A 111155-nucleotide genomic window follows, 5' to 3' on the forward strand; every position below is an offset into this window, starting at 1 on the left:
CCTGGTCGTGCTGCTGGTGCTCTACGTCAAGCACCGACTGACCCGCATGCCGGTGGGGCGCGCCTGGGAAGCGCTGCGCGAGGATGAAATCGCCTGTCGCGCCATGGGCCTGAACCACGTGCTGGTGAAACTCTCGGCCTTCATGCTGGGCGCCTCCACCGCTGGCCTGGCCGGGGTCTTCTTCGCCAGCTACCAGGGCTTCGTCAACCCGTCGTCCTTCACCTTCTTCGAGTCGGCGTTGATCCTCGCCATCGTCGTGCTCGGCGGCATGGGTTCTACCATCGGGGTGGTGATCGCCGCCTTCGTCCTCACCGTCGCACCGGAGCTGCTGCGCACCTTCGCCGACTACCGCGTGCTGCTCTTCGGCGTCCTCATGGTGCTGATGATGATCTGGCGGCCGCGCGGGCTGATTCGCATCAGCCGTACCGGCTTCACCCCGCGTAAAGGAGTAGCCCCATGAGCGACGAATACATCCTCAGCGTCGAGCACCTGATGATGCACTTCGGTGGCATCAAGGCGCTCAATGACGTCAGCCTGAAGATCAAGCGCGGCTCCATCTCGGCGCTGATCGGCCCCAACGGCGCGGGCAAGACCACCGTGTTCAACTGCCTGACCGGTTTCTACAAGGCCACCGGCGGACGCATCCAGCTCAACACCCGTGGCGTCTCGACCGATGTCATCCAGGTGCTGGGCGAGCCGTTCCAGCCGACCGATTTCGTCAATCCGGCCCAGTTCGCCAGTCGCCTGCACTACAAGATGTTCGGCGGTACCCACCTGGTGAACCGCGCGGGTCTGGCGCGTACCTTCCAGAACATCCGCCTGTTCCGCGAAATGTCGGTGGTGGAGAACCTGCTGGTGGCCCAGCACATGTGGGTCAACCGCAACCTGCTGGCCGGCATCTTCAACACGCCGGGCTACCGCAAGGCCGAGGAGGACGCCCTGGACCATGCCTTCTACTGGCTGGAAGTGGTGGACTTGGTGGACTGCGCCAACCGCCTGGCTGGGGAAATGTCCTACGGCCAGCAGCGTCGGCTGGAGATCGCCCGCGCCATGTGCACCCGGCCGCAGCTGATCTGCCTGGACGAACCGGCCGCCGGCCTCAATCCGGCCGAGACCGAGGCGCTCAGCCGGATCATCCGCAAGCTGCGCGACGAACACGACCAGACCGTACTGCTGATCGAACACGACATGGGCATGGTAATGAGCATTTCCGACCACATCGTGGTGCTGGACCACGGCGAAGTGATCGCCGAGGGCAATCCCCACGCGATCCGCCACGATCCGAAGGTGATTGCCGCATACCTTGGCGCCGAAGAGGAGGAAGTGGCATGAGCGCACCCCTCCTGGAGTTCAAGGATGTCGACGTCTTCTACGGTCCCATCCAGGCGCTGAAGAAGGTCAGCCTGCACATCAACGAAGGCGAGACGGTGAGCCTGATCGGCGCCAACGGCGCGGGCAAGTCCACCCTGCTGATGTCCATCTTCGGCCAGCCGCGCGCGGCGAGGGGCGCGATCGTCTACCGCGGTACCGACATCACCCACAGGTCGGCGCACTACGTGGCCTCCAACGGTGTCGCCCAATCGCCGGAAGGGCGCCGCGTATTCCCCGACATGAGCGTGGAGGAGAACCTGCTGATGGGCACCATCCCCATCGGTATGGACCATGCGGGCGAGGACATGGAGCGCATGTTCGACCTCTTCCCGCGCCTCAAGGAGCGGCGCAACCAGCGCGCCATGACCATGTCCGGCGGCGAGCAGCAGATGCTCGCCATCGCTCGTGCGCTGATGAGCCGCCCCAAGCTGCTGCTGCTCGACGAGCCTTCCCTGGGCCTGGCACCCATCGTGGTCAAGCAGATCTTCCAGACCCTGCGGGAACTGGCCCAGACCGGCATGACCATCTTCCTCGTCGAGCAGAACGCCAACCACGCGCTCAGGCTCTCCGACCGCGCCTATGTGATGGTCACCGGGGAAATCCGCATGAGCGGCACGGGCGAGGAACTGCTGGGCAACCAGGACGTCCGCAACGCCTACCTCGGCGGTCACTAGAGCGTTGAAGGCTGAAGGCTGGACGAACGGCCCGGTGCCGCTTTCTCGTTCAGCCTCAAGCCTTCAGCCTCAAGCGAATCCGGAGGATTCATGTCCCATCTTCGTTTCTTCACCAACGCCGACGTCGCCGCGGCGCTGGCTTATCCACAACTGATCGAAGCCCTGCGCCAGGGCCTGGCCAACCTCGCCGAGGCACCGGTGCGGGCCAGCCATGCCCTGCCGGACGATGCCTCGCTCCTGTGCATGCCGGTCTGGCAGAAGGGGCAGGGCGTCGGCGTGAAGCTGGTCACCGTGTTCCCCCGTAACGGCGAGAAGGGCCTGCCCTCGGTCGCCGCGCTCTTCACCCTGTTCGACGACACCACCGGCCGCCCCCTGGCGGTGATGGAAGCCTCGGAACTCACCGCTCGGCGCACGTCCTGCGTCTCGGCGCTGGCCGCCAGCGCCCTGGTGCGCCACGACGCCAGCCGCCTGTTGGTGGTGGGCACGGGCACCCTGGCCGCGCACATGGTCCGCGCCCACAGCGTGGTGCGCAGATACGAACGTGTGGATATCTGGGGCCGCCACCCGGAGAAGGCCGCCGAGCTGGCGCGCCAGCTGGAAGCCGAGGGATACCCGGTGCATGTCGCCCTCGACCTGCAGACCTGCGCCCAGCAGGCCGACTGCATCAGCTGCGTCACCACCTCCACCTCGCCACTGATCCTGGGTGACTGGCTGCACCCGGGCACCCACCTGGACCTGGTGGGGGCCTTCCTGCCGAGCATGCGCGAAACCGACAGCGCCGCCGTGGCCCGTTCGCGCATCGTGGTCGACACCCGTGCCGGGGCTCTGGAAGAGGCTGGCGACCTGCTCTTCGCCATCGCCGATGGCGCCATCACCGAGCAGAGCATCCACTTCGAGCTCGCCGACCTGCTGCATGGGCGGGGCCACCGCCAGAGCAACAGCGAAATCACCCTGTTCAAGTCGGTGGGGCATGCCCAGGAAGACCTGATCGCCGCGCAGTTGCTGCTCTCTACTGTGAATGCATAGGGTGGACTTGCCTTGTAGGGGCGAATTCATTCGCCAAGGGCAGCGCGGCTGCCCCTGTGAGTCCGCAGGGCAGACCTGCGGCCTGCTTGGCGAATGAATTCGCCCCCACGGCAAGGCACCTGCCCCCGCAACCCCGTTGTTCGAATTTCGCCCTAGAACTCCTCCTCCTCCTCGACGAACGGCAGCTTCGCCGCCAGCACTTCGACCCGTTCGATCTGCGGCGGCGTGCTGAACAGCTCGCCTGCGCGCTCCATCAGCGCCGCGGCCACCTGGCCGGCCAGGTGCGCCTGCAGCCCCAGCTCGCGTTCGAAGGCATCGAATATGCCGAAGCTTTGCGGCCCCATGCGCAGGGCGAACCAGGCCAGGGTATCGGGTTCCTGCTGCACCAGCGGCAGGCCGGCGCGAAGGAAATCCTCCACCTCGGCGACTTTGCCCGGCTTGGCTTCCAGGCGTACCAGCAAGGCGACTTTGACCATGGCCCGATCTCCTCTGTGGTTAGCCAGGGAAGTCTAGGCCCATGGGGAAACGAGCCGGGCCCGCTTGTCCGATGCGGGGATATCCACGGACAGGATGTATTTTCCGGTGCTCGCCCACTGGATGTACCCACAATCCCTGTGCAGGGCTCTGTGGATAACTTGGTGGCAGCTGGCTCCAGCCCCGGTTCACGCCGCGTACAAGAACCTGATCAAAATCTGATCAATACTCGTTTGTGTAGCGTAAACAGTGACTTGCAATCTTCATCCAGCGTCGTGCGATCTCGCCTGAGTTGTCCCCGGCAGCTGTGCGGAAAGCTGTGGATAAGCTTGGGAGTAAGGGCTGCGGACCAATGGCGGCGGGAGCTGCGTGCACATGGCGATATTTTCGCCAGGAGCTTGGCGCTGTGGATGGCGTAACCTATGCCGGTCTATTCGCAACGGGCCCGTGCCCCAGAGCAAGGAGAACAGCATGACTTCCACCGTTTTCATCACCGGAGCCACCTCGGGATTCGGCGAGGCCTGCGCCCGGCGCTTCGCCCAGGCCGGCTGGTCGCTGGTGCTGACCGGCCGCCGTGCCGCGCGCCTGCAGGCGCTCAAGGATGAACTCTCGGCCCTGACCGATGTGCACACCCTGGAACTGGACGTGCGCGACCGCGCGGCCATGGAAGCGGGCATCGCCGGCCTGCCGGCGAAGTTCGACAAGATCCGCGGGCTGATCAACAACGCCGGCCTGGCCCTGGGGGCCGACCCGGCGCCCAAGTGCAGCCTGGACGACTGGGACACCATGGTCGACACCAACATCAAGGGCCTGATGTACAGCACCCGCCTGCTGCTGCCGCGCCTGATCGCCCACGGTCGTGGCGCCAGCATCGTCAACCTGGGCTCGGTGGCGGGCAACTGGCCCTATCCGGGCAGCCACGTATACGGCGCCACCAAGGCCTTCGTCGGCCAGTTCTCGTTGAGCCTGCGCAACGACCTGGTGGGTACCGGCGTGCGCGTTTCCAACATCGAGCCGGGGCTGTGCGAGAGCGAGTTCTCCCTGGTGCGCTTCGGCGGTGACCAGGCCAAGTACGACGCCACTTACGCCGGCGCCGAGGCGATCCAGCCGCAAGACATCGCCGAGACCATCTTCTGGATCATGAACCAGCCGGCCCACATCAATATCAACAGCCTGGAGCTGATGCCGGTGAGCCAGACCTGGGCCGGTTTCGCTATCGATCGTTCAGCGAAGTGATGCGCGTGGAGCGCCCCAGCAGCTGCAGGGCGCGATCCGGGTAGTCGGTGATCAGGCCATTGGCGCCCATGTCCAGCAACTGGCGCATGGCCGGTTGCTCGTTGATGGTCCACAGCTGCACCGTCAGGCCGCGCTGCAGCGCGGTTTGCATGAGGCCCTCGCTGGCCACCTGCAGCCCGCCGCTGCGCTCGGGGATCTGCAGGGCCTGATACGACGGGCTGACCAGGCGGCCCAGGCCGATCCAGTTCAGCGCCACCAGCAGCCGCACCGAAGTCGGCCCGGCCGAAGTGGCGACCCCCGGGCAGACTTCGCGGAAGCGCTTCAGGCTGCGCTCGTAGAAGCTCCCCACCAGCACCCGCTCCAGCTGGTCGTGTTCCTCCAGCAGGGCACAGAGCTGCTCTTCCATGCCCGCGTCGGGCACCTTGATCTCGACCACCTTGGGCTGTTCCGGGAAGCGCTCCAGCACCTCGGCGAACCTGGGGATGCGAATGTCCTGGCCACGGTAGGGATGGCTCTCGCCGCCATCGGCTGTCCAGCGGTAACCGGCATCCAGCGCCTGCACCTCGGCGAGTGTCAGCTCGGCCACTTCTCCGTTGCCATTGGTGGTGCGGTCCACCCGCGCGTCGTGGAGCACCACCAGCTCGCCATCGCGGGTCCGGCGCACATCCATTTCCAGCATGTCCACCTTGAGGGCGCTGGCGCGCTCGAAGGCGAACAGGGTGTTTTCCGGCCAGAGGCCACGGCCACCGCGATGGGCGATCACCAGGGGACGTTCGCCGAAGCCGGCGAGCACCGCGGGGCGTTCCGCCGGGCGGCTGGTCAGGGCCAGCACCAGCAGGGTGACGGCGACGAGGAAGAGGGGGGCGAGAAGGAGTCGGGCGAAGCGCTTCATGTAGTTCTTATCCGCAAGACGTGGACAGGCGTGCCGAATCAAACGCGGGGACTATGACAAAGACGTGACGGCGGGGCGAGGGGGAGGTGTGCGGGATGGGATGGGGAGCGCGTTGTGGCGGTGATGGGAGGTTCCTTGTAGGGGCGATTTCAATCGCCAAGCAGGCCAGAGGTCTGCCTGACGTCCTTGATTGCGGGCAGCTGCGCTGCCCTTGGCGAATGAATTCGCCCCTACAGAGAGTGATGTCGCATGCAGTCAGATCAACCCGCCAGCAGCCAGACCCCGGCACCGGCTGAGGCGCCACTGGTGATGCGCACCAGCGGGGCGGTCAGCTTTCCGGCTTGCCAGGCCCCAGCCAGCACTTGCCGCCGATCATGATGAAGCGCAGCTGCTGGGTGATCTTGGCCGCGGGCAGCAGGTGCGGCGCCAGGTTATCCGCCGGCGGATCGATCAGCTCGGGCAGGGTGGCGAATACCGTCTTCACCACCAGGTCGGCCACCAGGTCCAGGCCCTGGTCGTCCAGTTGTGGCATGCGGTTGACCAGCTTGAGGTCGGTGGCCAGGTCGTCGGTGATGCGCTGGCGCAGGGCGCCTATGGCCTGGCGCACCGGGCGTGAACCACCGTACTGCTCGCGTGCGAGGAAGAGGTACTGGCCACGGTTGGCGGCCACGGCATCGAGGAAGATGCGCACTGACGCGTCAATGATGCCGCCCAGCTCGAACTCGTTCTGGCGGACCATGCGGATGGTGGCGCGGAAGGTTTCGCCCACTTCCTCCACCAGGGCCAGGCCCAGTTCGTCCATGTCGCTGAAGTGACGGTAGAAACCGGTGGGCACTATGCCGGCTGTGCGCGCCACTTCCCGCAGGCTCAGGCTGCCGAAGCCGCGGCCGCTGTCCATCAGGAGCCGCGCGGCGTCCATCAGGGCGTGGCGGGTTTGCTGCTTCTGTTCCGAGCGTTGGGTCATGGAGCGCGGCCGTTGGCGGATGTGCGGCGCACTCTAGCAAATGGGCTTTGCGGGCGTCACGGGCAGCAAGGCTGCCCATCCTGACTGTGACGCGGGAAGCAAAAAGCCCGGCGTTCGCCGGGCTTCGAGGGGCTGGAGCAAGTGGCGATCAGCTGACGCGCTGGGCTTGCAGCAGGCGGTCGGAACCACCTTCGGCGATGCGGTTGGCGCCGGTGCGGTCCGAGCCACCTTCGGCGATGCGGTTGGCACCGGTGCGGTCCGAGCCACCTTCGGCGATGCGGTTGGCACCGGTGCGGTCGGAGCCGCCTTCGGCGATGCGGTTGGCACCGGTGCGGTCCGAGCCGCCTTCGGCGATGCGGTTGGCACCGGTGCGGTCCGAGCCGCCTTCGGCAACGCGGTCCAGGACCATGAAGCTGCCTTCAGCGGCAACCGGATCGATGACCTGGATGGAGCGGCCTTCCTTCGACTCGCCCAGTACGGGCTGGAAGTCGGACGGCAGGGCGAAAACGGAGCTGCTCAGGGTGGCGATGATCAGGGCGGCGAAGGCGTGGGTTTTCATGATCGTGGGCTCCTCGAAGGGGGCTGGAAACTGGGTACGGAGCTCATGTTACGGACGGGGCGTTGATTAAAAAGTGATCACTCGCAATGGAGATTATCGATGTCGTTGATGTTGCTGAAAGCTCTTTATAATCAATGCCTTGCGCCATTTCGCAGGCAGGCTTCGGAGGCTGCGCCGGTTGCGTTCGGCATTCGGACGGAGCAACCCGGCGCAATGGCGGGTCGATAAGACATGGACATCACGCGGCGCCGAAGGCGGCTGCCGGGGGCAAATGGGAGTAGTGCATGACACGAAGTCTTCGCATCCTCGCTGGGTCGGTTCTGGCGCTGGCGGTGCTGCTCGCGGTTCTGCTGGTGCTGGTCGCCACCTTCGACTGGAACCGCATCAAGCCGGCGCTCAACGAGCGGGTATCCGCCGAACTGGGGCGCTCATTCGCCATCGACGGCGAGCTCGAGGTGATCTGGCAGCGCGAGGACGGCGAGGGCGGTTGGCGGGCCCTCGTGCCCTGGCCCCATTTCGTCGCCGAGAAACTGCGCCTGGGCAATCCGGAGTGGGCCAAGGGCGGGGATTTCGTCAGCCTCGAACGGGTGGAATTCCGCGTCGCGCCGCTGCCTTTGCTGTGGCGCCAGCTGAGCATTCCGCGCATCGACCTGGGCGCACCCCGGGCCAGCGTCCGGCGCCTGGCCGATGGCCGCAACAACTGGACGTTCGAGTTGCCGGCCGGGCCTGACGGCGAGGAGGAGAAGCCCTCCGGCTGGACGCTCGATATCGGCACCATCGGCTTCGACAAGGGCCGCGTCCAGGTGGACGACGCCCAGACCCGCACCCGCCTGGACATCGTGGTCGATCCCCTGGGCAAACCGATTGCCTTCAGCGAGCTGCTGCCGGACATGGGCGGCGGGCCTGCCACCTTCGCTGCTCAGGACTACAGCTTCGGCTGGCAGGCCAAGGGCAGCTACCGAGGCCATCCGCTGGACGGCAGCGGCAAGGTCGGAGGGCTGCTGGCGCTGCAGAACGCCGACCTGCCCTTGCCATTGCAGGCCGAGGTCCGGGCCGGCGACACCCGAGTCGCCCTGGTCGGAACCCTGACTGACCTCCGCGCGCTCGGCGCCCTGGACCTGCGCATGCAGCTTTCGGGCAAGAGCCTGGCGCAGCTTTACCCGCTGATCGGCGTGACCCTTCCTGAAACTCCGGCCTATTCCACTGACGGCCGGTTGCTGGCGAACCTGCGCGAGCCAGGTGGCGCCAAGTTCCTCTACCAGGACTTCAATGGCCGCATTGGCGGCAGCGATATCCACGGCGACCTCACCTATGTGGCCCGCCAGCCCCGGCCCAAGTTATCCGGCGCGCTGACCTCGGAGCAGCTGCGTTTCGTCGACCTGGCGCCGCTGATTGGCGCGGACTCCAGGTCCGGCCAGCAGGCGCGCGGCGTGGCGACCCCGCAGCCGGCGGGTAAGGTGCTGCCGGTGGAAGCGTTCCGTACCGAGCGCTGGCGGGTGATGGATGCGGACGTGACCTTCACCGGCAAGCGCATCCAGCACAGCGAAAAACTGCCCTTCCGCGACCTGTCCACTCATCTGGTGCTCAACGATGGCCAGCTCAGGCTCGAGCCTTTGCGCTTCGGCGTGGCCGGCGGCGCGCTGGACGCCGATATACGACTCGATGGCCGTCGTGCCCCGCTCACCGGCAAGGCGCGCTTGCAGGCCCGGCACTTCAAGCTCAAGGAGCTGCTTCCCAACGTCCAGGCCATGCGCAGCAGCCTGGGCGAGCTGAATGCCCAGGCCGACCTGTCCGGCACGGGCAATTCGGTGGCGGCATTGCTGGGTACCGCCAACGGCGAACTGCGGATGCTGGTGAATGACGGCACCATCAGCCGCAACCTGATGGAGATCGCGGGCTTGAACGTGGGCAACTACCTGGTGGGCCGCCTGTTCGGTGACGAGGAAGTGAAGATCAATTGCGCGGCGGCGGACCTGGGTGTGAAGGACGGCCTGATGACCCCGAGGCTGTTCGTCTTCGATACCGAGAATGCGCTGGTGCGGGTGGAAGGCAGCGCCAATTTGCGCAACGAGCGGCTGGACCTCAGCGTCAATCCGGAGTCCAAGGGCATGCGGGTGTTCTCGTTGCGTTCGCCGCTCTATGTGCGCGGGACTTTCAAGGAACCCCAGGCTGGGGTGCAGACGGTGCCGCTGGTGGTGCGCGGCGCGGGCATGGTGGCGTTGGGCGTGGCGGTAGCGCCGGCGGCGGCCCTGCTGGCGCTGGTGGCGCCGGCTGCCGGAGGCGAAGTGAGCAGCACTTGCGCGCCGTTGCTGCAGCAGATGGGCACGCGCTAGGGCTGGCTCAGAGCTGGTCGCGCTCCACCTGTTCGCGCTGTCCGCAGGTCATGAAACCCTTGTGGCGCACGCGTCCGCTGCTGTCGAAGCTGACGTGATACGGCTGCTGATGCCCTTCCTCATTGAGGATGTAATTGTTGCAGGAGCCCGGGTGCACGCTGCGCTGGATGACGGAAGACGGGCGCCCGCCAATGATCAGCACCTGCTGCCGGCTCATGCCGGGTTCGACGTCCTTCACCAGGGGCTGGTCGCGGAACGTGATGTAGTCCGTGGGGTTCTCGATCTTGCTGGCGCATCCCGCCATCGATGCCAGGGCACAAGCCATGACAAGCGCTTGCTTGTACATCCGGGGTCCTCGTGGATTAACGCAGTTGAAATACTGCGCTTGGAACATCGGAAGCTGGGGAGAGTTCGCCCGAGAACGCCAGGATGCCGGCCAGGCGATGGACGGCACAGCGCCAGCAGCTGGCGAAATGCCGCGCTGGACGGCTGGAGACCTTGTCTGGCGCGGCTCTCGGTGTTGGATGATGGCGATCTGATGGTTGCTGCACATTCAGCCCATCAGCCCGGTCAATAGCCGCCGCCGCGATCGATTTCCCTGCGCGGGGATTTTTCGCGCTCGTTGCTTTCCCGTTGCTCGCAGGTCATGAAACCGGTCTCCTCGACCCGTCCGCTACCGTCGAAGCTGACGTGGTAGGCCTGCTGGTGGCCATCCTGGTTGAGGATGTAGTTGTTGCAGATGCCCGCGTGGACAACGCGCCGGACGGACGAAGACGGCGGGCCGCCGATGGTCCGCACCTGCTGCTCGGTCATGCCTTCTTCCACCTGCTTGACCAGGGGCTGGTTGCGGTAGGTGTAGAAGTCCGTGGGGTTTTCCATCTTGCCGGCGCACCCGACCACAGAGGCCAGGGCGCAGGTCAAGGCCAGCGCTTGCTTGCTCATGGCGGAACATCCCTATTGGCGCGGGTAGGCCCGCGATGGCTATGAGCCTAGTCCGCGCGGCTGTCCCGACCGCGTGGGACGGGGGTTTTTACCGATGAACGGTCAGCCGTAGCGCTTCTTCGCTTCGATGGCCAGGCCGCTGCCGATACTGCCGAACAGGTTGCCCTCCACCTGGCGGGCGTTGGGCAGCATGGCCGCGACGCTCTGGCGCAGCGCCGGGATGCCGCTGGAGCCGCCGGTGAAGAACAGGGTGTCGACCTGGTCGGCGGTTACGCCGGCCTGGACCAGCAGGGCGTCGACGCTGGCACGGATGCGCACCAGCAGGTCGTCGATGGCGCTTTCGAACAGCGCCCGGGTGAGATCGACCGCGAGGCCAGGTTCGATACGGGCCAGGTCGATGTGGCGGCTTTCGGCCTCGGTCAGCGCGATCTTGCTCTCTTCCACCTGCATCGCCAGCCAGTGGCCGGCGCGTTGCTCGATCAGGCTGAACAGGCGGTCGATACCGGTGGTGTCGACGATGTCGTAGCGCATGTTTTTCAGCGCCAGCTTGGACTTCTGTGCGTAGACGGCGTTGATGGTGTGCCAGGTGGCGAGGTTCAGGTGGAAGCTGGTGGGCATCGGCGCGTCGCTCTTCATCCGGCTGCCGTAGCCGAACAACGGCATCACGCCGGCCAGCGAGAGTTGCTTGTCGAAGTCGGTCCCGCCGATGTGCACGCCGCCGGTGGCGAGGATGTCGTCCTGACGCTCGGCCACCGCGCGGCGCTCCGGCGCCAGGCGCACCAGGGAGAAGTCCGAGGTACCGCCGCCGATGTCGACGATCAGCACCAGTTCCTCGCGCTCGATGCCCCGCTCGTAGTCGAAGGCGGCGGCGATGGGCTCGTACTGGAAGGACACCTCCTTGAAACCGAGCTTCTGCGCCACCGCGACCAGGGTGTTCTGGGCGTCCTGGTCGGCCTCGGGGTCGTCATCCACGAAGAATACCGGGCGCCCCAGCACCACCTGCTCGAACTCGCGGCCGGCGGCGGCCTCGGCGCGCTGCTTGAGCTGGCCAATGAACAGGCCGAGCAGGTCCTTGAAGGGCAGGGCGCTGCCCAGCACTGTGGTCTCGCTTTTCAGCAGGGGCGAACCCAGCAGGCTCTTCAGCGAGCGCATCAAGCGGCCTTCGTAGCCTTCCAGGTACTCGTGCAGGGCCAGGCGCCCGTAGGCCGGGCGGCGCTCCTCGGTGTTGAAGAACACCACCGAGGGCAGGGTGATCTTGTCGTCCTCCAGGGCGATCAGCGGCTCCACATCCGGGCGCCACCAGCCGACGGTGGAGTTGGAGGTTCCGAAGTCGATGCCCAGGGCCTGGGCGGGGAGGACGTTGCTCATGTCGCGGCTGTTCCGAAAAAAACGGCCGCGCAGTGTACGCGAGGACGGCGAGGTTGTCCGGAGCAGTTCGTCGCGGTGGAGGGTGACCAGCGCAAGGCCTCCGTGAGCCAGTGCCTGACGAAGGACCAGCACCCGATCAGGTGTGCGCTAGAGGTAGGCCAGCAGCCGTCCGGCCGACATCACTGCGCACCAGATCAGGATCGACAGCGTCACCTGCAATCGCCCCGCAAAGGGCGGTCGCCGGTCCCAGTCCGCCAGGCGACGATTCCAGAGGGCACGGAACAGCAAGGCGTTGACGTTCCCCAGGGCCACCAGCACCGCTTCCGATCGCAGTGGCAGCAGGGTGGCGGCCGACGGAGGGCTGGACAAGGCGCCGGCGCCCTTAAGCGGACTGAAAGACTGATCCGTTAGAATGGGCGCAGTCTGACAATGGAAAAACGGGGGCGCCGGCACCAGAGTTATGGAGCCGGCTCGATCCTGACCCCCTCTGAACTTTTGGTGCCCCTATGCGTAGAGCTTCTCATCACGAGTTGCGCACGGCTTTCCGTGCGTTGCTGGATTCGGATTCCTGCTTCCACACCGCCTCGGTGTTCGACCCCATGTCCGCCCGCATCGCCGCCGATCTCGGCTTCGAAGTCGGCATTCTCGGCGGCTCGGTGGCCTCCCTGCAGGTACTCGCCGCGCCCGACTTCGCCCTGATCACCCTCAGCGAATTCGTCGAGCAGGCCACCCGCATCGGCCGCGTTTCCCGCCTGCCGGTGATCGCCGACGCCGACCACGGTTACGGCAACGCCCTCAATGTGATGCGCACCGTGGTCGAACTGGAGCGCGCCGGCATCGCCGCCCTGACCATCGAAGACACCCTGCTGCCGGCCCAGTTCGGCCGCAAGTCCACCGACCTGATCCCGGTGGAAGAGGGCGTCGGCAAGATCCGCGCGGCCCTGGAAGCGCGCGTCGATCCGGACCTCGCCATCATCGCCCGCACCAATGCCGGGGTGTTGGAGGTGGACGAAGTGATCAAGCGTACCAAGGCCTACCAGGCTGCCGGCGCCGACGGCATCTGCATGGTCGGCGTGGCCGACTTCGAGCATCTGGAGAAGATCGCCGAGCACCTGAGCATCCCGTTGATGCTGGTGACCTACGGCAACCCCAAGCTGCGCGACAACGAGCGCCTCGCCCGCCTCGGCGTACGCATCGTGGTCAACGGCCACGCCGCCTACTTCGCCGCCATCAAGGCCACCTACGACTGCCTGCGAGACCAGCGCCAGGTCGCCACCGGCGAGGAGCTCACCGCCACGGAGCTGACCCACAAGTACACCCTGCCCGAGGAGTACATCGTCTGGGCCGAGGAGTTCATGGACGTCAAGGAATAAGTCCACCGCGACATCCGCTTGTCGCCTGCCGACCCCCATCCTTGCAAAAGCGCTGACCATCACCCCATATCGGTTCCATGGGTTCCGAACCGATCAGGAGGTCAGCATGGCAAGCGGTTGGGCCGGCGACGGCGCCGTCCAGGAACAGATCGACAGCACCATCGAAGACGCCATCCAGCGCGCGCGCAGCCAGTTGCCGAAAGGCGAAAGCCTGACCCACTGCGAAGAGTGCGACGCCCCCATCCCGGAAGCCCGCCGCAAGGCCGTCCCCGGCGTGCACCTGTGCGTCAATTGCCAGGCCGAGCACGACAGGGAAAACGCCGCCTATGCCGGGTACAACCGGCGGGGGAGCAAGGACAGTCAGTTGCGCTAGATGCGGGCCATGTCGGTTGAGGCGTTTCAGCCCAACCTGCGGCTTAGAGGCGACCTTTGGCCTTGTCGTAGGCCGCTCCACGCTCACGCCTGCCGACGCCGATCACCACCACCGTGATGCGCTGGTCCTCGACCCGGTACACCAGGCGGTAACCGGCGGTGCGGAGCTTGATCTTGAAGCAGTCAGGCATCCCATGAAGGGCGTCACCCTGGACTCGCGGTCGTTGCAACCGCTCTTTCAGCTTCTTCTTGAATTGTTCCCGGACCGTATCGCCGAGCTTGCGCCACTCCTTGAGCGCCGATGGCAGGAACTCCAGTTCATAGGTCATCGAGGCGGACTTTCACTCCCTTCTCGTGGGTGCGGCTGCGGACGATTTCCGCCAGCTCCTGATCGTCCAGATACTCCATTAAGGCTTCGAAGGTTTCAGCCGGAACCATGTAGGCCATGACCTTGTTGTGATTGAGAACCGCGACCGGGGCACCCCTGGCGCCGGACACTACGGCCGAAGGATTCTTCTTCAGTTCGGAAACGCTGACGGCAACATCGGCGAGAACATTCTGCATGAATTTGACTCCTGTATTTGGAGCCAAATTCTGGTCTTTTTATTGGCCGGATTCAAGCCGCTACCTGAGTCAGTGAAACCATTACTCCAGCATCAACTGCATGAAAGTCAGGTCCAGCCAGCGGCCGAATTTGCGGCCGACCTGGGGCATCCGGCCGGTGATAGCGAAGCCCAGGCGCTCGTGCAGGCGGATGGATGCGGCGTTTTCGGACTCGATGGCCGCCACCATGACGTGCAATCCAGCCGTGCGGGCGCGCTCGATCAGCGCCTGCATCAGTGCCGGCCCAAGGCCCTGGCCTCGCTGGTCGCCGCGCACGTAGACCGAGTGCTCCACGGTATGGCGGAAGCCCTCGATGGTGCGCCAGGTGCCGTAGCTGGCGTAGCCGAGCACCTCGCCCGCCTCGTTCACCGCCACCAGTACCGGGAAACCGGCGGCATTGCGCTCGGCCAGCCAGGCGCGGCGATTGGCCAGGTCCACCAGGGTTTCGTTCCAGATGGCCGTGGTGTTCTCCACGGCGTCGTTGTAGATGGCGAGGATGCCGGGGAGGTCGCTTTCACCGGCATCGCGAATGGCGTAGGACATGGCGGGTCTCAAGGAATGGGTTGGAGCATCGTCACCGGATTGATGCCGCCGGGGAAGTGGCGCTCAGCGGTTCAGGGCACCATGTAGTTCTTCACCCCGGTGAAGATGATCTGCGCGGCCAGGGCGCAGACGAACAGGCCCATCAGGCGGCTGACGATCTGCAGGCCCTGGTCGCCGAGGATGCGTTCGATGCGGTCGGAGAGATAGAGCACCGCACCCACCGTGGCGCTGGCGATGGCAATGGCGAACAGCGCGGTGAGTTTGTCGTCCCACTGTACGTGGCCCGCACCCATGACCAGCATGGCGCCGATGGTGCCGGGGCCGACGGTCAGGGGGATGGTCAGGGGCACTATGGTCACGTCCTGCTGGACGTTGTCGGCCTGTACCGACGAATTGCCCTGGGCCATGCCGAGGGCGGAGATGAACAGCACGGTGCCGGCGCCGATGCGGAAGGCGTCGATGGTGATGCCGAAGATATTGAAGATCGCCTGGCCGAAGAGGTAGAGCAGGGCACTGGCCACCAGGGTGCCGAGGGCGACCTTCCAGGCGAGCTTCTTGCGCTCCTTCACCGTGTAGCCACGGGTCAGGCCGATGAAGCAGGAGAGCACGAAGAAGGGGCTGTAGAGCACCAGCATCTTCAGGTACAGGCTGGAAAGGCTTTCGAGCATGGGGGCATCCGTTCTTGACTGCGAGGGCCGATCCTCAGTGTAGAGGCTGCCCTGCCATTGGGCGCACAACTATAAACCTGCCGCGGTGGTCGGCTATACCTTCTTCCACTGGGGCGTTTTGCCGCGCAGGGGGCCGTCAATGGCGCATATCAGTTTCACTCCCAACCTGCAGCGTCACCTCGATGTCCCTGAACTGGATATCGTCGCTGCCATCGTGGCCGAGGCGCTGGATGCGGCCTTCGCCGCCAATCCGCGCCTGCGCAGTTACCTGCTGGATGACCAGGGGCGCCTGCGCCGGCACGTGGCGATCTTCGTCGATGCCCAGCAAGTGAGCGACCGCCGTCGCCTGACCGACCCGGTGGGGCCGGAGAGCGACATCTTCGTCGTCCAGGCATTGTCCGGTGGCTGAACCGGGGCAAGGAGGAGGACCATGAACCGATGCATCCATGTGGCGACCCGCAAGGGCCTGCTGCGATTCGAGCCGGACGGTGGCGGCTGGCGCCTGGCACGCCAGGATTTTCTAGGTGAGCCGGTGAGCATGCTGCTGTCCGATCCGCGCGACGGCCACCTCTATGCGGCCCTGCACCTGGGCCATTTCGGCCCCAAGCTGTGGCGTTCGACGGACGCGGGGCAGAATTGGGAGGAATTGCCCGCCCCGGCCTTCTCCAAGGTGGCCGAGGCTGAGGAAGGGCCCTCGGTGGAGATGATCTGGTGCCTCGAGCCCGGCGGCGCCGATCAGCCTGGCACGCTCTGGGCCGGCACCATTCCCGGCGGCCTGTTCCGCTCCCGTGACCACGGCAGTACCTGGGAACTGGTGGACAGTCTCTGGCAGCGCCCGGAGCGCGCCAACTGGTTTGGCGGTGGCTATGACCAGCCAGGCATCCATTCCATCTGCGTCGACCCGCGCAACAGCCGGCACCTGACCCTGGCGGTGTCCTGCGGCGGCATCTGGCACAGCGAGGACGAAGGCGGGAGCTGGAACTTCCGCACCCGCGGCATGCGCGCCGCCTACATGCCGCCGGAGCGTGCCGAGGACCCTGACATCCAGGACCCGCACCGTATGGTGGCCTGCCCGGCGAACCCGGAACGGCTCTGGGTGCAGCATCACAGCGGCATCTTCGTCAGCGCAGACCGTGGCCTGAACTGGCGGGAGATCACCGAGGCCGGACCCTCCACTTTCGGCTTTGCCGTCGCCGTGCATCCGGCCGATCCGGATTGCGCCTGGTTCGTGCCGGCGGTGAAGGATGAATGCCGGGTCCCCGCCGACCAGCGCCTGCGCGTCACCCGCACCCGCGATGGCGGGAAGAACTTCGACGTGCTGGAGCGGGGCCTGCCGCAGCAGCTCTGCTACGACCTGGTGTACCGCCATGGGCTGGATGTGGATGCCAGCGGCCAGCGCCTGGCGATGGGCTCCACCACCGGGCATCTGTGGGTGTCGGAGGACCAGGGGGACAGCTGGGATCTGGTGGCCGGGCACCTGCCGCCGATCTTTGCGGTGAGGTGGGGGTAGACGACCTGCGGCCCGTTTTCGCGAATGAATTCGCTCCTACAGGTCTGTGCCGGAGGTGGGCTGGGCGTCACCCCTCTCCTCTTTAGGGAGAGGGGCCGGGGGTGAGGGCTGGTGGGGTCGGCAGGGCATTGAAGGGCAGGACTGCGTCCTGCTTTCGCGAATGAATTCGCTCCTACAACGTCTGGAATCGCCTCACGGCTGCTCGGGCCGATCAGCTGTGCATCGCATGCCGTTCGCGCAGTTCCTTCTCGGCTACCCAGTATTCGATCAGCTCGCGCAGCTGGGAGAGTTCCACCGGCTTGGCCATGTGGCCGTCCATGCCGGCCTGGCGGGCGCGCTCCTTGTGCTCGCTGAGGATATGGGCGGTGAGCGCGACCACCGGGGTGCGCGGGCGCTGCTCAAGGTTTTCCCAGTGGCGCAGCATCTCGGTGGCGGTGAAACCGTCCAGCACCGGCATCTCGCAGTCCATCAGCACCAGGTCGTAGTGCTGGTTCTTCATCGCGCTCAGGGCTTCCTCACCGTTGCTGGCGGTGTCCGGCTCGAGGTTGAGCTTGCTCAGCATGCCGCGGATGACCTTGGTGGAGATGCTGTTGTCCTCGGCCACCAGGATGCGGAAGTCGCTGGGGACGTGGAGCGGCTCGCTGACCTGGGAGCCCGGCAGGGAGATGGCGCCGCCCGCCTTGCGCTGGTTCAGCTCGTCGGCGAGCGTGGTCTTCAGGGTGTAGCCGGCCACCGGCTTGGCGAGGATGCGCTTGATGCCGGCGTTACGCGCGATGATCTTGCTCGGCGCGTTGCTGATGCCGGTGAGCATGATGATCAGGATGTCGTGGTTGAGGCTCGGGTCTTCCTTGATCTTCGCCGCCAGCTGCATGCCGGTCATGCCGGGCATGTCCTGGTCCAGCAGGACCACGTCGAAGTACTCGCGCAGGTGCGCCTTGGTGCGCAGCAGGGCCAAGGCTTCCTTGCCGGAGGGCACGGCGCTGACCTGCAGGCCCCAGGCGCTGCACTGCTGCACCAGCACCTTGCGGCAGGTGTCGTTGTCGTCCACCACCAGCAGGCGCGCGCCTTCCAGCGGGCTGTCGAGGTCGGCGGCGGGGCGCACCAGGTGCTGGCTGTCCATTGGCAGGGTCAGCCAGAGGGTGCTGCCTTGTCCGGCGCCGCTCTGGATGCCGAACTCGCCGTTCATCAGACGCACCAGTTGGCGGGCGATGACCAGGCCGAGGCGGCCGCCGAGCTTGGAGGAGGCGAGGAAGTCGCTGCTTTGCAGTTCGGCGTTGAGCAGGGCTTCGCGCTCGCTGGCTTCCAGGGGGCGGCCGCTGTCCTGCACGGCGATGCGCAGGCGGGGTTCGCTGGCGCTGTTGTCCAGGGCAACCACCAGCAGGATCTCGCCTTCGTCGGTCTGCTTGAAGGCGTTGTCCAGCAGGCTCAGGAGGATCTGCCGCAGACGCGTGGGGTCGCCGCCGACCACCCGGGGTACCTGGGGCTGCATGAAGCTGATGAGTTCGACCCGCTGCTGCTCGGCCTTGGCGCGGAAGATGTCGAGGCAGTCGTCGATCAGGGCGTTGAGGTCGAACTGCACGTCGTCCAGCTCGATCTGCCCGGACTCCAGCTTGGAGATGTCGAGGATCTCGTTGATCAGGGTGAGCAGTTCGTTGCCGGAGCTGTGGATGGTCTGCACGTAGTCGCGCTGCTTGGCCGACAGCGGGGTACCGAGCAGCAGCTCGGTCATGCCCAGCACGCCGTTCATTGGGGTGCGGATCTCGTGGCTGATCTTGGCGAGGAATTCGCCCTTGGCCTTGAGTTCAGCGGAGCTGGCGGCCAGAGCCCGGCTGGCGCTGAAGGCTTCGTGCTGGATGCGCCGCTGGCGCTCGCTCAGGGCCATGCTGAGGAACACGCCGCTGATGGTGGAGACCGCCAGCAGGACATAGGCCAGCCAGTCGGACTGCAGGTGCCAGTAGCCGAACAGGGCGGGCAGGGCGCTGAGGATGGCGACGCAGAACAGGCCCAGGGCGAGGCTGAACAGGCGTGCCGGGCGGTAGCCCTGGCGCCAGTGGTAGATGGCGATCCCGAACATGCTGGTGCTGGCGATGGCGGACAGGACGTAGACCAGCTGATTGAACTGCAACTCGGTGACGATCAGCAGCAGGGCGGCGGTCAGCGCGATCATCACGATTTCGCCCAGCAGCAGGCCGGTTGCGGGGGTATTCGGGCAGACCTTGTGGAAGAAGCTGACGGTGAAGGCCAGGGCACTGAGCATGGCCAGCAGCATGGACAGGTTGGCGATCTGCGGTTGTGCGCTCTGCCAGTCGCCCAGCCAGGGCGAGCTGATGCCCAACAGGCTGACGCCGGTGGCCATCAGGCAGCTCTGCGCGGCGGCCAGCCAGAGGCTGACGGCGGCGCGGGAGTAGGCGTAGCGCACCAGGTTGTAGTAGATCAGCATGCCCAGGCCGCCGAGCAGCAGTCCGTAGAGCAGGGGGCGGGTATCGTCGGCGGCCATCAACGCCGAGGATTGCAGCGTCACAGTGGGGCGCAGGGCATGTTCCGAGGCCATGCGCAGGTAGATATCCAGGGGTTCCTGCTTGACCGGCAGCGGCAGGAGGAAATCGCGGCTGGGCAGAGGCCGGTCGCTGAAGGGCAGGCGGCTGCCGGTGCGGGTGTGGGCCACCAGCTCATCGCCCTCGAGGACGTAGAGGTCGAGATAGGCCAGGTAGGGGGCGAAAATGCGCAGCAGCTGTTCGTGCTGGCCGGGCGGGAGCCTGTAGTGCAGCCAGAGCGCGCTGCCACCGCCGGAGGTGTAGAGCTGGTCGAGTTCGACCGGAGCGAACTGGGAAAGGGCCTGCTGGGTGCGGATTTCCTGCAGCTGCAGGTTCGCGCCCGGATCGAGCAGCATGCTCCATTGCCGCTCCTCGGTTGCCTGGGCGGGCAGCAGATACAGCAGGGCCAGCAGCAGGCTGGCGATCAATCCTATGGCAATCCTGAGCCGGGGCACGGTCGAGGTCCCTTCGTGGGTGAGTGGCCGGATTATAGCCAAGCCCCTCCGGGGCGGAATATGACCGAGGCGGCCAGCATCTGGCTTGCCGCCTCGATCGGCACTATTTACCCGATCCTTACTTTTCACCGCGTTCGCGGGCGATGGCGCGGTAGCCGATGTCCTTGCGGTAGAAGCAGCCGTTCCAGCGGATCTTTTCCGCCAGGCGGTAGGCCTGCTGCTGGGCGTCGGACACGTTGGCGCCGATGGCGGTGGCGCAGAGCACGCGGCCGCCGGAGGTGACGATCTTGCCGTCCTTCTGCGCGGTGCCGGCATGGAACACCTTGCCGTCCAGGGCCGCCGCATCGTCCAGGCCTTCGATCAGGTCACCCTTGGCGTAGTCGCCCGGGTAGCCGCCGGCGGCCAGTACCACGCCCACGGTGGGGCGCGGGTCCCAGGTGGCTTCGACCTTGTCCAGGGCCTTGGCCAGGGCGGCTTCCACCAGCAGGACCAGGGAGGACTCCAGGCGCACCATGATGGGCTGGGTTTCCGGGTCGCCGAAACGGCAGTTGAACTCGATGACCTTGGGCGCGCCGCTCTTGTCGATCATCAGGCCGGCGTAGAGGAAGCCGGTGTAGACATTGCCTTCCTCGGCCATGCCGCGCACGGTCGGGTAGATGACTTCGTCCATCACGCGCTGGTGCACCTCGGGGGTGACCACCGGTGCCGGGGAGTAGGCACCCATGCCGCCGGTGTTCGGGCCGGTGTCGCCGTCGCCGACGCGCTTGTGGTCCTGGCTGGTGGCCATGGGCAGCACGTTCTGGCCGTCGACCATGACGATGAAGCTGGCTTCCTCGCCGTCGAGGAACTCTTCGATCACCACGCGCGAACCCGCGTCACCAAAGGCGTTGCCGGCGAGCATGTCGCGCACGGCGTCCTCGGCCTCGGCGAGGGTCATGGCGACGATCACGCCCTTGCCCGCGGCCAGGCCGTCGGCCTTGATCACGATGGGGGCGCCTTTCTCACGCAGGTAGGCCAGGGCCGGCTCCACCTCGGTGAAGTTCTGGTAGTCGGCGGTGGGGATCTGGTGGCGGGCCAGGAAATCCTTGGTGAAGGCCTTGGAGCCTTCCAGCTGGGCGGCGCCGGCGGTGGGGCCGAAGATGGCGAGCTTGCGGCTGCGGAACAGGTCCACCACGCCTTTCACCAGCGGTGCTTCGGGGCCGACGATGGTCAGCTGGACGTTCTTTTCGGCGAAATCGGCCAGTCGCTCCAGGGCCAGCACGTCGATGGCGACGTTTTCGCACTTGGCTTCGGTAGCGGTGCCAGCGTTGCCCGGGGCGACGAAGACCTTCGCCACGCGCGGGTCCTGGGCCACTTTCCAGGCCAGGGCGTGTTCACGGCCGCCGCTGCCGATGATGAGTACGTTCATTGAGTTCTCCTTCAGGAGGCGGGCCTGCGGCCCGAATGGTGGATAGGAAGAGCGTTATCCACCCTACGAAAGGTCTTGCGCCCGGAACGGGGCAGGGCGGACGACTGAGGCCGTCCGCCCTCGTGCCACTTAGTGGCGGAAGTGGCGCATGCCGGTGAACACCATCGCAATTCCGGCCTCGTCGGCGGCGGCGATGACTTCGTTGTCACGCATGGAACCACCCGGCTGGATCACGGCGGTGATGCCCGCCTTGGCCGCGTTGTCGATGCCGTCGCGGAAGGGGAAGAAGGCATCGGAAGCCATCACCGCACCTTTCACTTCAAGACCGGCGTGCTCGGCCTTGATGGCGGCGATGCGGGCGGAGTTCACGCGGCTCATCTGGCCGGCGCCGACACCGACGGTCTGGCGGTTCTTGGCGTAGACGATGGCGTTGGACTTGACGAACTTGGCCACTTTCCAGGCGAAGATCAGGTCGTGGATTTCCTGCTCGCTGGGCGCGCGCTGGGTCACGATCTTCAGGTCTTCGGCCTTGATCATGCCGATGTCGCGGCTCTGCACCAGCAGACCACCGTTGACGCGCTTGAAGTCCCAGCCCGGGGCGCGATCGGCCGGCCACTCACCGCATTCCAGCAGGCGAACGTTGGCCTTGGCGGCTACCACGGCGCGGGCCTCGGCGGAGATTTTCGGGGCGATGATCACTTCGACGAACTGGCGGTCGACGATGGCCTTGGCGGTTTCGCCATCCAGTTCGCGGTTGAAGGCGATGATGCCGCCGAAGGCGGATTCGGTGTCGGTGGCGTAGGCCAGGTCATAGGCCTTACGGATGCCGCCTTCGTTCTCAGGCACAACGGCCACGCCGCAGGGGTTGGCGTGCTTGACGATGACGCAGGCCGGCTTGACGAAGCTCTTCACGCACTCCAGCGCGGCGTCGGTGTCGGCCACGTTGTTGAAGGACAGTTCCTTGCCCTGCAGTTGCACGGCGGTGGAAACGCTGGCTTCGCCCTTCTTCGCTTCCACGTAGAACGCAGCGCTCTGGTGCGGGTTCTCGCCGTAGCGCATCTCCTGGGCCTTGATGAACTGGCTGTTGAAGGTGCGCGGGAAGGCGCCACGGCCTTCGGTGGACAGGGTGTCGCGGGCCTGCTCGATGGTGCCCAGGTAGTTGGCGATCATGCCGTCGTAGGCGGAGGTGTGCTCGAACGCCTTGAGGGCCAGGTCGAAACGCTGGGCATAGGTCAGACCGCCGGCCTTGAGGCCTTCGAGGACGCCGGCGTAGTCGCTGGCGTTGACCACGATGGCGACGTCCTTGTGGTTCTTCGCGGCGCTGCGGACCATGGTCGGGCCGCCGATATCGATGTTCTCGATGGCGGTGGGCAGGTCGCAGTCAGGCTTGGCGACGGTGGCCTCGAAGGGGTAGAGGTTGACCGCGACCAGGTCGATCGGCTTGATGCCGTGCTGTTCCATCACCGCGCCATCGAGGTCGCGACGGCCGAGGATGCCGCCGTGGATCTTCGGGTGCAGGGTCTTCACGCGGCCGTCCATCATTTCCGGGAAGCCGGTGTAGTCGGCGACTTCCACGGCATTGACGCCGTTGTCCTTGAGCAGCTTGTAGGTGCCGCCGGTGGAGAGGATCTCTACGCCGAGGGCAGCCAGTTCACGGGCGAACTCGACGATGCCGGTCTTGTCGGAGACGCTGATCAGGGCGCGGCGAACGGGAAGGCGGGTGGTCTGGTCGGTCATTTCGGAGCCATTGGAGTGGGAAGGAGAAGGACGATGAGCTGGAAGCCATTAACTCGAAGCCTGAAGTCGGGAGCCGTACCGGGTCGTCCGGCTTTCAGCTTCAGGCTTCCAGCTCTTTCAAAGAAGGTCGTATTGCTTGAGCTTCTTGCGCAGCGTGCCCCGGTTGAGGCCGAGCATTTCGGAAGCCTTGGTCTGGTTACCCTTGACGTAGTTCATCACGGATTCCAGCAGCGGCGCTTCCACTTCGGAAAGCACCAGGTTGTACACGTCCGTGACGGCGGCGCCCTCGAGATGGGCGAAATAGTTGTGCAGTGCCTTCTCGACACTGCCACGCAGGGTCTGGCCCTCTGCGGTGGGCGCCGTCAGGTGCTGTTTCAGGTTGGCGTTGTCGCTCACGGGTGTTGCCCCATCAAAAAAATTCTCGGTCATCGTCGTCATGCGGCCTTTTCCCCTTCGTTGTGACGCTCGGCGAAGAACTCCCGAACGTTGGCGCACTGCGCGTCCGTGGACTCCAAACGATTGAACTTGGCGCGAAACTCCCTGGCGCCCGGCAGGGTTGCCAGATACCAGCCGACATGCTTGCGGGCGATGCGAACGCCCATCTCGTCGCCATAGAAGGCGTGCAATGCGGCAAGGTGCTCCAGCAGGATCCGTTCCACCTCGATCAAGCATGGCGCCGGCAGAAGTTCACCGGTCGCCAGGTAATGCACGATCTCGCGGAAGATCCAGGGTCGCCCCTGGGCCGCTCGACCGATCAGCAGGGCGTCGGCGCCGGTGGCGTCGAGGACCTGTCTGGCTTTCTGTGGCGAGTCGATATCGCCGTTGGCGAACACCGGAATGGACACCGCCTGCTTGATCGCCGCGATGGTGTCGTACTCGGCTTCGCCGGTGTACAGGTCGGCGCGGGTCCGGCCGTGGACGGCCAGGGCCTGGATGCCAGCCTGTTCGGCGATCTTCGCCACTGTTATGCCGTTCCTGTTCGATCGGTCCCAGCCGGTCCGGATCTTCAGGGTAACGGGCACATCGACGGCCTTGACCACGGCATTGAGGATGTCGGCCACCAGGGCCTCGTCCTTCATCAGCGCGGAGCCCGCGGCCTTGTTGCAGACCTTCTTCGCCGGGCAGCCCATGTTGATGTCGATGATCTGCGCACCGAGTTCGACATTGGCCCTGGCCGCTTCCGCCAGCATCTCCGGATCGCCACCGGCTATCTGCACGGAGCGGGGTTCCGGGTCCCCTTCATGGAGCAGGCGCAGCCGCGACTTGCGGCTGTTCCACAGGCGCACGTCGCTGGTGACCATCTCCGAGACCACCATGCCAGCGCCAAGGCGCCGGCAAAGCAGTCGGAACGGCCGGTCGGTCACACCCGCCATGGGGGCGAGTATCACCGGATTGGGCAAGGCATAAGGGCCAATGCTTACCGACGACATAGGTCTTCCCTGTTGTGGGGCCTGCTCAGTTGAGTGCTGGGGGAGTTCGAAAAAAGGGTGGGCATGATACCCGCTCTCGGTGACTGGATAAAGGCTGTTTTGAACAAATTCTGAACAGCGCCGATCTTGTCACCGGGAGTTGGGATTTGGCTGGAAGCGCCGCAATCCGGCGCTTGCGGCCTAGTCGGGGGAGTGGAAGCTGAGGCTGTAGTTCACGGCCTTGGTGCCCGGATCAAGGATGTCCAGGCTGATGTGAATGGGTGTTTGCGGAGGCATTTCCGCCTGTCCGGCCAGCTCTCCGGAGAGGTACTCGCCCGGCTTGAAGCGACGGCTGGCCAGCAATTGGCCATTGATGTCGGCGAAGCGCAGTTCCAGCAGCGGGAAGGGCTGGGCGAAGGCGGCGCGGTTGTAGAGGATGGCGTCCACAACCAGGGCGCCGGAGAACTCGGGGTGGCTGCGTACCACCAGGTTGCTGCTCTTGATCAGGCCGATATCCACCTTGGAGGGCAGCGCGCAGCCGATTTCCGGGCAGATCTGCTGGAACCAGGGGCGGTACTGGTCCTGCCGGGCCAGTTCGTCGAAGTGATACCAGACGTACTGGGTGGCCAGGGCCAGGGCGGCCAGCAGGGTCAGCAGGAACCAGCCGATCCGGCGGCCCCAGGGGCGCCTGGCTTCCTGCCAGTCCAACTGCAGCGGTTCGTCGTTGAGGTTGAGCAGGCCCTCTTCGCGCAGGTCGGGCTCGTTGCGCTGGAGGTGATGGCGCGGCGCAGCGGAGGCCTCGGGTTCGTCGCGATCGTCGTCGATCTCGTCGCGAAGGTCGTCGGGTTCGTCGTCGCGAGCGGAGCCAAGGCTGAAGTCCGGGCCCGGTTCGTCTTCCACCAGGTCCATGGACAGGCTGGGCTCGGTGCGCGGAGCCGGGGCAGGGCGCGGCGGCTCGGCCGGGGTGCGGCTGATCGGCTCGGCGATGGGTTCGGCGCGCAGTTCGAATTCGGGTTCCGGCTCGGGCTCCGGTTCAAGGTCAGGTTCAAGGTCCGGTTCGATTTTTCGTTCGATTTCCGGCTCCGGCGCGGTCTTGCGTTCCTCGGCTTCCAGCAGCGCCTCGGCCCATTCTTCATCCTGCCGGGGGCTCGGTTGGGCTTCGCCGCGCACGGGTGCCTCCGGGCCGAGCAGGTCGTGGGACAGGCGGCGTTCTTCCTGCTCCAGCTTGGCGAGCTCTTCGTCCAGGTCGAGGCTGTCGAGGTCGAGGTCGTCGTGGATCCAGCGGGTGTCGCTGGCGGGCGCAGCCGCCGGCTGCGGGGGCTGCGGTGCCGCGGGCTGCTTGAGCACGGTGGCGACGCTGGGTACCGGTACGGCCGCGGGCGCCGGCCTCGGCGCGGCAGCCGGGGGCGGCGAGGAGGCCTTGGGCTTTTCGGCCGCAGGGGTCGGCGCCTGGCCCTGGGCCGCCAGCAGCTGCTGCGCCGCGTTGAACACATGCAGACAGGCTCCGCAGCGCACGGCGCCATGGGCCACCGCCAGCTGGGCGCGACTGACGCGGAAACTGGTCTGGCAATGCGGGCACTGAGTGACGTAGCTGTCGGTCATGCGGCGATCCGGTCGAAACGTATGGCTATTTTACTCGATCCACTGGGTTTTCAGCGTATCAGCGGCGCACGCCGCTGATACGCACCCAGCCGTCCTTTTCTGCCGTGGGGTCGAGGTCGAAGTCGCCGGCATAGGCCGCGCGCACCTCCTCGGCCTGTTCAGCGAGGATGCCGGACAGCGCCAGGCGTCCGCCCGGCGCCACCAGGCTGGTGATCTGCGGGGCCAGCGACACCAGCGGGCCGGCAAGGATATTGGCCACCACTACCTCGGCGGGCTTGGCCGGCAGGTCGGCGGGCAGGTAGACCGGGAAGCGCGCCGGGTCGATGCCGTTGCGCGAGGCGTTGTCGCGGGAGGCCTCCAGGGCCTGCGGGTCGATATCGGTGCCCACCGCCTGGCGCGCGCCCAGCAGCAATGCGGCGATGGCGAGGATGCCCGAGCCGCAGCCGAAGTCCAGCACTTCGCAGCCGGCCAGGTCCTGGCCGTCCAGCCACTCCAGGCAGAGGGCGGTGGTCGGGTGGGTGCCGGTGCCGAAGGCGAGGCCGGGGTCCAGCAGCAGGTTCACCGCGTCGGGCTCGGGGGCGGCGTGCCAGCTCGGCACAATCCACAGGCGGCGACCGAAGCGCATGGGCTGGAAGTTGTCCATCCAGCTGCGTTCCCAGTCCTGGTCCTCGATGCGCTCGATCTGGTGCTGCGGAAGCGTCCCGCCGGTGAGCAGTTCCAGGTGCGCCACCAGGCTGGCTTCGTCGGTATCGGCCTCGAACAGGGCGAGCAGGTGGGTATGGGACCAGAGCGGCGTGGTGCCCAGGTCCGGCTCGAAGATCGGCTGGTCTTCGGCATCCATGAAGGTCACCGATACAGCGCCCACTTCCAGCAGGGCGTCTTCGTAGGTTTCCGCCTGTTCCGGGGTGATGGCGAGACGAACTTGTAACCAGGGCATGCGGCTTTCCTTTGGAAAGAGCTTCAAGCGACAAGCTTCAAGCGGCAAGAAAAAGCAAGGGAGCGGACTGGCCGCTCCCTTGGGGTCACACATCATACTGCTTGCAGCTTGCAGCTTGCAGCTTGCAGCTTGCAGCTTGCAGCTTGCAGCTTGCAGCTTGCAGCTTGCAGCTTGCAGCTTGCAGCTTGCAGCGTCAGTGCTTGTCCATGCCGAGTTTCTTTTCCAGGTAGTGGATGTTGATCCCACCCTTGCAGAAACCCTTGTCGCGGGTGAGGTCGCGGTGCAGCGGGATGTTGGTCTTGATCCCGTCGACGACGATCTCGTCCAGCGCATTGCGCATGCGCGCCATGGCTTCGTCCCGGCTGTTGCCGTAGGCGATCAGCTTGCCGATCAGCGAGTCGTAGTTCGGCGGAACCGCGTAGCCGCTGTACAGGTGCGAATCGACGCGGATACCGTTGCCGCCCGGTGCGTGGAAGTAGGTCACCTTGCCCGGGCAGGGCATGAAGTTGTCCGGGTCTTCGGCGTTGATCCGGCATTCCAGCGCATGGCCACGGATGACCACGTCGTCCTGCTTGATCGACAGCTTGTTGCCAGCGGCGATGCTGAGCATCTCCTTGACGATGTCGACGCCGGTGACCATTTCGGTGACCGGGTGCTCCACCTGCACGCGAGTGTTCATCTCGATGAAGTAGAAGCGGCCGTTCTCGTAAAGGAACTCGAAGGTGCCGGCGCCACGGTAGCCGATCTCGATGCAGGCCTGGACACAGCGGTCCAGCACTTCGGCACGGGCCTTCTCGTCAATGCCGGGCGCAGGGGCTTCTTCCAGCACCTTCTGGTGGCGGCGCTGCAGGGAGCAGTCGCGGTCGCCGAGGTGGATGGCGTTGCCCTGGCCATCGGACAGTACCTGGACTTCGACATGGCGCGGGTTGGTGAGGAACTTCTCCAGGTAGACCATGGAGTTGCCGAAGGCCGCACCGGCTTCGGTACGGGTCAGCTTGGCCGACTTGATCAGCTCTTCTTCCTCGAAGACCACGCGCATGCCGCGACCACCGCCGCCACCGGCGGCCTTGATGATCACCGGGTAGCCCACTTCACGGGCAATGGCCAGCGCGGTTTCCTCGTCTTCCGGCAGCGGGCCGTCGGAGCCCGGCACGGTGGGAACGCCGGAGCGCTTCATGGCGTCCTTGGCCGAGACCTTGTCGCCCATCAGGCGAATGGTGTCGGCTTTCGGGCCGATGAAGGCGAAGCCGGACTTCTCGACTTGTTCGGCGAAGTCGGCGTTTTCGGCGAGGAAGCCGTAGCCCGGGTGGATCGCGGTGGCGCCGGTCAGTTCGGCGGCGCTGATGATGGCCGGGATGCTCAGGTAGGACTGGGCTGCCGAGGCCGGGCCGATGCACACGGTCTCGTCGGCCAGCGACAGGTGCATCAGCTCACGGTCGGCCGTGGAGTGCACCGCCACCGTCTTGATGCCCAGCTCCTTGCAGGCACGCAGGATGCGCAGGGCGATCTCGCCACGGTTGGCGATCAGGACTTTTTCCAACATCACAGGCTCTCCGCGGTTCAGACGATGGTGAACAGCGGCTGGTCGTACTCAACCGGCTGACCGTTTTCCACCAGGATGGATTCGATCACGCCGCTGGCCTCGGCCTCGATGTGGTTCATCATCTTCATGGCTTCGACGATGCAGAGGATGTCGCCCTTCTTCACGCTCTGGCCGACTTCGACGAAGGAGGCAGTGGTCGGGGACGGCGAACGGTAGAAGGTGCCGACCATCGGCGAGCGGACCACATTGCCGTTCAGCTTCGGCGCTGCCGGGGCAGCGGCTTCGGCGGCGGCGGCGGCGGCAGGAGCGGCAGCGGCGATCGGAGCTGCGACCGGCATCGGGGCGGCGGCATAGATCGGCTGGGCGGCCATGGCCTTGTTGCTGTGGCGGCTGATGCGCACGGACTCTTCGCCCTCGCGGATCTCCAGTTCGTCGATGCCGGATTCTTCCAGCAGTTCGATCAGTTTCTTGACTTTACGGATATCCATTAATCATCAACTCCCAGGGGTGAGGTCAGGGGCGTTCAAGGTGTTCTAGCGCCGCGTCCAGGGCCAGGCGGTAGCCGGTGGCACCCAGACCGCAGATCACTCCCACGGCAACGTCGGAAAAGTAGGAGTGATGGCGGAAAGGTTCGCGTTTGTGCACGTTGGACAAGTGCACTTCGATGAATGGGATGCTCACAGCGAGCATCGCGTCACGTAGGGCGACACTTGTATGCGTGAAAGCAGCAGGATTGATGATGATGAAGTCCACTCCCTCGCCGCGGGCAGCGTGGATTCGATCGATCAGCTCGTACTCGGCATTGCTCTGCAAATACATCAGGTGATGGCCGGCCTCGCGGGCGCGACGCTCCAGGTCCTGGTTGATTTCGGCCAGGGTGGTGGCGCCGTACTTGTCGGGCTCGCGGGTGCCCAGCAGGTTGAGGTTGGGGCCATGCAGGACGAGCAGGGTGGCCATGCTGTTTGTTCCTTGTTGGAGGGCAGGCGGCACTATGCCGGATAGCGGAAATGGCTGTCCAGTTGTCAACAATAGTCGACAAGATGCCCGGTGTTTGCGGCAAATATATGACGTTATACCCGTCAGCGCGATGCATTCACCCGTTGCAGACGAGCGGCGAAGGCCTTGGCATCGATTTCACCTACGACACGCAGATCGGCCAATTCGTCACCCTTGCCATCGAAGAACAGGATGGCGGGCGGTCCGAACAGCTTGTAGCGGTCGAGCAGAGCACGCTGCTCGGCGTTGCTCTCGGTCATGTCGAAGCGGATCAGGCGGTAGCCGCCCAGTTGCGAGGCAACCTCCGTGGCGGTGAGGACTTCACGCTCGATCACCTTGCAACTAATGCACCAGTCGGCGTACCAGTCCAGCAGCAGGGGCTGGCCAGAGCGCTTGGCGTCGGCAAGGACGCCGGTGAGTTCCGCCGCGGTCTTGATGGTCTGCCACTCGCCGACGGCCGGTACGACGGACGGCGCACCAACAAGGTGCGAGCGGCCCAGCGGGCGCAGTGGATCGGATTCGCCCTGCAGCGCACCGGCCCAGGCGGCCACGGCATAGACCAGCAGGACCAGGCCGCCGAGCTGCGCCAGGCGCGCGCGGGGTGCCTTGGGGGTGAATTCCAGGGCGCCGAGAAAGAGCGCCACGCCGCCGGCCAGCAGGCCCCAGAGGCCCAGCGCCAGCGGGCCGGGCAGGACCCGTTCGAGCATCCAGACGGCCACTGCCAGTAGCAGCACGCCGAAGGCGTTGCGTACCGCGACCATCCAGACACCTGCCCTGGGTAGCAGCGCGCCGCCGCCGGTGGCGAAGAGCACCAGGGGCGCGCCCATGCCCAGGCCCAGAGCGAAGAGTTTCAGGCCGCCGCCAAGGGCGTCGCCGCTGGCACTGATATACAGCAGGGCACCGGCGAGCGGCGCCGAGACGCAGGGCGAGACCAGCAGGCTGGAGAGTACGCCGAGCAGCGCCGCGCTCCAGATCGAACCGCCTTTGGTGCTGCCCGCCAGGGTGTCCAGCGGACCGCTGATGAAGCGCGGCAGGCGCAGCTCGTAGAGGCCGAACATGGCCAGGGCGAAGAGGGTGAAGAAGCCGGCGAAGGGGACCAGCACCCAGGCCGATTGCAGCCGCGCCTGGAGGTTGAGTTCGGCACCGAACACGCCCATCAGTGCGCCCAGCAGGGCGAAGCAGGCGGCCATCGGCAGCACATAGGCCAGCGACAGCACCAGGCCGCGGCCACCCCCGGCCTGGCCGCGCAGCACCACGCCGGAAAGGATCGGCAGCATCGGCAGCACGCAGGGGGTGAAGGTGAGACCCAGGCCGGCGAGGAAGAACAGCGCCAGTTCGTGCCAGTTCCAGCTCTTGCCGGCTGCACCGCTGCCAACATCACTGGCGCCGCCGCTTGCCGGGCCCGCGGCGGCGAGCTGCAGCACCTCGATTTCCGGCGGGTAGCACAGGCCCTTGTCGGCGCAGCCCTGGTAGGTCACCCGCAAGGCGCTGGGCGCCGTGCGCGCCGGGTCCAAGGGCAGGTCGACGTCGAGGACGCCGTAGTACACCTCGACATCGCCGAAATACTGGTCGTTCTTGTGCTTGCCGGGCGGCAGCACCGCTTGCCCCAGGCCGCTGTCGGCGGGCTCGGCGCGGAACTGGAAGCGGTGGCGATAGAGGTAATAGCCTTCGGCGTTGGTGAAGCGCAGCTTCACCGAAGTTGGGGTGCTTTCCACCAGGCTGAGGCGGAACGCCTCGCGCACCGGCAGGAAATCGCCGCTGTTGTTCAGGGGGGCGCCCAGGGTCGGGTTCGGGCGGTTGTCCAGCAACCCTGCGGCGGCGGGCAGGGCCACCAGCAGCAGGATAAGGCTAAGCAGGCGGCGCATAGGGGGCTCTTGGTCAGAAAACGCTCGCATCATAGCGAATCTCGGGCCTTTCCTGCAGGTTCGGGGCTGTAAGCGGTTTTGTCCTGAGTCTGGATGGGCGTGTGCAGAGGTAGGGTGGGCTTCAGCCCACCATCCCCTAAGCGAGCGGCCAAAGCCTACCCAGCCTGCATGTCATGCCTCACCCGGCCGCGACAATAGGTCGCGCCTCAGACGCGGAAGGCCTTGACCGTAGTGTGCAGCTGTCCGCCCAGTTCGAGCAGGCGCTCGCCCTGGCTGCGGCTGTCGCCGATGCGCGCCAGGTTGGCGCCGCCCAACTGGTGGATCTGTTCGCTGTGGTCGCGGATGTCGCTCACCGCGCTGCTTTGCTGGGCAGTGGCGTCGGCGATGCGCTCGGCCATGCTGGCGATGGTGCGGATGGCGCTGACCACTTCCACCAGCGCGCCGTCGGCGGCGGCGGCCTGCTCGGCGCTGGCCTCGGCATGCTCGACCTGGATGCGCATGGCGTCCACCGATTGCCGGGCCGCCTGCTGCAGGCGACCGATCAGTTGCTGGATCTCGCTGGTGGCGCCCGTGGTGCGCAGGGCCAGGGAGCGCACTTCCTCGGCGACCACGGCGAAGCCCCGGCCCATCTCACCGGCGCGGGCGGCTTCGATGGCGGCATTGAGGGCCAGCAGGTTGGTCTGTTCGGCGATGCCGCGGATCACCGTCAGCACCTTGTCGATGGTTTCCGTTTCCTCGGCCAGGCGTTCCACCGCCTGGGCGTTGTTCTGCACTTCGCCCACCAGTTGATGCAGCCCGGCCAGGCTCTGGTCGATCACGCTCTGGCCCTGTTCCACGGCGCGTCCTGCGTCACGGCTGGCATCCGCGGCCAGGCTGGCGTCGCCGGCCACCTGCTGGATGGTGCTTTCCAGTTCGCCCAGGGCGTCGCGGATCTGCGCGGTACCGCCGGCCTGGTCTTCGGCGCCGGCGTGCAGGCCGTTGTTCAGCTCGGCCAGGGCGCTGCTGCTGCCGGCCACCTGCTCGGCGTGCTGGCGGATGGTGCCCACCAGCTCGCCCAGGTAGTCACGCAGGCGGTTGAGGGAGTCCTCGATGCGGCGCAGGTCCAGGGTGGCGGAGCCGAGGGCGATGGGGCGGCTGAAATCGCCTGCGGCCCAGGCGCCCAGCGCGTTGACCAGACGGCCGAGGACCTGGGTCAGGCGGCGCTGGATGCGGTCGATGGAGAGGGCGATAAGCAGGATCAGGCCGATCATCAGGCCCTGCATCAGGCGTACCTCCGCCTGGATGCGGCCATGCTCGGCGCGCACGGTTGGCTCCAGGGCGGCCAGGGCGGCTTGCAGGGCGTCCACTCGCTGGGCGGTGGCGGCGGTCAGGGCAGCGCGGCGCTGGATCAGCTCGCGGGTTCGTGCCAGCTCACCGGGGTAGCGCTTGAGCAGACCGCCGAGCTCGCGCTTGAGGGCGATGCCGCGGTCCTCCGCCTGGCTGGATTCGCTGCTGTTTTCCAGGCCCATCATGGCGGCGAAGTCGTCGGCGGCCGAACTGCTGCTGTCAGTCACGCCGAGCAGAGGCAATTGTTCCAGTCGGGCGCTGTCGCGGACGAGGGCTTCCAGCTCGCGTTCGACGTCGGCGGCCAGCTCGTCGCGGCCGCTGGCCACCAGCTTGGCACGCGCCTGGCTGAGGCGATTCAGGTGCTGGGCCGCGGCGAACAGCGGTGCACGATAGTCGCCGGCGGACGGGGCGCTGGCGGAAGTGGCGTACTGGTCGAGCTGGTCCAGGGCGCCGGCGATCTCCCGCTCGGCCTGGATCAGCAGGCCCTGGGGATCGCCCGCCAGCTTGCCGGCCGCCAGCAACTCGCCACGGGTGAACTCCCGCAGTTCATTGAAGCTGGGCTGCAATTCCCGGGTGAATTCGGCGGGAAGCTGGGCGAGGCCCTTTTCCAGGCTGTCGATGCCCTGGTTGGCGGCGCTATGGCGCAAGGCATCACCGCTGCCCAGGTAGGCCTGGACGTTGTCCGCCACTTCGCCGCGGAAGCGCTGGGCCAGTTCCAGGTACTGCTCCATCAGTTGATAGGGCCGCTCCAGCGCGCGTTGCGACCACCAGAGGGTGGCCCCCAGCGCCAGGCACACGGTGACCAGCAGCAGGGTAATCAGGTTGGTGAGCAGTTTCAGGCGCATCCGGTCCTCGCAGACTTCCGATAGCCCGCCCACGATCGCGCGTACGACCGTGGACCGGCTCTGAGAGATGGCCAGATGATATTGCTGTTTGGTGACAGTCCCGTGACGGCGGCGGTTCAGTCCTGCTGCAGCTCCACCCGGTTGCGCCCGCCGCGTTTGGCGCGGTAGAGCGCTTCGTCGGCCTGCTTGGACAACTGGTTGATGTCGAGGCCGTCCTGCAATTGGGCGATGCCGCAACTGAAGGTGCAGCTGAGGTCGTGGGGCTGCGCTGGATAACGGATTTCGGCGAAGCGCCGGCGGATCTCCTCCAGCACCCGCTGCGCGGCGGCCAGGTCGGTGTCCGGCAGCACCACGGCGAATTCCTCGCCGCCGTAACGGCCGATATGGTCGGTCTTGCGCAGGCGTTGCTTGAGGAACAGCGCCAGGCTCTTGATCACGCGGTCGCCCATGGGGTGGCCGTAGGTGTCGTTGACCTTCTTGAAGTGGTCGATGTCGAGCATGGCGAAGCACAGCGGCTTGCCATCCCGGCGCGCGCGGGAACTGGCGTCCTCCAGCAACTGCAAGGTGTGGGTGTGGTTGAACAGCCCGGTCAGGCTGTCGCGCACCATGCGGGCTTTCAGGCTGCGGGCACGATTGGCACGGGTGCGCACCGTGGCGATCAGGTGGCGTGGCTTGATCGGCTTGGTGAGGAAGTCGTCGCCGCCCTCGCTCATGGCGTCCAGCTGTTTGTTCAGGTCGTCCTCGGCGGACAGGAAGATGATCGGCACGCTGACATAGCGCTCGTGCTGGCGGATCACCTTGGCCAGTTCGGTGCCCTGGCACGCGGGCATGTACATGTCGAGGATGATCAGGTCGGGCTGGAATTCGGCCAGGGCGAGCAGGGCTTCCACCGGTTCGGTGATCACCCGGGTCACGATGCCGGCAGAATTGAGGACCATCTCGGTATGGGTGGCCTGGGCGCGGGAGTCGTCGACGATCAGCACCTTGAAGGGGTCGTAGTGGGCGGTGCGGGTCAGGGTTTCCAGCTTCTCCAGCAGGCTGGAGGCGTCCAGAGCGCCGGTGAAGAACTCCTGGCCCCCGGCGCGCACGGCGGCCAGGCGGGTCGGCGCATCGGTTTCCTCATGGCTGAAGAAGATGATCGGCAGCTTCAGTTCCAGGCCCTGCTGGGCTTCGCGGGCCAGCTCCAGGCCGATGCCGGGGCCGGCGAAGTCCACTTCCAGCACGATGGCCGCCGGATGCCGCTCGGCCATGGCCGCGCGGAAGGCATCGGCGCTGTCACAGCGCTGTGCGTGGAGACCGAAGAATTCCAGCTGCTGGCTCAGCCGCAGGGCGCGCTCCTCGCTCTGCAGCGCCAGGTACACCGGCTTGCGCAGGGGCGGCAGGAAGGTCTGCTCGAACTGGTCGCCATGGCGCAGGCCCGTGCGCGACAGGCGTTGCATCAGCACACTGAGCTCGGTGATCAGGTCGCTGGACAGCCGTCCGCGGTTCTCCTCCACCCCTTGCAGGCAGTTGCCGATGGCCACCGCCAGGCGGCTGTGCTCGGCCTGCTCGAAGCGTTCGGCGTAGCGCTGCAGGTAGAGGCTGGCCTCGGCCAACTCGGCCATGCGCGCCGCACTCCATTCGCTGCGTTGCAGGCGCTGCCAGATTTCCAGCACCTGTCGCGCCTGGTTGGTCACCCGCTGGGCGAAGTGGTGTTTGAGTCGGTCGCGGCTGGGGTCTTCGTGCTCGGTCATGGCCCGGCTTCTTTGAGGGAGGGGCGCCTGGAGGCGATGCGGGTGATGGCTTCATGCTATCACCTTGTCGCAAGCACGCCAGTGCCATCAATCCCGGTATTGCCCTGTGCGCCAGGTAAATCGGGTCGATTTGCGACCAGGAGGGTTGCAGGACCGGCGCTCCGGATGATGGTTTGGTTCAGGGTCACTGCGTTGCGCCCGCGCTTCCCTTATAGTGCTGGACCTGGCCAGGATCCCCTTGGCGGATCCTGGCCGAACCCTTTCCGTGCTGATCGAGAGTTGAAGGACACTGCCATGCTGGACTGGAAGAAACGTATGGGCGACGCGCGCGAGCGCGTGGATGATTCGGTTGACGACGTGCGCAGCTATCTGGGCGGCATCTGGCTGAGCCGCGCCCTGGGCAGCCTGCTGGTGATCTACCTGCTCGCCTGCATGGTGGTGGGCTGGTACTGGAGCCGCGAACCCGATCTCTTCCCCGTGCAGCAGAACGCTCAGGCCGCGGCGGACCGCGCCGGTCGGCAGATGGTCAGCGGCTATACCACGGTGGAAACCCTCAAGGGTGTGGCCCAGACCCTGCTGGACAAGAGCGGCGGTTACCTCTCCAACGACCTGGCGCCGCCCGGCCTCTGGCTGGACAACATGCCCGCCTGGGAATACGGCGTGCTGGTCCAGGTGCGCGACCTGTCCCGCGCTTTGCGCAAGGACTTCGCCCGCTCCCAATCCCAGTCCACCGAGGATCCGGACCTGGCCAAGGCCGAGCCGCGTTTCAACTTCGACAACAAGAGCTGGGCGCTGCCCGCGTCCGAGGCCGAGTACCAGGAGGGCATCCGTTCGCTGGATCGCTACCTCGCCCGCCTGGCCGACCCCAAGCAGCCCAATGCGCAGTTCTATACCCGCGCCGACAACCTGAACAACTGGCTGGGTGACGTCGCCACCCGCCTCGGTTCCCTGTCTCAGCGCCTGTCCGCCAGCGTCGGCCGGGTACGCCTGAACACCGACATCAGCCCGGAAGCCGCTGCGGCCACTGGCCAGGTGCCGGCGGTGAGCGAGGAAATCGTCGAGACCCCCTGGCTGCAGATCGACAATGTCTTCTATGAAGCCCGTGGCCAGGCCTGGGCGCTGTCGCACATCCTGCGCGCCATCGAGGTCGACTTTGCCGACGTGCTGGCGAAGAAGAACGCCACCATCAGCGTGCGCCAGATCATCCGCGAACTGGAGGCCGCCCAGGAGCCCCTGTGGAGCCCCATGGTGCTGAACGGCAGCGGCTACGGCGTGCTGGCCAACCATTCGCTGGTGATGGCCAACTACATCTCCCGTGCCAACGCGGCGGTGATCGACCTGCGCCAGCTGCTGGAGCAGGGCTGATGGCCATCGACGAACGCGAGGCGGCCCACCGCGCCGCCTCCGATGCCGAGCGGGTGGCCTGGGTCGACGAGCAGGATCGTCCCCTCGGCGGCCTGCCGCGCGCCGAGCTGCGCGAGCGCGGGCTGATCTCCCGAGGCACCTTCATCCTCCTGTTCAACGCCGCCGGCCAGCTCTGCGTGCACCGCCGCACCCTCAGCAAGGCGCTCTACCCGGGCTACTGGGACGTGGCCGCCGGCGGCATGGTGCAGGAAGGCGAGGGCTACGCCGAATCCGCCGCCCGTGAGCTGGAAGAGGAACTGGGCATCGCCGGGGTGCCCCTGCGTGAGCATGGCCGCTTCTATTTCGACGAGCCGGGCAACCGCCTCTGGGGGACGGTCTTCTCCGCGGTCTCCGATGCGCCGTTGAAGCTGCAGCCGGAGGAGGTGCTGGAGGCGCGCTTCATGAGCGTGGACGAGGCGCTGGCCCAGAGCCCTTGCTGCCCGGACTCGCTCAAGGCGCTGCGACTCTACCTGGCGTCGCTCTGACTTGTGGGGGCGATTTCAATCGCCAAGGGCTGCGCAGCAGACCCGCGACCTCGAAGGGCAGCCCTTCGGTCTGCTTGGCGAATGAATTCGCCCCTACATTGAAATGCCGCGTTTCATCCCTGCCAAACCCGCGCCGGGCGCGGGTTTGTGCAGAATCTCGGACCTTTTCGTGCGGGATGCTGCACGGAGTCGCCAATCTGTCGATCAATGGCGCATTTTCGTACTTAGCATTCGCCGCGAATGCTGCTAAATTTCGCCGCCTTTCAAGCCCGGTATCCCACCGGGTGCGCTGCCCCTGCCAGAGTGGGGCTTCGCGGTCGGCACCCCGCCGGCCAGTCGCTATCCTGACCCCTACGAGGAAAGCCGGTGGTCAAGAAAGCTTCGTCCTTTGCCGCCCTCGGCGGCCTGGTGTACTCCACCGACAGCGGCCGGCACTGCCCGGAATGCCGCCAGCCCATCGATGCCTGCATCTGCAAGCAAGCCACCGTGCCTGCTGGCGACGGCATTGCCCGCGTGCGCCGTGAAACCAAGGGCCGTGGCGGCAAGACCGTCACCACCGTCAGCGGCGTGCCGCTGGCCGAAGATGCCCTGAAGGATCTGGCCAGTGCGCTCAAGCGCCGCTGCGGAACCGGTGGAGCCCTGAAGGACGGCGTGATCGAGATCCAGGGCGACCACGTGGACCTGTTGCTTGAAGAACTCGCCAAGCGCGGCTTCAAGGCGAAGAAATCCGGCGGCTGAGCCACGGCTTTCTAAACTGACCGTCACCGCAGCGGTCAACACTCCAACGTCATACGACCGAATTAATCTGTCCGCGCCCGCCCGGCACGATCCGGCGGGCATGGCTCTTTTCATCCCACAGGGGGAAACCGATGTCTGCACGACGCACGCGCAAGGACGATGGCACCAGCTGGACCGTGGCCGACAGCCGCAGTGTCTATGGCATTCGCCACTGGGGCGCTGGCTATTTCGCCATCAACGAGGCCGGCCGCGTCGAAGTGCGACCGAAAGGGGCCGGTAGCGCGCCGGTGGACTTCTTCCACCTTGTCGACGACCTGCGTGATGCGGGCCTGTCGCTGCCGCTGCTGGTGCGTTTCCCGGACATCCTGCAGGACCGCGTGCGCCAGCTGACCGGTGCCTTCGACGCCAATATCGAGCGCCTGGAGTACCAGAGCCGCTACACCGCCCTGTACCCGATCAAGGTCAACCAGCAGGAAGCGGTGGTGGAAAACATCATCGCCACCCAGAACGTCTCCATCGGCCTGGAAGCCGGCTCCAAGCCCGAGCTGCTGGCCGTGCTGGCCCTGGCGCCGAAGGGCGGCACCATCGTCTGCAACGGCTACAAGGATCGCGAGTTCATCCGCCTGGCGCTGATGGGCCAGAAGCTCGGCCACAACGTCTTCATCGTCATCGAGAAGGAAGCCGAGGTGGACTTCGTCATCGACGTCGCCGCCGAGCTGAAGGTCGCGCCCCAGGTGGGCCTGCGCGTACGCCTGTCGTCCCTGGCCTCGTCCAAGTGGGCCGACACCGGTGGCGAGAAGTCCAAGTTCGGCCTCTCCGCGGCGCAGATCCTCTCGGTGGCCGAGCGCTTCCGCAAGGCCGGCCTGGACCAGGGAGTGCGCCTCCTGCACTTCCACATGGGCTCGCAGATCGCCAACCTGGCCGACTACCAGCACGGCTTCAAGGAAGCCATCCGCTACTACGCCGAACTGCGCAACCTCGGCCTGCCGGTGGACCACATCGACGTCGGTGGCGGCCTGGGCGTGGACTACGACGGCACCCACTCGCGCAATGCCAGCTCCATCAACTACGACATGGACGACTACGCCGGTGTCGTGGTGGGCATGCTCAAGGAGTTCTGCGACGCCCAGGGCCTGCCGCATCCGCACATCTTCTCCGAGAGCGGCCGCGCCATGACCGCGCACCACGCCGTGCTGGTGATGCAGGTGACCGACGTCGAGCGCCACAACGACGAAGTGCCGAAGATCGAAGATATCGAGGCACTGCCCGAGGCCGTGCGCTGGCTCGCCGAGCTCCTGGGCCCGACCGACGCCGAGATGGTCACCGAGACCTACTGGCGCGCCACCCACTACATGAGCGATGCCGCTGCCCAGTACGCCGAAGGCAAGCTGACCCTGGCCGAGAAGGCCCTGGCCGAGCAGACCTACTTCGCCATCTGCCGCCGTCTGCACAACCAGCTCAAGGCGCGCCAGCGCTCCCACCGCCAGGTGCTCGACGAGCTGAACGACAAGCTGGCTGAGAAGTACATCTGCAACTTCTCGGTGTTCCAGAGCCTGCCGGACACCTGGGCCATCGGCCAGGTGCTGCCGATCCTGCCGCTGCACCGCCTGGACGAGGAACCCCTGCGACGCGCCGTGCTGCAGGACCTGACCTGCGACTCCGACGGCAAGATCAAGCAGTACATCGACGAGCAGAGCATCGAGAGCAGCATGCCGGTGCACGAAGTGCGCGATGGCGAGGATTACCTGCTGGGCGTGTTCCTGGTAGGGGCCTACCAGGAAATCCTCGGCGACATGCACAACCTGTTCGGCGACACCGACTCGGTCAACGTCTACCAGCATGACGACGGCAGCGTGTACCACGCCGGTATCGAAACCCACGACACCATCGAAGACATGCTGCGCTACGTGCACCTGTCTCCCGAGGAGCTGATGGCGCTCTACCGCGACAAGGTGGCCAGCGCCAAGCTGAGCCCGCGGGAACGCACCCAGTATGTCGACGCCCTGCGCCTGGGGCTGACCCGTTCGTCCTACCTGTCGTCCTGATCCTCAGCTGAATGAAGAAGCCCGGCCCCGCGCCGGGCTTTTTCATTCGAGCTTGCGAAGCCGTAGGGTGGACCACGCTTTATCGGTCCACCGTCGGTGGTTTGGCTGGATGCCGAAATGGTGGAAATGAAAAGCGATTTCCACCCTACGATTGTGGGAGCGAATTTATTCGCGAACGGCTTCACCGGTGGCTCGGCACCCACCTACGAACGACCCGACGAACCCCCTGGCCAAATCCGCCATCCGGCGCTTTCATTTCCGCCAGCCTTCTGAATCCTGTCGGAGCCTACCCATGCCGCGCGTCCTTCTGCTCGAATGCAGCCCCAACGACCAGGCTTCCCCGGGCGGCCAACTGGCCCGGGAAATGGCCCGGCGCATCCATCCCAAGGCCGAGGTGATCGTCCGCAACCTGGTGCGCGATCCATTGCCGCCACTCTGCGCCGGCTATGCCGAGGCGGTGGTGGGCAAGTCGGATTGCGCCGAGGAGCACTTCGCCCTCTCCGAACAACTGATCGGCGAGCTGGAACGCAGCCACTACCTGCTGATCTCCACCCCCATGCACAACTACATGGTGCCGGCGGCGCTCAAGCTCTGGCTGGATTACGTGGTACGCATCCATCGCACCTTCGAGATCCACGATGGCCGGCGCGACGGCCTGCTGGAAGACCGGCCGACCTTCGTGGTGCTGAGTTCCGGTGGGCACTACCTGGGGGCCAAGGCCAAGCAGATGGACTTCCTCTCGCCCTACCTGCGCCATGTGCTGGGCATCATCGGCCTGCACCATGTGGAGTTCATCCACCTGCAGGGCCTGTCCGCCGGCGCAGAGGCCGTTTCCGCCGCGCTGGCGCAGGCCCGGGAGCGGTTGTCGTTCAATCCGGTTTTCGCCCCCGAACCCTTCCCCGACATAGTCCTGTAGGGGCGACTTCATTCGCCAGGCAGGACGCGTCCTGCCAGGGCTCGTTGTTGGGCTCAGCTCCCGATCACTCCATAGCCGCGCGCCATCAGCACCGCGAACAGCGGCAGCAGCAGTGCCAGCAGCAATTCCAGGCGGATCACCATGATCACCGCCTTGGCCTTGCCCGGGCTCATCTGCGGCACCTGGCCGGCCTGCAGGGTGTTGCGCCAATTGAGAAAGACGAAGGTGGGAAAGCTGGAGAGCAGGGCGATCAGCACGAACAGCCCCATCTTGGCGTGGAACATCGAGTTGTTCAGGTAGTAGTCCAGCCCCTTGCCGTACCAGATCACCCGCGCCAGGCCGGTGGCCAGCACCGCACCTGCGGCGAGGCCGTAGGCGATATCGATACGCACCAGGCTGCGGGCTCGCTCCAGGTCCAGCGGCAGCTTGAACAGGCGGTGCTCCAGGGTGAGCAGGGCGAAGAGCACGAAGATCGACAGAAAGTGCAGGTAGGCGGCGACGGCTTGTCCCATGGGAGTTCCTTCAGGTCATCGGGTTGGTTTTCGTTATTGCCATCCTGGCCGGGCACTCAGCACGTGCGGGTGCCGAACCAGCCATCGCACTGGTCCAGGCGCCAGGCCAGGGTGCCGAGGCAGAGACCGCGCAACAGCATGAAGGCGAGGAAGGTCAGCCAGAGTCCGTGGTTGCCGAGAAACTGTAGCGCCCATCCCAGCGGCAGGCTAAGGCCCACCGCCACCAGCATGGCATTGCGCATTTCTCGGGCACGGGTGGCGCCGATGAACAGGCCATCCAGCAGGTAGCTCCAGACCGCGATCAGTGGCAGCAGCGCCAGGTACGGCAGGTAGCTGTGGGCCACCTCGCGCACCGCCGCGATATCGCTCTGCAGGTCGATGAACAGGCCGCCGCCCACCATGAAGAACAGTGCGAAGGCCAGGCTCGCCAGCAGCGACCAGCCCCCGGCCACCAGCAAGGACCGGCGCAGGGCCTGGTGGTCGCGGGAGCCGATGGCGTGGCCGCAGAGGGCTTCCACCGCATGGGCCAGGCCGTCCAGGGCATGGGCGGTGAGCAGCAGGCCGTTGAGCAGCAGGGCGTTGGCCGCCACCGTGGCGTCCCCCAGGCGGGTGCCCTGCACGGTAATCAGGAAGAACACCAGTTCCAGGGCCAGGGTGCGGATGAAGATGTCGCGGTTCACCGCCAGCAGCGGGCGCCAGTTCTGCCAGCGGAGCAGGGCAGCGCGGTCCAGGTGGCCCGGATGGGCCCGCAGGGACCGGCGGGTCAGCGCCAGGCCGAGCAGGGCGCCGCTCCACTCGGCGATCACCGAGGCCCTTGCCGCGCCGGCCACGCCCCACTCCAGGCCGAGGACGAACCAGAGATCCAGCACCAGGTTGATCAGGTTGGTGGTCAGCAGGATCGCCAGGGGCGCCCGGGCATTCTGGGTACCGAGGAACCAGCCCACCAGGGCATAGCTGGCCAGGGCCGCCGGCAGGCCCAGCAGGCGGATATGGAAGAATTCGCGGGTCAGCGCGTCCAGTTCGGCGGAGGGTTGCATCAGCCCCAGGGCGAAGCCGGTGAAGGGCACCGCCAGCACCCCCAGTACCAGGGCGAAGCCGAACGCCAGCAGCAGCCCCTGCAGCAGCACCTGGCGCAGGGCGCCGCCATCGTCGCGGCCGGCAGCCTGGGCGGCGAAGCCGGTGGTGCCCATGCGCAGGAAGCCCATGGCCCAGACCAGCAGGGTATAGAGGCTGCCGCCCACCGCCGCCGCACCCAGTTGGTGGGCGTGGGGCAGGTGACCGATCACTGCGCTGTCCACCAGCGCCACCAGTGGCACGGAAATGTTCGAGAGGATCATGGGCGCGGCCAGGGCCCAGACCTTCCGGTGGGTCGGGGAATGCCGCCAGGCGTCGAGGAACAGACTCATGCAGGGCTCCAGTCAGGCGGCGCAGTATAGCGGGCCGGGTGCATCTGTCGGCCCGGCGGCAACTCCGGGTAGGAATGTTTTCTGCCTGTTGAGCGAAATATCTGGTTCGCGCGGAATGGCCGTTTCGCGGGTTGACCCTCCCGGCGCCCGAACCTATAAATCGCCGGCCCCACGCAAGGGGCACCTTCGTTTCCTGATCAAGCGAGCCATGGACAGTATCCCCAGTAGATGCCGGCCAGCCTTCCACGCGATGGCTGGCTCGATGAACACAACCCAAGCACGACGGAGCCCGAAACGGGCCGGTCGGTTGAGTGGCTTCCCGGGCTGATCCCTGGCTTCTCACCTGTGACCGGCGCGCCGGGTACAGGTGACTCATGAGCTTCAAGCATTCGAATTCCCCCGGCGTATCCGCCTTCGTGGCGAAGATGCGCGTCCGCGCCGCCCACCCCCAGGGCGCGATTCTTCCCGCCCAGTCCACGACGTCCACCCTCGCCTGGCGCGTCAGCCCGGCCAGTGGCCACCTGGAGCGATGCCTGCTGGACCCGAACGCGGTCGACGCGGGTCGGCTACGCGGCCTTGGCCACCCGCGCGACTGAGGCCGTCAACGGACTGATCCATTCACACAAGGAGCCTGCCATGGAAGAACCATCGAGACGGCCCACTGCGTGCGGCCGTCATCGCCGCGCGCAGTGGGCCTCATCCGGACATCCAGACCTTCCCTTCCACCGATCGCGAACACCGCGACCCGGCACGCCGCTGCCCGTCACCTGACCGGTAGCCGACTCGTGTCGCCGTCGCGCAGCTCGCGACAGGAGACCCGAGTCATGAGCGTAGCGACCCAGCAAGACACCCGGCTCGACGCCGAACGCCGCAACGACAGGCTGTCCATGCGCGCCGCCCGCGAGGCGCACAACAGCCTGGAAACCACCCTCTCCAATGTCCGCAGCCGCCAGGACGGCCTCGACCAGGCCGAGGCCCTGGTGCGCCTGCACCGGGACGGCCCCAACGAGGTGGCCCACGACCGCCCGCCCCACGCCCTGGTGCAATTGCTGCGGGCCTTCAACAACCCCTTCATCTATGTGCTGATGACGCTGTCGGCGATCAGCTTCTTCACCGACTTCTGGCTGCCGTTCCGCGCAGGTGAAGAAACCGATCTCACCGGCGTGATCATCGTGCTCGCCATGGTGCTGGTCAGCGGCTTCATGCGCTTCTGGCAGGAGTACCGTTCGGCGAAGGCGGCCGAAGCGCTCAAGGCCATGGTGCGCACCACCGCCAGCGTGCTGCGCCGCGACGAGCGCGGCATGCGCGCCGAATTGCGCGAGGTGCCCATGGCCGAACTGGTGGTGGGCGACATCGTGCGCCTCTGTGCCGGCGACATGATTCCCGCCGACATCCGCCTGATCGAATCCCGCGACCTGTTCATCAGCCAGGCCGTGCTCACCGGCGAAGCCCTGCCGGTGGAGAAGTACGACACCCTCGGCGCGGTGCAGGAAAAGTCCGCCAAGCGGCTGGCCGCCGACCAGCACGACCTGCTGGACCTGCCGAACATCTGCTTCATGGGCACCAACGTGGTCAGCGGCAGCGCCACCGCCGTGGTCGTGGCCACCGGCGCGCGCACCTACTTCGGTTCGCTGGCCCGCTCCATCGTCGGCTCGCGGGCGCAGACCGCCTTCGACCGCGGGGTCAACAGCGTCAGCTGGCTGCTGATCCGCTTCATGCTGGTGATGGTGCCGGTGGTGCTGCTGATCAATGGCTTCACCAAGGGGGACTGGGCCGAGGCCTTCATGTTCGCCCTGGCGGTGGCGGTCGGGCTGACCCCGGAAATGCTGCCGATGATCGTCAGCGCCAACCTGGCCAAGGGCGCGGTGGCCATGTCGCGGCGCAAGGTGGTGGTCAAGCGCCTCAACGCCATCCAGAACTTCGGCGCCATGGACGTGCTCTGCACCGACAAGACCGGCACCCTGACCCAGGACCGGATCATCCTCGAACAGCATGTCGACAGCGCCGGCCGTCCCTGCGAGCAGGTGTTGCAGCTGGCCTGGCTGAACAGCTACCACCAGTCCGGCATGAAGAACCTGATGGATCGCGCGGTGGTGCGCTTCGCCGAGGAGAACCCGCGCTTCAGCCCACCGGGTGCCTGGCGCAAGGTCGACGAATTGCCGTTCGACTTCGTCCGCCGGCGCCTCTCGGTGATCCTCGAAGGCAGCGGCGGCGACCACCTGCTGGTGTGCAAGGGCGCGGTGGAGGAAATGCTCGAAATAGCCGCATGGGTCCGCCAGGACGAAGCCGAAGCGAACCTCGACGAGCAGCGCCGCCAGGACCTGCGGGAGCTGGCCGAGCGCTACAACCGTGACGGCTTCCGCGTGCTGCTGGTCGGCAGCCGCCGGCTGGCGCGTGCTGAAGCCAGGCCCCAGTACCGCGCCGAAGACGAGCGCGAGCTGGTCATCGAAGGGCTGCTCACCTTCCTCGATCCGCCGAAGGAAACCGCCGGCCCGGCCATTGCCGCGCTGCGCGAGAACGGCGTGGCGGTGAAGGTGCTCACCGGCGACAACCCCATCGTCAGCGCGAAGATCTGCCGCGAAGTGGGCCTCGAGGTGGGCGAACCGCTGCTCGGCCGCGAGATCGACCTGCTGGACGACACCGCCTTGCGCCGTCTGGTGGAGGAGCGCAGCGTCTTCGCCAAGCTCACTCCGCTGCAGAAGTCGCGGGTGCTCAAGGCCCTGCAGGCCAACGGCCACACCGTGGGTTTCCTCGGCGACGGCATCAACGACGCCCCGGCGCTGCGCGATGCCGACGTCGGCATCTCGGTGGACAGCGGCACCGACATCGCCAAGGAGTCGGCCGACATCATCCTTCTGGAAAAGAGCCTGCTGGTGCTGGAAGAGGGCGTCATCAAGGGCCGCGAGACCTTCGGCAACATCATGAAGTACCTGAACATGACCGCCAGTTCCAACTTCGGCAACGTGTTCTCGGTGCTGGTGGCCAGCGCTTTCATCCCCTTCCTGCCGATGCTGGCGATCCACCTGCTGATCCAGAACCTGATGTACGACATTTCCCAGCTGTCGCTGCCGTGGGACCGCATGGACAAGGAGTTCCTCGCCAAACCGCGCAAGTGGGACGCGAAGAACATTGGCCGCTTCATGCTCTGGATCGGGCCGACCTCGTCCATCTTCGACATCACCACCTATGCGCTGATGTGGTTCGTGTTCGCCGCCAACAGCCCGGAAATGCAGGCGCTGTTCCAGTCCGGCTGGTTCATCGAGGGCCTGCTCTCGCAGACCCTGGTGGTGCACATGCTGCGGACCCGCAAGGTTCCCTTCATCCAGAGCACCGCCGCATTGCCGGTGATGCTGATGACCGGCCTGGTGATGGCGCTGGGCATCTACCTGCCGTTCTCGCCACTGGGCGCCATGGTCGGCCTGGTGCCGTTGCCCTGGGAATACTTCCCCTGGCTGGTGGCGACGCTGCTCTGCTACTGCCTCACCGCGCAGACGATGAAGACGATCTACATCCGCCGCTTCGGCCAGTGGTTCTGAACCCGGCCGTCCCGTGGGCGTGGCCGTGCCGCGCCCGTTCCCGTCCTTGAGGAGCCTCGCCATGCAGGGAACCACGCTACTGATCAACCTGGCCGGCGCGGTGGCCCTGCTGCTGTGGGGCACCCACATGATTTCCGGCGGTGTATTGCGCGGCTTCGGTACCGCCCTGCGCAACTGGCTCGGCCGTCACCTGGGCAACCGCTGGCTGGCCCTGCTGGCCGGGCTCGGGGTCACCGGCCTGCTGCAGAGCGCCACCGCCACCAGCATGATGGCGGCGTCCTTCACCGCCAGCGGCGCCCTCGGCCTGGCGCCGGCGCTGGCGGTGATGCTCGGCGCCAACATCGGTACCACCCTGGTGGTGCAGTTGCTCAGCTTCGACACCTCGCTGCTGGCGCCGTTGGCCCTGCTGGCGGGCCTGGTGCTGTTCCGCCTGCGCGACGAGCCGCGTCCGCAGAGTGTCGGCCAATGCCTGATCGGCCTCGGCCTGATGCTCCTGGCGCTGGGCATGCTCGGGCAGTCCCTGGAGCGAATCGAGGGCTCGGCGGTATTCGCCGCCGTGGTCCGTGGCCTGCAGGGCGACCCGCTGATCGCCCTGCTGCTGGCCACGCTGCTCACCTGGGCCTGCCACTCCAGCGTCGCCGTGGTGTTGCTGGTCGCGTCCCTCACCGGGACCGACCTGGTCGCGCTGCCGACCGCCCTGGCCCTGGTGCTGGGGGCCAACCTGGGCGGCGCCCTGCCGGCCCTCGGCGTGGCGCGCACGCCGGTGGCCCGGCGCTTGCCGCTGGGCAACCTGCTGGTGCGGTTGCTCGGCTGCCTGCTGGTACTGCCTCTGCTGCTGCCGCTGGCGAAGCTGGCGGCCCCCTTTGGCGCTGCCGCCGTGGTGTATTTCCATACCGCCTTCAACCTGGTGCTGGCACTGCTGGTGATCGGCTTCACCGGGCCGCTGGCCGCCTTGCTGGTGCGCCTGCTGCCGGACGAGCCGGAGCCTGATGATCCGGGCATGCCGCAATACCTCGACGAGGCCGGTCTCGAAGTGGCCAACATCGGTCTGGCCAATGCCACCCGCGAAGCCTTGCGCCTGGCCGACATGGCGCTGCTGATGCTGCGTCGCACCACCGGCCTGATCGAGAGGCCCGACAGCGCCGCGGTCAGCGAGATCCGCAGCCAGGACCAGTCGCTCGACCAGTTGAGCGCGGCCATTCGCGCCTACCTCGCCGATATCGGCCAGGACGGCATGAGCGATGGCGATGCCGATCGCGCCCAGGAAATTCTCCTGTTCGCGATCAATATCGAGCATGTCGGCGACCTGGTGGCCAACAGCCTGCTACCCCTGGTGATGCGCAAGGCCGGGCGCGGCCGCGCGTTCTCCGCATTCGAGCTGGAGCAGGTCCTGCCGCTGCACGCGGCCGTCGACGAGAGCCTGCACCTGGCGATCAGCGCATTCATGCGCGAGGACCTGGCGGCGGCGCAGCGCCTGCTGGCGCGCAAGGCGCTGCTGCGGCGCCTGGAGTCCAACGCCAGCCGCGAGCACTTCCGCCGGCTGCGCGAGGACCGCACGACCTGGGTCGAGGCGGGCGACCTGTTCCAGCGCATGCTTCGCGACTACCGGCGCATCCACTACCACGTCACCGCGCTGGCCTACCCGATGCTCGAGCGCAATGGGTTACACGAAGGCCAGCGCCGCCCTTCGGCCCAGAGTCGGACCGACGAGGCCCGGCAGGGGGCGGAAGGTGCCTGAGCTGTCGGCGTGAGAAGGCTGCCGCGCCAAGTGCCGCATGGTCCCGGCGCTCGTCAGCCAGGCGCCCCTCGACTATATTCTGCCCCTGCCCATTTTCCCCCCTTCTGGGAGCCCCCATGCCGAAGAAAGGACTGCTTCTGGCCATGCTGCTGAGCCTGCTCAGCGCCTGCGATTCCTCCACCCCCGAGCAGCCGGCGAGCAAGTCGCCATCCGCCGCTGCCCAGCCGGCCTCGAAGCCGGCCGCCGACACCGCCGCCCTGGCCAAGCGCTACGCCGGCCGCGAGCTGAAGGTGATAGACGTCTCGGAAGTCCAGCTCGACGGCGCCAGCGCCCTGTCGGTGACCTTCTCGGTGCCGCTGGACCCGGAGCAGAAGTTCGCCGAGCGCCTGCACCTGGTGGACACCAAGGACGGCACGGTCGATGGCGCCTGGGAGCTCTCGGACAACCTGATGGAGCTGCGCCTGCGCCACCTGGAACCCAGGCGCCAGCTGGTGCTGACCATCGACCCCGGCCTGCGCGCGGTGAATGACGCGCGCCTCGCCGAGGAGCACCTCACCCGCCTGGAAACCCGCGACCTGCAGGCCACCGTCGGCTTCGCCAGCCGTGGCTCGCTGCTGCCCACCCGCCTCGCCGAAGGCCTGCCGGTGATCGCCCTGAACGTCGACAAGGTGGATGTGGACTTCTTCCGCGTGAAGGCCGAGGCCCTGCCGGGCTTCCTCGCCCGCTGGGGCAAGCGCGGCACCCTGGACCTCTGGGAATCCCGTGAGCTGCTGAAAATGGCCGACCTGGTCTACACCGGCCGTTTCGACCTCAAGCCCGCCCGCAACACCCGGGAAACCCTGCTGCTGCCCATTGCCGGCCTGGAGCCGATGAAGCAGCCGGGCGTCTACCTGGCAGTGATGAAAGAGGCGGGCAGCTACGCCTATTCCAACCCGGCGACCCTCTTCACCCTCAGCGACATCGGCCTTTCCGCCCACCGTTACAGCAATCGCCTGGACGTCTTCACCCAGGCCCTGGAAGGTGGTGCCGCCCAGGCCGATATCGCCCTGGAACTGCTGGATGGCGAAGGCCGCGTACTGGCCCAGGGCAAAACCGACAGCAAAGGCCACGCCGAGCTGCCGCTGGCGCCCAAGTCCGAGGTGCTGATCGCCCGCAAGGGCGAGCAGACCAGCCTGCTGCGTCTCGCCGCGCCGGCCCTGGACCTGGCCGAGTTCGACATCGCCGGCCCGGCCACCCATGCCTTGCAGTTCTTCGTCTTCGGCCCGCGCGATCTCTATCGTCCGGGGGAGACCGTGCTGCTCAACGCCCTGCTGCGCGATGCCGATGGCCGTGCGGTATCGGGGCAGCCCGTCACTGTTGAAGTGCGCCGTCCCGATGATCAGGTCAGCCGCCGCTTCGTCTGGGAAGCCGGGGAGGGCGGTTTCTACCAGTACCAGCTGCAACTGGCCGCCGAGGCCCCCACCGGGCGCTGGCAACTGCTCTTCGACCTGGGCGACGGCAAGCCGCAGCTTTACGAATTCCTCGTGGAAGACTTCCTCCCCGAGCGCATGGCCCTGGAGCTCAAGGGCAGCGAGCAGCCCTTCGCCCCCAGCGAGAACGCGCGTTTCGAGGTGGCAGGCCGCTACCTCTATGGCGCGCCGGCTTCCGGCAACCGCCTTACCGGCCAGCTCTACGTGCGCCCGCTGCGTGAAGCGGTGAAGGCGCTGCCCGGCTACCAGTTCGGCTCGGTGACCGAGGACGAGCTCAAGCAGGACATCGAGCTGGATGAGACCCAGCTCGATGCCGATGGCAAGGCCGAGCTGAACATCGAGACCCGCTGGGGCGACGCCAAGTCACCGTTGCAACTGATCCTCCAGGCCAGCCTGCAGGAATCCGGCGGCCGCCCCATCACCCGCCGCCTGGTACAGCCGGTCTGGCCGGCCGAGCGCCTGCCGGGCCTGCGCGCACTGTTCGAGGGCGAGGAGACCGATGCCGACAGCCTGGCCGAGTTCGAGCTGCTGGTGGCCGACTCCGCCGGCAACAAGCTGGCCGCCGACAGCCTCAAGGTGCGCCTGGTGCGCGAGCGCCGCGACTACTACTGGAACTTCTCCGACAGCGACGGCTGGACCTACCACTACAACGAGAAGTACCTGAGCCTCGCCGAGGAGCAGGTGCAGGTGGCCGAAGGCGGCACCGCCAAGGTCAGCTTCCCGGTGGAGTGGGGCCCCTACCGCGTGGAAGTGGAAGATCCGGCCACCGGCATCACCAGCAGCCTGCGCTTCTGGGCCGGCTACCGCTGGCAGGACAACGCCGAAGGCGGCGCCGTGCGCCCGGACCAGGTCAAACTGGCCCTGGACAAGCCGGCCTATGCCGCGGGCGACACCGCCAGGGTCACCGTCACGCCACCCAGCGCCGGCAGCGGCTACCTGCTGGTGGAATCCGCCGAAGGCCCGCTCTGGTGGCAGCCCATCGAGGTACCGGCCGAGGGCAAGAGCTTCGACATCCCGGTGGCCAAGGACTGGGCACGCCACGACCTCTACGTCAGCGCCCTGGTGATCCGCCCCGGCGAACGCAAGGCCAGCGTCACGCCCAAGCGCGCCGTGGGCCTCCTGCACCTGCCGCTGGAACGGGCGCCGCGCAAGCTGGCCCTGTCCCTCACCGCCCCGGAGAAGATGCGCCCCAGGCAGCCGCTGAAGGTCCAGGTGCAGGCGAAGAATGCCGACGGCAGCGTGCCGAAATCGGTGAATGTGCTGGTGGCCGCGGTGGATGTGGGCATCCTCAATATCACCAGCTACGCCACGCCGGACCCGTTCGCCACCCTGTTCGGCCGCAAGGCCTACGGCGCTGATCAGCTCGACGTCTACGGCCAACTGATCGAGGCCGGCCAGGGTCGCCTGGCCACCCTGGCCTTCGGCGGTGACGCCGCCCTGGCCGGCGGCGGCAAGCGCCCGCAGACCAGCGTCACCATAGTCGCCCTGCAGGCCGCGCCGGTGACCCTGGACGATCAGGGCCAGGGCGAAGTCAGCCTCGACATCCCTGACTTCAACGGCGAGTTGCGCCTGATGGCCCAGGCCTGGACTGACGAGCGCTACGGCATGGCCGAGGCGAAGACGGTGGTGGCGGCGCCGCTGGTGGCGGAGCTGGCTGCCCCGCGCTTCCTCGCCGGCGGCGACCTGACCACCCTGGCGCTGGACCTGACCAACCTCTCCGGGAAACCGCAGCGCCTGGATATCAACCTGGAAAGCGGCGGCCAACTGGACCTTGCCCAGAGCGGCGGCGGCCAGACCGCGCCCGTGCAGCTTGCCGATGGCCAGCGCACCACCCTGCGCATCCCGGTGCGCGCGCTGGGTGGCTACGGCCAGGGCAGCGTCACGGTCACGGTGAACGGCCTGGAACTGCCGGGCGAGAACCTGCCGCCCTTCAGCCGCGAATGGACCCTGGGCGTGCGCCCGGCCTACCCGGCGCAACTCCGGCAATTCCGTGCGGTGCTCAAGGGGGAGAGCTGGAGCCTGCCGGCCGGCACCCTCGACGCCTTCGAACCGGATGGCCGCGAAGCGCTGTTGCAGCTCTCCAGCCGTCCGCCGCTGAACCTCGGCGAACAGGTCCGCGCCCTCAAGGCTTATCCCTATGGTTGCGCCGAGCAGACCACCAGCGGCCTTTACCCGTCGCTCTACGCCGACGCCGCCTCGCTCAAGCGCCTCGGCCTGGAAGGCGAACCGGATGAGGCGCGGCGCAAGTCCATCGAGCTGGGCATCGAGCGCCTGCTGGGCATGCAGCGCCACAATGGCAGCTTCGGCCTGTGGAGTGCCGACAGCGAAGAGGAATACTGGCTGACCGCCTATGTCACCGACTTCCTCCTGCGCGCCCGTGACCAGGGTTTCGCCGTGCCGCCGGAAGCCCTGGAGAAGGCCAGCGAGCGCCTGCTGCGCTACCTGCAGGAACGCAGCCTGATCGAAGTCAGCTACAGCGAGAATGCCGACCATACGCGCTTCGCCGTGCAGGCTTACGCCGGCTACGTCCTGGCGCGCAGCCAGCAGGCGCCCCTGGGCGCCTTGCGCAGCCTCTGGGAGCAACGCGCCGATGCCCGCTCCGGCTTGCCCCTGGTGCAGCTGGCGGTCGCCTTCAAGCTGATGGGCGATGCCCCGCGCGCCGACCAGGCCCTGGAACTGGGTCTGCGCATCCAGCGCGAAAGCCGCGACTGGCTGGCGGACTACGGCAGCCCGCTGCGTGACCAGGCGCTGATCCTCGCCCTGCTGGAAGAGCACGACCTGGCCGCCGGCGCCCGCGAACAGCGGCTGTTCGAGCTGGCTGACCTGGTGGCCGGCGAGCGCTGGCTCTCCACCCAGGAGCGCAACGCCCTGTACCTGGCGGGCCGCGGCCTGCTGGGCAAGCCCGAACCGAGCTGGAATGCGCAACTCAGCGCCGGTGGCGAGCAGCGCGAGCTGAGCAACCAGCAGCCGGGCCTGAAGCTGGACGGTGCGCTGCTGGCCGAGCCGCTGACCGTCACATCCTCTGGTAGCGGGCCGCTCTACCAGCAGCTGAGCCTCTCCGGCTACCCGCTGGCGGCGCCGCCCGCCGGTGGCGAGAACCTCACAATCCGCCGCGAATTCCTCGGCGTGGATGGGGAGCGCCTCGACCTCAACAGCCTGGACAGCGGCGAACTGGTGCTGGTGCACCTGGCCATCGAGGCCAAGGAACGGGTACCCGACGCCCTGGTGGTGGACCTGCTGCCCGCCGGCCTGGAACTGGAAAACCAGAACCTCGCCCAGAGCGCCGCCAGCCTGGACGATGCCAGCAGCGCGGTGAAGGAGTGGCAGAAGTCGATGCAGAATGCCGCCATCAAGCACCAGGAATTCCGCGACGACCGCTACGTGGCCGCCCTGAACGTGAACGAATACGACACCACGCACCTGCTCTACCTGGCTCGCGCCGTCACCCCCGGTACCTACCGCGTGCCGCCGCCCACGGTGGAATCCATGTACCGGCCGAACTGGCAGGCCCTGGGTGAGGCGCCGGAGAAGCTGGTGGTGAGGGGTAAGTAGGGCCTCACCCCCGGCCCCTCTCCCTGAAGAGGAGAGGGGTGACTCGCGCCTGGAGCGCCGTGCATAGCCGGAGACCGGCGGTTGCCCCATGCGCAATAGCGTCTCTCGGCACTGACCAACTCCCCTCTCCCTCTGGGAGAGGGGCCGGGGGTGAGGGATGTTACGCCCACCTCGGTCTTTCATCCGGAGCCACCGCTTGCCCTGCATCCCCCGCCACCTCCGCCGCCCCTGGCTCGCCATCCCCCTGCTGCTGGTGGTACTGCTCTGGGCCGCCGACCGCCTGTTCCCGCTGCCACTGCCCGGCGACGACCTCGCGCGGGTGGTGCTGGCGGAGGACGGCACGCCGCTCTGGCGCTTCGCCGATGCCGACGGTGTGTGGCGTTACCCGGTCAGCCGGGACGAGGTTTCGCCCTATTACCTGGAAGCCCTGCTTACCTACGAGGACCGCTGGTTCTACCAGCACCCCGGGGTGAACCCCCTGGCCCTGGCCCGTGCCGCCTGGCTGAACCTCACGGGCGGGCGCGTGCTCTCCGGTGGCAGCACCCTGTCGATGCAGGTGGCGCGGTTGCTCGATCCGCACCCGCGCACCTTCACCGGCAAGCTGCGCCAGCTGTGGCGTACCGCGCAGCTGGAGTGGCATCTGTCGAAGGACGAGATCCTCGGCCTCTACCTCAACCGTGCGCCCTTCGGCGGCACCCTGCAGGGCGTGGCGGCGGCCAGCTGGGCCTACCTCGGCAAGCCGCCGTCCCAGCTCACCCGCGCCGAGGCTGCATTGCTGGCGGTGCTGCCTCAGGCCCCCAGCCGGCTTCGGCCGGACCGTCACCCGGAGCAGGCCCAGGCGGCGCGCGACAAGGTGCTGCGGCGCCTGGCGCAATTCCAGGTCTGGCCGCAGGGGGCGGTGCAGGAGGCCATGGAAGAGCCGGTGCTGCTGGCGCCACGTCAGGAGCCCAGCCTGGCGCCGCTGCTGGCGCGCCGCCTGAACAAGCCCGACAGCCCGCCGTTGATCCGCACCACCCTGGACGCCGCGCTCCAGCGTCGCCTCGAGGATCTGTTGCTGGGCTGGCGCGCGCGCCTGCCGGAACGCACCTCGGCGGCCATCCTGGTGGTGGAGCACCAGAGCATGGCGGTGCGTGCCTACCTGGGCTCGATCGATATTGCCGACGAGCGCCGCTTCGGCCATGTGGACATGGTCGAGTCGCTGCGCTCGCCGGGCTCCACGCTCAAGCCCTTCCTCTATGGCATGGCCCTGGACGCCGGGCTGATCCATTCCGAATCCCTGCTGCAGGACGTGCCCCGGCGCTATGGCGACTACCGCCCCGGCAACTTCGCCGCCGGCTTCAGCGGCCCGGTCTCGGCCAGCGAAGCCCTGGGGATGTCCCTCAACCTGCCGGCGGTGCAGCTGCTGGAGGCCTATGGCCCCAAGCGCTTTGCCGGCGAATTGCGCAACGTTGGCCTGCCGCTGGCGCTGCCGGCTGCCAGCGAGCCGAACCTGGCGCTGATCCTTGGCGGTGCGGGCAGCAAGCTCGAAGAGCTGGTCAGCGGCTACAGCGCTTTCGCCCGGCAGGGCCGCGTCGCCCACCTGCGCCTGCAACCCCAGGACGCGTTGCAGGAACGCAGGCTGTTGTCGCCCGGAGCGGCCTGGATCATCCGCCGCATTCTCGCCGGGCAGGCACGTCCGGACCGCGACCCGCGCGCACGCCTGACCCAACGCCCGGTGCTGGCCTGGAAGACCGGCACCAGCTACGGCTTCCGCGATGCCTGGGCCATCGGCGTCGGGCCGCGTCACCTGATCGGCGTGTGGATAGGTCGACCGGATGGAACGCCGGTACCCGGCCAGTTCGGCCTGGCCTCGGCCGCGCCGCTGCTGCTGCAGGTCCACGACCTGCTGGTGAACCGCGATAGCCAGCGTGGCATTCCCCAGCCCGTTGACCCGCAGCCACAGGAAGTAGGCGTCGCCGCCATCTGCTGGCCCCTCGGCCAGCCCATGGCCAAGGGCGACCCCAACTGCCGCCGCCAGCGGTTCGCCTGGACCCTGGAAGGCACTACGCCGCCCACGCTGTTGGCGGCCGACCAGCCCCTCGGCCTGGGGCTGCGCCAGTCGCTCTGGGTGGATGCAGAAGGGCGTCAGGTGGCGGCGGGATGTCCGGGCGCCCAGGCGCGTGAACTGGTGCTCTGGCCGGCGCCGCTGGAACCCTGGTTGCCGCGCCGTGAGCGGCGCGCGGCACGGCTGCCGGCGGTGGCCCCGGGCTGCCCGCCGCAATTGCCGCCTCCGGCGGCGCCGCTGTCCATCGTCGGGGTGCGCGAGGGCGACCAGCTGCGACGGCCTTCGGGCAGCGCCGAGCCCCTGCGGGTCAAGCTCTCCGCCCTGGGCGGCAGTGGCCGGCGCTGGTGGTTCCTCGATGGCGCACCGCTCACCGCCACCGCTGCGGAGGAGAGCTTCAGCCAGGAATTCAGGCGCAGCGGTCGGCATCAGTTGAGCGTGCTGGACGAGGCCGGGCAGACCGCTCGTCTGGAGTTCGCCATTACGGACTGACCCAGCGTTCAAGTTTCTGGAGCTGAGTGCCGATAGGCTTTGTTGGCAAAGATCGGGAAAATTGTCGAATTGTTTGTATACAATTCTTAATCCTCGTGTCGCCTCCAACAAGTATTCCAAGGAGACAACTCCATGCGCCTCTGGCAACGCAGCATTCAGTGGCAGCTGATCTTCAGCATGGGCGCGGCCCTGCTCGCCGGCATCCTGATCGTCATCGGCATCTACTCGGTGCTGATGAACCGCCTGACCGAACGTTTCCTGCTGGATGAAGCCCTGCCCGCGCGCGTTCAGGCCATTGGCAACGCCCTGGAACGCACCCTGGCGGCGCCCATCACCGCCAATGCCGGCATCGCCGAGAATGCCCTGGTGCAGGACTGGCTGGCCGAGGGCGAGGACCCGGCGCGCGCCGAGGCCTTCGCCCGCTACCTGGAAGGGGTGCGCGCGCAGCAGAACGCCACCACCACCTCCATCGCGGTGATGGACAGCGGCCACTACTACACGGGCCAGGGCCTGGCTCGCACCATCTCCCGCAGCCAGCCGGAGAACCAGTGGTTCTACAAGCTGGTGGACAGCGAGCGGAACCGGGTGCTGGAGATCGACATCGACAAGGGCACCCGCCTGCCGACCCTGTTCATCAACCAGCGCATCACCCGCGACGGCAAGACCCTCGGCGTGTCCGGCCTGGGCTATAGCCTGCAGTCGATGTCCGAGATGATCCGCGACTTCCGCTTCGGCGAGCGCGGCCGCGTGTTCCTGATGGACCGCGAGGGCAGCATCAAGGTCCACCCCGACCCCGCCCTCAACGGCAGCGTGCGCCTGGGCGAGGTTTTCGGCACAGATGCTGCGGCCGCGCTACTGGCCGCCGGCGGCAAGGCGATCCGCTTCAGCCGTGACGGCGAGCGTTACCTCGCCCTGGCCCGGCCCCTGGAAAGCTTGGGCTGGCAATTGGTGAGCGAAGTGCCGGAGGCGGAGATCTACGCCGAGGCGCGCAAGGCCATGTGGACCAGCAGCCTCGCCGGTTTCGGCGTGCTCGCTCTCTGCCTGCTGCTGGTGGTGCTGCTGGCGCGGGGGCTGGTGCGGCCGATCCGCCAGGTCACCGCGGCGCTGGTGGAAATCGGCGGTGGCGGCGGTGACCTGACCCGCCGCCTGGATGAATCCCGCGCCGATGAGCTGGGTGACCTGGCCCGTGGCTTCAACCGCTTCCTGGAGAGCCAGCGCAGCCTGATCGGCGAAGTGCTGGACACCAGCGAGCGCCTGCACAAGGTGGTCGGCCAGGTGGCGCGGGTGGTGGACAACACCGTCGGCCGCGCCGGCCAGCAGCAGGAAATGACCGATATGGTGGCCACCGCCGTGCATGAAATGGGGCTCACCGTGCAGGAGATTGCCCGCAACGCCGGGGCCGCCGCACAGGTTTCGCAACACGCCCGCGACGAGTCCCTGCAGGCACGCCAGGTGGTGGGCGAGTCGGTTGCGCATATCGAGAAGATGTCCAGCGAGATCGGTATCGCCGCTTCGGCCGTGAGCGAGCTGGCCGGCCAGGTGGCCTCCATCGACCAGGTGCTGGCGGTGATCCGTGGCATTTCCGAGCAGACCAACCTGCTGGCGCTGAACGCGGCCATCGAAGCCGCCCGTGCCGGCGAGTTGGGCCGTGGCTTCGCCGTGGTCGCCGACGAAGTCCGCACCCTGGCCAGTCGCACTCAGTCGTCCACCGACGAAATCCAGCAGATGATCCAGCGCCTCAAGCGGGGCGCCGAGACGGCCGTGCTGTCCATGCATGCCGGCCAGGCCGCCACCGGCACCGGCGTCGAAGCCAGCCAGCGCACCGGCACCTCCCTTGGCGCCATCACCGACCAGGTGGAGCGCATCAGCGACATGAACCACCAGGTCGCGGCGGCCACCGAGGAACAGTCCTCGGTGACCGAGGAAATCAACCGCAATGTCCAGGGTATCGCCGACCTGGCCCACGCCACCGCCAGCGAAGTCCGAGATTGCCGTGAGGAATGCCGGGCCCTGAGCCGCCTGGCCGGCGACCTGGCGCAGCAGGTGGGCAGGTTCAGGTTGTGAGCGGCGGCTCAGCCAGCTTCCGCTTGGCCGAGCCGCTCAGCCCCGGCGAATGAGCCAGATACCGCCGATGATCAATGCCAGCCCGCCGAGCTTGCCGAGGCTGACGGGCGCTTCGCGGAAACCCGCCCAGCCAAAGTGATCCAGCGTCAGCGCCATGCTCAGTTGGCCGGCGAGCACCAGCGTCATGAACAGCAGCGCACCGATGCGCGGTGCGGCGAAGGCAGCGGTGGCGATGAACACCGCGCCCAGCAGGCCGCCGCCCCACTGCCACCAGCTCAGGCCCCTGAAGGCCTCCAGCGTCGGCAGCTCCCGCTGCACCAGCACCACCGCCAGCAGGGCCGCGGTACCGACCGCGAAAGACACCAGTGCCGCGCTCATCACGCTGGAAATCTGTTTGGCCAACTGGCCGTTGATGCCGGCCTGCAGGGGCAGGAAGGCGCCGGCGATAAAGGGCAGGGCGAGCAGCCACCAGGCCTTGGGCATGGCGATCTCCGGAAATCGAGGGACGCACAGTATGCCCGACGCGCCTGTACCGGAGCCAATCACCACCAGAAAGGAAGGCGAGGGGTGGGAATGGGGCGCCATCAGCGGTAAGCAAATCCCCCAATTTGCGCCAAAAGGTTCTGGATCATCTGGAGAAGTGTTTGAAGGGGCCGTCCGAATCGGGATTGCTGATGCGAGACAGCGAACGTTCAAACGTCTGTTGCGGGAGCGATTTCAATCGCGGAACACCGCATGCGGCCTGGAGTCCTGGGTCGGCGCGTAGCAAATCGCGAGGTCCGTAGCCTCACGGGAGGACCCAGGAAAATTCCGCACGCATTCCCCGTGCCACCTTTCTGGCATTACCCCCGAAGGTGACTAACCTTTAATTGATATGCCCGGCAACAGACCGGGCGTGGTCTGCCTGATGAGGTGGGAAAGCACGATGGACATGAACCGTCGACAATTCTTCAAGGTCTGTGCCGTGGGCCTTGGAGGATCAAGCCTGGCGGCTCTGGGGGTCGCGCCCCCGGAAGCCTTTGCCGACCAGGTCCGGCACTTCAAGCTGGCGCGCACCAACGAGACGCGCAACACCTGTCCCTACTGCTCGGTCGGCTGCGGCCTGATCATGTACAGCCAGGGCGATGCGGCGAAGAACGTCGCGCAGAACATCATTCACATCGAGGGCGACGCCGACCACCCGGTCAACCGCGGGACGCTCTGCCCGAAAGGCGCCGGCCTGCTGGACTTCGTCCACAGCCCCAACCGCCTCAAGTACCCGGAGATCCGCGAGCCCGGCTCCAACGAGTGGAAACGCATCGAATGGGATGACGCCCTCGACCGCATCGCCAAGCTGATGAAGGCCGACCGCGATGCCAACTTCATCGCGAAGAACGCCCAGGGCCAGACGGTCAACCGCTGGCTCAGCACCGGCTTCCTCGCGGCGTCGGCATCGTCGAACGAATCCGGCTACATCACCCACAAGGTGGTGCGCTCCCTCGGCATGCTGGGATTCGATAACCAAGCACGTGTCTGACATGGCCCGACGGTGGCAGGTCTTGCCCCGACGTTTGGCCGTGGAGCCATGACCAACCACTGGGTCGACATCAAGAATGCCGACCTGGTGCTGATAATGGGCGGCAACGCTGCCGAAGCGCACCCCTGCGGCTTCAAGTGGGTCACCGAAGCCAAGGCGCACAACAAGGCTCGGCTGATCGTGGTCGATCCGCGCTTCACCCGTTCCGCCGCAGTGGCGGACTACTACGCGCCGATCCGTACCGGAACCGACATCGCCTTCCTCGGCGGGCTGATCAACTATCTGATCAGCCACGACAAGATCCAGCACGAGTACGTGCGCAACTACACCGACGCGCCCTTCATCGTGAATGAAGGCTTCAGCTTCAAGGACGGCCTGTTCAGCGGCTACGACGAAGCCAAGCGCGCCTACCCCGACAAGTCCACCTGGAGCTATGCCAAGGGCGAGGACGGCTACGTGCTGTCCGACCCGACCCTGCAGGACCCGCGCTGCGTGTTCCAACTGATGAAGCAGCACTACAGCCGCTACACGGCGGATATGGTCAGCAGCATCTGCGGTACGCCGAAGGACCTGCTGGAACAGGTCTGGGGCCTCGCCGCCGAGACCTCCGCGCCGAACAAGACCATGACCATCATGTATGCCCTGGGCTGGACGCAGCATTCGGTGGGTTCGCAGATGATCCGCACCGGCGCCATGGCGCAGCTGCTGCTGGGCAACATCGGCATGCCCGGCGGCGGCATGAACGCCCTGCGCGGCCACTCCAACATCCAGGGCCTGACCGACCTGGGCCTGCTCTCCAACCTGCTGCCGGGCTACCTGACCCTGCCGGCGGACGCCGAGCAGGACTACGCCGCCTACATCGACAAGCGCGCCAGCAAGCCGGTGCGGCCGGGGCAGATGTCCTACTGGCAGAACTACGGCAAGTTCCACGTCAGCCTGATGAAGTCCTGGTTCGGCAAGTCCGCCACCGCGGAGAACAACTGGTGCTACGACTGGCTGCCGAAGCTGGATAACTCCGGTTATGACGTGCTGAAAGTCTTCGACATGATGTACGAGGGCAAGATCAACGGTTACTTCTGCCAGGGCTTCAACCCCATCGGCTCGTTCCCCAACAAGGCCAAGGTCAGCGCAAGCCTGGCCAAGCTGAAGTTCCTGGTGATCATGGACCCGCTGGCCACCGACACCTCAGTGTTCTGGCGCAACGCCGGCGAGTTCAATGACGTCGACACCGCCAGCATCCAGACCACGGTGTTCCGCCTGCCCACCACCTGCTTCGCCGAGGAGGACGGCTCCCTGGTCAACAGCGGGCGGGTGCTGCAATGGCACTGGAAGGGCGCCGAACCGCCCGGCCAGGCGCGTACCGACATCGCCATCATGGGCGGCCTGTTCCATCGCCTGCGCACTCTCTACGCGAAGGAGGGCGGTGCCTTCCCGGACCCGATCCTGGGCCTGGACTGGAGCTACCTGCGTCCCCATGAGCCCGGCCCCGACGAACTGGCCCGCGAGTTCAACGGCAAGGCCCTGGCCGACCTCACCGACGCGGCCACCGGCGCCGTGCTGGTCAAGGCCGGCGAGCAGGTCCCCGGCTTCAGCGTGCTGCGCGACGACGGCAGCACCGCCAGCGGCTGCTGGATCTTCGCCGGCTCCTGGACCGCCGCCGGCAACCAGATGGCCCGCCGCGACAACTCCGACCCCTACGGCATGGGCCAGACCCTTGGCTGGGCCTGGGCCTGGCCGGCCAACCGGCGCATCCTCTACAACCGCGCCTCGGCCGACCCCTCGGGCAAGCCCTGGGACCCGGAGAAGAAACGCCTGCTGTGGTGGAACGGCAAGGCCTGGACCGGTACCGACGTGCCTGACTACAAGGTCGACACGGCACCCGAGGCGGGCCTCAGCCCCTTCATCATGAACCCCGAGGGCGTGGCGCGCTTCTTCGCCCTCGACAAGATGGCCGAAGGCCCCTTCCCCGAGCACTACGAGCCCTTCGAGACCCCCATCGGACGCAACCCGCTGCATCCGGAGAGCCCGAAAGTCACCAGCAACCCGGCGGCACGGGTGTTCAAGGGCGACCTGGAAGCGTTCGGCAAGGCGGCGGACTTCCCCATCGCGGCCACCACCTACCGGCTGACCGAGCACTTCCACTTCTGGACCAAGCACTGCCGGCTGGCGGCGATCACCCAGCCCGAGCAGTTCGTCGAGATCAGCGAGGTCCTGGCCAAGGAACTGGGCATCGCGGCCGGCGAAAAGGTCAAGGTCACCTCCAATCGCGGCTTCATCAAGGCCGTGGCGCTGGTGACCAAACGCCTGCGACCGCTGACGGTGGACGGCAAGACCGTGCACCAGATCGGCATCCCGCTGCACTGGGGCTTCTCCGGCGTGGCACGCAACGGCTACCTGACCAACACGCTTACTCCCTTCGTCGGCGATGGCAATACGCAGACGCCGGAGTTCAAGTCGTTCCTGGTCAAGGTTGAAAAGGCATAGGAGCTGAGCCATGGCATCCCAAGACATCATCGCCCGCTCCGCCACCACCACCCCATACCCCTCGGTGCGCGAGATGGATGAGGTGGCGAAACTCATAGACGTGTCCAAGTGCATCGGCTGCAAGGCCTGCCAGGTGGCCTGCTCGGAGTGGAACGACCTGCGTGACGAGGTCGGCCATAACCACGGCGCCTACGACAACCCGGCGGACCTCTCGGCCGACTCCTGGACCCTCATGCGTTTCACCGAGTACGAACCGGAGGCGGGCAAGCTGGAATGGCTGATCCGCAAGGACGGCTGCATGCACTGCGAGGACCCGGGCTGCCTGGCGGCCTGCCCGAGCCCTGGCGCCATCGTGAAGTACGCCAACGGCATCGTCGATTTCGACCAGGACAAGTGCATCGGCTGCGGCTACTGCATCACCGGCTGCCCGTTCAACATCCCGCGGATCTCGCAACGGGACCACAAGGCCTATAAGTGCACCCTCTGTTCCGACCGTGTCTCGGTTGGCCTGGAGCCGGCCTGCGTGAAGACCTGTCCCACTGGCGCCATCGTCTTCGGCACCAAGGAGGACATGAAGGAGCACGCCGCTGAACGCATCGTCGACCTCAAGTCCCGCGGCTTCGAGAACGCCGGGCTGTATGACCCGCCGGGCGTTGGCGGCACCCACGTCATGTACGTGCTGCACCACGCCGACAAGCCCTCGCTCTACGCCGGCCTGCCGGACGATCCGAGCATCAGCCCCATGGTCAGCCTGTGGAAGGGCGTGACCAAGCCGCTGGGTCTGCTGGGCATGGGCGTGGTGGCGTTGTTCGGCTTCTTCCACTACGTGCGGGTCGGCCCGAACAAGGTGGAGGAAGACGAACCCCCGCTTTCTGGCGCGGCTGAGCGCAAAGCCGATCCCAAGGCACCGAGTTGAGACAAACGCGCCCTCTCCCTCTGGGAGAGGGCCGGGGTGAGGGAAGTCCGCCCCAGCAATGGAGCCCGAGATGAACAAAGACATCGAACGCTACACCCCCGCCGAACGCAGCAACCACTGGGCGGTGGCCATCCTCTTCTTCCTGGCCGGACTCTCCGGCCTGGCGCTGTTCCACCCGTCCCTGTTCTGGCTGAGCAACTTCTTCGGCGGCGGCCCGTGGACACGCATCCTGCATCCATTCCTCGGTGTGGCCATGTTCCTCTTCTTCATCGCGCTGGCCATGCGCTTCGCCCGGCACAACCGCTGGGAACAGTCCGACAGCCAATGGCTGAAGCAGTGGAAGGACGTGGTGAACAACCGCGAGGACAAGCTGCCGGAAGTGGGCCGCTACAACGCCGGGCAGAAGATGCTGTTCTGGGTCCTGCTGCTGTGCATGCTGGCGCTGCTGGTTACCGGTGTGGTGATCTGGCGGCAGTACTTCAGCCACCTGTTCGGCATCGAACTCATCCGCCTCGCCGCCCTGCTGCACGCCTTCGCCGCCTGGGTGCTGATCCTCAGCATCATCGTCCATATCTACGCCGGCATCTGGGTCAAGGGCTCCGTCAGCGCCATGCTTCACGGTTGGGTGAGCAAGGCCTGGGCACGCAAGCACCATGGCGCCTGGTACAAGCAGGTCAGCAAAGGGGAGGGCAAGCGCTGAGCCCAATGACCCACTGGAGGAAAGGGGGGACCTTTACCTGTAGGGGCGAATTCATTCGCCAAGCAGTCCGCAGGACTGCCTTACGACCCCATAGGGGGCAGCTACGCTGCCCTTGGCGAATGAATTCGCCCCTACACCTATCTCGGACACAAGGAGCCCTGCGTGCCAGGCCGCATACTCGAACCCGGCGAAATCGAAGCCGCCGCCAACATCCCGCCTTTCCTCAACCTGCCCGGCCGCGACCTGTTCAAGGTGCGTGCCGCACGCCTGCGCCGGCTTGCCGAAGGCCACCCGCTGGCCGGCTACCTGCACCTGGTCGCCGACCTTTGTGACGCCCAGCAACAGGTGCTCGACAACCCGCCGCAATTGCCCGGCCCGGCTCCCGAAGCCCTGGCCCGCAGCCGCGAGCACGGCATGCCGCCCATCGCGTTCGAAGCCCTGGTGCGCGCCGATGGCTGGCTTCCCGCCCTCGACACACTCCTGGCCCGCCTCACTACGCCCACAAACCCTGCCGTGGCCGATGCCGCGCGCCAGCTGAAGTCAGCCGACGCCGCGCCACGCAAGGCCTGGGGCGTGGCCCTGCTCAGTGGCCAGTTCGACCTGCTGCCCCCCGCCCTGGCGCCTTTCCTCGGCGCCGCCTTGCAGGTCGCCTTCAGCCATTGGCTGCTGGCCCTGCCGGAAGGCGCGGTAGTGGAAACCGAGGCCAAGGTCCTCTGTCCGGCCTGTGGTTCACCCCCGGTCAGTGGCATGGTCCGCCATCGCGGCAAGCAGGCTGGCTTGCGTTACCTCGCCTGCTCCCTGTGCTCCTGCGAATGGCATTACGTGCGCCTTAAGTGCAGCCACTGCCAGGAGGGCAAGCACCTGGCCTACCTTTCCGTGGAACGCGACGGCCTGAAGGCCGAAGAGGCGCCCATCCGCGCCGAGGCTTGCCCCAACTGCCAAGGCTACCTCAAGCAGTGCTACCTGGAGTTCGACGCCGAGGCCGAAGCCCAGGCCGATGACCTGGCCAGCCTCGACCTCGACCTGCGTCTGGCCGAGGAAGGCTACCTGCGCCGTGCGCCGAACCTGTTGCTGGCCCCCGGGGCGGAGTAAGCACCTAGACTTATCCAAGGACACGATCGCTCTGCGCTAAGGAATGCCCATGTCGGCTGCTCGTTTGCCTTCCGTTGACCGCCTGCTGCGCAGCCCGGCCTGCGCTCCTCTGCAACAGCGTTACGGCCGCGAAGCCCTGCTCAAGACCCTGCGCGACCTGCTCGATGAACTGCGCGAACCCGCGCGCCTGGGCCAGTTGGCCGCCGTCGAACTGACCGAGGCCGTGCTCGCCGGTCGCGCCGGCGAACGCCTCGCCGCCACCCATTCAAGCCGCGTGCGTCGCGTGTTCAATCTCACCGGTACCGTGTTGCACACCAACCTCGGCCGCGCCTTGTTGCCGAGTGAGGCCATCGACGCCGTCACCCTCGCCGCGCGCTACCCGCTCAACCTGGAATTCGACCTTGCCAGCGGCAAGCGCGGCGACCGCGACGACCTCATCACCGGGTTGGTCCGCGAGCTCACCGGCGCCGAAGCGGTCACCGTGGTCAACAACAACGCCGCCGCCGTGCTGCTGGCGTTGAACAGCCTCGGCGCGCGCAAGGAAGGGATCATCTCCCGGGGCGAACTGATCGAGATCGGCGGCGCCTTCCGCATCCCCGACATCATGGCCCGCGCCGGCGTGAAGCTGGTGGAAGTGGGCACCACCAACCGCACCCACGCCAGGGATTACGAAGCGGCCATCGGCCCGCGCTCGGGCCTGCTGATGCGCGTACACACCAGCAACTACAGCGTGCAGGGCTTTACCGCCAGCGTACCCACGGCGGATCTGGCGGCCATTGCCCATGCCCACGGCCTGCCGCTGCTGGAAGACCTCGGCAGCGGCACGCTGGTGGACCTCACCCGCTGGGGCCTGCCCAAGGAGCCGACGGTGCAGGAAGCCCTGGGCGACGGCGCTGATATCGTCACCTTCAGCGGCGACAAGCTGCTGGGCGGGCCCCAGGCCGGGTTGATCCTCGGCAACCGCGAACTCATCGCGCGGATCAAGAAGAACCCCCTCAAGCGCGCCCTGCGGGTAGACAAGCTGACCCTCGCCGCCCTCGAAGCCGTGCTCGGCCTCTACCGCGATCCGGAACGCCTGGCCGAGCGCCTCCCCACCCTGCGCCTGCTCAGCCGCCCGCAGGCCGACATCCAGGCCCAGGCCGCGCGCCTGGCGCCACTGCTGGCCGCACAACTGGGGGGCGCCTGGCAGGTGAGCATGGTGCCGGCCCTCGGCATGATCGGCAGCGGCGCCCAGCCCGTGGCGCGCCTGCCCAGCGCCGCACTGTGCCTGCGCCCGCAACAACCCAAGCGCCTGCGCGGCCGCGCGCTGCGCCAGCTGGAAGAAAACCTGCGCACCTTGCCCATCCCGGTGATCGGTCGTCTCGACGACGACGCCCTGTGGCTCGACCTGCGCCAACTCGACGACGAGCCGGCCTTCCTCGCCCAACTGCCGCAGCTCGCGGGAGAGATCGAGTGATAGTCGGCACCGCAGGCCATATCGACCATGGCAAGACCTCCCTGCTGAAAGCCCTTACCGGCCAGGAGGGCGACCGCCGACCGGCCGAGCGCGAACGGGGCATCACCATCGACCTCGGCTACCTGCATGCCGACCTGGGCGACGGCAAGACCATCGCCTTCATCGATGTGCCGGGCCACGAACGCTTCGTCCACAACATGCTGGCCGGCGCCTGCGGCATCGACCTGCTGCTGCTGGTAGTCGCCGCCGACGACGGCGTCATGCCGCAGACCCGCGAGCACCTTGCCATCGCCGAACTGCTCGGCATCCGCCGCGCCTTGGTGGCCCTGACCAAACTCGACCGCGTGGATGGGCAGCGCCTCGAACAGGCTCGCGCCGAAGTCACCGCACTGCTGACGCCGGGGCCGCTGGCAGGCGCCGAACTCTTCCCGTTGGACAGCCTGAGTGGCAAGGGTGTCGATGCCTTGCGCCAGGCCCTGCTGGCCGAGTCCACCCATGCCGAACGACGCGCTGTCGAGGGCCACTTCCGCCTGCCCATCGATCGCGCCTTCAGCGTGTCCGGTGCTGGCGTGGTCGTCACTGGCACGGCCTTCGCCGGGCGGGTGAGGGTAGGGGACGAACTGGTCCTCGGCCCCTCGGGCCGCCCGGTGCGCGTGCGCGGTCTGCAGGCCGGCAATCAGCAGGCCGAGGAAGCGCAGGCGGGGCAGCGGGTGGCCCTGAACATCAGCGGCGACCGCCTGGCCCTGGAGCACCTGCACCGGGGAGACTGGCTGCTGGCCCCGGCCCTGCTGGCGCCCACCACGCGACTGGATATCGACCTGCGTCTTCTGCCCGGAGAAGCCCACGATCTTGTCCACTGGACGCCGGTGCACGTCCACCTGGGGGCCCAGGACGTCACCGGCCGCGTGGCCCTGCTGGAAAGCAACAGCCTGGCCCCTGGAGGACGCGGCTTCGCCCAATTGCTGCTGAACGCCCCCGCCCATGCGGTGCATGGCGACCGCCTCGTGCTGCGCGACCAGTCCGCCCAACGCACCCTTGGCGGCGGCCGGGTGCTCGACCCCTTCACCCCCGCGCGCAACCGCCGCACGCCCGAGCGCCTGAGCCAACTCGAAGCCCTGCGTGGCAACGGCCTGGAACCTGCGCTGCCGGCGTTGCTGACCGGCGCCGCCAACGGCCTTGACCCGCAATTGCTGGAGCGCCAGTTCAACCGCCCGCGCAGCGGCTGGAGCCTGCCCGCTGATGTGCGGGCGATCGACACCCGCCTCGGCCCGCGCCTGTTTGCCGGGGACCGCTGGCTGGCTCTGGAACAGCAACTGCTGGACGGCCTGGCGCGCTTCCACGCTGAGCTGCCGGACGAACTCGGCCCCGACCGCGACCGCCTGCGCCGCTACGCCCTGCCCGAACTGGAGCGGCCGGTATTCATCGCCCTGCTGGAGCAACTCCTCGCCAGTGGCGCAGCGCAGTCCAGCGGCCCCTGGCTACACCTGCCCGATCACCGCGTGCAACTGAGCGAAGCCGACGAAGCCCTGCGCGAACGCATCTGGCCCCTGCTGGAAGCGGGCGGCTTCGACCCGCCCTGGGTCCGCGAACTCGCGACCGAACTGAAGGTGGAAGAGGGCGCCATGCGCCTGCTGGAAAGAAAACTCGCCCGCCTCGGCCTGCTGCACCAGGTGGTGAAAGACCTCTTCTACCCGGATGCGACCATTCGCCAACTGGCTACACTGGCCCGGCGACTGCAGGATGAAAGCGGTACCATCACCGCCGCCGCCTGGCGCGACCGCATCGCGATCGGCCGCAAACGCAGCATCCAGCTGCTGGAATACTTCGACCGCATCGGCTTCACCCGCCGCATCGGCGACCAACGCAAGATCAGGGAAGACTCGGCACTGGCCCAGGCGCCCGGCCCGGCACCCTGATCGATGAGTCTGGAAGGCAAGCACGCCCGGTGGCGTGGCCGGGCTTCAAACCCGGTGGGGGACGGCAGCCGTTCCTGGGTGGGTTCGACTCCCACTGCCTTCCGCCAATTCCCCCTCTGAAGGCCCCGGATCACGGGGCTTTCAACCCGGTAGAGGAATAGCGCTCTTCTATCCACCATCACCACGGCCTGGAACTCCGCAAGGTGGACAGAAAAACGCTGTCCACCCTACGCCTCGTGAGCGCGCGATGCAGGCTGGCCCGGATATTCGACCAGAACCCAGAGTGCTTGCGGATCGTCTTCCCACTCGGTAACCCCTGCGCGGGCTAGGAAGTCGGTTCGCGTCCGTGTCCATTCGTTGTCATTGGCGTATTGCGACGAACGGTCAGCACGCCCAAGGCCAGACCCCTTGCGGCCTGCAAGGGCGCTCAGCACTATGCGCAGCAGTTTCTCCGGCAATTGCTTCAATAGTTGGGATGCCTACTAAGTTGGCATTTAGCTGGTTCTTCAATTGCCACCACGGCACAGGTGTTGCCGCATAAGAAAAAGCGCCTCCAAGAAGGCGCAATTACGCGCAAGCGACCATTAGGAGTTGATATGAGCATCCGATTCGCACTGGGGAGCGCGCTGGTACTCATGGCCGGCGTGACGTTCGCTGCCGCGCCGGCCAAGTCCAAGCAGGACAGTGATAACTACTTTCTGAACTGGCAGGAACGTAACGGCGAAATCGCCCTCGACACGGTCTGCAGCAAGAACGAGAAAGGCACTTCGCAGTTCCGCAATTGCCAGAAGCACGCCCAGGTCATCTTCCGTAACTCCTGCACTCAGTCGAAAGATCCGGCCAGCAAGTGGTGCGTTGCGCAGAATCACTACAAGCCCTAAGAGCCCTTTTTTCGCCTCCGCTGGCGGCTCAGACCCCTCCAACGAACTGCCCGGCGAGTGAATTTACCCCTGCAGGTGGCTCGCGCCACCGTTCACCGCGACCGCTGGGCAGAGACAGTGCGCGGGTCACCGGGCCCGCCCTTATAGTGAATAGTCGACCATTGCAACGGCGCTTCTCACCGCAGGAGGCCAGCGATGAACGCAGCAAGATACCTGGCACTGATCATGCTCGCTGTCGGCCTTTGCGCCTGTGCGAGCCCGGCGGGCGACACCGGGAAAGATATGGTCGAAGTCAGGTTGAAGGCCACCCCGAGGAATGCTGGACGAATCGCTCAGGCAACGCTGGTGCCGCGGGGCGATGAGACGAGCATTTCGCTGGTCATCGGCGGGGTGCCTTCCTACACGACCAGGCCTGTCCGTCTCTACACCTTCATCTATCCGGGAACCTGCGCGAATCGGGGCGCCTCGCCAGCCTATGCGCTGAACCGGACGGTGATCACCGAACGCCACATGCGGGGCGATGTCTGGCGAATGTCGAAGGCCGCACCGGTTCCCCTCTCGACGCTGCGTTCGTCAGACTATTCCCTCGTGCTCCGGACGACACCGGCCGACGGTAACTACGATATTTTCTGTGGCGATATCCGCTAGGTGGGGGCCGAAAGGGCCCTTGCCTGCGGGAAGGCCTGCGCTCTGCACCGTGCTTGAAATGAGCCGGAAAATCCCCTCTTGCCACGTGTGGGAGATTCCATGTCAACCGGACGTAGGGTGGAAATCCCTTTGGGGATTTCCACCCTCGGTGTATTGCACGGCCTCGCCGGTGGATAGAAAAGCGCTATCCACCCTACCCGGCTGAATTCCACCTGTGCGCGAATGATTCCGCTGCCACAGGTGGGTGAAGATCGCTGCTGCTATTCGCAGAATCTTCCGCTTTTCGCGTCGGGCATCAGTGCCATGTACTGCTTGCCGCTCATGTGCACCAGTTCGTCGTGGCGGCCGGACTCGAAGTAGACGTCGGACTGTTCGCTGAGGGACTGGTCGATCAGCGTGTCGAGACCGAAGAGGTTGCCCACGGCGGGAATGGCGCCGATATCGCAGTCGGCGAAGCGTTTGCCGAAGTCCTGTTCACGTACCAGGCGCCAGTGGCGGTGGGTGAGTCTGTGGACCTTTTCCAGGTCGACGTGGCGCGAGGCGGGGACCACGGCCATCATCCAGTGGCCCTGGAAGTCGTCGAGGATCACCGGCTTGGCCATCTGCTGCGGCGGTACGCCGGCGCGGCGGGCGGCTTCGCGAGTGGTCATGGCGGCGGTGTGATTGAGCACGTCGAAGCGGGTCTTGTGCTGCGCGAGGCAGCTTTGCAGTTGGGTGATCATGGTCATGGGACACCTCCTGCCAGGCGCCGGCTTGTCGCTCCCGGTAAGCCGGCGTTGCCGGCACACAAGGAGGAGCATCCCGCTCCCCACCCGGCACCGAAGCGTGTCGGTGCCTTGTCGATAAGTGTAGTGAGGGAGTGTGGCGCCGGGCCGCAAGGCGCCGACCGGTTCAATCCGTCAGGGGCTTGTCCATCTGCACCAGGGCGACGCGGCGACCGTCCTGGGCCTGGCGCTCGACTATGGCGCGGGGCTGGTAGCCGAGCCGGCTGTAGAGCAGCAGGCCGCCGGCGTTGGCGTTGAAGCAGGACACCTTCATCACCTTGGCCTTGTACTGCTCGCGTGCCTGGCGCTCCATCGCCTCGATCAGGTACTGGGCCACGCCCTGGCCGCGCGCCCAGGGCGCCACCATCATGTTGCCGAGGGCGCAGAACTCGCCGTGCTGCCATTGGTAGAAATTGGCGAAGCCGGCGACCTTGCCATCCAGCAGGGCGACAGTGCTGCCCCGGCGTTCGGCCATGGTGGCGGCGAGTTGGCCGACGGTGAGCGGCCAACTGGCCTTGGGGTAGGCGAAGAAGAGTTCGTCCGCGTCCTGGGGGAAGCGGATGACATCGTGAAGGTCTTCGGCACTGGCGGGTCGGTATTGAAGCTGTGGCTGGGCAGCGGGCATGGAGTCCTCAACGGGGCGGGTACTGTTGGATCACCTTGGTGACCGTCTCGCGAATCGAGGCTTCGCGATCGGCGGGGCTCGGCGGCGCGCTCGCCAGGACCTGCTCGGCGCTGCCGCGCCAGACCAGCTTGCCGTCCTTGCCGTCATACATGTCCACCTGGATGGTGGCGACCTTGTAGTTGTAGGTGCGGGTTTCGGTATAGGGCGGGCCGCCCATGTAACCGCCCCAGTAGCCGTTCCAGTAGCCACCGCCGTAGTTGTAGCTGGTCTGCTGCTGGCGTTCATCGACGATCAGCCAGGACTGGACGTTGAGGTCGGCCTTGCCGCTGGCGGCCTCGCGCAGGCCGCGCTGGTCGAGCTGCTGGCTGACGGCTTCGCGGATGCGCCGTTCGGTGAGGTCGCTCTTGATGCGTGGATCGTCGGGGCGGTACTGCAGGGCGGGTTCCTTCCAGCTCCAGCTGCGATAGGCCGCGAAATCGCGGGTGCTGTCGTAATCGCGGTTGACGTCGTAGTTCTGGCAGGCGGCCAGGAGCAGGGCGGTGGATAGGAGTAGCGTGCGGCGGATCATGATCGGATCTCCTCTGCCTGAATCATTATCGAAACGCAAGGCAGGGCGGTGGGCAAGGGGAATTTGGAGGCTCTGCGCGGGAGGTTTCACCCTCTCCCCCGGCCCCTCTCCTTGACGAGCGAGGGGAGCGGTTTCGCGTTCAATCCGGCGGATAGTCGTCCAGCGCTTCCTTCACCGCCGTCCGCAGCGCGGCCACGCTGTCGGAGCGGTCGCCATTGGCGTCGGCCTCGCCGCTGCCGCTCCAGATCGGCTGGTTGTCGCGGGCGTCGTAGAACTGCAGGTAGACCACCGCCACCTGTTCCTCGTAGGTACGCACGATGGGCACGGTGGCCCAGGCGCCGTACTGGTCGTGCCAGGGTCCACTGCCGTAGTAGGCGCCGCCGTAGTCGTCGTACTGCCGCAGGCGCCTTTCGTAGCGCAGGCTGGCGCTGACCTTGAGGTCGGCCTGGGCGGGATTGCGGGCCTGGCGCAGGCCGTGCTGGTCGAGGCCGGAGTTGACCATGTCGGCCATCTGCTCGGGGGTGGCCCAGTTGTTGCCAGCGGGGAGCTGGCCATCGAGCCAGGTCCAGCTGCGGTAGCGGCCGTAGTCGCGCGGTGGTGCCGGATAGGCGCTGGCGTCGAAGGTGCCGGCCACGCCCGCCGGGGCGGGCGGCAGCGGGCGGGATTGATACAGGTAGGGGTTGGGGCTCTGGCAGGCGCCAAGCAGCAGCGCGAGGGCGAGCAGGGCGGGCAGTTTCATGGGGCCTCCGTTCAAAACCTGTTCACGATCTCGCGAGCTAGAGAAGAACAAGGCGAAAATGGCTGAGGAAGCGGAGTTTACGAGTTGTAAATGAGCATTCCGAAGCCATTTTCAACGCAGTTATTCCGACGCGCAGCTGATCGTGAACAAGTTTTCAGAGCGGTCGGCAAATCCAGTGCAAATAGCGACCAAGCCCCTGGTAGCTGGGATGGCGGCGGTAGGCGAGCTCCATTTCCAGCAGATCCACCAGCTCGGCCTTGGCCTGGAACTCCTGGGGCATGTAGTCGTGGAACACCCGCACGCCGCTCTGTTTTTCGACCCGCCAGTGGGTTTCGAGTTGCGCCGCCAGGTCGCGCGGGTCCAGCGGCTGCTGTGGGGTCAGGCTCTGTCCAACGCCGGCGAACTTGTGTTTGCGCAGTTTGCGGAAGTGACCCTTGAGCAGGTTGCGGTAGATCAGCGCGTCCTTGTTGTAGAAGGCCAGGGACAGCAGGCCGTCCTTGGCGGTGAGCTGGTGCAGCACGGGCAGGATGGCGTGCGGGTCGGCCAGCCATTCCAGCACGGCGTGGCAGAGCACCAGGTCGTAGGGTTCGGTGAGCTGGCCGAGCAGCTCCTGCCAGGGCGCCTGGATGAAGCTGGCGGCCTGGCCGGCTTCGGCGAAACGCTGGCGGGCGCCCTCGAGCATGGGCTCGGCCGGTTCGGCGAGGGTCACCTGGTGGCCGCGCTGGGCGAGCCAGAGGGCCATGTGGCCAAGGCCGGCGCCGACGTCCAGTACCCGCAGCGGACGGTCGGGCAGGATTTCGGCGAGGTCGGCCTGGAGCACGGCGAGACGGATGGCGCCCTTGGCGCCGCCATAGATCTTTTCGGCGAAGCGGGTCGCCAGTTCATCGAAGTGACGGTCGCTCATGTGAAGCGCCTTTCGCTGTCGGCGAGCTTGGCGCGGACCACCTTGTCCATGTCCAGGCCCAGTTCGGCACAGAGCAGCAGGAGGTAGAGGACGATGTCGCCCACTTCCTGGCCGGCGTGGGCGAGTTTTTCCGGGGGCAACTGGCGTGACTGGTCTTCGCTCAGCCACTGGAAGATTTCCACCAGCTCGGCCATTTCCACGCTGGCGGCCATGGCCAGGTTCTTCGGGCTGTGGAATTGCCGCCAGTCGTTCTGGTCGCGGATGGCGTGCAGGCGGGCGGTGATTTCGTCGAGGTTCATGAGGCTCTCCTTGAGCCGCATATCGTCCCGCCGGCGGTTCATCGACGCAAGGGTCAGGCGAGGGGCTGCCAGCCGCCGGTCATGTGCGGGGTGTCGTCCTTGCCACGCAGGACGAGCCGGCCGGCAGGCGCGGCTGCGCTGGCCAGCAGGGTGACCTCGCCGGGTAGCAGCACGGGCTTCTGGAAGCGCACGTCCACCTCGTAGCCGGCGGCGGGCAGGCGGCTTTCCAGGGCGGCCAGGCAGCGCGCCTTGTTCCACAAGCCGTGGGCGATGGCGCGGGGGAAGCCGAACAGCTTCGCGCTGGCCGCCGAGAGGTGGATGGGGTTGTAGTCGCCGGCCACGCGGGCGTAATGCCGGCCGATGTCGGCGGCAGCGTACCACTGGTCCAGATGGTCCAGCGGCAGGCTTTCTTCAACGCTCCGGGGCACCGGCTGGCCAGACAGGCGCAGACCGCGGAAGAGGATGCGGCTGTCGCCTTCCCAGACCAGGCCGAGCAGGTCTTCCAGGCGGGTGACCAGGCTGAAGGTGGCGCCCTTTTCATGGGGCTGCAGGTCGTCCACCTGCACGCTGGCGGTGAAGGGGCCGAGGCCGCCGAGGGGGCGCAGCACGCGAATGCGGTTTTCCAGGTGCACCAGGCCCAGCAGCGGGAAGGGGAAGCGCGGGGCGGTGAGCAGGCGCATCTGCAGGGGGAAGGCGAGGATGTGTGGATAGGTCGCCGGCAGCAGCCCCTTGCCGGGGAAGCCGCAGACCGTGCGGTAGCGCTCCAGGTGGCCGGGGTCGACGCTCACCTGGCAGCGTACGCCCAGTTCAGGCAGGGTCTTGCCGCGTGTGCCACGGCGCACCGCGGCGCGGGCGAACAGGCCGGGAAGGGCGGGGGACGCGGGCAGGTCGAGCCAGTCGGTGGCCATGCTTGATCTCCTTGTCGGCGAATGGCGCTCAGCATAGCCACTGGTGTCGGGGTCACATTGGCCGCCCGTCCCAGGCCGATGGCAGGGTAGTCAATTGCCTGGCCTTGAGCGCCGGCAGCAAAGCTGAATAAGATGGCCGCGCCTCGCGGACAATAAGAATCTTCCAAAAATGATGCGTGATCTGACCGACGATGTGGCACTGATGCGCCCGGTGATCGACGCCCTGCGTGCCAGCGGCACCGACCCGGACAAGGTGCTGGTGCGCGTGGGCCTGCCGCCAGGCGGGCTGCCCGCAGGTCGTTTTCCCCATGCTGCGCAAACCCAGTTCTGGAAAGCCGCCGCCGCCGAATGCGGCGAGGAACACATCGGCCTCTATCTGGCCGGCCACCTGCCGGCCTTCCATGGGCTGTTGCTCGAGTACCTGTTCCTCTCCAGCAATACCTTCGGCGAGGGGCTGCGTCATGCCCTGCGCTACGTGCGCCTGCTCTCCGATACCCTCAACGCCAGGCTGGACGTGGAAGGTGAGCGCGCGGTGCTTTCCCTCGCCCAGCATCCCGGCAGCAACCGGCACTTCCCGGAAATGCTCGCCGGTGCGGTGATCCGCCTGTTCCATGCCTTGACCGAGGGCCAATTCAAGCCCCATGAAGTGCAGCTCATGCACGCCGAGGGGGCTCCCGCCGAGCGCTACCGGACGGTCTACGGTTGCCCGGCGACGCTGGGCGCCACGCGTTATGCGCTGATCTTCGACGCCGATGTGCTGGACAAACCCTCGCGCCACGCCGCACCGGAACTGCTGCGGATGCACGAATCCCTGGCCCGCCGCCAACTGGCGGAGGTGGAGCGTCTGGATCTGGTGCGCCAGGTGCGGGAGCTGATCGGCGAGCTGCTGGTGGACGGCGGCGCCACCCTGGAACAGGTGGCCGCCCGCCTGAACATGCCGGCCCGCCGCCTGCGCGAGCGCTTGACCATGGCCGGGGTGCGCTTCAACGACCTGGTCACCGACTACCGCTGCCGGCTGGCCAAGGAACTGCTGCTGAAGACCGACGAGCGCATCGAGGTGATAGTCGAACGCACCGGTTTCTCCGAGCCCAGCACCTTCTACCGGGCGTTCAAGCGTTGGGTGGGGGAGACGCCGGTGGAGTTCCGGCGCAAGGGGAAGGGCGGGGGCTGAGTCCTCGTTGCCCGCAGGGGTGACTGTTCTTGTAGGGGCGAATTCATTCGCCAAGCAGGCCGAAGGTCTGCCCTGCGGAGCCCATGGGGGGCAGCTGCGCTGCCCTTGGCGAATGAATTCGCCCCTACAAGGATTTGATTCAAGCCGGGCGGACTGGCCTCAAGCCCCCAACAAACTCTGCCCGCACACCCGCATCACCTGCCCGGTAAGCGCACCGGAGCCGGGTTGGGCGAACCAGGCGACGGCTTCGGCCACGTCCTGGGGCAGGCCGCCCTGGTTCATGGAGTTCATGCGCCGGCCGGCTTCGCGGATGGTGAAGGGAATGGCGGCGGTCATCTGGGTTTCGATGAAGCCCGGCGCCACGGCGTTGATGCTGATGCCGCGCCTGGCCAGCGCCGGCGCCCAGTTCTGCGCCAGGCCGATCACCCCGGCCTTGCTCACGGCGTAGTTGGTCTGGCCCATGTTGCCGGCAATGCCGCTGATGGAGGCGATCAGTACCACGCGGCCGTTGTCGTGCAGCTTGCCGGCATCCAGCAGGGCCTGGGTGAGCACCTGCGGGGCGCGCAGGTTGACGTTGATCACCGCATTCCAGAGTTCGTCGTTCATCTTGGCCAGGGTCTTGTCGCGGGTGATGCCGGCGTTGTGCACCAGGATATCCACGCCGTCCGCCAGGGCCGCCACCAGTTGGCTGGCGGCGCCTTCGGCGGTGATGTCCATGGCCAGGCCACGACCGCCCAGGCGCGCGGCCAGGCCGTCGAGGACGTCCTTGGCCTGGGGCACATCCAGCAGGACCACCTCGGCGCCGTCACGGGCCAGGGTCTCGGCGATGGCGGCGCCAATGCCGCGGGAGGCGCCGGTGACCAGGGCGCGCTTGCCGGCCAGCGGGCGCGTCCAGTCCTGCACGCGCTCGGCGCAGGCTGTCAGGCGCAGCACCTGGGCCGACACGTAGGCGCTCTTGGGCGAGAGGAAAAAGCGCAGCATGCCTTCCAACTGGTGCTCGGCACCTTGGCCGACGTAGACCAGCTGCACGCTGCCGCCCCGGCGGATTTCCTTGCCCAGGGAGCGGGTGAAGCCCTCCAGGGCGCGCTGCACGCTGGCGGCCACCAGGTCGTCCAGGGATTCCGGGGCGCGGGCCAGCACCACCACTTTCGGGCATTTGCCCAGGCCTCTCATGGTCGGCTGGAAGAAGTCGCGCAATTCGATCAGTTGCTCGAAGCGGGTGATGTGGCTGGCGTCGTAAATCAGTGCCTTGAGTTTAGGGCCGTGTTCGGCGGTCCAGCGCGGCAGGCCGAAGCGGCCTTCATCAAAGGCGAAATTCTGGTCGGTGAGTTTGTTCAGCACCGCGCTCGCCGCCTCGGCGAGGGCGCCCTGGCCACCGATCAGCAGGGCGCCGTCCACCGGCCGTGCGCGGCCCGCCATCCATCGCTCCAGGCGTACCGGCGCCGGCAGGCCGAGGGCACCCACCAGGCGCCGGCCGGTGTTGGAGTTGGCGAAGGCGAGGTAACGGTCGTTCATGGGGTTGCGCTCCTGCTGCTCGTTAGAACCCGGGCCCACTCTACGCACACGGCGGTTGCACGCAATTGACCGCGCTGACCTGCCGGCCGTCGGGGCGGCCAATCCAGGCGTCTAGTCTTGTACCCGACACTGGATCCCGCAAACCCTCACCCCGAAAGGAGTCACCATGGCCCAGCTGCGCCGGGTCGCCATCGTCGGCGGCAATCGCATCCCCTTCGCCCGCTCCAATACCCTGTACGCCACGGCAAGCAACCAGGACATGCTGACCAGCGCCCTCGAAGGCCTGGTGGAACGCTTCAACCTCCATGGCGTGCGGGTAGGGGAGTTCGCCGCCGGCGCGGTGCTCAAGCATTCCCGCGACTTCAACCTGGCCCGCGAATGCGTGCTGGGCTCGCGGCTGGCGCCGGAAACGCCGGCCTACGATATCCAGCAGGCCTGCGGCACCGGCCTGGAGGCGGCGATCCTGGTGGCCAACAAGATCGCCCTGGGGCAGATCGACAGCGGCATCGCCGGCGGCGTGGACACTACGTCCGACGCCCCCATCGGGGTGAACGAGGGGCTGCGCAAGATCCTCCTCGAAGCCAACCGCGCCAAGTCCACCGGCGACAAGGTCAAGGCCCTGCTTAAGGTGCGCCCGCGCCACCTGGCGCCGCACATTCCGCGCAATGGCGAGCCGCGCACCGGGCTGTCCATGGGTGAACACTGCGAGCTGATGGCGCAGACCTGGGCGATCCCGCGCGATGAACAGGACCAGTTGGCCGTCGCCAGTCACCAGAAACTGGCGGCGGCCTACGCCGAGGGCTGGCACAGCGACCTGATGACCCCTTTCCGTGGCCTGACCCGCGACCAGAACCTGCGCCCGGACATCAACGCCGAGAAGCTGGCGAACCTGAAGCCGGTGTTCGAACGCGGCCCGCGCGGCACCCTGACGGCGGCCAACTCCACACCGCTCACCGACGGCGCCTCGGTGGTGCTGTTGGCCAGCGAGGACTGGGCCAAGGCGCGCGGGCTGCCGATCCTCGCTTACTTCAGGGATGGCGAGGCGGCGGCGGTGGATTTTGTCAGCGGCGAGGAAGGCCTGCTGATGGCGCCGGTCTACGCGGTGCCGCGGCTCCTGGCGCGCAACAACCTGTGCCTGCAGGACTTCGACTACTACGAAATCCACGAAGCCTTCGCCGCCCAGGTGCTCTGCACCCTCAAGGCCTGGGAGGACGCCGACTACTGCCAGACTCGCCTCGGCCTGGACAAGCCCCTGGGCGCCATCGATCGCAGCAGGCTGAACGTCAAGGGTAGTTCCCTGGCCGCCGGCCACCCCTTTGCGGCCACCGGCGGGCGCATCGTCGCCAACCTGGCCAAGCTGCTTTCGATGGCCGGGGAGGGGCGCGGGCTCATCTCGATTTGCGCCGCCGGTGGCCAGGGTGTGACCGCGATCCTGGAAAAGTAATCCAATACCCGTGGCGGCAAGTCATCGCCGCCACGCGATGTAAGCAACTCCGTGATTTAGGGCGGCCCGCAATGTCGGGGCCGCCCTTTTTTTCACCGCCGCAAACGCCGCCACGGGCGGGCTTCCGCCGTCCAGCGGTCCAGGCGCCTCAGCCATCGACCAGCAGGCCGCCCTTGACGATCTTCACCTGTTGTTGGAACTCCAGCCGCACCGGGTAGCGACCGGTGATGCTCCAGCCCCGATCCAGCAACCTGTCGATGTGCTCGCGCATGCCGTGGGATCTGCGCCTTTCCGTCGGCAGATCGACACGGCGCTTGACCACCACCCACTGGCCCGCCACGTATTCGATCCAGGGCGCTTCGGCCGGTGTCTTGCGCTGGGCCGTGGGGGGTGCCTGGGGCTTGAAGATGGCTTTCAGGTAGTCCCTGAGAAACGGCAAATCGGTCACGCCCAGCTCGGATTCGCACTGCAGCCTGGAATGGGTCATTCGAAGAAACCTCCCTATCGCACGATCGCCTACGGACGCATGCAGCCTTCCCGGCCTGCACCCCGGTGTTTCACAGTGGCAACAGGTCTTCAGCAATGCGTGTGCCATGCCCGGGAAATCCTCTGGGACGCGGTTCAGTGGGCCGGGGGCGGTTTCGTTGCCCCAAAAGTGGGGGAACTGGGGCGCAGGAATGGGGCCCCCTCGCCCCGGAGTCGGGGCGAGAGGGGGCGGCTCAGGCCGCGCTGGCGGCGAGCGCCTGGCCGCGCAGGGAGTAGCGTTCCGCCAGGACCGCGCAGACGATCAGCTGCATCTGGTGGTAGAGCATGATCGGCAGCAGGATCAGGCCCAGGGCCGGGCTGGCGCCGAAGATGATGGCGGCCATGGGGGCGCCGGCGGCCAGGGATTTCTTGGTGGCGCAGAACACGCCGGCGATCTCGTCCGCATGGTTGAAGCCCAGGCTCCGCGCGGAGCGGGTGGTCAGCCAGAGCATCAGCGCCAGCAGCAGGGCGCAGCCGACAAAGGCGAGCAGCAGGGTTTCCGGCCCCTGTTGCTGCCAGACGCCGCCGGCCACCGAGTCGCTGAAGGAGGCGAATACCAGCAGCAGGATCACCAGCTTGTCGAACACGGCGGTGTAGCGCTTGTAGCGGGCGAAGAACCGGCCCCACAGCGGACGCAGCGCCTGGCCCAGCACCAGCGGCAGGAGCAGCAGCAGGCTGAGGTCCAGCAGGGTGTCGCCCAGATCGATGCCGCCGTTGGCGTCGGCCACCAGGCTGATCAGCCAGGGCGTCAGGAATACCCCCAGCAGGCTCGACAGACTGGCATTGAGGATGGCTGCGGGCACGTTGCCACCGGCGCTGCCGGTCAGCGCCACCGAGGAGGAAATGGTCGAGGGCAGGGCGCAGAGGTAGAAGAAGCCGAGCATCAGCATGGGTGGGATGCGCGTGCCCAGCAGCCTGTCCGCCACCAGCCAGAGCAGCGGGAAGATGGCGAAGGTGAAGAGTTGCACCATCAGGTGCAGGCGCCAGTTGCCCAGCCCGGCCCGGATCTGCTCGGTGGAGAGGTTGATGCCGTGGAGGAAGAACACCAGGAAGACCCCGGCGTTGATCAGGCTACCGGCATGCAGGATGCCGCCGTGCTTGCCGATCTCGGGGAACAGGCAGGCCAGGGCCACCGCCAGCAGCATGCCGCCGAGGAACCAGTCGGTAACCAGGCGTTTCAGGGATTTGAGTGCCGACATGGGGCCTCCGTTTTTCGCGCGAACTTGAGGCCGGAGACTAGCGGGCGCAGAATCCGACCGTCTAACGACATGGGATCAAAAGATGTCGCCAAACGGACAACAGGACCTGCAGCGCCAGATTCCCCGGCTCGAACGCTTGCCCCGTCCCCTCTATGCCCGTGCCGAGAGCTTGCGCGCTGGCTCCTGGACCGCTCGTCACAGCCATGACTGGGTACAGCTGTCCTTTGCCATCAGCGGTGTGCTCGGCGTGCACACCGCTGATGGCAGCTACTACGCGCCGCCACACTGGGCGGTGTGGGTGCCGGCCGGGCTGGAGCACGAAGTGGTGACCTCGATGCACGCCGAGATGCGCAGCCTCTACGTGCGCCGCGACGCCAGCGCCTGGGCCCCGGAGCGTTGCCGGGTGCTGGAAGTGACTCCCCTGGCGCGGGAACTGATCAAGGCCTTCTGCGAGTTGCCGGTGGAGTACCCCGAGGGTGACAGCGTCGAGGCGCGGCTGGTGGCGGTATTGCTGGACCAGCTCCAGGCCCTGCCCGAAGCCGGTTTCTCCCTGCCCATGCCGGCCGAGCCGCGCCTGTTGCGGCTGTGCAGCGAACTGGTGGCGCAGCCCGACCTCGGCCACAGCCTGGGGGAGTGGGCGCTGCGGCTGAACACCTCGGAAAAGACCCTGACCCGCGCCTTCCAGCGCGAGACCGGGCTGAGCTTCCGCCAATGGCGCCAGCGCCTGCGCCTGTTGGCCGCGTTGCAGCCGCTGGAGGGTGGCGCCAGCGTCATGCAAGTGGCCCTGGCCAGCGGCTACGAGTCGCCGTCGGCCTTCATCGCCGCCTTCAAGGGCCGGTTCGGCGTAACGCCGGGGGAGTTGTTCCGGGGGATGTAGGTCGGCCGATTCTTGTAGGGGCGAGTTCATTCGCCAAGGGCAGCGCAGCTGCCCCCCAGTGGAGTCCGATGGGCAGCCCTTCGGCCTGCATGGCGAATGAATTCGCCCCTACAGCTATTCATTCCCCACGATTACTGCCACTCCAACTGCAACTCCTCCTGCCAGGCCACCCGTACGAAGTGGCTGCCGACAATCTCCTTCAAACGTTCCAGGCCTTCCGGCGTCTGGCTCTCCACGGCCAGGGTCAGGCCGTCGCCTTCGGCGCGCAGCAGGCCGAGGCCCAGGTCGAACTCGATGCGGCCCTGTAGTTCGTCGTAACTGACGGTCACCCGGTGGGCGAAGTGCTTGCACAGGCGGGTGATGTAGCGCGCCGGGGTGGCGGTGGCGACATGGGCGGAAGCGGTCAAGGTCATGGCGGATTCCTCAGTAGCCGACGGTGAAGCGCTGGCGAATGTGCCGGGGCTGTTCCAGCTCGTCGATGATGGCGACCGCAAGATCGGCCACCGAGATGCTGGCCGGCTGTTCGCCGCTCATCAGCAACTGGTCGCCGCCGATGCGGAAACGGCCGCTGCGCCCGCCGGGCTGCAGCAGCGCCGGCGGGGAGATGAAGCTCCAATCCAGGCCCCGTTCTTCGCGGATCAGATTGAGCGCCTGGCGTGCGCCTTCGGCGCCTTCCTTGTACTCGGCGGGGAAATCCGGCGTGTCGATCAGTTGCAAGTTCGGCGCGACGTAGAGGCTGCCGGCGCCGCCGACTACCAGCAGGCGCTTCACAGCGGCTTGCTTCACCCCGGCGATGATGGCCTTGGTGCCTTCGATGAACAGCTCGCGGATCTTCGCCTCGTCCCAGCCGGGGTTGAAGGCGTGGATCACGGCATCGTGGCCGGCCACGGCGCTGGCGATGGCGGCCGCGTCGTAGGCGTCGCCCTTTTGCGCGGTGAGATTGGCGTGCCGGGGAAGTCTTTCCGGGTGACGGACAATGGCGGTCACCAGGTGGCCGCGCTGCAAGGCCTCGGTGAGCACGGCGGAACCGACGAAGCCGGTGGCGCCGATCAGGGCGATTTTCATGGGCATCTCCAGGATGGGTTGCGAGGTGGGGCATAATCGCTGCTGAATAATCGGTGGAAAAAGTGCCGTCAGGTGCTTTCACAATTAAGCGGAGCTTACGAATGGAGCAGCTCAAGCGCATGGCGGTGTTCGCCACAGTGGTGGAGCGGGGCAGCATGGTGGCTGCTGCCGAGGCGCTGGGCATGACCGCCTCGGCAGTCAGCCAGCAGATCCGCAAACTGGAGCAGGAAACCCAGGTCAGCCTGCTCCACCGCACCACCCGCAAACTGACCCTGACCGAGGCCGGCGCGGTGTTCTACAAGAGTTGCGCCCAGGTGCTGGAGCTGGCGCAGCAGGCCGAGCAGCGCCTGGCCGAGTTGCGCGATGCGCCGGTGGGCGAGCTGCGCATCGCCGCGCCGGTGGGCTTTTCCACAGGCATGCTGACCGAGGCCCTGGCGCCGCTGCTGGACGCCCATCCCGGGCTGAGCCTGCAGCTGTTCTTCCATGACGAGCAGATCGATCTGGTGGAGCAGCGCATCGACCTGGCGATACGCGTCGGCCGCCAGGAGGACTCCAGCCTGGTCGCACGACATCTCGCCGACTGGCCGGCGGTGCTCTGCTGCGCGCCGGCCTACCTGGCGCGCAAGGGGCCGATCCGTCGCCCCGAGCAGTTGCTGGAGCTGGACTGGATCAGCCTCAACGGCGAGCGCCAGCAGCACCAGCTGACCTTCACCGGCCCCGACGGCGAGCAGCAGCGGCTGCGCCTGGAGCCCCGGGTGGGCTGCAACAACATCCTTGCCGTGCGCAGCTTCACCTTGGCCGGAATGGGCCTGTCCCTGCAGCCGGAGGCGGAAATTCGCGAGGAACTGGCCAGCGGGCGCCTGTTGGCGCTGTTGCCGGAATGGCAGCCGCCGCCGGTGGGGCTCTACATCGTCACCCCGCGCCGCGACGCCCAACCGGCCAAGGTGCGCTATGCCATCGAAGCCTTGCGTCGCGGCCTGTTGCGTCGTGGATAGCCGTGGGCGTCGGCATGCCGTATAACGTCGGCCCACCGTCCCCCGATTCCTGAGACTGCCCGCCGCCCCCGCATGAAGACCCCGAAACGCCTCGAGCCACTGCTGGAAGATGGCCTGATCGATGAAGTCCTGCGCCCGCTGATGAGCGGCAAGGAAGCCTCCGTCTACGTCGTGCGCTGCGGCAGCGAGCTGCGTTGCGCCAAGGTCTACAAGGAAGCCAACAAGCGTGGTTTCCGCCAGGCCGCCGAGTACCAGGAGGGCCGCAAGGTTCGCAACAGCCGGGACGCCCGCGCCATGGCCAAGGGCTCGAAATACGGCCGCCGCGAGCGCGAGGACGCCTGGCAGAACGCCGAGGTGGCCGCACTGTTCCGCCTGGCCAATGCCGGGGTCAGGGTGCCCAAGCCCTACGACTTCCTCGATGGCGTGCTGCTGATGGAACTGGTCAGCGACGGTGAAGGCGATGCCGCACCGCGCCTGAACGATGTCGACCTGACGCCGGAAGACGCCCGCGAATTCCACGCCTTCATGATCGGCGAGATCGTCAAGATGCTCTGCGCCGGCCTGGTTCATGGCGACCTTTCCGAATTCAACGTACTCCTGGACCCTTACGGCCCCGTGATCATCGACCTGCCCCAGGCGGTGGACGCCGCCGGCAACAATCACGCTTTTCGCATGCTCGAACGTGATGTCGGCAACATGGCAGCCTATTTCGGGCAGTTCGCCCCCGAGTTGAAGTACACCCGCTACGCCAAGGAAATGTGGGCGCTGTATGAAGACGGCAAGCTGACGCCGCAGACCGAGCTCTCCGGCCAGTTCGCCGAGCCGGAGGACGCCGCCGACCTGGACGCGGTGATGCGTGAGATCAAGGCAGCCCTGGCCGACGAGGCGCGGCGCCAGACGGCCCTGGCGGAGCGTGATGCTCCAGCAGGGCGCGAAGAGCCGACACCGCCCTGGTTGCTGGGCCAAGGCTGACTTGACCGGGCCGGATCGGCGCACGATCCTTGTCCGTCGGATTTACAGGAGATTTAGAGATGCAAGGCCAAGCCGAAGTGGTGGAATACCTCAAGGATCTGTTGCGTGGCGAACTGGCCGCTCGGGACCAGTACTTCCTGCATTCGCGGATGTACCAGGACTGGGGCTTCAACAAGCTGTTCGAGCGCATCAACCACGAGATGGAAGAAGAGACCCAGCACGCCGACGCCCTGCTGCAGCGCATCCTCTTCCTCGAAGCCACGCCGGACATGCGTCCGAAGACCATCCATCCCGGCCACACCGTGCCGGACATGCTGCGCGCCGACCTCAAGCTGGAGTACGAAGTGCGCGCCGCACTGAGCAAGGGCATCACCCTGTGCGAGAAGCACAAGGACTACATGAGCCGCGACATCCTCGCCGCCCAGCTCAAGGACACCGAGGAAGACCATGCCTACTGGCTGGAGCAGCAACTGGGCCTGATCGACCGCGTCGGCCTGCAGAACTACCTGCAATCCCAGGCTTGAGGCTGATCGAGCTGAACCGAAAGGGCCGCATTTGCGGCCCTTATCGTTTGGGCAATCGCGAATGAATTCGCCCCTACAGGACCCGCGCGCCACGGGTGGGCCTTGAGTCACCCCTCTCCCGCGGGCGGGAGAGGGGGCGGGGGAGAGGGCTGGTGGGATTGGCACGACGCCGAAGGGCAGCCCTTCGGCCTGCTTGGCGAATGAATTCGCCCCTACAAGAGCAGCGCGCCATGGGAGCCGCGTCGCGTCGTCAGTGGCAGCCGCCACCGGACTCCAGGTCCTTGAGGATCGGGCAGTCTGGCCGGTGGTCGCCGTGGCAGTGCTCCACCAGTTCCTGCAAGGTGTCGCGCAGGCCCGCAAGTTCGGCGATCTTGCGATTCAGTTCGTCGATATGGTTGCGGGCCAGGGCCTTCACGTCGGCGCTGGCGCGCCCTCGGTCGTGCCAGAGTTCCAGCAGCCGGCCGACTTCCTCGAGCGAGAAACCCAGGTCCCGCGAGCGCTTGATGAAGGCCAGGCTGTGCAGGTCCCGGGTGTTGTAGATCCGATAGCCGCTTTCAGTGCGTACGGCTTCCGGCAGCAGGCCGATGCCTTCGTAGTAGCGGATCATCTTCGCGGTCAGCCCGCTTTTCTTGGCGGCTTGGCCGATGTTCATACCGTTGTCCTCGCGTCTTCTGGCGCCGCTTCGGCGCGCTTGGCGGATGAATTCGCCCCTGCCGGCTTCCAGGTCTTCAGCAGCAGCGCGTTGCTTACCACGCTGACACTGGACAGCGCCATGGCCGCGCCGGCCACCACCGGACTGAGCAGGCCGACGGCGGCCAGGGGGATGCCGACCAGGTTGTAGATGAAGGCCCAGAACAGGTTCTGGCGGATCTTCGCATAGGTGCGCCGGGAGATATCCAGGGCCGCCGGCACCAGGCGTGGGTCGCCGCGCATAAGGGTGATGCCGGCGGCATGCATGGCCACGTCCGTACCGCCGCCCATGGCGATGCCGACGTCGGCGGCGGCCAGGGCCGGGGCGTCGTTGATTCCGTCGCCGACCATGGCGACCACGGCGCCGTTCGCCTTGAGCGCGGCCACGGTGGCGGCCTTGTCCGCCGGCAGTACTTCGGCATGGACCGATTCGATGCCCAGGGCCTCGGCCACCACCTTCGCGCTGCCACGGTTGTCGCCGGTGATCAGGTGGCTGTGGATATCCCGTTCACGCAGGGCCGCCACGGCTCCCGCCGCGCCCGGCTTGAGGGTGTCGCCGAAGGCGAACAGACCGAGCACGCGGCGCTCCGGCTCCAGTTCCAGCAGCCACGACAGCGTACGGCCTTCGGCTTCCCACGCCTTGGCGTAATCGGCCAGTTCGCCGGCCGGCAGGCCTTGCTCGTCCAGCAGGCGGCGGTTGCCCAGGGCCAGCAGGCGGCCGCCCACCCGGCCCTGGATACCACGGCCGGCCAGGGCCTGGCTGGCGTCGACGGCGGGGGCTTGGAGGCTACGTTCGGCGCAGGCGTCCAGCACCGCCTTGGCCAGGGGGTGTTCGCTGCCTCGCTGCAGGGCGCCGGCCAGTTGCAGCAGCTCGCCTTCGTCGCCGTTACGGGCTGCCATGTGCGCGATGCGCGGGCTGCCGGACGTCAGGGTGCCGGTCTTGTCGAAGGCCACCGCCTGTACGGCGTGGGCCACTTCCAGCGCTTCGGCGTCCTTGATCAGGATACCGTGGCGCGCGGCGACGCCGGTACCGGCCATGATGGCAGTAGGGGTGGCCAGGCCCAGGGCACAGGGGCAGGCGATCACCAGCACGGCGACGGCGTTGATCAGCGCGGTTTCGATGCCGGCGCCGGTCATCAGCCAGCCGACCAGTGTGGCGACGGCGATCAGCAGCACCGCCGGGACGAACACCTGGCTGACCCGGTCCACCAGTTTCTGGATCGGCGCCTTGGCCGCCTGGGCGTCTTCCACCAGGCGGATGATCCGCGCCAGCACGGTCTCGCCGCCAAGGGCCGTGGTGCGCACCAGCAGCCGGCCTTCGCCGTTGATGGCGCCAGCGGTGACGCGGTCGCCGGGCTGCTTGGGCACCGGCAGGCTTTCGCCGCTGATCAGGGCCTCGTCGGCGTGGCTCTGGCCTTCGCTGACCTCGCCGTCGGCGGGGAAGCGCTCGCCAGGTTTCACCACCAGCAGGTCACCCAGTTGCAGGGCGGCGATGGCCACCTCTTCCTCGCGGCCATCGCGCAGGCGGGTGGCGCGTTCCGGACGCAGGGCCTCAAGGGCGCGGATGGCGGCGCTGGTCTGGCGCTTGGCGCGGCTTTCCAGGTACTTGCCCAGCAGCACCAGGGCGATCACCACGGCGGAGGCTTCGAAGTACAGGTGCGGCATCTGCCCGGGCTGCGCCACCCACCACTGGTAGAGGCTGAGCCCGTAACCGGCGCTGGTGCCGATGGCCACCAGCAGGTCCATGTTGCCGGCGCCGGCCTTCACCGCCTTCCAGGCGGCGCGATAGAAACGCGCGCCGAGGATGAACTGCACCGGGGTGGCCAGGACGAACTGGACCCAGGCCGGCAGCATCCAGTGCAGGCCGAACCATTCCACCACCATGGGCACCACCAGCGGCAGCGCCAGGGCGAGGGCCAGCAGCACCGCCCAGCGCTCGCGGCTCAGGCGGGCCTCGGCATCGTCCACCGGCGGCCGGGCTTCGTCCACCAGGCTGGCGGAGTAGCCGGCGGCTTCCACGGCCGCGATCAGGCGGGCGCTGTCGGGCTGACCGAAGATGTGCAGGTGGGCGCGTTCGCTGGCCAGGTTCACCGTCGCCTCGGCCACCCCCGGCACCTTGCGCAGGGCGCGCTCCACGCGGCCGGAGCAGCTGGCGCAGGTCATGCCGCCGATGGCCAGTTCCAGGCGTTGGGCCGGCACCTGGTAGCCGGCGGCTTCCACGGCCGCCACCAGTGCCGGCAGGCTGTCGCCGGAGGCCTGGACGCGGGCCTGTTCGGTGGCCAGATTGACGCTGGCGGCCTGCACCCCCGGCACCTTGGCCAGGGCCCGCTCCACGCGGCCGGCACAGCTGGCGCAGGTCATCCCTGAGATGGGCAGATCGAACGCCGTTGGATTGGTCATGGTTGATCCTCCTTAATAACTCCGGCTTAGGATCAACCTTGACACGAGGGAAAGGTCAAGGGTCATTGCCCGGCTGTGGTCGGCACCAGGTAGAGGCCTTCCGTGCTCTGGGCCAGACGGTACTTGCGCACCTCGCCGGCCATCAGGGTGATGGACTGCTGACGCAATTGTTCGATACCCGGTTTGCAGGGACCGGGGCCGAGCAGGCTGAGACGGATCGACAGGGGGCCCGGCGGCAGGTTGAAGGACACCATTTGGCCCTGCACCAGCCGTGCGGCCAACTGGTCTTCCAGATACAGGCCAACGTCACAGGCGGTGGCCAGTTCCACGCGCTCGCGGGAGATGATCAGCACCCCGTAGTCGACGGACGACTGGGCCTGGGCCAGCAGCGGCACGGCGAGCAGGGCGAAGAGGGCAGGGCGGAGTCCGGGCATGGGAAAACCTCCCGCAGGGGGGACGGTTTCCAGTTTAGGAGGTGCTATTGACCTTGCCATGGTGGCAAGGATGACACTGGCGCCAGCTTTCACACCCAGGAGATCGACCATGCAGGTATTCAAGGTTCAAGGCATGTCCTGCGGGCATTGCGTCCGCGCCATTACCCTGGCCGTGCAGGCCCGTGACCAGGCCGCCGAAGTGCAGGTGGACCTGGGCGCAGGTGAGGTGCGGGTAGCCAGCCGGCTGGCGCAGGAGCAGGTGCTGGCGGCGATCCGCGAGGAGGGCTATCAGGCCGAGGTGGCCTGAGGCTGGCACCCGCCAGCCGTGTAGGGTGGATAGCGCTTTTCTATCCACCAGCGAGACCATGCGAGACACCGATGGTGGAAATCCCCAAAGGGATTTCCACCCTACGCAGTGATCGACATGGAGTTTCCAGCGGGTGAATCCAGCTTCACGCCCAATCCTTCACCAGCCCCTGGAACAGCGCATCGACCATGGGTTCGGCGTCTTGCAGCGGGTCGAACAGCTTCGCGTCGCGGGTCCAGTCGCTGAGCATGCCGACCAGCAACCCATGCACCGCCCGGGACGCCCGCAGCGGCGTGATGCCCGGGCGCAGTCGTGAGCGGCAGGCGGGGCGGTCGAAAAGTCCTTCGCAGAGCTGGATGAACTGGTCGACGAAGGCATAGTGGCGCTCTTCCGCCTCGCGCAACTCCTCGGTGAATTCGCATCGGTGCAGCAGGATCGTGAAGATGCGCTGCCGCTGTTCGTCCCGCGCCAGGTTGACGATGGCTTCCAGGCAGAGGTCGCGCAGGGACATCATCGGGTCCTGGCCATTGCAGCCGCACAGGCGTTCGATCATCTGCTCCTGGGGCAGGCGTACCTGGGAGAGCATCTCGTTGAACAGGTGGGCCTTGTTCTGGAAATGCCAGTAGACCGCGCCCCGGGTCACCCCGGCGGCTCGGGCGATCTGTTCCAGGGAGGTGTGGGCCACGCCGTTCTCGAGGAACAGGTGTTCGGCTGCGACGAGAATCGCACCCCGTGTTTTCTCAGCTTCTTCTTTCGTTCTGCGCATAGCAGTTGGGCCAATACTGTCTAGGCTTCTTGTTTGGGGAACGGAGTTTACCGATTTTGCCCGGTTAACAACCGTTTACAGACACAAATGAATGTAACGATCAGCGCCCGCTGGTCGCTTGCCGTATCGGCACCGTATGGAGACACCTATGCCGTTTGCTCGCAGCCTTCCCTTCAGCCTTGCACTTTTCGTGGCAAGCGCCAGTTTCGCTGGCCTTGTCGGTGCCGCTGAAACGCCCGCCGGAACAGCACCCGCTCCGGAAGTGATGGTGGAGACCGCCAAGTCCGCCCCGTTGCCACTGGTCCTGGAATACGCCGGGCGCACGGCGGGCTTTCGCGAAGTGGAAGTGCGGGCCCAGGTGAGTGGCATCCTCCAGCAGCGCACCTACACCGAAGGCAGCCGGGTGAAGCAGGGCCAGGTGTTGTTCCGCATCGACCCGCGCACCTATGAAGCGGCCCTGGCACGGGCCAAGGGTGCCCTGGCCCAGGAGCAGGCGCGTTATCGCCAGACCGAGCGCGACCTCAAACGCACCCGCGAGTTGCAGGCGAAGGGCTATGCCAGCGAAAGCGAACTGGACAACGCGATCTCCAATTTCGAACAGAGCAAGGCCAACGTCGAAGCCGCCCAGGCGGAGGTGAAGGCGCGGCAGATCGATCTCGACTACACCACGGTGGAAGCGCCCATCTCGGGCATGACCAGCAAGGAAACCCGCTCCGAGGGTAGCCTGGTGGTGGCTGGCGACCCCAACGGCAGCCTGCTTACCCAACTCACGCAGCTCGACCCCATCTATGTGAACTTCGCCTACCCGGACACCGAGGCCGAGCGCCTGCGCGACGGGGTGAAGAACGGCAAGATCGAGTTGCCGCCGGACGGACTGCTCAGTGCCGACCTGAAATTCGGCGATGGTTCCACCTACCCGCTGTCCGGCCGCGTGGACTTCACCGACAGCTTCGTCAACACCGGCACCGGCACCGTCAGTGCGCGGGCCGTGGTGCCCAATCCGGAGCAGAAACTGCTCCCCGGCATGTTCGTGCGGGTGCTGGTGAAGGGTTTCACCCGGCCTCAGGCGATCACCCTGCCGGAGCGTGCCCTGGCCCAGGGACCGCGCGGAACCTTCGTCTATGTGGTGGACAAGGACGGCATGGCGCGGGTACGCCAGGTGAAGACCGGCGATACCCGTGATGGCCGCTGGGTGATCGAAGCCGGTGTCAGCGCTGGCGACCGGGTAATAGTCGAAGGCCTGCCCAAGGTGCGGCCCGACTCGCCGGTGAAGGCGGTGGAGGCCAGCAAGGCCCCCGCTGAACAGACCACGAAACAGTCCTGAAAGGAGCGCCCGTCGTGATCTCGCGCTTCTTTATCGACAGACCCGTCTTCGCTGCGGTGATCTCCATCGTCGTCGTGCTCGCCGGCCTGGCCGCCATGCGCGCCCTGCCGATCGCCCAGTACCCCGAAATCCTTCCGCCCCAGGTGTCGGTAAGCGCCGTCTATCCGGGTGCCAGTTCCCAGGTGATCGCGGAAACCGTGGCCGCTCCCCTGGAGCAGGAAATCAACGGCGTGGAGGGCATGATCTACCAGCTGTCCAACTCCGACAGCAGCGGCGCCATGAGCCTGACCGTGTACTTCGAGGTGGGCCGCGATCCCGACCAGGCCACCATCGACGTCAACAACAAGGTGCAGGCGGCCCTCGCCAAGCTGCCGGAAGAAGTGCGCCGGCAAGGGGTGAAGGTGGAAAAGAAATCCTCCGACATCCTCCAGGTGGTCACCCTCTATTCCCCGGACAATTCCCGCGACCCGATCTACATCAGCAACTACGCGCTGATCAACGTGATCGACGAGCTGAAACGGATTCCCGGCGTGGGTGACGCCAGCCAGTTCGGCTCCAAGGATTACTCCATGCGCATCTGGCTGCGCCCGGACAAGCTGGCGCAGTACGACCTCACCCCGACCGACGTGGTCAACGCCATTCGCGAGCAGAACTCCCAGTTCGCCGCCGGCAGCTTCGGCCAGCAGCCGCTGAACCAACCCCAGGACTTCACCTACACGGTGACCACCCAGGGTCGCTTCACCGATCCCAAGGAGTTCGAGGGGGTCATCCTGCGCTCCGACGCCACCGGCGCCAGCCTGCTGCTGAAAGACGTGGCGCGGGTCGAACTGGGGGCCCAGGACTACTCCCTGATGACCGCCCTCAACGGCCAGCAGAACGCCGCCTTCGGTATCTACCTGCAGCCGGGGGCCAACGCCCTGGATACCGCCGACGCGGTGAAGTCGACCATGGAGCGGCTGGCCAAGCGCTTCCCCGAGGGCATCGCCTACAAGATCCCCTACGACACCACCAAGTTCGTGGAAGTCTCGATCGAGGAGGTGATCCACACCTTCTTCGAGGCCCTGCTGCTGGTGGTGCTGGTGGTCTTCATCTTCCTGCAGAACTGGCGCGCCACCCTGATCCCGGTGCTGGCGATCCCGGTGTCCCTGGTGGGCACCTTCGCCGGCATGTACATGCTCGGATTCTCCATCAACCTGCTGACCCTGTTCGGCATGGTGCTGGCGATCGGTATCGTGGTCGACGACGCCATCGTGGTGATCGAGAACGTCGAGCGGGTGATGGCGACCAAGAAGATCGGCCCGCGCGAGGCGGCGATCGAGGCCATGGAGGAGGTGACGGGGCCGATCATCGCCATCGTGCTGGTGCTCTGCGCGGTGTTCATCCCGGTCGGCTTCCTCGGCGGCCTGGCGGGGCAGATGTACCAGCAGTTCGCGATCACCATCGCCGTGTCGGTGGTGATCTCCGGCATCGTCGCCCTGACCCTGTCACCAGCGCTCTGCGCCCTGATGCTCAAGCCCACCCATGGCCAGCCGGCAGCGCCGTTCCGCTGGTTCAACAGCTTCTTCGAGCGCATGACCAACGGCTATGGCGCCGGGGTGCAGTTCTTCCTCAAGCGCGCAATGCTCGGCCTGTTGCTGTTCGGCGGGATGATCGCGCTGCTGGTCATCCTCTTCGGTCGGGTGCCCGGTGCCCTGGTGCCGGACGAGGACCAGGGCTACGTGCTCAATGCCTACTTCCTGCCGCCGGCCGCTTCCCTGACCCGCACCGAGGAACTCACCAGTGCCGTAGACGCGGAACTGATGAAGCATCCGGCAGTGCAGGATGTGGTCACCTTCGCCGGCTTCGACATCCTCACCTTCGGCACTCGCAGCAACGCCGGGGTGTCCTTCGTGCCGCTGAAGGACTGGAGCGAGCGCACCACCCCCGAGCTGGATGCGCGCAACCTCACCCACACCTTCATGGGCATGGGCGCCGGGCAGAAGGACGGCATTGTGCTGTCCTTCAACCCGCCGCCGATCACCGGCATGAGCACCACCGGCGGTTTCGAGGCCTATATCCAGGACCGCAGCGGCGGCACCGTGCAGCAACTGGAACAGGTGGTGCAGAAGTTCGTTGCCGCAGCGTCCAAGCGTCCTGAGCTGGCCGGGGTGAATACCACCTTCAACGCCAACGTGCCGCAGTACTACATCGACCTCGACCGCACCAAGGCGCGTGCCCTGGGCGTTGCGATCAACGATGTATTCACCGCCATGCAGGCCACCTTCGGCAGCTACTACGTCAACGACTTCACCCTCTACGGCCGCACCTGGCAGGTGAGCCTGCAGTCGGAGCCGGAGTTCCGCCGCAAACCGGATGACCTCAGCCAGGTCTACGTGCGCTCGACCAGCGACGACCTGGTGCCGCTGTCTTCCCTGGTGCGGGTGGAGCGCATCCTCGGGCCGGACTCCTATGCGCGCTTCAACGTCTACCCGGCAGCCAAGGTGCTCGGTGGGCCGGCGCCGGGCTACAGCTCCGGCCAGGCGCTGGAGGCCATGCAGGAAGTGGCCAACGAGGTGCTGGGCGAGGACTACACCCTCGGCTGGATCGGCTCGGCCTTCCAGGAACTGGCCACCCACGGCTCCGGCAGTACCGCCTTCATCTTCGGCCTGATCATGGTGTTCCTCATCCTCGCCGCCCAGTACGAGCGCTGGACCCTGCCGCTGGCGGTGGTCACCGCCGTGCCCTTCGCGGTGTTCGGCGCCATCCTCGCGGTGTGGCTGCGCGGCATCCAGAACGACGTGTACTTCCAGGTCGGCCTGGTGACCCTGATCGGCCTCGGGGCGAAAAACGCCATCCTCATCGTCGAGTTCGCGGTGCTCTGCCGCGAACAGGGCATGCCGCCGATGCAGGCGGCGCTGGAGGCGGCCAAGCTGCGCTTCCGCCCGATCGTGATGACTTCCCTGGCCTTCATTCTCGGTTGCGTTCCGCTGGCCATCAGCACCGGCGCCGGCTCGGCGAGCCGCCACTCCATCGGCACCGGGGTGATCGGCGGGATGCTCGCGGCGACCGTGCTGGCCACCTTCCTCATCCCCATGTTCTTCATGCTGGTGGAGAAGGCTTCGGAATGGCTGGACCGCAAGAAAGCGCCCAAGGCCGAGGAGGTCCATGAAGGGTAGGATGTGAGCGATCGATTGTAGGGGCGAATTCATTCGCCAAGGCGCGTAGCGCCCTTGCGGCGTTCGCGGTCGGACCTGGCGGCCCGATTGGCGAATAAATTCGCCCCCACAGGAAAACAGCTCCACCGCAGTACCGTCCCAACCCCTGTTACTATCTGGCGCTTATCCGCAATGGATGGCGCCAGATTTCGTCATGACGTTCCGTATCCTCCTGCTCCTCGGCGCCCTCAGCGCCTTCGGCCCCATGGCCATCGATTTCTACCTGCCCAGCTTCCCGGCGATTGCCCAGTCGTTCGCCACCGATGTGGAACATGTGCAGCTGACCCTGGCCGCCTATTTCGTTGGCCTGGCCTTCGGCCAACTGGTCTATGGCCCGCTGGCGGACCGCTTTGGCCGGCGACCGCCACTGCTGCTGGGGGTCACCATCTTCACCCTGGCCTCGGTGGCCTGCGCCCTGGCGCCGAGCCTTGAATGGCTGATCGCCGCGCGATTCGTCCAGGCCCTGGGTGGCTGTGCCGGCATGCTGGTGTCGCGGGCTGTGGTGCGTGATCTCTGCGACCCCATCGCCTCGGCCAAGGCCTTCTCGCAACTGATGCTGGTGATGGGGTTGGCGCCGATCCTGGCACCGCTCGGTGGCGGCCTGCTGCTGGAACTGTTCGGTTGGCAATCGATCTTCTGGGGCCTGACGTTGTTCAGCGCCCTGGTGTTGCTCGGCGTTACCGCGTGGCTGCCGGAAACCCTCTCCGACGTGACACCACGCGCGCCCCTGCGCGGTGCCCTGGGGCAGTACCGGCGGCTGTTCGGCGACCTGTCGTTCCTTGCCTATGGCATGACGGGCGGCCTGGCCATCGCCGGGATGTTCGCCTATATCGCCGGCTCGCCGTTTGTGTTCATCCAGCTCTACGGCGTACCGCCTGAACACTACGGCTGGCTGTTCGGCACCAATGCCGCAGGCTTCATCGTCGTCGCCCAGATCAACGCCGTCCTGCTGCGCCATCGCGGGCCGGCATTCTGGATGCGGCGGGTGGTCTGGTTCTACCTGGTGTGCGCGCTGGCGCTGCTGCTGGTGTCCAGCTTGCGCACCGACGCGCTCTGGCCCCTGCTGCTGCCGCTGTTCGGCTGCATCGCGAGCTTGGGGTGCATCCTGCCCAACGCCTCGGCGTGCGCAATGGCCGGCCAGGGCCAGAACGCGGGGAGTGCTTCGGCGTTGATGGGCAGTCTGCAGTTTGGTGTGGCGGCTGGAGCCGCCGCCCTGGTGGGGGGGCTGCACGACGGCAGCGCAATGCCCCTGGCCCTGGTCATCAGCCTCTGCGGCTGCGCGGCAGTCGCTTGTGCTCTATTGACCTGGCGCCTCGACCGCAACGGCCAGGCGCCACTGGGCTAACTGGCGATCCGTCGCGACCAGTCCGGCAATATGTGGGGCGCCTTCAGGCGCTCCTCGAGGACGCTGACGAAGCGGCGCGCTTCGGCTTCACTGCGGAAACTCACCGCGTGCTGGTCGAGGCAGACCTGCCAGCTTGCACCCTGTTGGGTGGTGGTAGGACGAACGAGAATTTTCACCTCAGTCATCTCCCAAAAGTTGTGGCGGGAATCTGAGTGTAGACCTGCCCCCATGACAGGAAATGACCTGAATCAAGCAGCCGACTGATGGTTGATTCCGTTCGTCTCAGCCCGGGTCGCCATCCGTGGAATGGCGCCCGGGAGCGCTTCGGCCGAGGCTATTGAGCAGGGCCTGGTAACGATGCTCGCTCTGGCGCAAGGCGTCCCTTGCGTACTTCAACGCGCTGAAATCGATGTCCACGCAGTAGAGCTCCAGTTGGTTGTGCAGGTTGCGCAGGATCAGGTGGCTGGAGAACACCGTCACCGGACTGCCGTCGCGGCGCTGCAGGGTCCGTTCGCTGGCGGGAATGGCCGGGCCGCCGATCATCCAGTTGTTGATGTCGGCCACCACCTGGCTGCGCATGGCCGGTGGAATGATCAACTCCTCCAGGTAGCGGCCCATGGCCTGGTCGACGCTGTAGCCGTAGAGGTGCTCGCTGGCGTGGTTCCAGTAGATCACCCGGCGCTGGCGGTCGTAGCCCTGCACGGCGATGCGTGGGGTCTGCTCGAACAGCTGGCGGAAGCGCTGTTCGCTTTCCCGCAAGGCCTCCTCGTCGCGCTTCTGCGCGCTGATGTCCTGCACCGTACCGAAGGCGCGGCCGTCGGGCTGTGCCTCGCCGCGCAGGGCCAGCCACACCGGTTGCTGGCCCCTGGGGAGGTTCAGGCGAGCGTTCACCGTCAGGGCCGAGCCCTGCAGAAACAGTGCCTCCAGGCCGCGCTGCACGCTGCCGCGATCGGCTGGATGGAGACGGTTCAGCAGACCTTCGAGGCTGTCTTCTTTACCACAGTGGAGGAGGCGCTGGGCGCCCTGGCTCCAGGCGAATCCCCGGTCGTATTCCCAGTTCCCCAGGGTGGCGTCGCGCTGTGCCTGTTCCAGATGCAGGCTGGCGCGCCGCAACCCCTGGCGAAGGCGTTCGCGACCCAGGCGGTGGCGGCGCTCGAGGAAGAAGATCAGCAACGCGGTGAGCAGGAGCAGCCCGAACACACTAAGGGGGCCCGAACCCCAGGCGAGGAGCCAGGCGCCAGCGCACAACAGGTAAAGGCCTGCCCGGATGGCGGGCCGGACGAGGGTGGGATGCATCCTGGACCCCGGCGAATCGGAAGCGGAGCGATGCGGCGCAGCCGGCCGCTGGCGAAACCAGAAGAAGTCTAGTCGCTTCGTACGCCTGTTCCGGACCGTTCGCCCGGGCATTGGCTCGCCGGTCAGGGGCTTCGTCCCGCCCTACCGGGTATGTCCGTAGGGTGGAAATCCCGGTAACGGATTTCCACCAGTGGCCTCGGCACAAGGCTTGGTGGATAGAAGAGCGCTATCCACCCTACAAGGGCTTCAGGCGAATCCTTCCAGCACGATCTTCCCCTTGGCCTTGCCGCTTTCCAGCAACGCGTGGGCGCGGCGCAGGTTGGCGGCATTGATGCTGCCGAAATGCTCGCCCAGGGTGGTCTTCAGCACGCCGGCGTCGATCAGTTGGCTGACCCGCTGCAACAGGCGATGCTGCTCCAGCATGTCCGGAGTCTGGAACATCGACCGGGTGTACATGAACTCCCAGTGCAGCGACAGGCTCTTGCGCTTGAGCTTGGTCACGTCCAGTTGGGCCGGGTCGTCGATCAGACCGAGGCGGCCCTGGGGGGCCAGGGCTTCCACCAGTTGGTCCAGATGCTGGTCGGTCTGGGTCAGGCTGGCCACGTGGGTGACGTTGGCCAGGCCCGCACTGCGCAGTTCCCCGGCCAGCGGTTTGCTGTGGTCCAGCACATGGTGAGCGCCCAGTTCGCGGACCCAGGCCTGGGTTTCCGGACGGGAGGCGGTGCCGATCACGGTCAGCCCGGTGAGCTGGCGGGCCAATTGCACCAGGATCGAGCCCACGCCGCCGGCGGCGCCCACCACCAGCAGGCTCTGGCCCTGGTCGGCCTTGCTTTCAGCGATCTGCAGGCGGTCGAAGAGCAGTTCCCAGGCGGTGATCGAGGTCAGCGGCAGGGCGGCGGCCTGGGCGAAATCGAGGCTCTTGGGCATAGGTCCGACGATACGCTCGTCCACCCGGTGGAATTCGGCGTTGCCGCCCTGGCGGGTCAGGTCGCCGGCATAGAACACCCGGTCGCCCGGCTGGAACAGGCTCACCTCGCTGCCCACCGCCTTGACCACGCCGGCCACGTCCCAGCCCAGAACCCTGGGCTGGCCGGCTTCCGGCGCGGCGTTGCGGCGGACCTTGGTGTCCACCGGGTTGACCGAGATGGCGCGGACTTCCACCAGCAGGTCGCGGGGGCCGGGTTGCGGCTCCGGCAGCACGATGTCCTGCAGGGCTTCGGGGGCGTCGATGGGCAGGTTCTGGAAGTAGGCGACGGCTTTCATCGGAGTTCTCCGCTTGCGGGGCTGATGGCGGCGCATGGTCGGTTATTTCGTGGGCGAGAAAAATCGGCTAGAAAGCGACAGTCTTTCAAAGGAAATTTGAAAATGCTGCGCCTCGACGACCTCGCCCTGTTCGTCAACACCGCCGACCACGGTAGCCTCTCGGCGGCCGCGCGCAAGCTGGACATCTCGCCCGCCGTGGCCAGCGCCGCGCTCAAGCGCCTGGAGCAGCAACTGGAGGCGCGGCTCTTCGTGCGCTCCACGCGCAGCCTGCGCCTCACCCCCGAGGGCGAGCAGTTCCTCGCTCATGCGCGCAATGCCCTGGAGAGCCTTGCGCAAGGCCGGCGCCTGCTGGCCGGTGGCCGCGAGGACATCGCCGGGGTACTGCAGCTGTCGGCGCCCTCGGACTTCGGCCGCAACGTGCTGCTGCCCTGGCTCGACGAGTTCCAGTGCGAGCACCCGCGGCTCAGCCTGCGCCTGCAGCTCAGCGACCGTGTCGCCGATCTGTTCCGCCAGGCGGTGGACATCGCCCTGCGTTATGGCGAACCGGAGGACTCCAGCCTGGTGGCGCTGCCGCTCGCCGCCGGCAACCGCCGCGTACTCTGCGCCTCGCCCGGCTACTTCGCCCGGTACGGCCGGCCCCAACGGCCCGAGGACCTGACCCGGCACAATTGCCTGCTCTACCAACTGGGCGGACGCGTCCACGACCGCTGGAGCTTCAGCGAAGGGCGCCGTGAACAGATGGTGACGGTGGCGGGCGATCGCGTCTGCGACGATGCCGACGTGGTGCGGCGCTGGGCCCTGGCCGGGCAGGGGCTGACCTACAAGTCCTGGCTGGACGTGGCCGGCGACATCCATGCCGGGCGCCTGGAGCTGGCCCTGCCGCAGTACCGCGGCGAGGTCACGCCGCTGAATCTGATCTGCGCCCATCGTGCCCAGTTGAGCAAGCCGGTGCATCGGCTCCGCGACTTCGTCCAGTCGCGCTGTGCCGCGCTGCTCGTCGGCGCGCCCTGGAACTGAGTGTCGGCCGCGACAAAGCCAACGTCTGAACGCCGAATTGCTTGGGCCCGAGGTTCCGCTATCGTCTGGATAAGCCGTGGCCTGCGTGGAGAGTCTCGTGGCCGACCTGCGTCCGACCTGCCTGAATCCTGCCGGGCCCGTGCCCGCCGCCTGCCATTGGAGGGCTGACTGATGCGCCGCCCCCGCGAACCAGACGCCTTACCGGCGACCCTGTCGCTGGTCTTCTGCGGCTATCTGCTGCTCGCCCTCGGGGCGATCTGGCTTTCACGCCAGCCTGGCAGCATCGCCACCCTCTGGTACGCCAACGCATTCGCCGTAGCCCTGCTCTGGGACCAGCCCCTGCGCCGCTGGGCACCCCTGCTGGGGGCGGCAATGCTGGCCAACCTGCTGGCCAACCTGGCTTTCGGCGATCCCTTGCCCCTGGCCGCCAGCTTCATCCCTCCCAACCTGTTGGAGATCGTCCTGGCCTGCGCCCTGCTGCGGGTCAGCGGCGCCGCCTTGCGAATGAACGAAAGCCCTGGCGCCTTCCTGCAATTCATCTGCTTCGGCGCCTTGCTGCCGCCGCTGGTGGGTGCCAGCCTGGGGGCTAGCATCCTGGCCTGGCAGGGACTGGACTCCTTCGAGCGCGGCTGGCTGTTCTGGGTCGAAGGGGCCATGCTCGGCGCCGTTTCGGTGCTGCCCCTGGCCGTCTGGCTGCGCCAGCGCAGTTGGTGGGAGCTCTTCGGTGAGCGTCGTCGTCACGAACTGGTCCTCTATGGGGTCATGGTCCTGCTGGGCGGGCCCTTCGCACTGCTGTTGTTGCCATTCCCCTTCGTTTATCTGTCGCTGCCACTGATGATCGCCGCGGTGCGCCTGAATTTCGCCAGCACCGCGCTGCTGGTGGCGCTCGCGTCGGTCAGTGGTGGCTTGATCATCGCCCTGGGGCTGCTCGGCTCCTCGCTCCCGGATCAGGGCTGGCGCGACTTGCTGATCTACCTGCCGCTGTTGCTGGCGCTGTTGCCGGCACTGCTCCTGGCTTCGGCTGTGGAGCAACTGCGCAAGCGCCGCCGTGAGCTGACCGCCAGCGAAACACGTTTTCGCGACGCCATGGACCATTCCGCCATCGGCATGGCCCTGGTTGGCCTCGACGGTCGCTGGCAGCGGGTCAACCGGGCCCTTTGCGAGATGCTCGGCTATCGCGAGGAAGAGCTTTCGGTGCTTGGCTTCCAGGACGTCACCCACCCGGACGATCTGGCCGGTGATCTGGAACTGGTGCGGGAAATCCTCGCCGGGCGTCGTCACAGCTACCGCCTGGAGAAGCGCTACCTGCACAAGAGCGGTCGGGAAATCTGGGGGCTGCTGGCGGTATCGCTGGTGCGTGACCATGAAGGCGAGCCGCTCTACTTCATATCCCAGATCGAGGACATCGACCGCCGCAAGCGGGCCGAGGAGCGCGAGGCGGAGCTGGCTCGACGCTATTCGGTGGCCACCGAGGCCAGCGGTGTCGGCGTCTGGGAGTGGGACCTGGCCAGCGACCGCCTGCTCTGGGATGACGGCATGTGCCGCCTTTACGGCCTTCCTGCCGGCGACGCCGAGCTGTCCTATGGGGACTGGCTGGCCCACCTGCACCCGGATGACATTGCCCGGGTCGAACGCGAAGTCCAGGCTGCGCGGGAAGGCAGCGGACGCCTGGACATCGAGTTCCGTATCCGTCGCGCCGACGGTGAGGTGCGGGTGATCAAGGGCCACGCGCGCCTGATCCGCGATCTCGCCGGCAAACCGTTGCGCCTGGTCGGCACCAACTGGGACGTCAGCGAACTGCGCCAGCTGGCCGAGCGGCTGCGGGAGGAGCGCGAGCGACTGCAGGTGACCCTCGATGCCATCGGCGACGGCGTCATCACCACCGACCTCGACGGCCGGGTCAGCTTCCTGAACCCGGTGGCCGAGCGCCTCAGCGGCTGGCGCAGCGACGAGGCGCGCGGCCTGCCCATCGAACAGGTGCTGCTGCTGGAAGGGGAGGACGGTCGCCTGGTGCCCAACCCGGTGCGCCACTGCCTGGAGCAGGGCAGTTCCGCCACTCTCCAGGGCCTGGCCTCGTTGCGTCACCCGGCGGGCGGCAGCATCGCCCTGCGTGGCCAGGCGGCGCCCATGCGCGGTTGCGATGGCGCATTGCTCGGCAGCGTGCTGGTGCTGACCGATGTCAGCGAGGCGCGGGCCATGCAGAAACACCTGCGCTATGCGGCCACCCACGATGCCCTCACCGGTCTGCTCAATCGTCCGGCCTTCGAGGACGCTCTCGCCGACAGCTGTCGCGATGTGCTGCAGAACGGTGGTCACAGCGTGCTCTGCTTCATCGACCTGGACCGCTTCAAGGAAGTCAACGACAGCGCCGGCCATGCCGCTGGCGACGAACTGCTGCGCCAGCTTGCAAGGCTGATGCACGCCCAGGTCCGTGCGGGCGACCAGTTGGCGCGCCTGGGTGGAGACGAGTTCGCGCTGATCCTGCGCAGCTGCCCACTGCAGCAGGCGGAGCTGCTGGCGGCGCGGTTGATCGCGCAGATCCAGGGCCAGGTACTGGCATGGGACGGACAGGAGTTCCGCGTCGGCGCCAGTGTCGGTATAGCGTGCATCCACAGTGGCAATGCCCACCCCACCGAACTGCTGAAACAAGCGGATACAGCTTGCTATCGCGCGAAGCACGCAGGAAGAGGGCAGTTCGCGGTCGAACATCGCTGAAACCCGGCAAGCCGGTGAATGACAGCCGCGGGCGTCTGGCCTAATCTCCACCGCCATGGCAGTGAATGAGAAACCCTTGCATTGCCTTTAGCCATACAACGCACAATCAGAGGTCAACACCATGCGCAAGCTCCTCCTGCTTTCCCTGGCCCTCGTCAGCCCGCTGACCTTCGCCAAGACCGAATGCACCAGTGCCGACAAGGCCCAGTGGCAAGACCAGGCCAAGTTCCAGGAAAACCTCAAGTCCCAGGGTTACGACATCAAGAAATTCAAGGTCACTGCCGGCAACTGCTACGAGATCTACGGTTGGGACAAAGACAAGCGCAAGGTCGAGATCTACTTCAACCCGGTGGACGGCCAGGTGGTCAAGCAGGAGATCGAGGAGTAAGTCGTGGGCAAAACCGTTCGCCTTTGGGATCCCGTGGTGCGGATCGGCCACTGGTCCCTGGTGGCCGCCTTCATCGGCGACTACTTCCTCAACGAGGCAGGTGACGGCTGGCACCGCTGGCTCGGCTACTACGCCGTGGCGGTGGTGCTGGTGCGCCTGGTCTGGGGCTTCGTTGGCCCCAGGCCGGCACGCTGGGCGGACTTCTGGCCCCACCCGGGGCGCCTGGTCGCCCACGCGCGGGCATTGCTCAGCGGCGGGCACATGCATCGCCTCGGCCACTCGCCCCTGGGTGGCCTGGTGATGATCCTGATGCTGTTGTTGATGCTGGGTCTGGGCGTCACCGGCTTCCTGATGGAGGAGGTCGACTACTTCTGGGGCGAGGACCTGCCCCGCGATATCCATGTATTCATGGCCGACAGCCTGTTCGTGCTGGCCGGTATCCATGTGCTGGCGGCGCTGGTGGAAAGCGTGCGCACGCGCGAGAACCTGCCCTGGTCCATGGTGACCGGCCGACGCAAGGCGCCGAGCGAATAAGGGCCGCTGCGCGGCCCTTTCGCGATTGAAATCGCTCACGAAAGGTCGGGACCGTTGTAGGGGCGAATTCATTCGCCAAGGGCGGCGAAGCTGCCCCTGCGGCCTCCGAATGGCAGCCCTGCGGCCTGCTCAGCGAATGAATTCGCCCCCACAGGCGCCTTGTCCCACCGCCCCCTCAGGTCGGCCAGAGCTTTCCCCAGGTCGCATCCAGCGAACACCCCCGGCCTGCGCCCCTTCCATACTCGGCGGAACAGCCCGCAGCGAAAGGAAGGGACTCCCCCATGCACGCACCTGGCTACAGCGCCGCCGAACGTCTCGAGCGCCTGCCCATCAGCGGTTACCACCGGCTGATCTTCATCATCATCGCCCTGGCCTTCTTCTTCGATTCCATGGACCTGGCGATGATGACCTTCCTGCTCGGCTCGATTAAGGCCGAGTTCGGCCTGAGCAGCGCCCAGGCGGGCCTGCTGGCCCGCTCCAGCTTCTTTGGCATGGTGCTCGGCGCTTCGTTGTCGGGGCTCCTGGCCGACCGCTTCGGGCGCAAGCCGGTGTTCCAGGGCAGCATCATCCTCTGGGGCCTGGCCAGCTACCTCTGTTCCACCGCCCAGGACGTGGAAACCCTGACGCTCTATCGCATCCTGCTGGGAATCGGCATGGGCATGGAATTCCCCATCGCCCAGTCGCTGCTGTCCGAGATGATCCCGGCCAAACGGCGCGGCCGTTACATCGCCCTGATGGATGGCTTCTGGCCGCTCGGCTTCGTCGCCGCCGGGACGCTCTCTTACTTCCTGCTGGAGCGCATCGGCTGGCGCGACATCTTCCTGGTCCTGGCCTTCCCGGCGATCTTCGTCCTGGCCATCCGCTTCCTCATCCCGGAATCGCCGCGCTGGCTGGAGCAGGCGGGCCGGCTCAAGGCGGCGGACAAGGTGCTGCGTGGCATCGAGCGGCGGGTCATGGCGTCCCTCGGCACCAGCAGCCTGCCCGAGCCCCAGCGCATGCCCCGCCAGGCGACTCGCGCACCGGGCTTCTTCACCGCCTTCGGTGAGCTCTGGTCGGCGCGCTATCGGCGGCGCACCCTGATGATCTGGAGCGTCTGGTTCTTCGCCCTGCTGGGCTTCTACGGCCTCACGTCCTGGCTCAGTGCGCTGCTGCAGCAATCCGGTTTCGCCGTTACCCAGTCGGTCTACTACACGGTGCTGATCTCCCTCGGCGGCATTCCCGGATTCCTCGCCGCCGCCTGGCTGGTGGAGCGCTGGGGGCGCAAGCCCACTTGCGTGCTGACCCTGCTGGGCGGTGGCGTCATGGCCTTCTTCTACGGCCAGAGCGCAGTGTTCGGCGGCAATCAGGGGCTGCTGATCGGCACCGGCCTGGCCATGCAATTCTTCCTGTTCGGCATGTGGGCGGTGCTTTACACCTACACGCCGGAGCTCTATCCCACCTCGGCCCGCGCCACCGGTTCCGGCTTCGCCTCGGCGGTAGGTCGCATCGGTTCACTGCTGGGGCCGACCGTCACCGGCCTGCTCTTTCCCATCACCGGCCAGGGTGGCGTCTTTGCCCTGGGCGCGGCCTGTTTCGGCGTGGCGGCGCTGGTGGTCTGGGTGTTCGGCATGGAGACGCGTGGCCTGACCCTGGAAGAGCTGTCGGCGGAGGAGGGCGGCAAGCCGGAGTTGCGGGTGGTCACGGACTGATAGGTGGCACGGACAGCCCCCTCTCCCTCTGGGAGAGGGTTGGGGTGAGGGAGGTTCGTACTGGCGCGGAGTCCCAAGGGCAGACCTTCGGCCTGCTTGGCGATTGAAATCGCCCCTACAGGCCGCCGTGGCCGGACGAATCGGCTATTGCTGACGCACGGGTCAAGTTAGAATGCGCGCCGTCGCCGGCCAGGGGGTCGCGACATGGGTTCCCTCACCCCATCGGCAAAAAGGATGCACATCACCATGCCCGCTGCACTGCCGGCGGTCCGGCGCACTGCGCTGACCGGCCTTATCGCTTTCCATATCCTGATCATCATCGCCAGCAACTACCTGGTGCAGCTGCCCATGACCCTGTTCGGCTGGCAGACCACCTGGGGTGCATTCAGCTTTCCGTTCATCTTCCTGGCCACCGACCTGACCGTGCGCCTGCTCGGCAAGCAGGCGGCGCGCCAGGTGATCGCGCGGGTGATGGTGCCGGCGCTGCTGGCTTCCTATGTGGTGTCGGTGCTGTTCCAGGATGCGGCGTTCCAGGGCGCTGCCGCCCTGGGCGAGTTCAACCTGTTCGTGGCGCGTATCTCCCTGGCCAGCTTCCTGGCCTACGTGCTGGGCCAGGTGCTGGATATCCAGGTCTTCGACCGCCTGCGGAAGATGCGCCAGTGGTGGATCGCCCCGGTCGCCTCGACCATCGCCGGCAACCTGCTGGACACCTTCGCCTTCTTCTCCGTGGCCTTCTGGCGCAGCGACAACCCCTTCATGGCGGCGAACTGGGTGGAGATCGCCACCGTCGACTACGGGGTGAAGCTGGCGGTGAGCCTGGTGCTGTTCGTGCCGCTGTACGGGGTGCTGCTGGGCGGAATCCTGCGGTTACTCACGCCCCGCCCGGCACCTTCCCTGTAGCAGCGAATTCATTCGCCAAAGGCCGCGTAGCGGCCCCAACGGCTGATGGGCAGCCCTCCGGGCTGCTTCGCGAATGAATTCGCTCCTACAGATTCAGCCCGCAGCGGACCCTTCCTTCATTTCACCAACCGCGCATCCAGGCTGTTCTGCGCCAGGCGCCTGGCCTGGTCCTCGGTCATCCCCAGATGCTCGTGCAGGGCGGCGAAGTTCTCCGTGACATAGCCGCCAAAATACGCCGGATCGTCGGAGTTGACCGTCACCTTCACCCCGCGCTCCAGCATCTCGAGGATGTTGTGCTGGCGCATGTGGTCGAACACGCAGAGCTTGATGTTGGACAGTGGGCAGACGGTCAGCGGGATCTGCTCGTCGATGATGCGCTGCATCAGGCGCTCGTCCTCGATGGCGCGCACGCCGTGGTCGATGCGCTCGATCTTGAGCAGGTCCAGTGCCTCCCAGATGTATTCCGGCGGGCCTTCCTCGCCGGCGTGGGCGACGGTGAGGAAGCCCTCGGCACGGGCGCGGTCGAACACCCGTTGGAACTTGCTCGGCGGGTGGCCCTTCTCCGAGCTGTCCAGGCCCACGGCGATGAAGGCGTCGCGGTAGGGCAGGGCCTGGTCCAGGGTCTTCTGCGCTTCTTCCTCGGACAGGTGGCGCAGGAAGCTGAGGATCAGCCCGGAGCTGATGCCCAACTGCTCGCGGCCGTCTTCCAGGGCCTGGCGGATGCCGCCCAGCACCACTTCGAAAGGAATGCCCCGGTCGGTGTGGGTCTGCGGGTCGAAGAAGGGCTCGGTGTGGATCACGTTCTGCGCCTTGCAGCGCTCCAGGTAGGCCCAGGTCAGGTCATAGAAGTCCTGCTCGGTGCGCAGCACGCCGGCGCCCTGGTAGTAGAGGTCGAGGAACTCCTGCAAGTTGTTGAAGGCATAGGCGCGGCGCAACGTTTCCACGTCGGCCCAGGGCAGGGCCACCTTGTTGCGCTCGGCCAGGGCGAATAGCAGTTCGGGCTCCAGGGAGCCTTCCAGGTGCAGGTGCAGCTCGGCCTTGGGCAGGGCATTCAGCCATTCGTACATGGTGGTTTCTCGTCATCGGGCAGGGTTGGCGGAAAGTTTAACTGGCCGGACAGGAATTCGCCGTGTCTTCCGTGCGGCAGGTCCCGACCCGCAGGATGCTCGTTGCTGGTGCCCAAGGGCGGATGCGCTGGGGTGTGTCTGGCCGTTTTTTGATCAGTCTCACGCAGGCTGCGCCGGCCTTGGCTTGTGGTGGATATTCCCAAGGTTATCCACAGTATTTTCCCCGCTGTGAGTGGACAAGCACCGCGCTGGCCCTGGTCCGTTGCTCAGCCTTGGTGCGCAGCGGAATGCACCGGAAATCAGTTGCTTATCTTTGGGGCAGGGGATAAGTCCAGGGCTGGGCAAAAAGAGAACAATTCTCTCAAAGCCCCGCCAGGCCTGCCTTCCAGACGGTAATCCACGAGTTATCCACAGCAGGCTCCACAGAAAATGTGGGTCGCCGCCAGAGGAGCCAAGTCCTGCTCAGGGAGGGATTGTTCTGGGGTCAGGCGATGGGGCCTTCACCGACAGGCACCAGCCTGATTTCCACACGCCGCCCCAGGGCGCGGGCTGCGGCGGCCAGGGTGGCGAGGGTCATACTGCCGTCGTTCTGGTCGAGTGCGCGGTCCAGGGCGGAGCGACTTGTGTGCATGCGCTCGGCCAGGTTCTTCTTGCTGAGGTGCTGTTCCTTCATCGCCTGCTCGATCTGCCAGGCGATCACGCGCTTGAGAGCAGCAGCAGAAACCTCCTCGGCAAGGCCTTGCTCCGCGAGGAAGTCGTCGAAATCAGAACCTATGTGCTTGCTCATGGAATTGCCTCAGAGTCGCGCCTTGCGCTGTCTGGCGGTCTTGATGTCCGTGCCGATCAGCCGTCGGGATTCTCGGGGTAGCTCGGCCAGCCAATCCCGGACGGGCTCGTTCCCCATATTCGTGCGATAGAACTTCACGGTGAGAATCACCGGCAGACTTTCCATGCTGTGTTCATCCTTGAAGCATGGAAAGAAAGTGTACCTATTTAGGTACGTTTGGCAATGCGCAGAACCAGGCCAAACCTTGCGCAGGCTTACAGCCTCTTCACCCCCAACCGCCCCCGGCTGATATCCCGCAGCAGCCGTTCCAGGCCAGCGATCTTCCCTTCAGGCAAGGCCAGCACCAGTTCAGCGCCCCCGGCATCGAAGGCCTCGCTCTCCACCAGCGCCTCGAACTCGCCCAGGCGGGCTTTCAGCAACGGCAGTTCAGCGAAGCCGGGGTGGCAGGCGATGCGGCTGCGGGCCACCAGCTCCACGCGCTCACCGCCCTGCAAACACTTGGCGGCGCTGCCGCCGTAGGCGCGGGCGAGGCCGCCGGTGCCGAGCTGGATGCCGCCGTAATAGCGGATCACCAACACCGCCACCTGGTCGCAGCCCTGGCCCTCGATGGCGGCGAGGATCGGCCGGCCGGCGGTGCCGCCGGGCTCGCCGTCGTCGCTGAAGCGGTACTGGTTGCCCAGCTTCCAGGCCCAGCAGTTGTGGGAGGCGCCCGGCTCGGACAGGCGGGCGATGAAGGCCTGCGCTTCCTCGACGCTGGAAACCTGCGCGGCGTGGGCGATGAATCGGCTTTTCTTGATCTCCTCGCGGTACTCGGCGGGAGCGGACAGCGTGTAGGGCATCAGGCAGCCGTGGGTGGGGTCAGGCCGCAGCCCTTGAGGATGATCTGGATGAGGTTCTGGGTGGCCGCTTCGAAATCGTCCCTGGTCAGGCGCTTGCGCCCGGTGACGCGGCAGATCTGGGTGTTGAAGTCGGCGTAGTGCTGGGTGCTGCCCCAGAGCAGGAAGATCAGGTTCACCGGGTCCACCGGGTCCATCTTGCCGGCGGCGATCCAGGCTTCGAACACCCCGGCGCGGCCCTTGAACCAGGCGCGGTAGTCCTGATCGAAGTGGGCCTCCAGGCAGCTTCCGCCGCTGATGATCTCCATGGCGAAAAGCTTCGAGGCCAGCGGGTAGCGGCGGGAGAACTCCATCTTGGCGCGGATATAACGGGCCAGGGCCTCGGCCGGGTCGTCTTCGGCGGTGAGGGCATTGAAGGTGCTGTCCCAGAGTTCCAGGTGGTTGCTCAGCACCGCGATGTACAGCCCCAGCTTGTTGCTGAAGTAGTAGTGCAGGTTGGCCTTGGGCAGTCCGGCGCGCAGGGCGATGGTGTTCATGCTGGTGCCCTTGAAGCCGTGGCGGGCGAATTCTTCCTCGGCGGCGGCGAGTATCAGCTCTTCATTCTTCTGGCGGATGCGGCCGGCTGGTTTCGCGGAAGGGCTCGGGCTGTGGGCGGGCACCAGTGAGGTCATGGGCTTCCTGATTCTGATGGGAATTGGCGACTGCACAGATACCCCAGCTTGGCCTGTCCTACAAGCCAAAACTGGTGCGCCGGTCAGGTTTTCCGCTGATTTGTCGGGACTGCACCGATTTCCCACACGAGAAGGTTCAGGTCGTATCCGCCAGCGCCTCCAGGAAACTCTCCAGCACCAGGTGTGGCCGGCGCCCCTTGCGGGTCACCGAGGACAGGGAAAGGTCATAGAAGCGGCTCGCCGGCTTCAGCGCCCGCAGCCGCCCTTGCTGCACCCAGAAGGTGGCGTAGTGGTCCGGCAGGTAGCCGATATAGCGCCCGGTGAGGATGAGGAATGCCATGCCCTCGCGGTCCGAGGCGCTCGCCGTGCAGTTGAGCGCCTGGTATTGGCTCTGGATCTCCGCCGGCAGGCGAAAGGTGGGGGCGATGGCGTCCTGCTGGTTCAGGCGTTCGTCGCTGAGCTGGCCGTCGTCGGCGTAGAACAGCGGGTGGCCCACGGCGCAGTAGAGCAGCGAGCGCTCGCTGTACAGCGGCCGGTACTCCAGGCCGGACAGGGCCACGGTTTGTGGCACCACGCCCACGTGCAGATGGCCGTCGAGCACCCCTTGCTCCACCTCGCTGGGCGGCGTCATGCGGATGTTGATCTGCACGTCCGGGCCACGTTCCTTCAGCCGTGACAGCGCATGGGTGATGCGCATGTGCGGCAGGGTCACCATGTTGTCGGTGAGGCCGATGTTCAGCTCGCCGCGCAGGTGCTGGTGCAGGCCGTTGACCTCGGTGCGGAAGGTCTCCAGCGCCGCCAGCAGCTGCATGGACGACTGGTACACCTCGCGGCCTTCCTCGGTCAGGGCGAAGCCGGCGCGGCCGCGCTGGCACAGGCGCAGGCCGAGGCGCTGCTCCAGGTCGCTCATCTGCTGGCTGATGGCCGAGCGGCCGATGCCCAGCACACTTTCGGCGGCGGAGAAGCCGCCGCATTCCACCACGCTGCGGAAGATGCGCAGCAGGCGGATATCGAAATCGCTGACCTGTGCCAGCGGCTCGGGGCGGCGGCTGCTCATGGTTTAGTGACCTCTGATCTAAAGATATGAAAAGTTGGATTTTCGTGACTTTATGCCCGTGGCAATGTCGGCAGCAAGTAGCCCGTCGTTCCCTAGAACAAGACACCTTCGAGGCCAGACATGAACATGCCGCAAAACGCCCAGCTCCCCCTCGCCAGCCAGCTCAAGCTGGATGCCCACTGGATGCCCTTCTCCGCCAACCGCAACTTCCAGCGCGACCCGCGTTTCATCGTCGGCGCCGAAGGCAGCTGGCTGATCGATGAGCAGGGCCGCCGCGTCTACGACAGCCTCTCCGGCCTGTGGACCTGCGGCGCCGGCCATACCCGCAAGGAAATCCAGGAAGCCGTGGCCAAGCAGCTCGGCACCCTCGACTACGCCCCGGCCTTCCAGTACGGCCACCCGCTGTCCTTCCAGCTGGCCGAGAAGATCGCCAGCCTGACACCTGCCGGTCTGGATCATGTGTTCTTCACCGGCTCCGGCTCCGAGAGCGCCGACACCTCGATCAAGATGGCCCGTGCCTATTGGCGCCTGAAAGGCCAGCCGAGCAAGACCAAGCTGATCGGCCGCGCCCGTGGCTACCACGGCGTGAACGTCGCCGGCACCGCCCTGGGCGGCATCGGCGGCAACCGCAAGATGTTCGGCCAACTGATGGACGTCGACCACCTGCCGCACACCCTGCAACCGGGCCTGGCCTTCACCAAGGGCATGGCGGAAACCGGCGGCGTGGAGCTGGCCAACGAACTGCTCAAGCTGATCGAGCTGCATGACGCGTCCAACATCGCTGCGGTGATCGTCGAGCCCATGTCCGGTTCCGCCGGCGTGCTGGTACCGCCGACGGGCTACCTGCAGCGCCTGCGCGAGATCTGCGATGCGCACAACATCCTGCTGATCTTCGACGAAGTGATCACCGCCTTCGGTCGCATGGGCAAGCTGACCGGCGCCGAATACTTCGGCGTGACCCCCGACATCATGAACGTGGCCAAGCAGGTCACCAACGGCGCCATCCCCATGGGCGCGGTGATCGCCAGCCGCGAGATCTACCAGACCTTCATGAACCAGGCGACGCCCGAATACGCCGTCGAATTCACCCACGGCTACACCTACTCCGCGCACCCGGTCGCCTGCGCCGCCGGCCTCGCCGCCCTGGACCTGCTGGAGAAGGACAACCTCGTACAGCAATCCGCCGAGCTGGCGCCGCACTTCGAGAAGGCCATCCACGGCCTGAAAGGTGCCAAGCACGTGATCGACATCCGCAACTGCGGCCTGGCCGGTGCCCTGCAGATCGCGCCCCGTGACGGCGACGCCATCGTCCGTCCCTTCGAGGCCGGCATGGCGCTGTGGAAGGCCGGTTTCTACGTGCGCTTCGGCGGCGACACCCTGCAGTTCGGCCCGACCTTCAACGCCAAGCCGGAAGAACTGGACCGCCTGTTCGACGCCGTCGGCCAAGCCCTGCAAGGCGTGGCCTGATGAGCCAGCGCCCGCAGGCCGTGCCCACCGTGCAGGTGGACAACGACGAGGTAATCGTCACCGAGTGGCGCTTCGCCCCGGGTGCCGAAACCGGTCGCCATCGCCATGGTTATGACTACGTGGTGGTGCCCATGACCAACGGCACCCTGCTGCTGGAAACCCCGGAGGGCGAGAAACTCGCCCCCCTGGTGGCCGGCCAGAGCTACTTCCGCAAAGCCGGCGTGGAGCACAACGTGATCAACGCCAGCGACCACGAAGTGGTCTTCGTGGAAACAGAACTTAAATAGCGCACGGACAACCCCCTCTCCCCCTGGGGCGAATGGACACGCTGTTGGAAGCACCGCTTCCTGTGTCCATGAGCGACTGAACGCGAAGCGTTCAGGCAGGGGCGCAGAGCGGGGCTGGGGTGAGGGAAACATCCGCCCCTCGGACCATCCGGCCCCACCAGACAAAAGCCCTACAAGAGACCCCACCCATGAGCCTCATCCCGCACCTGATCAACGGCGAACGCATCGCTGACCAAGACCGTACCGCCGCCGTGTTCAACCCGTCCACCGGCGAGTCCACCCGTCAGGTGGGCCTGGCCAGCCGCGCCACCATCCAGCAGGCC

At 66.6% G+C, this 111155-nt stretch carries 100 protein-coding genes and 1 tRNA gene (1 of these 101 running past the window's edge); 48 read left to right on the plus strand and 53 right to left on the minus strand.

Annotation, left to right across the window (positions count from 1 at the left end; all coding sequences use genetic code 11):
* The 4 genes from livM to lhpI form a co-directional block, all read left to right on the plus strand.
* Positions 1-460, plus strand: the final stretch of a protein-coding gene (gene livM / locus ACFW0H_RS08635) for a high-affinity branched-chain amino acid ABC transporter permease LivM (protein WP_422913481.1). The gene continues 827 nt to the left of window position 1, outside the view; 460 of the gene's 1287 nt are visible here — the last part of the coding sequence; the start codon falls outside the window, past its left edge; its stop codon occupies positions 458-460.
* Positions 457-1332, plus strand: coding sequence for an ABC transporter ATP-binding protein (locus tag ACFW0H_RS08640; RefSeq protein WP_422913482.1), 876 nt, complete (start codon positions 457-459; stop codon positions 1330-1332). The genes livM and ACFW0H_RS08640 overlap by 4 nt, the downstream gene beginning before the upstream one ends.
* Positions 1329-2045, plus strand: coding sequence for an ABC transporter ATP-binding protein (locus tag ACFW0H_RS08645; RefSeq protein ID WP_422913483.1), 717 nt, complete (start codon positions 1329-1331; stop codon positions 2043-2045). Before ACFW0H_RS08640 ends, ACFW0H_RS08645 begins: the two co-directional genes overlap by 4 nt.
* A gap of 90 nt (positions 2046-2135) precedes the next feature.
* Complete coding sequence (lhpI, locus tag ACFW0H_RS08650; protein ID WP_422913484.1) at positions 2136-3071, plus strand: bifunctional Delta(1)-pyrroline-2-carboxylate/Delta(1)-piperideine-2-carboxylate reductase; 936 nt, start codon at positions 2136-2138, stop codon at positions 3069-3071.
* A gap of 152 nt (positions 3072-3223) precedes the next feature.
* Here lhpI and ACFW0H_RS08655 read toward each other — a convergent pair whose 3' ends face one another.
* A complete protein-coding gene (locus ACFW0H_RS08655; protein WP_422913485.1) occupies positions 3224-3547 on the minus strand; it encodes a putative quinol monooxygenase in 324 nt (107 codons plus the stop codon).
* 469 nt (positions 3548-4016) lie between these two features.
* On the opposite strand from ACFW0H_RS08655, the gene ACFW0H_RS08660 reads away from it, so the two are divergent.
* On the plus strand, positions 4017-4781 hold the full coding sequence (locus ACFW0H_RS08660; RefSeq protein ID WP_422913486.1) for an SDR family oxidoreductase: 765 nt from the start codon (positions 4017-4019) through the stop codon (positions 4779-4781).
* Here the strand turns inward: ACFW0H_RS08660 and ACFW0H_RS08665 are convergent.
* The 3 genes from ACFW0H_RS08665 to ACFW0H_RS08675 form a co-directional block, all read right to left on the minus strand.
* Positions 4759-5673: a glycerophosphodiester phosphodiesterase gene (locus tag ACFW0H_RS08665; protein WP_422913487.1), complete on the minus strand. Its 915-nt coding sequence runs from the start codon at positions 5671-5673 to the stop codon at positions 4759-4761. The genes ACFW0H_RS08660 and ACFW0H_RS08665 overlap by 23 nt on opposite strands.
* Before the next feature lie 328 nt (positions 5674-6001).
* Positions 6002-6637, minus strand: a complete 636-nt coding sequence (locus tag ACFW0H_RS08670; protein WP_422913488.1) for a TetR family transcriptional regulator — start codon at positions 6635-6637, stop codon at positions 6002-6004.
* Between the two features lie 148 nt (positions 6638-6785).
* Entirely contained in the window at positions 6786-7196 is a 411-nt protein-coding gene (locus ACFW0H_RS08675) for a phage infection protein (RefSeq protein ID WP_422913489.1), read from the minus strand.
* 284 nt (positions 7197-7480) lie between these two features.
* Between ACFW0H_RS08675 and ACFW0H_RS08680 the strand changes: the two genes are divergently transcribed.
* The gene (locus ACFW0H_RS08680; protein WP_422913490.1) at positions 7481-9529 is read left to right on the plus strand and encodes an AsmA family protein; all 2049 of its coding nucleotides are present in this window, start codon (positions 7481-7483) and stop codon (positions 9527-9529) included.
* A 7-nt stretch (positions 9530-9536) separates the two neighbouring features.
* Here the strand turns inward: ACFW0H_RS08680 and osmE (ACFW0H_RS08685) are convergent, their stop codons facing one another.
* From osmE (ACFW0H_RS08685) to ACFW0H_RS08700, 4 genes are all read right to left on the minus strand, one after another.
* Positions 9537-9875, minus strand: coding sequence for an osmotically-inducible lipoprotein OsmE (gene osmE, locus ACFW0H_RS08685; protein WP_422913491.1), 339 nt, complete (start codon positions 9873-9875; stop codon positions 9537-9539).
* A gap of 224 nt (positions 9876-10099) precedes the next feature.
* A complete protein-coding gene (gene osmE, locus ACFW0H_RS08690; RefSeq protein WP_422913492.1) occupies positions 10100-10471 on the minus strand; it encodes an osmotically-inducible lipoprotein OsmE in 372 nt (123 codons plus the stop codon).
* Between the two features lie 102 nt (positions 10472-10573).
* Positions 10574-11839, minus strand: a complete 1266-nt coding sequence (locus ACFW0H_RS08695) for an Hsp70 family protein (RefSeq protein ID WP_422913493.1) — start codon at positions 11837-11839, stop codon at positions 10574-10576.
* A 147-nt stretch (positions 11840-11986) separates the two neighbouring features.
* Positions 11987-12208 carry a hypothetical protein gene (locus tag ACFW0H_RS08700; protein ID WP_422913494.1) on the minus strand — a complete coding sequence of 74 codons (222 nt, stop codon included), beginning with the start codon at positions 12206-12208 and terminating at the stop codon, positions 11987-11989.
* 137 nt (positions 12209-12345) lie between these two features.
* On the opposite strand from ACFW0H_RS08700, the gene ACFW0H_RS08705 reads away from it, so the two are divergent.
* A complete protein-coding gene (locus ACFW0H_RS08705; RefSeq protein ID WP_422913495.1) occupies positions 12346-13212 on the plus strand; it encodes an isocitrate lyase/PEP mutase family protein in 867 nt (288 codons plus the stop codon).
* Between the two features lie 106 nt (positions 13213-13318).
* Positions 13319-13585: a DksA/TraR family C4-type zinc finger protein gene (locus ACFW0H_RS08710; RefSeq protein WP_422913496.1), complete on the plus strand. Its 267-nt coding sequence runs from the start codon at positions 13319-13321 to the stop codon at positions 13583-13585.
* Positions 13586-13628: 43 nt separating this feature from the next.
* Here ACFW0H_RS08710 and ACFW0H_RS08715 read toward each other — a convergent pair whose 3' ends face one another.
* The 4 genes from ACFW0H_RS08715 to ACFW0H_RS08730 all read right to left on the minus strand — a co-directional run bounded on the left by ACFW0H_RS08715 (position 13629) and on the right by ACFW0H_RS08730 (position 15398).
* Positions 13629-13913: a type II toxin-antitoxin system RelE family toxin gene (locus ACFW0H_RS08715; RefSeq protein ID WP_422913497.1), complete on the minus strand. Its 285-nt coding sequence runs from the start codon at positions 13911-13913 to the stop codon at positions 13629-13631.
* Positions 13903-14148 carry a type II toxin-antitoxin system Phd/YefM family antitoxin gene (locus tag ACFW0H_RS08720; protein WP_422913498.1) on the minus strand — a complete coding sequence of 82 codons (246 nt, stop codon included), beginning with the start codon at positions 14146-14148 and terminating at the stop codon, positions 13903-13905. The genes ACFW0H_RS08715 and ACFW0H_RS08720 overlap by 11 nt, the downstream gene beginning before the upstream one ends.
* A gap of 81 nt (positions 14149-14229) precedes the next feature.
* Complete coding sequence (locus tag ACFW0H_RS08725) at positions 14230-14730, minus strand: GNAT family N-acetyltransferase (protein WP_422913499.1); 501 nt, start codon at positions 14728-14730, stop codon at positions 14230-14232.
* Between the two features lie 71 nt (positions 14731-14801).
* Positions 14802-15398, minus strand: coding sequence for a MarC family protein (locus ACFW0H_RS08730; protein WP_422913500.1), 597 nt, complete (start codon positions 15396-15398; stop codon positions 14802-14804).
* Between the two features lie 139 nt (positions 15399-15537).
* Here ACFW0H_RS08730 and ACFW0H_RS08735 point away from each other — a divergent pair, with 139 nt between their 5' ends.
* Both ACFW0H_RS08735 and ACFW0H_RS08740 read left to right on the plus strand, forming a co-directional pair.
* Positions 15538-15807, plus strand: coding sequence for a ubiquitin family protein (locus ACFW0H_RS08735; protein ID WP_422913501.1), 270 nt, complete (start codon positions 15538-15540; stop codon positions 15805-15807).
* 21 nt (positions 15808-15828) lie between these two features.
* Positions 15829-16908, plus strand: coding sequence for a WD40/YVTN/BNR-like repeat-containing protein (locus tag ACFW0H_RS08740; protein ID WP_422913502.1), 1080 nt, complete (start codon positions 15829-15831; stop codon positions 16906-16908).
* 211 nt (positions 16909-17119) lie between these two features.
* Here ACFW0H_RS08740 and ACFW0H_RS08745 read toward each other — a convergent pair whose 3' ends face one another.
* The 13 genes from ACFW0H_RS08745 to ACFW0H_RS08805 form a co-directional block, all read right to left on the minus strand.
* Positions 17120-19897, minus strand: a complete 2778-nt coding sequence (locus tag ACFW0H_RS08745; protein ID WP_422913503.1) for a response regulator — start codon at positions 19895-19897, stop codon at positions 17120-17122.
* 118 nt (positions 19898-20015) lie between these two features.
* Entirely contained in the window at positions 20016-21305 is a 1290-nt protein-coding gene (purD, locus tag ACFW0H_RS08750; RefSeq protein ID WP_422913504.1) for a phosphoribosylamine--glycine ligase, read from the minus strand.
* A gap of 129 nt (positions 21306-21434) precedes the next feature.
* Positions 21435-23042, minus strand: coding sequence for a bifunctional phosphoribosylaminoimidazolecarboxamide formyltransferase/IMP cyclohydrolase (gene purH, locus ACFW0H_RS08755; RefSeq protein ID WP_422913505.1), 1608 nt, complete (start codon positions 23040-23042; stop codon positions 21435-21437).
* Between the two features lie 117 nt (positions 23043-23159).
* Positions 23160-23480 carry a DNA-binding transcriptional regulator Fis gene (gene fis, locus ACFW0H_RS08760; RefSeq protein ID WP_028630726.1) on the minus strand — a complete coding sequence of 107 codons (321 nt, stop codon included), beginning with the start codon at positions 23478-23480 and terminating at the stop codon, positions 23160-23162.
* A complete protein-coding gene (gene dusB / locus ACFW0H_RS08765; RefSeq protein ID WP_422913506.1) occupies positions 23477-24472 on the minus strand; it encodes a tRNA dihydrouridine synthase DusB in 996 nt (331 codons plus the stop codon). Before dusB ends, fis begins: the two co-directional genes overlap by 4 nt.
* A 180-nt stretch (positions 24473-24652) precedes the next feature.
* Positions 24653-26053 carry a DUF3426 domain-containing protein gene (locus ACFW0H_RS08770; RefSeq protein WP_422913507.1) on the minus strand — a complete coding sequence of 467 codons (1401 nt, stop codon included), beginning with the start codon at positions 26051-26053 and terminating at the stop codon, positions 24653-24655.
* 58 nt (positions 26054-26111) lie between these two features.
* Positions 26112-26990 carry a 50S ribosomal protein L11 methyltransferase gene (gene prmA, locus ACFW0H_RS08775; RefSeq protein WP_422913508.1) on the minus strand — a complete coding sequence of 293 codons (879 nt, stop codon included), beginning with the start codon at positions 26988-26990 and terminating at the stop codon, positions 26112-26114.
* Between the two features lie 193 nt (positions 26991-27183).
* Positions 27184-28533, minus strand: a complete 1350-nt coding sequence (gene accC / locus ACFW0H_RS08780) for an acetyl-CoA carboxylase biotin carboxylase subunit (RefSeq protein ID WP_422913509.1) — start codon at positions 28531-28533, stop codon at positions 27184-27186.
* Between the two features lie 17 nt (positions 28534-28550).
* Positions 28551-29021: an acetyl-CoA carboxylase biotin carboxyl carrier protein gene (gene accB / locus ACFW0H_RS08785; RefSeq protein ID WP_422913510.1), complete on the minus strand. Its 471-nt coding sequence runs from the start codon at positions 29019-29021 to the stop codon at positions 28551-28553.
* Between the two features lie 25 nt (positions 29022-29046).
* The gene (gene aroQ, locus ACFW0H_RS08790; protein ID WP_151137447.1) at positions 29047-29490 is read right to left on the minus strand and encodes a type II 3-dehydroquinate dehydratase; all 444 of its coding nucleotides are present in this window, start codon (positions 29488-29490) and stop codon (positions 29047-29049) included.
* A gap of 122 nt (positions 29491-29612) precedes the next feature.
* Positions 29613-31394, minus strand: coding sequence for a protein-disulfide reductase DsbD (locus ACFW0H_RS08795; protein ID WP_422913511.1), 1782 nt, complete (start codon positions 31392-31394; stop codon positions 29613-29615).
* 206 nt (positions 31395-31600) lie between these two features.
* Positions 31601-33565 (minus strand): methyl-accepting chemotaxis protein, encoded by a 1965-nt coding sequence (locus ACFW0H_RS08800; RefSeq protein WP_422913512.1) that lies wholly within the window; start codon positions 33563-33565, stop codon positions 31601-31603.
* Between the two features lie 116 nt (positions 33566-33681).
* Entirely contained in the window at positions 33682-35298 is a 1617-nt protein-coding gene (locus tag ACFW0H_RS08805) for a diguanylate cyclase (RefSeq protein ID WP_422913513.1), read from the minus strand.
* Positions 35299-35592: 294 nt separating this feature from the next.
* Here ACFW0H_RS08805 and ACFW0H_RS08810 point away from each other — a divergent pair, with 294 nt between their 5' ends.
* The 5 genes from ACFW0H_RS08810 to ACFW0H_RS08830 all read left to right on the plus strand — a co-directional run bounded on the left by ACFW0H_RS08810 (position 35593) and on the right by ACFW0H_RS08830 (position 40886).
* The gene (locus tag ACFW0H_RS08810; protein WP_422913514.1) at positions 35593-36663 is read left to right on the plus strand and encodes a DUF2333 family protein; all 1071 of its coding nucleotides are present in this window, start codon (positions 35593-35595) and stop codon (positions 36661-36663) included.
* Positions 36663-37187: an NUDIX hydrolase YfcD gene (gene yfcD, locus ACFW0H_RS08815; RefSeq protein WP_422913515.1), complete on the plus strand. Its 525-nt coding sequence runs from the start codon at positions 36663-36665 to the stop codon at positions 37185-37187. Before ACFW0H_RS08810 ends, yfcD begins: the two co-directional genes overlap by 1 nt.
* 366 nt (positions 37188-37553) lie before the next feature.
* Positions 37554-37925: a translation initiation factor Sui1 gene (locus ACFW0H_RS08820; RefSeq protein ID WP_422913516.1), complete on the plus strand. Its 372-nt coding sequence runs from the start codon at positions 37554-37556 to the stop codon at positions 37923-37925.
* Between the two features lie 131 nt (positions 37926-38056).
* A complete protein-coding gene (speA, locus tag ACFW0H_RS08825) occupies positions 38057-39970 on the plus strand; it encodes an arginine decarboxylase (protein WP_422913517.1) in 1914 nt (637 codons plus the stop codon).
* A gap of 292 nt (positions 39971-40262) precedes the next feature.
* Positions 40263-40886: an FMN-dependent NADH-azoreductase gene (locus ACFW0H_RS08830; RefSeq protein ID WP_422913518.1), complete on the plus strand. Its 624-nt coding sequence runs from the start codon at positions 40263-40265 to the stop codon at positions 40884-40886.
* A gap of 53 nt (positions 40887-40939) precedes the next feature.
* Here ACFW0H_RS08830 and ACFW0H_RS08835 read toward each other — a convergent pair whose 3' ends face one another.
* Both ACFW0H_RS08835 and ACFW0H_RS08840 read right to left on the minus strand, forming a co-directional pair.
* Positions 40940-41398, minus strand: coding sequence for a DUF2214 family protein (locus ACFW0H_RS08835; protein WP_422913519.1), 459 nt, complete (start codon positions 41396-41398; stop codon positions 40940-40942).
* A 56-nt stretch (positions 41399-41454) separates the two neighbouring features.
* Positions 41455-42804 carry an MATE family efflux transporter gene (locus tag ACFW0H_RS08840; RefSeq protein ID WP_422913520.1) on the minus strand — a complete coding sequence of 450 codons (1350 nt, stop codon included), beginning with the start codon at positions 42802-42804 and terminating at the stop codon, positions 41455-41457.
* 374 nt (positions 42805-43178) lie between these two features.
* On the opposite strand from ACFW0H_RS08840, the gene ACFW0H_RS08845 reads away from it, so the two are divergent.
* The 6 genes from ACFW0H_RS08845 (at position 43179) to ACFW0H_RS30150 (ending at position 57696) form a co-directional block, all read left to right on the plus strand.
* Positions 43179-43400: a hypothetical protein gene (locus ACFW0H_RS08845; RefSeq protein ID WP_422913521.1), complete on the plus strand. Its 222-nt coding sequence runs from the start codon at positions 43179-43181 to the stop codon at positions 43398-43400.
* A 228-nt stretch (positions 43401-43628) separates the two neighbouring features.
* Positions 43629-46340 (plus strand): magnesium-translocating P-type ATPase, encoded by a 2712-nt coding sequence (gene mgtA, locus ACFW0H_RS08850; protein ID WP_422913522.1) that lies wholly within the window; start codon positions 43629-43631, stop codon positions 46338-46340.
* Between the two features lie 61 nt (positions 46341-46401).
* A complete protein-coding gene (locus ACFW0H_RS08855; protein WP_422913523.1) occupies positions 46402-48078 on the plus strand; it encodes a Na/Pi cotransporter family protein in 1677 nt (558 codons plus the stop codon).
* A gap of 116 nt (positions 48079-48194) precedes the next feature.
* On the plus strand, positions 48195-53099 hold the full coding sequence (locus ACFW0H_RS08860; RefSeq protein WP_422913524.1) for an alpha-2-macroglobulin family protein: 4905 nt from the start codon (positions 48195-48197) through the stop codon (positions 53097-53099).
* Between the two features lie 205 nt (positions 53100-53304).
* Positions 53305-55632 carry a peptidoglycan glycosyltransferase PbpC gene (pbpC, locus tag ACFW0H_RS08865; RefSeq protein WP_422913581.1) on the plus strand — a complete coding sequence of 776 codons (2328 nt, stop codon included), beginning with the start codon at positions 53305-53307 and terminating at the stop codon, positions 55630-55632.
* Positions 55633-55764: 132 nt separating this feature from the next.
* A complete protein-coding gene (locus ACFW0H_RS30150) occupies positions 55765-57696 on the plus strand; it encodes a methyl-accepting chemotaxis protein (RefSeq protein ID WP_459077292.1) in 1932 nt (643 codons plus the stop codon).
* Positions 57697-57732: 36 nt separating this feature from the next.
* Here ACFW0H_RS30150 and ACFW0H_RS08880 read toward each other — a convergent pair whose 3' ends face one another.
* Complete coding sequence (locus tag ACFW0H_RS08880) at positions 57733-58179, minus strand: DMT family transporter (protein WP_422913525.1); 447 nt, start codon at positions 58177-58179, stop codon at positions 57733-57735.
* Positions 58180-58621: 442 nt separating this feature from the next.
* Between ACFW0H_RS08880 and fdnG the strand changes: the two genes are divergently transcribed.
* The 9 genes from fdnG (at position 58622) to ACFW0H_RS08925 (ending at position 69305) form a co-directional block, all read left to right on the plus strand.
* Positions 58622-61696, plus strand: a complete 3075-nt coding sequence (gene fdnG / locus ACFW0H_RS08885; RefSeq protein WP_422913526.1) for a formate dehydrogenase-N subunit alpha — start codon at positions 58622-58624, stop codon at positions 61694-61696.
* A gap of 10 nt (positions 61697-61706) precedes the next feature.
* Positions 61707-62612, plus strand: coding sequence for a formate dehydrogenase subunit beta (gene fdxH, locus ACFW0H_RS08890; protein ID WP_422913527.1), 906 nt, complete (start codon positions 61707-61709; stop codon positions 62610-62612).
* A 70-nt stretch (positions 62613-62682) separates the two neighbouring features.
* Positions 62683-63312: a formate dehydrogenase subunit gamma gene (locus ACFW0H_RS08895; protein ID WP_422913528.1), complete on the plus strand. Its 630-nt coding sequence runs from the start codon at positions 62683-62685 to the stop codon at positions 63310-63312.
* A 162-nt stretch (positions 63313-63474) separates the two neighbouring features.
* A complete protein-coding gene (fdhE, locus tag ACFW0H_RS08900) occupies positions 63475-64404 on the plus strand; it encodes a formate dehydrogenase accessory protein FdhE (protein WP_422913529.1) in 930 nt (309 codons plus the stop codon).
* Positions 64405-64453: 49 nt separating this feature from the next.
* Positions 64454-65860 carry an L-seryl-tRNA(Sec) selenium transferase gene (gene selA, locus ACFW0H_RS08905; RefSeq protein ID WP_422913530.1) on the plus strand — a complete coding sequence of 469 codons (1407 nt, stop codon included), beginning with the start codon at positions 64454-64456 and terminating at the stop codon, positions 65858-65860.
* Positions 65857-67776: a selenocysteine-specific translation elongation factor gene (gene selB / locus ACFW0H_RS08910; RefSeq protein WP_422913531.1), complete on the plus strand. Its 1920-nt coding sequence runs from the start codon at positions 65857-65859 to the stop codon at positions 67774-67776. Before selA ends, selB begins: the two co-directional genes overlap by 4 nt.
* 11 nt (positions 67777-67787) lie before the next feature.
* A tRNA-Sec gene (locus ACFW0H_RS08915) sits at positions 67788-67883 on the plus strand.
* A gap of 489 nt (positions 67884-68372) precedes the next feature.
* Positions 68373-68657 (plus strand): hypothetical protein, encoded by a 285-nt coding sequence (locus tag ACFW0H_RS08920; RefSeq protein WP_422913532.1) that lies wholly within the window; start codon positions 68373-68375, stop codon positions 68655-68657.
* A gap of 195 nt (positions 68658-68852) precedes the next feature.
* Positions 68853-69305 carry a hypothetical protein gene (locus ACFW0H_RS08925; protein WP_422913533.1) on the plus strand — a complete coding sequence of 151 codons (453 nt, stop codon included), beginning with the start codon at positions 68853-68855 and terminating at the stop codon, positions 69303-69305.
* A 260-nt stretch (positions 69306-69565) separates the two neighbouring features.
* On the opposite strand, the gene ACFW0H_RS08930 is transcribed toward ACFW0H_RS08925, so the two are convergent.
* The 7 genes from ACFW0H_RS08930 to ACFW0H_RS08960 form a co-directional block, all read right to left on the minus strand.
* The gene (locus ACFW0H_RS08930) at positions 69566-70033 is read right to left on the minus strand and encodes an aminoacyl-tRNA deacylase (protein ID WP_422913534.1); all 468 of its coding nucleotides are present in this window, start codon (positions 70031-70033) and stop codon (positions 69566-69568) included.
* A 163-nt stretch (positions 70034-70196) separates the two neighbouring features.
* Positions 70197-70694 carry a GNAT family N-acetyltransferase gene (locus ACFW0H_RS08935; protein WP_422913535.1) on the minus strand — a complete coding sequence of 166 codons (498 nt, stop codon included), beginning with the start codon at positions 70692-70694 and terminating at the stop codon, positions 70197-70199.
* 7 nt (positions 70695-70701) lie between these two features.
* Positions 70702-71262 (minus strand): DUF4136 domain-containing protein, encoded by a 561-nt coding sequence (locus tag ACFW0H_RS08940; RefSeq protein WP_422913536.1) that lies wholly within the window; start codon positions 71260-71262, stop codon positions 70702-70704.
* A 139-nt stretch (positions 71263-71401) separates the two neighbouring features.
* The gene (locus ACFW0H_RS08945; RefSeq protein WP_422913537.1) at positions 71402-72001 is read right to left on the minus strand and encodes a DUF4136 domain-containing protein; all 600 of its coding nucleotides are present in this window, start codon (positions 71999-72001) and stop codon (positions 71402-71404) included.
* Between the two features lie 154 nt (positions 72002-72155).
* Entirely contained in the window at positions 72156-72905 is a 750-nt protein-coding gene (locus tag ACFW0H_RS08950) for a methyltransferase domain-containing protein (protein ID WP_422913538.1), read from the minus strand.
* Positions 72902-73204: a MazG-like family protein gene (locus ACFW0H_RS08955; RefSeq protein WP_422913539.1), complete on the minus strand. Its 303-nt coding sequence runs from the start codon at positions 73202-73204 to the stop codon at positions 72902-72904. The genes ACFW0H_RS08950 and ACFW0H_RS08955 overlap by 4 nt, the downstream gene beginning before the upstream one ends.
* Before the next feature lie 53 nt (positions 73205-73257).
* Positions 73258-74112, minus strand: a complete 855-nt coding sequence (locus ACFW0H_RS08960; RefSeq protein ID WP_422913540.1) for a MaoC family dehydratase — start codon at positions 74110-74112, stop codon at positions 73258-73260.
* A 172-nt stretch (positions 74113-74284) separates the two neighbouring features.
* On the opposite strand from ACFW0H_RS08960, the gene ACFW0H_RS08965 reads away from it, so the two are divergent.
* The gene (locus ACFW0H_RS08965) at positions 74285-75283 is read left to right on the plus strand and encodes an AraC family transcriptional regulator (RefSeq protein ID WP_422913583.1); all 999 of its coding nucleotides are present in this window, start codon (positions 74285-74287) and stop codon (positions 75281-75283) included.
* Positions 75284-75442: 159 nt separating this feature from the next.
* Here the strand turns inward: ACFW0H_RS08965 and ACFW0H_RS08970 are convergent, their stop codons facing one another.
* The gene (locus ACFW0H_RS08970; protein ID WP_422913541.1) at positions 75443-76798 is read right to left on the minus strand and encodes a 3-oxoacyl-ACP reductase; all 1356 of its coding nucleotides are present in this window, start codon (positions 76796-76798) and stop codon (positions 75443-75445) included.
* 166 nt (positions 76799-76964) lie between these two features.
* Here ACFW0H_RS08970 and ACFW0H_RS08975 point away from each other — a divergent pair, with 166 nt between their 5' ends.
* A complete protein-coding gene (locus ACFW0H_RS08975) occupies positions 76965-78242 on the plus strand; it encodes an acetyl-CoA C-acetyltransferase (RefSeq protein WP_422913542.1) in 1278 nt (425 codons plus the stop codon).
* A gap of 148 nt (positions 78243-78390) precedes the next feature.
* Here ACFW0H_RS08975 and ACFW0H_RS08980 read toward each other — a convergent pair whose 3' ends face one another.
* Both ACFW0H_RS08980 and ACFW0H_RS08985 read right to left on the minus strand, forming a co-directional pair.
* Positions 78391-78729, minus strand: a complete 339-nt coding sequence (locus tag ACFW0H_RS08980; RefSeq protein WP_422913543.1) for a hypothetical protein — start codon at positions 78727-78729, stop codon at positions 78391-78393.
* 232 nt (positions 78730-78961) lie between these two features.
* Positions 78962-79966: a bile acid:sodium symporter family protein gene (locus ACFW0H_RS08985; RefSeq protein WP_422913544.1), complete on the minus strand. Its 1005-nt coding sequence runs from the start codon at positions 79964-79966 to the stop codon at positions 78962-78964.
* 82 nt (positions 79967-80048) lie between these two features.
* Here ACFW0H_RS08985 and ACFW0H_RS08990 point away from each other — a divergent pair, with 82 nt between their 5' ends.
* The gene (locus ACFW0H_RS08990; RefSeq protein WP_422913545.1) at positions 80049-80843 is read left to right on the plus strand and encodes an AraC family transcriptional regulator; all 795 of its coding nucleotides are present in this window, start codon (positions 80049-80051) and stop codon (positions 80841-80843) included.
* Positions 80844-80974: 131 nt separating this feature from the next.
* Here ACFW0H_RS08990 and ACFW0H_RS08995 read toward each other — a convergent pair whose 3' ends face one another.
* Both ACFW0H_RS08995 and ACFW0H_RS09000 read right to left on the minus strand, forming a co-directional pair.
* Positions 80975-81256 (minus strand): DUF2218 domain-containing protein, encoded by a 282-nt coding sequence (locus ACFW0H_RS08995; RefSeq protein WP_422913546.1) that lies wholly within the window; start codon positions 81254-81256, stop codon positions 80975-80977.
* Positions 81257-81266: 10 nt separating this feature from the next.
* Positions 81267-81908 (minus strand): NAD(P)-dependent oxidoreductase, encoded by a 642-nt coding sequence (locus tag ACFW0H_RS09000; RefSeq protein ID WP_422913547.1) that lies wholly within the window; start codon positions 81906-81908, stop codon positions 81267-81269.
* A gap of 101 nt (positions 81909-82009) precedes the next feature.
* Here ACFW0H_RS09000 and ACFW0H_RS09005 point away from each other — a divergent pair, with 101 nt between their 5' ends.
* The 3 genes from ACFW0H_RS09005 to bfr all read left to right on the plus strand — a co-directional run bounded on the left by ACFW0H_RS09005 (position 82010) and on the right by bfr (position 84399).
* On the plus strand, positions 82010-82903 hold the full coding sequence (locus tag ACFW0H_RS09005) for a LysR family transcriptional regulator (RefSeq protein ID WP_422913548.1): 894 nt from the start codon (positions 82010-82012) through the stop codon (positions 82901-82903).
* Between the two features lie 72 nt (positions 82904-82975).
* Entirely contained in the window at positions 82976-83875 is a 900-nt protein-coding gene (locus ACFW0H_RS09010) for a PA4780 family RIO1-like protein kinase (protein WP_422913549.1), read from the plus strand.
* A 59-nt stretch (positions 83876-83934) separates the two neighbouring features.
* Positions 83935-84399: a bacterioferritin gene (gene bfr, locus ACFW0H_RS09015; RefSeq protein WP_422913550.1), complete on the plus strand. Its 465-nt coding sequence runs from the start codon at positions 83935-83937 to the stop codon at positions 84397-84399.
* Between the two features lie 250 nt (positions 84400-84649).
* Here the strand turns inward: bfr and cueR are convergent, their stop codons facing one another.
* From cueR to ACFW0H_RS09030, 3 genes are all read right to left on the minus strand, one after another.
* Positions 84650-85051 carry a Cu(I)-responsive transcriptional regulator gene (gene cueR / locus ACFW0H_RS09020; RefSeq protein ID WP_422913551.1) on the minus strand — a complete coding sequence of 134 codons (402 nt, stop codon included), beginning with the start codon at positions 85049-85051 and terminating at the stop codon, positions 84650-84652.
* A complete protein-coding gene (locus ACFW0H_RS09025; protein ID WP_422913552.1) occupies positions 85048-87489 on the minus strand; it encodes a heavy metal translocating P-type ATPase in 2442 nt (813 codons plus the stop codon). The genes cueR and ACFW0H_RS09025 overlap by 4 nt, the downstream gene beginning before the upstream one ends.
* Before the next feature lie 62 nt (positions 87490-87551).
* Positions 87552-87923 (minus strand): hypothetical protein, encoded by a 372-nt coding sequence (locus ACFW0H_RS09030; protein WP_422913553.1) that lies wholly within the window; start codon positions 87921-87923, stop codon positions 87552-87554.
* Positions 87924-88032: 109 nt separating this feature from the next.
* Here ACFW0H_RS09030 and ACFW0H_RS09035 point away from each other — a divergent pair, with 109 nt between their 5' ends.
* Complete coding sequence (locus ACFW0H_RS09035; protein ID WP_422913554.1) at positions 88033-88230, plus strand: heavy-metal-associated domain-containing protein; 198 nt, start codon at positions 88033-88035, stop codon at positions 88228-88230.
* 145 nt (positions 88231-88375) lie between these two features.
* Here ACFW0H_RS09035 and ACFW0H_RS09040 read toward each other — a convergent pair whose 3' ends face one another.
* The gene (locus tag ACFW0H_RS09040) at positions 88376-88996 is read right to left on the minus strand and encodes a TetR family transcriptional regulator (RefSeq protein ID WP_422913555.1); all 621 of its coding nucleotides are present in this window, start codon (positions 88994-88996) and stop codon (positions 88376-88378) included.
* Positions 88997-89144: 148 nt separating this feature from the next.
* Here ACFW0H_RS09040 and ACFW0H_RS09045 point away from each other — a divergent pair, with 148 nt between their 5' ends.
* From ACFW0H_RS09045 to ACFW0H_RS09055, 3 genes are all read left to right on the plus strand, one after another.
* Complete coding sequence (locus tag ACFW0H_RS09045; protein WP_422913556.1) at positions 89145-90320, plus strand: efflux RND transporter periplasmic adaptor subunit; 1176 nt, start codon at positions 89145-89147, stop codon at positions 90318-90320.
* Between the two features lie 14 nt (positions 90321-90334).
* Entirely contained in the window at positions 90335-93475 is a 3141-nt protein-coding gene (locus tag ACFW0H_RS09050; protein ID WP_422913557.1) for an efflux RND transporter permease subunit, read from the plus strand.
* Positions 93476-93668: 193 nt separating this feature from the next.
* On the plus strand, positions 93669-94859 hold the full coding sequence (locus tag ACFW0H_RS09055; protein ID WP_422913558.1) for a multidrug effflux MFS transporter: 1191 nt from the start codon (positions 93669-93671) through the stop codon (positions 94857-94859).
* Here the strand turns inward: ACFW0H_RS09055 and ACFW0H_RS09060 are convergent.
* The 3 genes from ACFW0H_RS09060 to ACFW0H_RS09070 form a co-directional block, all read right to left on the minus strand.
* On the minus strand, positions 94856-95035 hold the full coding sequence (locus tag ACFW0H_RS09060) for a hypothetical protein (protein ID WP_422913559.1): 180 nt from the start codon (positions 95033-95035) through the stop codon (positions 94856-94858). The two genes, ACFW0H_RS09055 and ACFW0H_RS09060, sit on opposite strands and share 4 nt — an antisense overlap.
* A 106-nt stretch (positions 95036-95141) precedes the next feature.
* Positions 95142-96059: a PAS domain-containing protein gene (locus ACFW0H_RS09065; protein WP_422913560.1), complete on the minus strand. Its 918-nt coding sequence runs from the start codon at positions 96057-96059 to the stop codon at positions 95142-95144.
* A 342-nt stretch (positions 96060-96401) separates the two neighbouring features.
* Entirely contained in the window at positions 96402-97418 is a 1017-nt protein-coding gene (locus ACFW0H_RS09070; protein ID WP_422913561.1) for a zinc-binding alcohol dehydrogenase family protein, read from the minus strand.
* Positions 97419-97520: 102 nt separating this feature from the next.
* Between ACFW0H_RS09070 and ACFW0H_RS09075 the strand changes: the two genes are divergently transcribed.
* From ACFW0H_RS09075 to ACFW0H_RS09100, 6 genes are all read left to right on the plus strand, one after another.
* Positions 97521-98435 (plus strand): LysR family transcriptional regulator, encoded by a 915-nt coding sequence (locus ACFW0H_RS09075; RefSeq protein ID WP_422913562.1) that lies wholly within the window; start codon positions 97521-97523, stop codon positions 98433-98435.
* Between the two features lie 171 nt (positions 98436-98606).
* Positions 98607-101150, plus strand: coding sequence for a PAS domain S-box protein (locus ACFW0H_RS09080; protein ID WP_422913563.1), 2544 nt, complete (start codon positions 98607-98609; stop codon positions 101148-101150).
* Positions 101151-101271: 121 nt separating this feature from the next.
* Positions 101272-101538 (plus strand): PepSY domain-containing protein, encoded by a 267-nt coding sequence (locus ACFW0H_RS09085; RefSeq protein WP_422913564.1) that lies wholly within the window; start codon positions 101272-101274, stop codon positions 101536-101538.
* A gap of 3 nt (positions 101539-101541) precedes the next feature.
* On the plus strand, positions 101542-102072 hold the full coding sequence (locus ACFW0H_RS09090) for a cytochrome b/b6 domain-containing protein (RefSeq protein WP_422913565.1): 531 nt from the start codon (positions 101542-101544) through the stop codon (positions 102070-102072).
* Positions 102073-102353: 281 nt separating this feature from the next.
* Positions 102354-103760: an MFS transporter gene (locus ACFW0H_RS09095; RefSeq protein WP_422913566.1), complete on the plus strand. Its 1407-nt coding sequence runs from the start codon at positions 102354-102356 to the stop codon at positions 103758-103760.
* A gap of 246 nt (positions 103761-104006) precedes the next feature.
* Positions 104007-104660, plus strand: coding sequence for a 7-cyano-7-deazaguanine/7-aminomethyl-7-deazaguanine transporter (locus ACFW0H_RS09100; protein WP_422913567.1), 654 nt, complete (start codon positions 104007-104009; stop codon positions 104658-104660).
* A 116-nt stretch (positions 104661-104776) separates the two neighbouring features.
* Here ACFW0H_RS09100 and ACFW0H_RS09105 read toward each other — a convergent pair whose 3' ends face one another.
* The 6 genes from ACFW0H_RS09105 to ACFW0H_RS09130 all read right to left on the minus strand — a co-directional run bounded on the left by ACFW0H_RS09105 (position 104777) and on the right by ACFW0H_RS09130 (position 109078).
* On the minus strand, positions 104777-105727 hold the full coding sequence (locus tag ACFW0H_RS09105) for an adenosine deaminase (protein WP_422913568.1): 951 nt from the start codon (positions 105725-105727) through the stop codon (positions 104777-104779).
* A gap of 484 nt (positions 105728-106211) precedes the next feature.
* On the minus strand, positions 106212-106514 hold the full coding sequence (locus ACFW0H_RS09110; protein ID WP_422913569.1) for a Fis family transcriptional regulator: 303 nt from the start codon (positions 106512-106514) through the stop codon (positions 106212-106214).
* 9 nt (positions 106515-106523) lie between these two features.
* Positions 106524-106679, minus strand: a complete 156-nt coding sequence (locus ACFW0H_RS09115; protein WP_422913570.1) for a hypothetical protein — start codon at positions 106677-106679, stop codon at positions 106524-106526.
* A gap of 89 nt (positions 106680-106768) precedes the next feature.
* Positions 106769-107353: an IMPACT family protein gene (locus tag ACFW0H_RS09120; RefSeq protein ID WP_422913571.1), complete on the minus strand. Its 585-nt coding sequence runs from the start codon at positions 107351-107353 to the stop codon at positions 106769-106771.
* Complete coding sequence (locus tag ACFW0H_RS09125; RefSeq protein ID WP_422913572.1) at positions 107353-108021, minus strand: TetR/AcrR family transcriptional regulator; 669 nt, start codon at positions 108019-108021, stop codon at positions 107353-107355. The genes ACFW0H_RS09120 and ACFW0H_RS09125 overlap by 1 nt, the downstream gene beginning before the upstream one ends.
* A 136-nt stretch (positions 108022-108157) precedes the next feature.
* The gene (locus ACFW0H_RS09130) at positions 108158-109078 is read right to left on the minus strand and encodes a LysR family transcriptional regulator (RefSeq protein WP_422913573.1); all 921 of its coding nucleotides are present in this window, start codon (positions 109076-109078) and stop codon (positions 108158-108160) included.
* 120 nt (positions 109079-109198) lie between these two features.
* Here ACFW0H_RS09130 and aptA point away from each other — a divergent pair, with 120 nt between their 5' ends.
* Both aptA and ACFW0H_RS09140 read left to right on the plus strand, forming a co-directional pair.
* Positions 109199-110545, plus strand: coding sequence for an omega-aminotransferase AptA (aptA, locus tag ACFW0H_RS09135; RefSeq protein ID WP_422913574.1), 1347 nt, complete (start codon positions 109199-109201; stop codon positions 110543-110545).
* Positions 110545-110832, plus strand: coding sequence for a cupin domain-containing protein (locus ACFW0H_RS09140; RefSeq protein WP_422913575.1), 288 nt, complete (start codon positions 110545-110547; stop codon positions 110830-110832). Before aptA ends, ACFW0H_RS09140 begins: the two co-directional genes overlap by 1 nt.
* Positions 110833-111155: the final 323 nt, after the last annotated feature.

This window comes from Metapseudomonas cellulosilytica (assembly GCF_049334135.1).
Lineage (GTDB): Bacteria > Pseudomonadota > Gammaproteobacteria > Pseudomonadales > Pseudomonadaceae > Metapseudomonas.

What these genes read in the sequence shown, in the direction of transcription:
- ACFW0H_RS08730 (WP_422913500.1), bottom strand. Translation starts at nt 15,398, where the DNA reads ATGCTCGAAAGCCTTTCCAGCCTGTACCTGAAGATGCTGGTGCTCTAC.
- yfcD (WP_422913515.1), top strand. Translation starts at nt 36,663, where the DNA reads ATGGCCATCGACGAACGCGAGGCGGCCCACCGCGCCGCCTCCGATGCC.
- ACFW0H_RS08810 (WP_422913514.1), top strand. Translation starts at nt 35,593, where the DNA reads ATGCTGGACTGGAAGAAACGTATGGGCGACGCGCGCGAGCGCGTGGAT.
- ACFW0H_RS09095 (WP_422913566.1), top strand. Translation starts at nt 102,354, where the DNA reads ATGCACGCACCTGGCTACAGCGCCGCCGAACGTCTCGAGCGCCTGCCC.
- ACFW0H_RS09080 (WP_422913563.1), top strand. Translation starts at nt 98,607, where the DNA reads ATGCGCCGCCCCCGCGAACCAGACGCCTTACCGGCGACCCTGTCGCTG.
- selA (WP_422913530.1), top strand. Translation starts at nt 64,454, where the DNA reads ATGTCGGCTGCTCGTTTGCCTTCCGTTGACCGCCTGCTGCGCAGCCCG.
- mgtA (WP_422913522.1), top strand. Translation starts at nt 43,629, where the DNA reads ATGAGCGTAGCGACCCAGCAAGACACCCGGCTCGACGCCGAACGCCGC.
- ACFW0H_RS09045 (WP_422913556.1), top strand. Translation starts at nt 89,145, where the DNA reads ATGCCGTTTGCTCGCAGCCTTCCCTTCAGCCTTGCACTTTTCGTGGCA.
- ACFW0H_RS08845 (WP_422913521.1), top strand. Translation starts at nt 43,179, where the DNA reads ATGAGCTTCAAGCATTCGAATTCCCCCGGCGTATCCGCCTTCGTGGCG.
- ACFW0H_RS08655 (WP_422913485.1), bottom strand. Translation starts at nt 3,547, where the DNA reads ATGGTCAAAGTCGCCTTGCTGGTACGCCTGGAAGCCAAGCCGGGCAAA.
- ACFW0H_RS08680 (WP_422913490.1), top strand. Translation starts at nt 7,481, where the DNA reads ATGACACGAAGTCTTCGCATCCTCGCTGGGTCGGTTCTGGCGCTGGCG.
- ACFW0H_RS08840 (WP_422913520.1), bottom strand. Translation starts at nt 42,804, where the DNA reads ATGAGTCTGTTCCTCGACGCCTGGCGGCATTCCCCGACCCACCGGAAG.
- ACFW0H_RS09040 (WP_422913555.1), bottom strand. Translation starts at nt 88,996, where the DNA reads ATGCGCAGAACGAAAGAAGAAGCTGAGAAAACACGGGGTGCGATTCTC.
- ACFW0H_RS08660 (WP_422913486.1), top strand. Translation starts at nt 4,017, where the DNA reads ATGACTTCCACCGTTTTCATCACCGGAGCCACCTCGGGATTCGGCGAG.
- ACFW0H_RS08930 (WP_422913534.1), bottom strand. Translation starts at nt 70,033, where the DNA reads ATGACCATGATCACCCAACTGCAAAGCTGCCTCGCGCAGCACAAGACC.
- ACFW0H_RS08675 (WP_422913489.1), bottom strand. Translation starts at nt 7,196, where the DNA reads ATGAAAACCCACGCCTTCGCCGCCCTGATCATCGCCACCCTGAGCAGC.
- ACFW0H_RS30150 (WP_459077292.1), top strand. Translation starts at nt 55,765, where the DNA reads ATGCGCCTCTGGCAACGCAGCATTCAGTGGCAGCTGATCTTCAGCATG.
- speA (WP_422913517.1), top strand. Translation starts at nt 38,057, where the DNA reads ATGTCTGCACGACGCACGCGCAAGGACGATGGCACCAGCTGGACCGTG.
- ACFW0H_RS08830 (WP_422913518.1), top strand. Translation starts at nt 40,263, where the DNA reads ATGCCGCGCGTCCTTCTGCTCGAATGCAGCCCCAACGACCAGGCTTCC.
- ACFW0H_RS08770 (WP_422913507.1), bottom strand. Translation starts at nt 26,053, where the DNA reads ATGACCGACAGCTACGTCACTCAGTGCCCGCATTGCCAGACCAGTTTC.
- ACFW0H_RS08920 (WP_422913532.1), top strand. Translation starts at nt 68,373, where the DNA reads ATGAGCATCCGATTCGCACTGGGGAGCGCGCTGGTACTCATGGCCGGC.
- ACFW0H_RS08740 (WP_422913502.1), top strand. Translation starts at nt 15,829, where the DNA reads ATGAACCGATGCATCCATGTGGCGACCCGCAAGGGCCTGCTGCGATTC.
- ACFW0H_RS08715 (WP_422913497.1), bottom strand. Translation starts at nt 13,913, where the DNA reads ATGACCTATGAACTGGAGTTCCTGCCATCGGCGCTCAAGGAGTGGCGC.
- ACFW0H_RS08925 (WP_422913533.1), top strand. Translation starts at nt 68,853, where the DNA reads ATGAACGCAGCAAGATACCTGGCACTGATCATGCTCGCTGTCGGCCTT.
- ACFW0H_RS09075 (WP_422913562.1), top strand. Translation starts at nt 97,521, where the DNA reads ATGCTGCGCCTCGACGACCTCGCCCTGTTCGTCAACACCGCCGACCAC.
- ACFW0H_RS08805 (WP_422913513.1), bottom strand. Translation starts at nt 35,298, where the DNA reads ATGACCGAGCACGAAGACCCCAGCCGCGACCGACTCAAACACCACTTC.
- ACFW0H_RS08855 (WP_422913523.1), top strand. Translation starts at nt 46,402, where the DNA reads ATGCAGGGAACCACGCTACTGATCAACCTGGCCGGCGCGGTGGCCCTG.
- ACFW0H_RS08695 (WP_422913493.1), bottom strand. Translation starts at nt 11,839, where the DNA reads ATGAGCAACGTCCTCCCCGCCCAGGCCCTGGGCATCGACTTCGGAACC.
- dusB (WP_422913506.1), bottom strand. Translation starts at nt 24,472, where the DNA reads ATGTCGTCGGTAAGCATTGGCCCTTATGCCTTGCCCAATCCGGTGATA.
- ACFW0H_RS08795 (WP_422913511.1), bottom strand. Translation starts at nt 31,394, where the DNA reads ATGCGCCGCCTGCTTAGCCTTATCCTGCTGCTGGTGGCCCTGCCCGCC.
- ACFW0H_RS08670 (WP_422913488.1), bottom strand. Translation starts at nt 6,637, where the DNA reads ATGACCCAACGCTCGGAACAGAAGCAGCAAACCCGCCACGCCCTGATG.
- accC (WP_422913509.1), bottom strand. Translation starts at nt 28,533, where the DNA reads ATGTTGGAAAAAGTCCTGATCGCCAACCGTGGCGAGATCGCCCTGCGC.
- ACFW0H_RS08955 (WP_422913539.1), bottom strand. Translation starts at nt 73,204, where the DNA reads ATGAACCTCGACGAAATCACCGCCCGCCTGCACGCCATCCGCGACCAG.
- ACFW0H_RS08945 (WP_422913537.1), bottom strand. Translation starts at nt 72,001, where the DNA reads ATGAAACTGCCCGCCCTGCTCGCCCTCGCGCTGCTGCTTGGCGCCTGC.
- ACFW0H_RS08645 (WP_422913483.1), top strand. Translation starts at nt 1,329, where the DNA reads ATGAGCGCACCCCTCCTGGAGTTCAAGGATGTCGACGTCTTCTACGGT.
- ACFW0H_RS08665 (WP_422913487.1), bottom strand. Translation starts at nt 5,673, where the DNA reads ATGAAGCGCTTCGCCCGACTCCTTCTCGCCCCCCTCTTCCTCGTCGCC.
- ACFW0H_RS08985 (WP_422913544.1), bottom strand. Translation starts at nt 79,966, where the DNA reads ATGTCGGCACTCAAATCCCTGAAACGCCTGGTTACCGACTGGTTCCTC.
- ACFW0H_RS08720 (WP_422913498.1), bottom strand. Translation starts at nt 14,148, where the DNA reads ATGCAGAATGTTCTCGCCGATGTTGCCGTCAGCGTTTCCGAACTGAAG.
- osmE (WP_422913492.1), bottom strand. Translation starts at nt 10,471, where the DNA reads ATGAGCAAGCAAGCGCTGGCCTTGACCTGCGCCCTGGCCTCTGTGGTC.
- ACFW0H_RS08710 (WP_422913496.1), top strand. Translation starts at nt 13,319, where the DNA reads ATGGCAAGCGGTTGGGCCGGCGACGGCGCCGTCCAGGAACAGATCGAC.
- ACFW0H_RS08800 (WP_422913512.1), bottom strand. Translation starts at nt 33,565, where the DNA reads ATGCGCCTGAAACTGCTCACCAACCTGATTACCCTGCTGCTGGTCACC.
- ACFW0H_RS09055 (WP_422913558.1), top strand. Translation starts at nt 93,669, where the DNA reads ATGACGTTCCGTATCCTCCTGCTCCTCGGCGCCCTCAGCGCCTTCGGC.
- ACFW0H_RS09120 (WP_422913571.1), bottom strand. Translation starts at nt 107,353, where the DNA reads ATGCCCTACACGCTGTCCGCTCCCGCCGAGTACCGCGAGGAGATCAAG.
- ACFW0H_RS08705 (WP_422913495.1), top strand. Translation starts at nt 12,346, where the DNA reads ATGCGTAGAGCTTCTCATCACGAGTTGCGCACGGCTTTCCGTGCGTTG.
- purD (WP_422913504.1), bottom strand. Translation starts at nt 21,305, where the DNA reads ATGAACGTACTCATCATCGGCAGCGGCGGCCGTGAACACGCCCTGGCC.
- ACFW0H_RS08725 (WP_422913499.1), bottom strand. Translation starts at nt 14,730, where the DNA reads ATGTCCTACGCCATTCGCGATGCCGGTGAAAGCGACCTCCCCGGCATC.
- bfr (WP_422913550.1), top strand. Translation starts at nt 83,935, where the DNA reads ATGCAAGGCCAAGCCGAAGTGGTGGAATACCTCAAGGATCTGTTGCGT.
- ACFW0H_RS09140 (WP_422913575.1), top strand. Translation starts at nt 110,545, where the DNA reads ATGAGCCAGCGCCCGCAGGCCGTGCCCACCGTGCAGGTGGACAACGAC.
- ACFW0H_RS09105 (WP_422913568.1), bottom strand. Translation starts at nt 105,727, where the DNA reads ATGTACGAATGGCTGAATGCCCTGCCCAAGGCCGAGCTGCACCTGCAC.
- ACFW0H_RS08860 (WP_422913524.1), top strand. Translation starts at nt 48,195, where the DNA reads ATGCCGAAGAAAGGACTGCTTCTGGCCATGCTGCTGAGCCTGCTCAGC.
- ACFW0H_RS09070 (WP_422913561.1), bottom strand. Translation starts at nt 97,418, where the DNA reads ATGAAAGCCGTCGCCTACTTCCAGAACCTGCCCATCGACGCCCCCGAA.
- cueR (WP_422913551.1), bottom strand. Translation starts at nt 85,051, where the DNA reads ATGAACATCGGCCAAGCCGCCAAGAAAAGCGGGCTGACCGCGAAGATG.
- ACFW0H_RS08940 (WP_422913536.1), bottom strand. Translation starts at nt 71,262, where the DNA reads ATGATCCGCCGCACGCTACTCCTATCCACCGCCCTGCTCCTGGCCGCC.
- ACFW0H_RS08880 (WP_422913525.1), bottom strand. Translation starts at nt 58,179, where the DNA reads ATGCCCAAGGCCTGGTGGCTGCTCGCCCTGCCCTTTATCGCCGGCGCC.
- ACFW0H_RS08735 (WP_422913501.1), top strand. Translation starts at nt 15,538, where the DNA reads ATGGCGCATATCAGTTTCACTCCCAACCTGCAGCGTCACCTCGATGTC.
- ACFW0H_RS08965 (WP_422913583.1), top strand. Translation starts at nt 74,285, where the DNA reads ATGCGTGATCTGACCGACGATGTGGCACTGATGCGCCCGGTGATCGAC.
- purH (WP_422913505.1), bottom strand. Translation starts at nt 23,042, where the DNA reads ATGACCGACCAGACCACCCGCCTTCCCGTTCGCCGCGCCCTGATCAGC.
- fis (WP_028630726.1), bottom strand. Translation starts at nt 23,480, where the DNA reads ATGACGACGATGACCGAGAATTTTTTTGATGGGGCAACACCCGTGAGC.
- ACFW0H_RS08990 (WP_422913545.1), top strand. Translation starts at nt 80,049, where the DNA reads ATGTCGCCAAACGGACAACAGGACCTGCAGCGCCAGATTCCCCGGCTC.
- prmA (WP_422913508.1), bottom strand. Translation starts at nt 26,990, where the DNA reads ATGCCCTGGTTACAAGTTCGTCTCGCCATCACCCCGGAACAGGCGGAA.
- osmE (WP_422913491.1), bottom strand. Translation starts at nt 9,875, where the DNA reads ATGTACAAGCAAGCGCTTGTCATGGCTTGTGCCCTGGCATCGATGGCG.
- ACFW0H_RS09010 (WP_422913549.1), top strand. Translation starts at nt 82,976, where the DNA reads ATGAAGACCCCGAAACGCCTCGAGCCACTGCTGGAAGATGGCCTGATC.
- aptA (WP_422913574.1), top strand. Translation starts at nt 109,199, where the DNA reads ATGAACATGCCGCAAAACGCCCAGCTCCCCCTCGCCAGCCAGCTCAAG.
- ACFW0H_RS08895 (WP_422913528.1), top strand. Translation starts at nt 62,683, where the DNA reads ATGAACAAAGACATCGAACGCTACACCCCCGCCGAACGCAGCAACCAC.
- ACFW0H_RS09110 (WP_422913569.1), bottom strand. Translation starts at nt 106,514, where the DNA reads ATGAGCAAGCACATAGGTTCTGATTTCGACGACTTCCTCGCGGAGCAA.
- ACFW0H_RS08935 (WP_422913535.1), bottom strand. Translation starts at nt 70,694, where the DNA reads ATGCCCGCTGCCCAGCCACAGCTTCAATACCGACCCGCCAGTGCCGAA.
- aroQ (WP_151137447.1), bottom strand. Translation starts at nt 29,490, where the DNA reads ATGGCCACCCTGCTCGTCCTGCATGGCCCCAACCTCAACCTGCTGGGC.
- ACFW0H_RS09100 (WP_422913567.1), top strand. Translation starts at nt 104,007, where the DNA reads ATGCCCGCTGCACTGCCGGCGGTCCGGCGCACTGCGCTGACCGGCCTT.
- ACFW0H_RS08970 (WP_422913541.1), bottom strand. Translation starts at nt 76,798, where the DNA reads ATGAACGACCGTTACCTCGCCTTCGCCAACTCCAACACCGGCCGGCGC.
- ACFW0H_RS08960 (WP_422913540.1), bottom strand. Translation starts at nt 74,112, where the DNA reads ATGGCCACCGACTGGCTCGACCTGCCCGCGTCCCCCGCCCTTCCCGGC.
- ACFW0H_RS09085 (WP_422913564.1), top strand. Translation starts at nt 101,272, where the DNA reads ATGCGCAAGCTCCTCCTGCTTTCCCTGGCCCTCGTCAGCCCGCTGACC.
- ACFW0H_RS09125 (WP_422913572.1), bottom strand. Translation starts at nt 108,021, where the DNA reads ATGACCTCACTGGTGCCCGCCCACAGCCCGAGCCCTTCCGCGAAACCA.
- ACFW0H_RS08980 (WP_422913543.1), bottom strand. Translation starts at nt 78,729, where the DNA reads ATGACCCATTCCAGGCTGCAGTGCGAATCCGAGCTGGGCGTGACCGAT.
- ACFW0H_RS08950 (WP_422913538.1), bottom strand. Translation starts at nt 72,905, where the DNA reads ATGAGCGACCGTCACTTCGATGAACTGGCGACCCGCTTCGCCGAAAAG.
- lhpI (WP_422913484.1), top strand. Translation starts at nt 2,136, where the DNA reads ATGTCCCATCTTCGTTTCTTCACCAACGCCGACGTCGCCGCGGCGCTG.
- ACFW0H_RS08835 (WP_422913519.1), bottom strand. Translation starts at nt 41,398, where the DNA reads ATGGGACAAGCCGTCGCCGCCTACCTGCACTTTCTGTCGATCTTCGTG.
- ACFW0H_RS09115 (WP_422913570.1), bottom strand. Translation starts at nt 106,679, where the DNA reads ATGGAAAGTCTGCCGGTGATTCTCACCGTGAAGTTCTATCGCACGAAT.
- ACFW0H_RS08640 (WP_422913482.1), top strand. Translation starts at nt 457, where the DNA reads ATGAGCGACGAATACATCCTCAGCGTCGAGCACCTGATGATGCACTTC.
- ACFW0H_RS09030 (WP_422913553.1), bottom strand. Translation starts at nt 87,923, where the DNA reads ATGCCCGGACTCCGCCCTGCCCTCTTCGCCCTGCTCGCCGTGCCGCTG.
- ACFW0H_RS08975 (WP_422913542.1), top strand. Translation starts at nt 76,965, where the DNA reads ATGGCCCAGCTGCGCCGGGTCGCCATCGTCGGCGGCAATCGCATCCCC.
- accB (WP_422913510.1), bottom strand. Translation starts at nt 29,021, where the DNA reads ATGGATATCCGTAAAGTCAAGAAACTGATCGAACTGCTGGAAGAATCC.
- ACFW0H_RS09035 (WP_422913554.1), top strand. Translation starts at nt 88,033, where the DNA reads ATGCAGGTATTCAAGGTTCAAGGCATGTCCTGCGGGCATTGCGTCCGC.
- ACFW0H_RS09005 (WP_422913548.1), top strand. Translation starts at nt 82,010, where the DNA reads ATGGAGCAGCTCAAGCGCATGGCGGTGTTCGCCACAGTGGTGGAGCGG.
- ACFW0H_RS09025 (WP_422913552.1), bottom strand. Translation starts at nt 87,489, where the DNA reads ATGACCAATCCAACGGCGTTCGATCTGCCCATCTCAGGGATGACCTGC.
- ACFW0H_RS09130 (WP_422913573.1), bottom strand. Translation starts at nt 109,078, where the DNA reads ATGAGCAGCCGCCGCCCCGAGCCGCTGGCACAGGTCAGCGATTTCGAT.
- ACFW0H_RS09000 (WP_422913547.1), bottom strand. Translation starts at nt 81,908, where the DNA reads ATGAAAATCGCCCTGATCGGCGCCACCGGCTTCGTCGGTTCCGCCGTG.
- fdxH (WP_422913527.1), top strand. Translation starts at nt 61,707, where the DNA reads ATGGCATCCCAAGACATCATCGCCCGCTCCGCCACCACCACCCCATAC.
- ACFW0H_RS08995 (WP_422913546.1), bottom strand. Translation starts at nt 81,256, where the DNA reads ATGACCTTGACCGCTTCCGCCCATGTCGCCACCGCCACCCCGGCGCGC.